This is a genomic window from Streptomyces sp. NPDC019531 (genome assembly GCF_044903305.1).
In the GTDB taxonomy this organism is placed as follows: Bacteria; Actinomycetota; Actinomycetes; order Streptomycetales; family Streptomycetaceae; genus Streptomyces.
On the sequence record NZ_JBJDQL010000006.1, the window covers coordinates 109,347 to 223,357 of the forward strand.

General features: G+C 70.9%; 97 protein-coding genes and 2 pseudogenes (1 of these 99 only partly in view). 38 read left to right on the top strand and 61 right to left on the bottom strand.

What is annotated here, in order from left to right; all coding sequences use genetic code 11:
• Positions 1-83: 83 nt before the first annotated feature.
• Positions 84-270: pseudogene (locus tag ACI2L1_RS09985) on the bottom strand (DNA-formamidopyrimidine glycosylase family protein); the annotation flags it as partial.
• A gap of 73 nt (positions 271-343) precedes the next feature.
• Positions 344-2,431 carry a SpoIIE family protein phosphatase gene (locus ACI2L1_RS09990; protein ID WP_404738823.1) on the bottom strand — a complete coding sequence of 696 codons (2,088 nt, stop codon included), beginning with the start codon at positions 2,429-2,431 and terminating at the stop codon, positions 344-346.
• 295 nt (positions 2,432-2,726) lie between these two features.
• Here ACI2L1_RS09990 and ACI2L1_RS09995 point away from each other — a divergent pair, with 295 nt between their 5' ends.
• Entirely contained in the window at positions 2,727-4,151 is a 1,425-nt protein-coding gene (locus ACI2L1_RS09995; protein ID WP_404738824.1) for a lipase maturation factor family protein, read from the top strand.
• On the opposite strand, the gene ACI2L1_RS10000 is transcribed toward ACI2L1_RS09995, so the two are convergent.
• From ACI2L1_RS10000 to ACI2L1_RS10035, 8 genes are read right to left on the bottom strand one after another with little or no spacing between them, the layout of a single operon-like run.
• Positions 4,139-4,975, bottom strand: coding sequence for an amidohydrolase family protein (locus ACI2L1_RS10000; protein ID WP_404738825.1), 837 nt, complete (start codon positions 4,973-4,975; stop codon positions 4,139-4,141). The two genes, ACI2L1_RS09995 and ACI2L1_RS10000, sit on opposite strands and share 13 nt — an antisense overlap.
• The gene (locus tag ACI2L1_RS10005) at positions 4,972-5,286 is read right to left on the bottom strand and encodes an L-rhamnose mutarotase (RefSeq protein ID WP_404738826.1); all 315 of its coding nucleotides are present in this window, start codon (positions 5,284-5,286) and stop codon (positions 4,972-4,974) included. Before ACI2L1_RS10005 ends, ACI2L1_RS10000 begins: the two co-directional genes overlap by 4 nt.
• Complete coding sequence (locus tag ACI2L1_RS10010; RefSeq protein ID WP_404738827.1) at positions 5,283-6,245, bottom strand: aldo/keto reductase; 963 nt, start codon at positions 6,243-6,245, stop codon at positions 5,283-5,285. The genes ACI2L1_RS10005 and ACI2L1_RS10010 overlap by 4 nt, the downstream gene beginning before the upstream one ends.
• Positions 6,242-6,997, bottom strand: coding sequence for an SDR family NAD(P)-dependent oxidoreductase (locus ACI2L1_RS10015; protein WP_404738828.1), 756 nt, complete (start codon positions 6,995-6,997; stop codon positions 6,242-6,244). Before ACI2L1_RS10015 ends, ACI2L1_RS10010 begins: the two co-directional genes overlap by 4 nt.
• Positions 6,994-8,343: an L-fuconate dehydratase gene (locus ACI2L1_RS10020; RefSeq protein ID WP_404738829.1), complete on the bottom strand. Its 1,350-nt coding sequence runs from the start codon at positions 8,341-8,343 to the stop codon at positions 6,994-6,996. The genes ACI2L1_RS10015 and ACI2L1_RS10020 overlap by 4 nt, the downstream gene beginning before the upstream one ends.
• 26 nt (positions 8,344-8,369) lie before the next feature.
• A complete protein-coding gene (locus ACI2L1_RS10025) occupies positions 8,370-9,395 on the bottom strand; it encodes an ABC transporter permease (RefSeq protein WP_404738830.1) in 1,026 nt (341 codons plus the stop codon).
• The gene (locus ACI2L1_RS10030) at positions 9,388-10,878 is read right to left on the bottom strand and encodes a sugar ABC transporter ATP-binding protein (RefSeq protein WP_404738831.1); all 1,491 of its coding nucleotides are present in this window, start codon (positions 10,876-10,878) and stop codon (positions 9,388-9,390) included. The genes ACI2L1_RS10025 and ACI2L1_RS10030 overlap by 8 nt, the downstream gene beginning before the upstream one ends.
• Positions 10,875-11,948 (bottom strand): sugar ABC transporter substrate-binding protein, encoded by a 1,074-nt coding sequence (locus ACI2L1_RS10035; RefSeq protein WP_404738832.1) that lies wholly within the window; start codon positions 11,946-11,948, stop codon positions 10,875-10,877. The genes ACI2L1_RS10030 and ACI2L1_RS10035 overlap by 4 nt, the downstream gene beginning before the upstream one ends.
• 181 nt (positions 11,949-12,129) lie before the next feature.
• On the opposite strand from ACI2L1_RS10035, the gene ACI2L1_RS10040 reads away from it, so the two are divergent.
• The gene (locus tag ACI2L1_RS10040; protein WP_404738833.1) at positions 12,130-12,831 is read left to right on the top strand and encodes a FadR/GntR family transcriptional regulator; all 702 of its coding nucleotides are present in this window, start codon (positions 12,130-12,132) and stop codon (positions 12,829-12,831) included.
• 113 nt (positions 12,832-12,944) lie between these two features.
• Here ACI2L1_RS10040 and ACI2L1_RS10045 read toward each other — a convergent pair whose 3' ends face one another.
• From ACI2L1_RS10045 to ACI2L1_RS10070, 6 genes are read right to left on the bottom strand one after another with little or no spacing between them, the layout of a single operon-like run.
• A complete protein-coding gene (locus tag ACI2L1_RS10045; protein WP_404738834.1) occupies positions 12,945-15,959 on the bottom strand; it encodes an alpha-mannosidase in 3,015 nt (1,004 codons plus the stop codon).
• Positions 15,960-16,008: 49 nt separating this feature from the next.
• Positions 16,009-18,000, bottom strand: coding sequence for an endo-beta-N-acetylglucosaminidase (locus ACI2L1_RS10050; protein ID WP_404738835.1), 1,992 nt, complete (start codon positions 17,998-18,000; stop codon positions 16,009-16,011).
• A complete protein-coding gene (locus ACI2L1_RS10055) occupies positions 17,997-19,253 on the bottom strand; it encodes a glycosyl hydrolase (RefSeq protein ID WP_404738836.1) in 1,257 nt (418 codons plus the stop codon). Before ACI2L1_RS10055 ends, ACI2L1_RS10050 begins: the two co-directional genes overlap by 4 nt.
• Positions 19,254-19,280: 27 nt before the next feature.
• Positions 19,281-20,111, bottom strand: a complete 831-nt coding sequence (locus ACI2L1_RS10060) for a carbohydrate ABC transporter permease (protein ID WP_404738837.1) — start codon at positions 20,109-20,111, stop codon at positions 19,281-19,283.
• A complete protein-coding gene (locus ACI2L1_RS10065; protein ID WP_404738838.1) occupies positions 20,108-21,001 on the bottom strand; it encodes a carbohydrate ABC transporter permease in 894 nt (297 codons plus the stop codon). The genes ACI2L1_RS10060 and ACI2L1_RS10065 overlap by 4 nt, the downstream gene beginning before the upstream one ends.
• Before the next feature lie 2 nt (positions 21,002-21,003).
• Positions 21,004-22,296 (bottom strand): ABC transporter substrate-binding protein, encoded by a 1,293-nt coding sequence (locus ACI2L1_RS10070; protein WP_404738839.1) that lies wholly within the window; start codon positions 22,294-22,296, stop codon positions 21,004-21,006.
• 220 nt (positions 22,297-22,516) lie between these two features.
• Between ACI2L1_RS10070 and ACI2L1_RS10075 the strand changes: the two genes are divergently transcribed.
• Together ACI2L1_RS10075 and ACI2L1_RS10080 are read left to right on the top strand one after the other, a co-directional pair.
• Positions 22,517-23,569: a LacI family DNA-binding transcriptional regulator gene (locus ACI2L1_RS10075; RefSeq protein ID WP_404739009.1), complete on the top strand. Its 1,053-nt coding sequence runs from the start codon at positions 22,517-22,519 to the stop codon at positions 23,567-23,569.
• A gap of 14 nt (positions 23,570-23,583) precedes the next feature.
• Entirely contained in the window at positions 23,584-24,927 is a 1,344-nt protein-coding gene (locus ACI2L1_RS10080) for an amidase (protein ID WP_404738840.1), read from the top strand.
• A gap of 125 nt (positions 24,928-25,052) precedes the next feature.
• On the opposite strand, the gene ACI2L1_RS10085 is transcribed toward ACI2L1_RS10080, so the two are convergent.
• Positions 25,053-25,226, bottom strand: coding sequence for a hypothetical protein (locus ACI2L1_RS10085; RefSeq protein ID WP_007386357.1), 174 nt, complete (start codon positions 25,224-25,226; stop codon positions 25,053-25,055).
• A gap of 471 nt (positions 25,227-25,697) precedes the next feature.
• Here ACI2L1_RS10085 and ACI2L1_RS10090 point away from each other — a divergent pair, with 471 nt between their 5' ends.
• Positions 25,698-26,093, top strand: a complete 396-nt coding sequence (locus ACI2L1_RS10090; RefSeq protein WP_404738841.1) for a hypothetical protein — start codon at positions 25,698-25,700, stop codon at positions 26,091-26,093.
• 64 nt (positions 26,094-26,157) lie between these two features.
• The gene (locus tag ACI2L1_RS10095; RefSeq protein ID WP_404739010.1) at positions 26,158-26,658 is read left to right on the top strand and encodes an SDR family NAD(P)-dependent oxidoreductase; all 501 of its coding nucleotides are present in this window, start codon (positions 26,158-26,160) and stop codon (positions 26,656-26,658) included.
• 297 nt (positions 26,659-26,955) lie between these two features.
• Here the strand turns inward: ACI2L1_RS10095 and ACI2L1_RS10100 are convergent, their stop codons facing one another.
• From ACI2L1_RS10100 to ACI2L1_RS10115, 4 genes and pseudogenes are all read right to left on the bottom strand, one after another.
• Positions 26,956-27,186, bottom strand: coding sequence for a hypothetical protein (locus ACI2L1_RS10100; RefSeq protein WP_404738842.1), 231 nt, complete (start codon positions 27,184-27,186; stop codon positions 26,956-26,958).
• A gap of 83 nt (positions 27,187-27,269) precedes the next feature.
• The gene (locus ACI2L1_RS10105; protein ID WP_404738843.1) at positions 27,270-28,790 is read right to left on the bottom strand and encodes an SDR family NAD(P)-dependent oxidoreductase; all 1,521 of its coding nucleotides are present in this window, start codon (positions 28,788-28,790) and stop codon (positions 27,270-27,272) included.
• Between the two features lie 105 nt (positions 28,791-28,895).
• The gene (locus ACI2L1_RS10110; protein ID WP_404738844.1) at positions 28,896-30,224 is read right to left on the bottom strand and encodes a wax ester/triacylglycerol synthase family O-acyltransferase; all 1,329 of its coding nucleotides are present in this window, start codon (positions 30,222-30,224) and stop codon (positions 28,896-28,898) included.
• Between the two features lie 146 nt (positions 30,225-30,370).
• Positions 30,371-30,713, bottom strand: a pseudogene (locus ACI2L1_RS10115) (glycoside hydrolase family 2); the annotation flags it as partial.
• Between the two features lie 105 nt (positions 30,714-30,818).
• Between ACI2L1_RS10115 and ACI2L1_RS10120 the strand changes: the two are divergent.
• Positions 30,819-31,211 carry a hypothetical protein gene (locus ACI2L1_RS10120; RefSeq protein ID WP_404738845.1) on the top strand — a complete coding sequence of 131 codons (393 nt, stop codon included), beginning with the start codon at positions 30,819-30,821 and terminating at the stop codon, positions 31,209-31,211.
• Here ACI2L1_RS10120 and glgC read toward each other — a convergent pair.
• Genes glgC through ACI2L1_RS10135 form a run of 3 tightly spaced genes read right to left on the bottom strand, consistent with a single transcriptional unit; the run spans position 31,208 to position 34,415 of the window.
• The gene (glgC, locus tag ACI2L1_RS10125) at positions 31,208-32,428 is read right to left on the bottom strand and encodes a glucose-1-phosphate adenylyltransferase (RefSeq protein WP_404738846.1); all 1,221 of its coding nucleotides are present in this window, start codon (positions 32,426-32,428) and stop codon (positions 31,208-31,210) included. The two genes, ACI2L1_RS10120 and glgC, sit on opposite strands and share 4 nt — an antisense overlap.
• Positions 32,429-32,476: 48 nt before the next feature.
• The gene (gene glgA, locus ACI2L1_RS10130; protein WP_404738847.1) at positions 32,477-33,643 is read right to left on the bottom strand and encodes a glycogen synthase; all 1,167 of its coding nucleotides are present in this window, start codon (positions 33,641-33,643) and stop codon (positions 32,477-32,479) included.
• 37 nt (positions 33,644-33,680) lie between these two features.
• Positions 33,681-34,415: a (2Fe-2S)-binding protein gene (locus ACI2L1_RS10135; protein WP_404738848.1), complete on the bottom strand. Its 735-nt coding sequence runs from the start codon at positions 34,413-34,415 to the stop codon at positions 33,681-33,683.
• Between the two features lie 210 nt (positions 34,416-34,625).
• Between ACI2L1_RS10135 and ACI2L1_RS10140 the strand changes: the two genes are divergently transcribed.
• A complete protein-coding gene (locus ACI2L1_RS10140) occupies positions 34,626-35,777 on the top strand; it encodes a DMT family transporter (protein ID WP_404738849.1) in 1,152 nt (383 codons plus the stop codon).
• On the opposite strand, the gene ACI2L1_RS10145 is transcribed toward ACI2L1_RS10140, so the two are convergent.
• Positions 35,767-36,891 (bottom strand): transglycosylase family protein, encoded by a 1,125-nt coding sequence (locus ACI2L1_RS10145; RefSeq protein WP_404738850.1) that lies wholly within the window; start codon positions 36,889-36,891, stop codon positions 35,767-35,769. The two genes, ACI2L1_RS10140 and ACI2L1_RS10145, sit on opposite strands and share 11 nt — an antisense overlap.
• Before the next feature lie 272 nt (positions 36,892-37,163).
• On the opposite strand from ACI2L1_RS10145, the gene gndA reads away from it, so the two are divergent.
• Positions 37,164-38,603 carry an NADP-dependent phosphogluconate dehydrogenase gene (gene gndA, locus ACI2L1_RS10150; protein WP_404738851.1) on the top strand — a complete coding sequence of 480 codons (1,440 nt, stop codon included), beginning with the start codon at positions 37,164-37,166 and terminating at the stop codon, positions 38,601-38,603.
• A gap of 471 nt (positions 38,604-39,074) precedes the next feature.
• On the opposite strand, the gene ACI2L1_RS10155 is transcribed toward gndA, so the two are convergent.
• The 4 genes from ACI2L1_RS10155 to ACI2L1_RS10170 all read right to left on the bottom strand — a co-directional run bounded on the left by ACI2L1_RS10155 (position 39,075) and on the right by ACI2L1_RS10170 (position 48,116).
• A complete protein-coding gene (locus ACI2L1_RS10155; RefSeq protein ID WP_404738852.1) occupies positions 39,075-39,425 on the bottom strand; it encodes a GNAT family N-acetyltransferase in 351 nt (116 codons plus the stop codon).
• A gap of 42 nt (positions 39,426-39,467) precedes the next feature.
• Entirely contained in the window at positions 39,468-39,887 is a 420-nt protein-coding gene (gene panD, locus ACI2L1_RS10160; RefSeq protein WP_404738853.1) for an aspartate 1-decarboxylase, read from the bottom strand.
• A 310-nt stretch (positions 39,888-40,197) separates the two neighbouring features.
• The gene (locus ACI2L1_RS10165) at positions 40,198-44,892 is read right to left on the bottom strand and encodes a DEAD/DEAH box helicase (protein WP_404738854.1); all 4,695 of its coding nucleotides are present in this window, start codon (positions 44,890-44,892) and stop codon (positions 40,198-40,200) included.
• 158 nt (positions 44,893-45,050) lie between these two features.
• Positions 45,051-48,116, bottom strand: coding sequence for a hypothetical protein (locus ACI2L1_RS10170; RefSeq protein WP_404738855.1), 3,066 nt, complete (start codon positions 48,114-48,116; stop codon positions 45,051-45,053).
• A gap of 201 nt (positions 48,117-48,317) precedes the next feature.
• Between ACI2L1_RS10170 and ACI2L1_RS10175 the strand changes: the two genes are divergently transcribed.
• Entirely contained in the window at positions 48,318-50,015 is a 1,698-nt protein-coding gene (locus tag ACI2L1_RS10175) for an RNA polymerase sigma factor RpoD/SigA (RefSeq protein ID WP_404738856.1), read from the top strand.
• A 14-nt stretch (positions 50,016-50,029) separates the two neighbouring features.
• Here ACI2L1_RS10175 and ACI2L1_RS10180 read toward each other — a convergent pair whose 3' ends face one another.
• Positions 50,030-50,179: a hypothetical protein gene (locus tag ACI2L1_RS10180; protein ID WP_404738857.1), complete on the bottom strand. Its 150-nt coding sequence runs from the start codon at positions 50,177-50,179 to the stop codon at positions 50,030-50,032.
• Positions 50,180-50,248: 69 nt separating this feature from the next.
• Between ACI2L1_RS10180 and ACI2L1_RS10185 the strand changes: the two genes are divergently transcribed.
• Positions 50,249-51,463: a serine hydrolase domain-containing protein gene (locus ACI2L1_RS10185; RefSeq protein WP_404738858.1), complete on the top strand. Its 1,215-nt coding sequence runs from the start codon at positions 50,249-50,251 to the stop codon at positions 51,461-51,463.
• 67 nt (positions 51,464-51,530) lie between these two features.
• Here ACI2L1_RS10185 and ACI2L1_RS10190 read toward each other — a convergent pair whose 3' ends face one another.
• Positions 51,531-52,019 (bottom strand): GNAT family N-acetyltransferase, encoded by a 489-nt coding sequence (locus ACI2L1_RS10190; protein ID WP_404738859.1) that lies wholly within the window; start codon positions 52,017-52,019, stop codon positions 51,531-51,533.
• Positions 52,020-52,405: 386 nt separating this feature from the next.
• Here ACI2L1_RS10190 and ACI2L1_RS10195 point away from each other — a divergent pair, with 386 nt between their 5' ends.
• Complete coding sequence (locus ACI2L1_RS10195) at positions 52,406-53,140, top strand: DUF899 domain-containing protein (RefSeq protein WP_404738860.1); 735 nt, start codon at positions 52,406-52,408, stop codon at positions 53,138-53,140.
• Between the two features lie 172 nt (positions 53,141-53,312).
• Positions 53,313-54,149, top strand: coding sequence for a DUF2182 domain-containing protein (locus tag ACI2L1_RS10200; protein ID WP_404738861.1), 837 nt, complete (start codon positions 53,313-53,315; stop codon positions 54,147-54,149).
• A gap of 201 nt (positions 54,150-54,350) precedes the next feature.
• Here ACI2L1_RS10200 and ACI2L1_RS10205 read toward each other — a convergent pair whose 3' ends face one another.
• On the bottom strand, positions 54,351-54,974 hold the full coding sequence (locus ACI2L1_RS10205) for a DUF1326 domain-containing protein (protein ID WP_404738862.1): 624 nt from the start codon (positions 54,972-54,974) through the stop codon (positions 54,351-54,353).
• Positions 54,975-55,229: 255 nt separating this feature from the next.
• Here ACI2L1_RS10205 and ACI2L1_RS10210 point away from each other — a divergent pair, with 255 nt between their 5' ends.
• Positions 55,230-55,883, top strand: coding sequence for a DUF1326 domain-containing protein (locus tag ACI2L1_RS10210; RefSeq protein WP_404738863.1), 654 nt, complete (start codon positions 55,230-55,232; stop codon positions 55,881-55,883).
• Between the two features lie 52 nt (positions 55,884-55,935).
• Here the strand turns inward: ACI2L1_RS10210 and ACI2L1_RS10215 are convergent, their stop codons facing one another.
• A complete protein-coding gene (locus ACI2L1_RS10215; protein WP_404739011.1) occupies positions 55,936-57,825 on the bottom strand; it encodes an ABC transporter ATP-binding protein in 1,890 nt (629 codons plus the stop codon).
• A gap of 150 nt (positions 57,826-57,975) precedes the next feature.
• Here ACI2L1_RS10215 and ACI2L1_RS10220 point away from each other — a divergent pair, with 150 nt between their 5' ends.
• Entirely contained in the window at positions 57,976-58,950 is a 975-nt protein-coding gene (locus ACI2L1_RS10220) for a YbhN family protein (protein ID WP_404739012.1), read from the top strand.
• A 34-nt stretch (positions 58,951-58,984) separates the two neighbouring features.
• On the opposite strand, the gene ACI2L1_RS10225 is transcribed toward ACI2L1_RS10220, so the two are convergent.
• The 3 genes from ACI2L1_RS10225 to ACI2L1_RS10235 are packed head-to-tail and all read right to left on the bottom strand — an operon-like array spanning position 58,985 to position 63,182.
• On the bottom strand, positions 58,985-60,238 hold the full coding sequence (locus ACI2L1_RS10225; RefSeq protein ID WP_404738864.1) for an NAD(P)/FAD-dependent oxidoreductase: 1,254 nt from the start codon (positions 60,236-60,238) through the stop codon (positions 58,985-58,987).
• Positions 60,235-61,746, bottom strand: a complete 1,512-nt coding sequence (locus tag ACI2L1_RS10230) for an FAD-dependent oxidoreductase (RefSeq protein WP_404738865.1) — start codon at positions 61,744-61,746, stop codon at positions 60,235-60,237. The genes ACI2L1_RS10225 and ACI2L1_RS10230 overlap by 4 nt, the downstream gene beginning before the upstream one ends.
• Entirely contained in the window at positions 61,743-63,182 is a 1,440-nt protein-coding gene (locus ACI2L1_RS10235; protein WP_404738866.1) for an FGGY family carbohydrate kinase, read from the bottom strand. Before ACI2L1_RS10235 ends, ACI2L1_RS10230 begins: the two co-directional genes overlap by 4 nt.
• 316 nt (positions 63,183-63,498) lie before the next feature.
• Here ACI2L1_RS10235 and ACI2L1_RS10240 point away from each other — a divergent pair, with 316 nt between their 5' ends.
• The 3 genes from ACI2L1_RS10240 to ACI2L1_RS10250 all read left to right on the top strand — a co-directional run bounded on the left by ACI2L1_RS10240 (position 63,499) and on the right by ACI2L1_RS10250 (position 67,297).
• A complete protein-coding gene (locus ACI2L1_RS10240) occupies positions 63,499-64,488 on the top strand; it encodes a hypothetical protein (protein WP_404738867.1) in 990 nt (329 codons plus the stop codon).
• 39 nt (positions 64,489-64,527) lie between these two features.
• Positions 64,528-66,051, top strand: a complete 1,524-nt coding sequence (locus ACI2L1_RS10245) for an amino acid permease (RefSeq protein WP_404738868.1) — start codon at positions 64,528-64,530, stop codon at positions 66,049-66,051.
• A gap of 160 nt (positions 66,052-66,211) precedes the next feature.
• Positions 66,212-67,297 (top strand): mechanosensitive ion channel family protein, encoded by a 1,086-nt coding sequence (locus ACI2L1_RS10250; protein WP_404739013.1) that lies wholly within the window; start codon positions 66,212-66,214, stop codon positions 67,295-67,297.
• A gap of 232 nt (positions 67,298-67,529) precedes the next feature.
• On the opposite strand, the gene ACI2L1_RS10255 is transcribed toward ACI2L1_RS10250, so the two are convergent.
• Positions 67,530-67,982: a hypothetical protein gene (locus ACI2L1_RS10255; RefSeq protein ID WP_404738869.1), complete on the bottom strand. Its 453-nt coding sequence runs from the start codon at positions 67,980-67,982 to the stop codon at positions 67,530-67,532.
• A 206-nt stretch (positions 67,983-68,188) separates the two neighbouring features.
• Between ACI2L1_RS10255 and ACI2L1_RS10260 the strand changes: the two genes are divergently transcribed.
• Positions 68,189-70,408, top strand: a complete 2,220-nt coding sequence (locus tag ACI2L1_RS10260; RefSeq protein ID WP_404738870.1) for an NADP-dependent isocitrate dehydrogenase — start codon at positions 68,189-68,191, stop codon at positions 70,406-70,408.
• A gap of 238 nt (positions 70,409-70,646) precedes the next feature.
• On the opposite strand, the gene ACI2L1_RS10265 is transcribed toward ACI2L1_RS10260, so the two are convergent.
• Positions 70,647-70,976, bottom strand: a complete 330-nt coding sequence (locus tag ACI2L1_RS10265; protein WP_404738871.1) for a DUF5713 family protein — start codon at positions 70,974-70,976, stop codon at positions 70,647-70,649.
• A gap of 47 nt (positions 70,977-71,023) precedes the next feature.
• Here ACI2L1_RS10265 and ACI2L1_RS10270 point away from each other — a divergent pair, with 47 nt between their 5' ends.
• Positions 71,024-71,803: an N-formylglutamate amidohydrolase gene (locus ACI2L1_RS10270; RefSeq protein WP_404738872.1), complete on the top strand. Its 780-nt coding sequence runs from the start codon at positions 71,024-71,026 to the stop codon at positions 71,801-71,803.
• 55 nt (positions 71,804-71,858) lie between these two features.
• On the opposite strand, the gene ACI2L1_RS10275 is transcribed toward ACI2L1_RS10270, so the two are convergent.
• From ACI2L1_RS10275 to ACI2L1_RS10285, 3 genes are read right to left on the bottom strand one after another with little or no spacing between them, the layout of a single operon-like run.
• Positions 71,859-72,332 (bottom strand): hypothetical protein, encoded by a 474-nt coding sequence (locus tag ACI2L1_RS10275; protein ID WP_404739014.1) that lies wholly within the window; start codon positions 72,330-72,332, stop codon positions 71,859-71,861.
• 5 nt (positions 72,333-72,337) lie between these two features.
• On the bottom strand, positions 72,338-72,913 hold the full coding sequence (locus ACI2L1_RS10280) for an RNA polymerase sigma factor (RefSeq protein ID WP_404738873.1): 576 nt from the start codon (positions 72,911-72,913) through the stop codon (positions 72,338-72,340).
• A gap of 59 nt (positions 72,914-72,972) precedes the next feature.
• Positions 72,973-74,400 (bottom strand): S8/S53 family peptidase, encoded by a 1,428-nt coding sequence (locus tag ACI2L1_RS10285; protein ID WP_404738874.1) that lies wholly within the window; start codon positions 74,398-74,400, stop codon positions 72,973-72,975.
• A gap of 148 nt (positions 74,401-74,548) precedes the next feature.
• On the opposite strand from ACI2L1_RS10285, the gene ACI2L1_RS10290 reads away from it, so the two are divergent.
• Positions 74,549-77,116, top strand: coding sequence for a CHAT domain-containing protein (locus tag ACI2L1_RS10290; protein ID WP_404739015.1), 2,568 nt, complete (start codon positions 74,549-74,551; stop codon positions 77,114-77,116).
• 90 nt (positions 77,117-77,206) lie between these two features.
• Here ACI2L1_RS10290 and ACI2L1_RS10295 read toward each other — a convergent pair whose 3' ends face one another.
• Entirely contained in the window at positions 77,207-79,777 is a 2,571-nt protein-coding gene (locus tag ACI2L1_RS10295; RefSeq protein WP_404738875.1) for a LuxR C-terminal-related transcriptional regulator, read from the bottom strand.
• A 98-nt stretch (positions 79,778-79,875) separates the two neighbouring features.
• Here ACI2L1_RS10295 and ACI2L1_RS10300 point away from each other — a divergent pair, with 98 nt between their 5' ends.
• Together ACI2L1_RS10300 and ACI2L1_RS10305 are read left to right on the top strand one after the other, a co-directional pair.
• The gene (locus ACI2L1_RS10300; RefSeq protein ID WP_404739016.1) at positions 79,876-80,961 is read left to right on the top strand and encodes a M12 family metallopeptidase; all 1,086 of its coding nucleotides are present in this window, start codon (positions 79,876-79,878) and stop codon (positions 80,959-80,961) included.
• Between the two features lie 137 nt (positions 80,962-81,098).
• Positions 81,099-81,611, top strand: coding sequence for an AAA family ATPase (locus tag ACI2L1_RS10305; RefSeq protein WP_404738876.1), 513 nt, complete (start codon positions 81,099-81,101; stop codon positions 81,609-81,611).
• Here ACI2L1_RS10305 and ACI2L1_RS10310 read toward each other — a convergent pair.
• Both ACI2L1_RS10310 and ACI2L1_RS10315 read right to left on the bottom strand, forming a co-directional pair.
• Positions 81,592-82,041 carry a GNAT family N-acetyltransferase gene (locus tag ACI2L1_RS10310; RefSeq protein WP_404738877.1) on the bottom strand — a complete coding sequence of 150 codons (450 nt, stop codon included), beginning with the start codon at positions 82,039-82,041 and terminating at the stop codon, positions 81,592-81,594. The two genes, ACI2L1_RS10305 and ACI2L1_RS10310, sit on opposite strands and share 20 nt — an antisense overlap.
• An 8-nt stretch (positions 82,042-82,049) precedes the next feature.
• Positions 82,050-83,030, bottom strand: a complete 981-nt coding sequence (locus ACI2L1_RS10315) for a helix-turn-helix transcriptional regulator (protein WP_404738878.1) — start codon at positions 83,028-83,030, stop codon at positions 82,050-82,052.
• A 96-nt stretch (positions 83,031-83,126) separates the two neighbouring features.
• Between ACI2L1_RS10315 and ACI2L1_RS10320 the strand changes: the two genes are divergently transcribed.
• Positions 83,127-83,495 carry a hypothetical protein gene (locus tag ACI2L1_RS10320; RefSeq protein ID WP_404738879.1) on the top strand — a complete coding sequence of 123 codons (369 nt, stop codon included), beginning with the start codon at positions 83,127-83,129 and terminating at the stop codon, positions 83,493-83,495.
• A 158-nt stretch (positions 83,496-83,653) separates the two neighbouring features.
• On the opposite strand, the gene ACI2L1_RS10325 is transcribed toward ACI2L1_RS10320, so the two are convergent.
• The 15 genes from ACI2L1_RS10325 to ACI2L1_RS10395 form a co-directional block, all read right to left on the bottom strand.
• Positions 83,654-84,523, bottom strand: coding sequence for a glutathione S-transferase C-terminal domain-containing protein (locus ACI2L1_RS10325; protein ID WP_404738880.1), 870 nt, complete (start codon positions 84,521-84,523; stop codon positions 83,654-83,656).
• 109 nt (positions 84,524-84,632) lie between these two features.
• Entirely contained in the window at positions 84,633-84,755 is a 123-nt protein-coding gene (locus ACI2L1_RS10330; protein ID WP_404738881.1) for a putative leader peptide, read from the bottom strand.
• Positions 84,756-84,852: 97 nt separating this feature from the next.
• Positions 84,853-84,993, bottom strand: coding sequence for a hypothetical protein (locus ACI2L1_RS10335; RefSeq protein WP_404738882.1), 141 nt, complete (start codon positions 84,991-84,993; stop codon positions 84,853-84,855).
• Positions 84,994-85,219: 226 nt separating this feature from the next.
• Positions 85,220-85,747: a DUF1062 domain-containing protein gene (locus ACI2L1_RS10340; protein ID WP_404738883.1), complete on the bottom strand. Its 528-nt coding sequence runs from the start codon at positions 85,745-85,747 to the stop codon at positions 85,220-85,222.
• A 407-nt stretch (positions 85,748-86,154) separates the two neighbouring features.
• Positions 86,155-86,589 carry a VOC family protein gene (locus tag ACI2L1_RS10345; RefSeq protein ID WP_404738884.1) on the bottom strand — a complete coding sequence of 145 codons (435 nt, stop codon included), beginning with the start codon at positions 86,587-86,589 and terminating at the stop codon, positions 86,155-86,157.
• Positions 86,590-86,620: 31 nt separating this feature from the next.
• Complete coding sequence (locus ACI2L1_RS10350) at positions 86,621-88,009, bottom strand: aldehyde dehydrogenase family protein (RefSeq protein WP_404738885.1); 1,389 nt, start codon at positions 88,007-88,009, stop codon at positions 86,621-86,623.
• Positions 88,002-89,339: an MmgE/PrpD family protein gene (locus ACI2L1_RS10355; RefSeq protein ID WP_404738886.1), complete on the bottom strand. Its 1,338-nt coding sequence runs from the start codon at positions 89,337-89,339 to the stop codon at positions 88,002-88,004. Before ACI2L1_RS10355 ends, ACI2L1_RS10350 begins: the two co-directional genes overlap by 8 nt.
• Before the next feature lie 16 nt (positions 89,340-89,355).
• The gene (locus tag ACI2L1_RS10360; protein WP_404738887.1) at positions 89,356-90,963 is read right to left on the bottom strand and encodes a thiamine pyrophosphate-binding protein; all 1,608 of its coding nucleotides are present in this window, start codon (positions 90,961-90,963) and stop codon (positions 89,356-89,358) included.
• Between the two features lies 1 nt (position 90,964).
• A complete protein-coding gene (gene tcuB, locus ACI2L1_RS10365; RefSeq protein ID WP_404738888.1) occupies positions 90,965-91,972 on the bottom strand; it encodes a tricarballylate utilization 4Fe-4S protein TcuB in 1,008 nt (335 codons plus the stop codon).
• Entirely contained in the window at positions 91,959-93,332 is a 1,374-nt protein-coding gene (tcuA, locus tag ACI2L1_RS10370) for an FAD-dependent tricarballylate dehydrogenase TcuA (protein ID WP_404738889.1), read from the bottom strand. The genes tcuB and tcuA overlap by 14 nt, the downstream gene beginning before the upstream one ends.
• Positions 93,332-94,354 carry an ABC transporter substrate-binding protein gene (locus ACI2L1_RS10375; RefSeq protein WP_404738890.1) on the bottom strand — a complete coding sequence of 341 codons (1,023 nt, stop codon included), beginning with the start codon at positions 94,352-94,354 and terminating at the stop codon, positions 93,332-93,334. Before ACI2L1_RS10375 ends, tcuA begins: the two co-directional genes overlap by 1 nt.
• A complete protein-coding gene (locus ACI2L1_RS10380) occupies positions 94,351-95,223 on the bottom strand; it encodes an ABC transporter permease (protein WP_404738891.1) in 873 nt (290 codons plus the stop codon). Before ACI2L1_RS10380 ends, ACI2L1_RS10375 begins: the two co-directional genes overlap by 4 nt.
• Positions 95,220-95,981, bottom strand: a complete 762-nt coding sequence (locus ACI2L1_RS10385; RefSeq protein WP_404738892.1) for an ABC transporter ATP-binding protein — start codon at positions 95,979-95,981, stop codon at positions 95,220-95,222. The genes ACI2L1_RS10380 and ACI2L1_RS10385 overlap by 4 nt, the downstream gene beginning before the upstream one ends.
• On the bottom strand, positions 95,978-96,919 hold the full coding sequence (locus tag ACI2L1_RS10390; RefSeq protein ID WP_404738893.1) for a DUF6282 family protein: 942 nt from the start codon (positions 96,917-96,919) through the stop codon (positions 95,978-95,980). The genes ACI2L1_RS10385 and ACI2L1_RS10390 overlap by 4 nt, the downstream gene beginning before the upstream one ends.
• A gap of 147 nt (positions 96,920-97,066) precedes the next feature.
• Positions 97,067-97,717, bottom strand: a complete 651-nt coding sequence (locus ACI2L1_RS10395; protein ID WP_404738894.1) for a GntR family transcriptional regulator — start codon at positions 97,715-97,717, stop codon at positions 97,067-97,069.
• 104 nt (positions 97,718-97,821) lie between these two features.
• Between ACI2L1_RS10395 and ACI2L1_RS10400 the strand changes: the two genes are divergently transcribed.
• Entirely contained in the window at positions 97,822-98,607 is a 786-nt protein-coding gene (locus ACI2L1_RS10400; protein ID WP_404738895.1) for a DUF1932 domain-containing protein, read from the top strand.
• On the opposite strand, the gene ACI2L1_RS10405 is transcribed toward ACI2L1_RS10400, so the two are convergent.
• Positions 98,588-100,300, bottom strand: a complete 1,713-nt coding sequence (locus ACI2L1_RS10405; RefSeq protein ID WP_404738896.1) for an IlvD/Edd family dehydratase — start codon at positions 100,298-100,300, stop codon at positions 98,588-98,590. The genes ACI2L1_RS10400 and ACI2L1_RS10405 overlap by 20 nt on opposite strands.
• Positions 100,301-100,350: 50 nt before the next feature.
• Between ACI2L1_RS10405 and ACI2L1_RS10410 the strand changes: the two genes are divergently transcribed.
• From ACI2L1_RS10410 to ACI2L1_RS10470, 13 genes are all read left to right on the top strand, one after another.
• On the top strand, positions 100,351-101,163 hold the full coding sequence (locus tag ACI2L1_RS10410) for an IclR family transcriptional regulator (RefSeq protein WP_404738897.1): 813 nt from the start codon (positions 100,351-100,353) through the stop codon (positions 101,161-101,163).
• Positions 101,163-102,179: a zinc-binding dehydrogenase gene (locus ACI2L1_RS10415; protein WP_404738898.1), complete on the top strand. Its 1,017-nt coding sequence runs from the start codon at positions 101,163-101,165 to the stop codon at positions 102,177-102,179. The genes ACI2L1_RS10410 and ACI2L1_RS10415 overlap by 1 nt, the downstream gene beginning before the upstream one ends.
• A 132-nt stretch (positions 102,180-102,311) precedes the next feature.
• Entirely contained in the window at positions 102,312-102,911 is a 600-nt protein-coding gene (locus ACI2L1_RS10420) for an acyltransferase (RefSeq protein WP_404739017.1), read from the top strand.
• A 255-nt stretch (positions 102,912-103,166) separates the two neighbouring features.
• On the top strand, positions 103,167-104,324 hold the full coding sequence (locus ACI2L1_RS10425) for a hypothetical protein (RefSeq protein ID WP_404738899.1): 1,158 nt from the start codon (positions 103,167-103,169) through the stop codon (positions 104,322-104,324).
• On the top strand, positions 104,321-105,091 hold the full coding sequence (locus ACI2L1_RS10430) for a WecB/TagA/CpsF family glycosyltransferase (protein WP_404738900.1): 771 nt from the start codon (positions 104,321-104,323) through the stop codon (positions 105,089-105,091). The genes ACI2L1_RS10425 and ACI2L1_RS10430 overlap by 4 nt, the downstream gene beginning before the upstream one ends.
• A complete protein-coding gene (locus ACI2L1_RS10435) occupies positions 105,091-106,350 on the top strand; it encodes a nucleotide sugar dehydrogenase (RefSeq protein ID WP_404738901.1) in 1,260 nt (419 codons plus the stop codon). The genes ACI2L1_RS10430 and ACI2L1_RS10435 overlap by 1 nt, the downstream gene beginning before the upstream one ends.
• A 3-nt stretch (positions 106,351-106,353) precedes the next feature.
• Positions 106,354-107,469 (top strand): non-hydrolyzing UDP-N-acetylglucosamine 2-epimerase, encoded by a 1,116-nt coding sequence (gene wecB / locus ACI2L1_RS10440; RefSeq protein WP_404738902.1) that lies wholly within the window; start codon positions 106,354-106,356, stop codon positions 107,467-107,469.
• A 51-nt stretch (positions 107,470-107,520) separates the two neighbouring features.
• Entirely contained in the window at positions 107,521-108,420 is a 900-nt protein-coding gene (locus ACI2L1_RS10445) for a chain length determinant protein (protein WP_404738903.1), read from the top strand.
• Positions 108,383-109,975 (top strand): oligosaccharide flippase family protein, encoded by a 1,593-nt coding sequence (locus ACI2L1_RS10450; RefSeq protein WP_404738904.1) that lies wholly within the window; start codon positions 108,383-108,385, stop codon positions 109,973-109,975. The genes ACI2L1_RS10445 and ACI2L1_RS10450 overlap by 38 nt, the downstream gene beginning before the upstream one ends.
• 5 nt (positions 109,976-109,980) lie before the next feature.
• On the top strand, positions 109,981-111,060 hold the full coding sequence (locus ACI2L1_RS10455) for a hypothetical protein (protein ID WP_404738905.1): 1,080 nt from the start codon (positions 109,981-109,983) through the stop codon (positions 111,058-111,060).
• An 8-nt stretch (positions 111,061-111,068) separates the two neighbouring features.
• A complete protein-coding gene (locus ACI2L1_RS10460; RefSeq protein ID WP_404738906.1) occupies positions 111,069-111,857 on the top strand; it encodes a glycosyltransferase family 2 protein in 789 nt (262 codons plus the stop codon).
• 60 nt (positions 111,858-111,917) lie between these two features.
• Positions 111,918-112,589, top strand: coding sequence for a class I SAM-dependent methyltransferase (locus ACI2L1_RS10465; protein WP_404738907.1), 672 nt, complete (start codon positions 111,918-111,920; stop codon positions 112,587-112,589).
• The gene (locus ACI2L1_RS10470) at positions 112,589-113,566 is read left to right on the top strand and encodes an SAM-dependent methyltransferase (protein WP_404738908.1); all 978 of its coding nucleotides are present in this window, start codon (positions 112,589-112,591) and stop codon (positions 113,564-113,566) included. The genes ACI2L1_RS10465 and ACI2L1_RS10470 overlap by 1 nt, the downstream gene beginning before the upstream one ends.
• A gap of 71 nt (positions 113,567-113,637) precedes the next feature.
• Here the strand turns inward: ACI2L1_RS10470 and ACI2L1_RS10475 are convergent, their stop codons facing one another.
• A protein-coding gene (locus tag ACI2L1_RS10475; protein WP_404738909.1) for a glycosyltransferase family 2 protein crosses the window boundary here: on the bottom strand, positions 113,638-114,011 show its 3' end. 535 nt of this gene lie beyond the right edge of the window; the window shows 374 of its 909 coding nt (coding positions 536-909); the start codon falls outside the window, past its right edge; its stop codon occupies positions 113,638-113,640.

Genomic DNA, 114,011 nt, shown 5'->3' on the forward strand with positions numbered 1-114,011 from the left:
AATCATACCGAATACGAGAAAGACCTAACAGACAAGACATCACACGAGTGCAATAACGATCAAGAAACGGGGCCCGCCTTCCGTCTCCAGGTCCAGGAACTTGCCGTGGCGGTGCACGGCGACCACCTCGCGGCCCTCCAGGGCGGTGAGGGGAGGTTCGTACGTCTTCAGGACGCTGATGGCCACCGGCAGGACGCGCACGATCTCGTGGCCGACCAGGTGCTCGGTGAGGAAGTCCTTGAGCGCTTCCACCTCGGGGAGTTCCGGCATACGTCCAGAGTGCCACCGGCGACGGCTGTGGTCAGGCCAGCTGCCGGGAGGAGGAGTGACGGCTGTGGTCAGGTCAGCCGCGCTCCGGCACCACGAACTCGCACCACACGCACTTCCCGCCGCCCCGCGCCTCCACGCCCCACACGTCGGAGAGCAGGTCGACCAGGAGCAGACCCCGGCCGGAGACCCCCGACACCCCCGCCTCCCGTCGGCGCGGCAGGGCGCTGGAGGAGTCCTCGACCTCGACGCGCATCCGCCGGTCGGAGCCGGTCAGGACCCGCAGGGTCACGATCGCCGAGCCCTCGGTGTGCATCAGGGCGTTGGTGATCAGCTCGTCCGCGACCAGTTCGATCTCGTCGGAACGCTCCCGCGCGCCCCAGGCACCGACCGCCGCCCGGATCATGTGGCGGGCCTGGGTGAGGGCCTCGGGGTCCCCGGGCGCCACGTGCTGCTGGAGGCGGCCGCCGGACTGCGGGCCGTCCAGGCCTCGGCGGCGCAGCAGGAGCAGGGCCACGTCGTCGTCGCCACCGCGTTCCTCGGCCACGTCGATGAGCCGGTCGGCGAGCTCCCACACGTCGGTGGGGCCGCCCGCGACGAGGGCGGTGAGGGTCCGCATGCCGTCGTCGAGGTCGACGCCGGGCGTCTCGACCAGACCGTCGGTGCACAGCAGCAGCGTGTCCCCGGGGTCGAGCTCGACCGTGCCCACGGGGTACTCGAGCTGCCCGAACTCGGCGGAGAGACCCAGCGGCAGTCCCCCGTCCACGGTCACCCGGCGGCAACCGCCCCCGGCCTGCCGGACCAGCGGGTCGATATGGCCCGCCCTCACCACCTGGACGACTCCGGTGGACAGGTCGGCCTCCGCGTACAGGCAGGTCGCGAACCGGTCGGTGTCGAGCTCGTGGAGGAAGACGGAGGCCCGGGCCATCACCGTGGCCGGGGTGTGCCCCTCGGCGGCGTACGCCCTCAGCACGATCCGCAGCTGGCCCATGACGGCGGCGGCATGCGTGTCGTGGCCCTGGACGTCCCCGATGACGGCGCCGACGCGGCCGCCGGGCAGCGGGATCAGGTCGTACCAGTCGCCCCCGATGTCCCGGCCCAGCGAGCCCTCGTCGCCGGCGGCCCGGTAGCGGACGGCTACATCGGCGCCGGGCACGCTGGGGATGGTCCGCGGCAGCATGGCCTGCTGGAGACCGGTGGCCAGGTCCTTTTCCTGCTCGTACAGCATGGCCCGCTGGAGGCTCTGCGCGATGCTGCTGCCGAGGGCGATCAGGACGTTGCGGTCCTCGGGGGTGAAGCCGTACCGGTCGCTGTAGAGCAGACCCATGGCGCCGATCGGGCGTGCCTCGGCGATCAGCGGGAGGTAGGCGGCGGAGGTGATGTTCAGGCCGGTGATGTGCGGCCACAGCACCGGGTAGCGGTCCGCGAACTCCTCCGGCGACTCGATGAACCGCGGGCTGAGCGTGCGTACGGCCTCGCTCATCGGGTACGGCTCGTCGATCCGGGTGATGTCGGTGCCGGGCACGAAGCTGCCCGCGGGGCCCTCGGCGATCAGCCGGATGCGGCCGGCCTCGACCAGGCCCATGACCAGGCTGGTGGCGCCGAGGTGGGTGAGTCCGTGAGTGTCCTTGAGGACGTCGATGACGTCCTGGACCGTCCTGGCGTGGGCGAGGGCGGCCGTCGTGAGCTGGACGACGTTGGTCTGCCGGCGCCGGGCCTCGTCCTGGGCGGCCTGCTCCCGGCGGGCCTCCAGCTCGCCCATCTCCTGGGTGGCGTCGCGGACGATGCCGATGATCCGGCGCGGGCGGCCCGTCTCGTCGCGCCGGATGTAGCCCTGGGTGTGGGTCCAGCGCAGACTGCCGTCGCGGCAGCGCAGGCGGAAATAGGTGCCGTAGTTCTCGCTGCCGTCCTTGATCGCCTGGGCGACCAGGGCATCCAGGCGGTGGGCCTCGGCGTTCGGCACCCGGACGCCGAGGCTCAGGGGGTTGTCGTCGTATTCGTCGGGGCGCAGGTCGAAGACCTCGTGGGCCTGGGCGTCCATGTGGAACAGACCGGAGTCCAGGTCCCAGTCGAAGCTGCCCATGCGGTTGAGCGCCAGGATCGGATCCGGGTGGGCGGGCCAGTCGTCCGGGAGTGACAGGGCGCTCGCTCCCCGATCAACCATGGGGCCACCTTGCCAGGGTTTATCCGATTCTTCGACCGGGGGGCGGGTGCGGCCGGAGCCGCCGGACCCGGGGAGTCCCGCGGCCGGTCTCCGCCCCCGGGGAAGGAGAAACAGACCGCGGGCAGGTCGGGTCCCGCCGGGGCGTTCGGGTGTGCACCCGTTTGGCCGGCGACCGGGAAAGAGGCACGATGGAACGAGGCCAAGACCGCAACCATCGATTCAGCAACCACGACGGCGATCGGCCGGGTCCGCGAGAGCGGCGGTGGTGTGGCCGCACAGAGGGGCGCGCACGTCCGTGGACTGGTTCACCGCACCCGACTACTGGCTGAGCCGACTGGTCTTCCAGCGGGCTCTGGCCGGGCTGTATTTCGTCGCGTTCCTGGCGGCGGCCCTGCAGTTCCGGGCACTGCTCGGGGAGCGCGGGATGCTCCCGGTCCCGCGTTTCGTCGCGCGGGTGGCGTTCCGGCGAGCGCCCAGCCTCTTCCAACTCCACTACTCGGACCGGTTCTTCGCGCTCTGCGCGTGGACGGGATGCACGGTCGCCGTGGCACTGGCGGCGGGTCTCGACTCCCGGCTGCCGCTGTGGGGCGGGATGCTGCTCTGGCTGGTGCCGTGGCTGCTGTATCTGTCGATCGTCAACGTGGGCCAGACCTGGTACGGCTTCGGCTGGGAGTCCCTGCTGCTGGAGGTCGGCTTCCTCGCGGTGTTCCTCGGCAACGACGAAGTGGCCCCACCGGTCCTGGTGTTGTTCCTTCTGCGCTGGATCCTGTTCCGGGTCGAGTTCGGTGCGGGTCTCATCAAGATGCGGGGCGACGCCTGCTGGCGCAAGCTCACCTGCCTCGACCACCACCACGAGACACAGCCGATGCCGGGACCGCTGAGCTGGTTCTTCCACCATCTGCCCCGGCCGCTGCACCGGGTCGAGGTGGCCGCGAACCACGTCACCCAACTCGTGGTCCCCTTCCTGCTGTTCACCCCGCAGCCCATCGCGACCGCGGCCGCGTCCCTGATGATCGTGACCCAGCTGTGGCTGGTGCTGTCAGGCAACTTCGCCTGGCTGAACTGGATCACGATCGTGCTGGCGGTGCCGGCACTGGAACTCCCCCACCGTGCACCGGCCCTGCCCACCACACCGCTCTGGTACGAGGTCGTGGTCCTCGCCGTCGCCGCGTTCCTCCTGGCCCTGAGCCACCGCCCGGTGCGCAACATGCTCTCGCGCCGCCAGATCATGAACCGCTCCTTCGATCCGCTCCATCTCGTCAACACCTACGGCGCGTTCGGCAGCGTCAGCCGCATCCGGTACGAGGTGGTGGTCGAGGGCACGACGGACGACGTACCGCGTGGGGACTCCGAGTGGCGGGAGTACGAGTTCAAGGGCAAGCCGGGCGATCCACGCCACTGGCCGCGCCAGTTCGCGCCCTACCATCTGCGCCTGGACTGGATGATGTGGTTCGCCGCGCTGTCCCCGGCGTACGCCGAGGCATGGTTCGGCACGATGGTCGAACGGCTCCTGGAGAACGATCCCGCCACGCTCAGGCTGTTGCGCCGCTCCCCGTTCCCGGCGGATGCGCCGCCCCGCTATGTCCGCGCCCGCCTGTTCCGGTACCGGTACACGACGTGGCGGGAGCTGCGGGAGACGGGGGCGTGCTGGGAGCGGACATTTGTACGGGAGTACCTGCCGCCCACTCGCCTCGCGAACGAACCGGCTCAGAGGCCGTAAGTCCGGATGGCCGTGCCGCCGAAGACATCGGCACGTTCGGCTGCGCCGAGACCGGCGGTGAGTTCCCTCGTCACGGACACCACCTCTTCGTAGGGCGCCGCGAGCGTGGACACCGGCCAGTCCGAACCGAACATCAGTCGGGCCGGGGCGAAGGCGTCGAGGACCGTGTCGGCGTACGGGCGCAGGTCGTCGACGGTCCAGGACGCGAGGTCCGCCTCGGTGAGCATGCCGGAGACTTTGCAGACGGTGTTGGGGAGGGCGGCGAGGGCACGGATGTGGGTCACCCAGGGGTCAAGGGTGGCGGAGGCGATGGGCGGCTTGCCCAAGTGGTCCAGGACGAACGTCAGTTGTGGCAGGGAATTGGCCGCCTCGACGCAGGCCGGGAGCTGGTGCGGGAGGACCACCAGGTCGTGGACCAGCCCCGCGTCGGCCACGGCGGCCAGGCCCCGGCGAACGTCCGGGCGCAGCAGCCACCGCGGGTCCGGTTCGCCCTGGACCTGGTGGCGGATGCCCTTGAGGTACCGGCCGCCCGGGAGTTCGCGCAGTGCCGCCAGTTCGTCCGCGACGTCGGGACGGGTCAGGTCCGTCCAGCCGACGACGCCCGCGACCAGCTCGTGTCCGGCCGCGAGGGCCAGGAACTCCGGGGTCTCCTCGGGCACGGTGACCGTCTGGACGAGGACCGTTCGGTCGACGCCTGCCGCGCGGGCCGCGGGTGCGAGGTCCTCGATCGTGAAGTTCCGTCGCAGCGGGCTGCCCGAGGCGATCCAGTCCTGGTCCCGCACGGACAGGTCCCACACGTGGTGGTGTGCGTCGACGACCGTCACGGCAGCTCCCACACGACGGGCAGACCGGCGTCGGCGCCCTCGTCGGAGTAGTCGTGCACCACGTCGAGGAGTTCGACCATGCGTGCCTGCCAGGCGACGTTCACCGGCAGCTTCTCCAGTGCGGCGAGGAGACCGCCGTAGTCCTCGCACTCCAGGACGTGGAAGAGGTCGGTGCCGCTGCGCCAGATCGTCCAGGAGGTGGCGCCGGCGGCGCGGATGGCGTCGGTGAGTTCGACGGGCACCTCGCGGTGGGCGGCCTCGTACTCGCCGATGCGGTCCGCGCGGACCTTGGTGTGCAGGGCGACTCTCATGAGGGCTCCTCCAGCAGTCCCGTCTCCCGCAGCTCCTGCCAGAAGGCCTCGGGCACAGGCGTCGCGAACTGGTCGGCGCAGTCCTCGACTTCGGCCGTTGAACGGGCACCGACCAGGACGCTCGCGACGGCCGGGTGGGCCGCGCAGAAGGCCAGGGCGGCGGCCCGCAGGCTGATGCCGTGGCTCTCCGCGATCTCCTTCATGCGCAGGGCCTTGTCCAGCAACCGCCCTGGCACCTGCGCATAGTTGTACGTCGAATCGGGCTTCGGATCCGCCAGCAGACCGGAGTTGAAGGCGCCGCCGACGACCACCGACACGCCTCGCTGCACCGCGGCGGGCAGCAGCTCGGTGAGCGCGCTCTGGTCGAGCAGGGTGTAGCGGCCTGCGCACAGCACCGCGTCGACGTCGGTGTCACGGACGAAGCGGGTGAGCATCTCGGCCTGGTTCATGCCGGCGCCGATCGCCCCGACCACGCCCTCCGAGCGCAGCTTCTCCAGGGCCGGATAGCCCTCGCGGAAGGCCTGTTCGGCGTGGCCGTCGGGATCATGGAGGTAGACGACGTCCACGCGGTCGAGGCCGAGCCGTTCGAGGCTCGCTTCGAGAGTCCGTCGTACCCCGTCCGCGGTGAAGTCCCAGACGCGGCGCCGGGTGGCGGGGACCGCGAAGCAGTTGGCGAGGTCGTCGCCGCCGTCCTCGGAGGGTTCCAGTCGGCGGCCCACCTTCGTGGAGATCGTGAACTCCGGGCGCGGGTAGGCCTTCAGGGCCTCCCCCAGCCGCCGTTCCGACAGTCCGAGGCCGTAGTGCGGGGCGGTGTCGAAGTAGCGGATGCCCCGCTGCCAGGCGGAGGTGACGGCCTCGTGCGCCTGCTCGTCGGTGATCTCGGTGAAGAGGTTGCCGATGGCGGCGCCGCCGAAGGCCAGCGCGCTGACCTGGACGCCGCTGCTGCCGAGCCCGTTCACTGGCCCACCGGCCTCAGACGCAGGCCCTGCATACCGCCGTCCACGGCGAGGGAGGTGCCGGTGGTGGCTCCGGACAGCGGGCTCGCCAAGTAGGCGATGGCGCCCGCGACCTCGTCCGCCGAGACGAGTCGGCCGGTGGGCTGGCGGGCCTCCAGGGCGGCGCGTTCGGCGGCCGGGTCGGGGGCCTTGGCGAGCAGGCGGCCGATCCACGGGGTGTCCGCGGTACCGGGATTGACGCAGTTCACGCGGATGCCCTCGCGGACGTGGTCGGCGGCCATGGCGAGGGTCAGGGAGTACACCGCCCCCTTCGTCGCGCTGTACAGCACCCGCTGCGGGAGACCCGCGGTGGCCGCGATGGAGGAGGTGTTCACGATCGCCGCGTGGGCGGACTCGCGCAGGTGGGGCAGGGCGGCCCGGGCCACCCGGACCATGCCGACGACGTTGACGTCGAGGACGCGGTGCCATTCCTCGTCGTCGTTGTCCGCCACGGTGCCCTGGGCGCCGATGCCCGCGTTGTTGACCAGGATGTCGAGTCCGCCGAGGGCGGCGACGGCCGCGGCGACGGCCGCGCGCACGGAGGCGTCGTCGGTGACGTCGGCGCGGTGGGCGAGCAGCGGCTTCTCCACCGAGGACGGATCCAGGTCCAGGACCGCGACCCGGGCGCCGCGCGCGGCGAGGAGTTCCGCGGTGGCCCGGCCGATACCGGAGGCCCCGCCGGTCACCAGGGCCTTGAGGCCCTCGAAGTCGGTCATGCCGCCTGTCCCTTCTTCTGTGCGTCATGGGCGAGGTCTTCTGCCCAGAAGGCCCCGCCCGGGAACGTGTACCGCGCGACGGACTCGGGGCGCATGGCGGCCGAGAAGCCCGGCGCGGTGGGTGCCGTGTAGTGGCCGTCCCTGATCACCACGGGGTCGAGGAAGTGGTCGTGCAGATGGTCGACGTACTCGATGACCCGGTTCTCGGTGGTGCCGGTGACGGCCACGTAGTCGAACATCGAGAGGTGCTGGACGAGTTCGCACAGGCCGACCCCGCCCGCGTGCGGGCAGACCGGCACGCCGAACTTGGCCGCGAGCAGGAGGATGGCGAGGTTCTCGTTGACGCCGCCGACGCGGGCCGCGTCGATCTGGACGACGTCCACCGCGTTCGCCTGGAGCAGCTGCTTGAAGACGACCCGGTTCTGGACGTGCTCGCCGGTGGCGACCTTGACCGGGGCGACCGCCTTGCGGATCGCCGCGTGGCCGAGGATGTCGTCGGGGCTGGTGGGCTCCTCGATCCAGTACGGGTCGAACTCGGCGAGGGCCTTGGTCCACCGGATCGCCTCGTCGACGTCCCAGCGCTGGTTGGCGTCGATGGCCATGCGGATGCCGGGGCCGACGACCTGGCGGGCGACGCGGCAGCGCCGTACGTCGTCCTCCAGATCCGCGCCGACCTTCAGCTTGATCTGCCGGAAGCCGTCAGCGACGGCCTCGGCGGCGAGCCGGGTGAGCTTCTCGTCGTCGTAGCCGAGCCAGCCGGCGGAGGTGGTGTAGGCGGGGTAGCCCTTGGCGAGCAACTGCGCTGAACGTTCCCGCGCGCCGGCCCGGCCACGGCGCAGGATCTCCAGCGCCTCCTCGGGGGTGAGTGCGTCCGTCAGGTAGCGGAAGTCGATCTGGCTGACCAGCCACTCGGGATCGCCCTCGGCGAGCAGCCGCCACAGCGGCTTGTCGGCACGCTTCGCGGCCAGGTCCCACAGGGCGTTGACCACCGCGCCGATCGCCATGTGCATCACGCCCTTCTCGGGGCCGAGCCAGCGCAGCTGACTGTCGCCGATGAGGTCGCGGTTCAACGTCCCCGGGTCCGCGCACAGTTCGTCGACGGGCCGTCCGACCACATGCCCGCGCAGCGCCTCGATCGCGGCGACCTGGACCTCGTTGCCCCGCCCGATGGTGAAGGTGAATCCGTGCCCCTCGTGCCCGTCGGCCGCGTCGGTGCGCAGCACGACGTAGGCCGCCGAGTAGTCGGGGTCCGGGTTCATCGCGTCGGAGCCGTCGAGCTCGCGCGAGGTGGGGAAGCGGATGTCGTAGGTGTCTACCGCGGTGATGCGGGCGGTGGTCGAGGACACGGAGAGCCTTTCGGTTGGTTGCGGGGTCAGTCCTGGGCACGGCCCGTGGTCACACGGGCGATCATGAGGGCGACCAGGATGATGCCGCCGTAGATGGCCTGGATCCAGAAGGACGGCACCTGGGCGAGGGTCAGCAGATTCTGCACGACGCCCAGGAGCAGTACGCCGGTCAGGGCGCCGAACATGGTGCCCTTGCCGCCGTCGAGGCTCAGACCGCCGATGACCGCGGCCGCCATCACCGTGAAGATCATGTTGTTGCCCTGGTTGGCGCTGATCGCGCCGACATAGCCGGTCTGCATGATTCCGCCCACCGCGGCGAGGACGCCCGCGACGACGGACACCCCGAACACCACGCGTTCGACGCGGATACCGGCCGCGCGGGCCGCGTCCGCGTTTCCGCCGATCGCGTACAGGGCGCGGCCGATCCGGTGGTACTTGAGGATCAGCCCGGCGACACCGAAGGCGACCGCGGCCAGCCACACCGAGAGCGGGACGCGCAGGAATGTGGTGGTGGCCAGGGTGAAGAACCCGTCGGGCATGCCGAACAGCGTCTTGCCCTTGGTGGCGCCCACCAGCAGTCCGCGCAGGACGATCAGCATCGCGAGGGTGACGATGAAGGCGTTGAGCTTGAACCTCACCACGAGGAAGCCGTTGAAGGCGCCGATGGCTCCGCCCACGACGAGTACCGCGAGGAGGGCGAGCGCGGTCGGCCATTGCGTGCCCCAGCCGGACTGGGCGGCGGGCAGGACGAGCAGTGCACCGACCGCGGGTGCGATACCGACCACCGACTCCAGCGACAGGTCGATCTTGCCGGTGATCAGGATCAGGGACTCGGCCAGCACCACCATGGCGAGCGCGGCGGAGGCGCCCAGGATGGAGATCAGGTTGCGTTCGGTGAGGAACGAGTCGTTGACGAACGCGCCGATCACCAGGAGCACCAACAGTGCCGGTACGAGGGCGAGTTCGCGGGCCCGGCGCAGCAGCACGGCGCGGGCGGCCCGCGCGTCCGGCACACTCACCGGCTTCACCGGCGGAGCCTTGGTGTCAGCCATGGTCCACTCCTTCGATGGAGGCGATCAGCTCGTGGTCGCGCCAGCCGGCCGGGTGCTCGGCGACCACGCGGCCGTGGAAGAGGACGAGGACGCGGTCGCAGCGGCGCAGGTCGTCGAGTTCGTCGGAGACGACGAGCACGGCGGTGCCGTCGTCGCGGGCGGTGTCCACGCGGGAGAGCAGGGACTCCTTGGACTTCACGTCGACGCCCGCGGTGGGGTTGACGAGGACGAGCAGACGGGGTTCGGAGGCCAGGGCGCGGGCCATGACGACCTTCTGCGCGTTGCCGCCGGAGAGGTCGGAGACGGGCTGGTCGGGGCCCTCGGTGTGGATGTCGAGCCGGTCGATCAACTCGGTCGCGAGACCTCGCCTGCGCTCGGTGCCGACGAAGCCGTGGCGGCCGAGGCGGTCCAGGACGCTGAGCGTGGCGTTGTCGCCGATGGTCATGCCGAAGACCAGCCCCTGGGCGTGCCGGTCGCGCGGCACGAAGCCGACGCCGGCCTTCAAGGAGGCCTGCACATCCCCGAACGGCAGGGGCTTGCCGTCGAGTTGAGCCGTTCCGCTGGTCGGGGTGTGCAGCCCCGTGAACGACTCGGCGAGCTCGATCTTGCCGCTGCCGCTGATGCCGGCGAGGCCGACGACCTCGCCGCGACGGACGGTGAGATCGATGCCCTGGTAGGCGTCGGAGGTGAGGCCTCGGGCGTCGAGCAGGACGGGGGCATCGGCCTCTCTTGTGCGCACAGCCTGTCCCTGTTCGGCGATGGTCTCGCCGGCCATCGCCTCGATCAGGGCCGCCCGGGGCATGTCGGCGACGGGGGCCGTGGTGATCCAGCGGGCGTCTCGGAGGACGGTGACGGTCTGGCAGACCTCGTACACCTCCTGGAGGTGGTGCGAGATGAACAGGAAGGTGACACCGGAGTCCTGTAGGGCTCGCATCCGGCTGAAGAGCCGCTCGATCTCCCGGTTGTCGAGCTGCGCGGTCGGCTCGTCGAGGACGATGAAGCGGGCGCCGAAGCTCAACGCCCGTGCGATCTCCACCATTTGACGGTCCTCGACCTTGAGGTCGGCGGTGCGCGCGTCCGGGTCGACGTGTACGTCCCAGGTGTCGAGGAGCTCGGCGGCCTGCGCCCTGAGGGCGCGCCAGCTGATGAAACCGCGCTGCAGCGGCTGCCGGTTGATGAAGAGGTTCTCGGCGACCGTCAACTCGGGTACGACGGTGGGCTTCTGATAGACGCAGGCGACCTTGCTCCGCCAGGCGTCCCGGTCGGCGAGCGGGGGCGCGGGCTCGCCGTCGAATCGGACGGTGCCCTCGTCGGGGGCCTGGAGGCCGGTGAGGAGGGTGACGAGGGTGGACTTGCCCGCGCCGTTGCGGCCGACGAGGGCGTGGGACTCGCCGGGCAGGACGGTGAGGCGACCGTCGGCGAGGGCGGTCGTGGGGCCGTACCGTTTGACGACCGAGTGTGCCTCGACAAGTGGTGTACTCATCCGACCGTGTTGCCCCACAGCTCGGGGTCGTCGACGTTGTCCTTGGTGACCAGGGGCGCGGGCAGCTGGTCCTCCAGGATGCCGCCGGCCAGCTTGACGATCGTGGAGTCGTGGTCGGTCGGCCCGGGCTTGAAGGTCTTACCCTCCATCGCCGCCTTGATGTAGTACATGCCGTACTTGGCGTAGAGGTCGGCCGGCTGGGAGACGGTGGCGTCGATCTCGCCCTTGCGGATGGCGTCGTACTCCTGCGGGATGCCGTCGTTGGAGACGATCGTGATGTGGCCCGCCTGTCCGGCCGTCTTCAGCATCCCCTTCGACTTCAGGGTCTGGAGGGTCGGCGCGAGGTAGACACCGCCGGCCTGCATGTAGATGCCCTTGATGTCGGGGTTGGCGTTCAGGAGTGTGCTCAGCTGCGAGGCGGCCGTGTCGGACTCCCACTTGGCGGGGATCTCCAGGACCTTCAGCTTCGGGAAGTTCTTCTTCACACAGGCCCGGAAGGCCTCGGAGCGGTCGCGGCCGTTGACGGAGGCCAGATCGCCCATGATCTGCACGACCTTGCCGGACGGGATCTTCTCCCCGAGGTACTGGCAGGCCTTCTCGCCGTACGACACGTTGTTCGCCCGTACGACCATGGCGACCTTGCCCTTGTCGGGGGCCACGTCGACGGCGACGACCGGGACGCCCTTGCGTTCGGCCTGGTCGAGTCCGGCCTCGATGGCGGCGCTGTCCAGAGGAGCGACGACCAGGCCCTTCACGCCCTGGTTGAGCTCGTTGTTGATGTCGGTGATCTGCTGGGAGGGATCGCTGTTGGAGTTGACCGTCTTCAGCGTCTCCACCCCCTCGGACTTCGCCATCTTGGGCACGTAGTCGTTGTACGACTGCCAGAAGGGCGAGGTCAGCAGCGGCAGGATCACGCCTACCTTGCCGGTCCCGTCACCTCCCGCACTTCCGCCGCTACCGGTGTCCTTGGTGCTGCCGCACGCGGCGAGCACGAGCGAGGCGCTCGCGGCCGCGGCCACCGCCCCGATGATCCGGATTCCGTTCCGCTTCCCCACTGTCCTGCCGGGCATCTTTCGGCTCCTCGTTGAGCGTGATCGACCATGCGGGTGTTCGAGCAGATGACGGCATACTTATCAGACCACTCACCCCTGGCAATACCCTCCGGCGGCAGTTTTTCCCGTCTTTGGGCCATAGTGGTCCGACCACATCGACGGTTAGACTGCGGCGCACCCGGTGATGTGGAGGAATGGCGTGGACGAGACACCCCCGCAGAAGGGCACAGTGACGCAGCGCGCCATCGAGCAGATCAAGGCGATGATCGGCGAGGGCCGCCTTGAGCCGGGCCAGCGGCTGCCGACCGAGCGTGATCTGGCGGTCCAGCTGGGCATCTCCCGCAGTTCGATGCGGGAGGCGATCCGCGCGCTGACGGTCCTCGGGGTGCTGGAGGCCCGGCACGGCTCGGGCATCTACGTCACCCAGCTGGAGGCCGGTGACCTGCTGGAGACCTTCGGCGTGGTCGCCGACCTGTCCCGGGGCCCGCGCCTGGTGGAACTCCTTGAGGTCCGCCGCATCCTGGAGTCGACGGCGACCGCGCTGGCCGCCGCCCGGATCACCCCCGACCAGCTGGCCGAGGTCGAGAAACACCTCACGGCGATGAACGCCACCGACGATCCGGAGGAGATCCTCGCCCACGACCTGGCCTTCCACCGCGAGATCGCGGGGGCGGCCGGCAACGACACGATGGCGGCGATCCTGGAGGGCCTGTCGTCCCGCACCTTCCGGGCGCGGGTGTGGCGGGGCTACCAGGAGGAGGGCGCGTTCGAGCGCACCCGCCGGGAGCACGCGGCGATCCACCGGGCCCTGGTGGCCCACGACCCGGAGGCGGCACGGGCGGCGGCGGCCGCGCATGTGGGCGAGGTGGAGGAGTGGCTGCGGACGCAGCTCGGGGCATGAACGACGGGGGTGCGCGCAGGTGGTCCGGTGGGTGAGGGGGCGGGTCGGCGCCCCCTCACGCAGGTGGTCCAGTGGGTGAGGGGGGGCGGGTCGCCGCCCCCCTCACCTCCCGCTCAGGCCCTGGTGAACCGCAGCGTGACCAGCTCGAACGGCCGCAGTCGCAACGACACTTCGTTCCCGTCGCTCCGCAGCGACGGGGCGTCGGCCAGCGGCCGCTCCAGCAGGTCCGTCGCTGTGACCCCGGTGACCTCGAAGCCCGCCGTGAGAGTGGCCCGGGCCCGCCCGCCGTGCGCCTCGTGGCAGCGGACCACCACGTCCCCGCTGCCGTCGTCCGCCAGTTTGACGGCCGTGACGACGACCGCGTCCTGGTCGACCGACACCAGGGGTACGACCTCCTCGGCACCCGTGATCCGCCGCTCCGGAAGATTGATCCGCCAGCCCTCCCGCACCGCGTCCCCGATCTCCGCCCCCGGCACCAGCGCGTGCCGGAAGCGGTGCACGCCCTGGTCGGTCTCGGGGTCGGGGAAGCGTGGGGCGCGCAGCAGGGACACCCGGACCGTCGTGGTCGTGCCCCGGTCCCCGTCGGTGCGCACGGTCCGGGTCACGTCGTGGCCGTACGTCGAGTCGTTGACGATCGCCACGCCCCAGCCGGGCTCCCCCAGATGCACGAAGCGGTGGTTGCAGGCCTCGAACTTCGCCGCCTCCCAGGATGTGTTGGTGTGCGTGGGCCGGTGGAAGTGCCCGAACTGTGTTTCCGACGCGTACCGTTCGGCGTGCACATCGAGCGGGAAGGCGAGCTTCAGGAACTTCTCCGTCTCGTGCCAGTCGACCTCCGTGTCCACGAGGAGTCGCCGCTCACCGGGCGCGAGCGACAGCACCTGGGTGACGCGGGACGCGCCGAACGTACGGGTGACGCGTACCGATCCGTCGGCTGCGACGATCTCGTCCACGTCGGTGAGGTCCGTGACCGTGTTGCGGTAGAACTCGTCGACGTCCCACGCGTCCCACATGTTCGGGAAGTCCGGGTGGAGTTGGAGGAGGTTCGCCGCCCGTCCCGGTGCGACGGTCTCGCGGTCCGCCTCGATGTCGTACGCGGAGACGACCAGCCCCCGCGCGTCGATCTCCACCCGCAGGAGGCCGTTGTCCAGGACGTGTCCGCCTCCGGAGCGCCCGGTCACCGTCGTCCGGCCTTCCACCACCGCGGTTCCGGCTCCGCCCGCGGCGACTCCGCTACGGCCATGGGGCGCGGGGTTGAAGAGCAGTTCCCGTGTGCCCTCCCCCGCCAGCGCGCGCTGGGCCGCGTCGATGACGGCGTTCAGTTCGTACGCGAGCCGCTCATACGTCCGCCGCGCCTCCCGGTGCACCCACGCGATGGAGGACCCCGGCAGGATGTCGTGGAACTGGTGCAGCAGCACCGTCTTCCAGATGCGGTCCAACTCCTCGTACGGGTAAGGGAATCCGGTCCTTACGGCTGCCGTCGCCGCCCACAGCTCGGCCTCGCGCAGGAGGTGTTCGCTGCGGCGGTTGCCCTGTTTGGTCCTCGCCTGGCTGGTGAGGGTGGCGCGGTGGAGTTCGAGGTAGAGCTCGCCGACCCACACGGGCGGTTCGGGGTACTCGGCCTCGGCCTTCTCGAAGAACTTCTGCGGGGTCTCCCAGACGACGGTGGCGGAGCCCTCAAGGTCCCTCAGTCTGGCCGCCTTGGCGATCATCTCCCGGGTGGTGCCGCCACCTCCGTCACCCCAGCCGGTGGGGGCGAGGGAGTGCCGGGCGACCCCCTTGTCCTTGAAGTTCCGTGCCGCGTGGGCGATTTCGCTGCCCTTCATCGAGCAGTTGTAGGTGTCGACCGGCGGGAAATGGGTGAAGATCCGGGTGCCGTCGATGCCCTCCCACCGGAAGGTGTGGTGCGGGAACTTGTTCGTCCGGGACCACGAGATCTTCTGGGTCAGCAGCCACTTGGACCCGGCCGCCTTGATGATCTGGGGCAGCCCGGCGGCGAAGCCGAACGTGTCGGGCAGCCATGCCTCCTCGTTCTCGACGCCGAACTCGTCGAGGAAGAACCGCTTCCCGTGCACGAACTGACGGGCCATCGCCTCCGAGCCCGGCATGTTGGTGTCCGACTCCACCCACATGCCCCCGGCCGGTACGAACCGTCCGTCGGCCACCGCCTTCTTCACCCGCGCCCACACCTCGGGCCGGTGGTCGCGAACCCAGGCCCACTGCTGGGCCTGGGACATGGCGAAGACGAAGTCGGGCTCGTCGTCGAGCAGGGCGGTCATGTTGGAGGTCGTACGGGCCACCTTGCGCACGGTCTCGCGCAGCGGCCACAGCCACGCGGAGTCGATGTGCGCGTGGCCGACGGCGCTGACGCGGTGGGCGGAGGGCACGGCAGGGGCACCGAGGACCCCGACCAGCGCTGAACGTGCCTGCGCCGCCGTGCCGTTGACGTCCTGGAGGTCCAGCGCGTCCAGCGCCTTCTCCACCGCCCGCAGGATCTCCCAGCGCCGCGCCGACTCCACCGGCAGCTCGGCCATCAGCTCGCCGAGCACCTCCAGGTCGAGCACCAGCTGCCACACGGTCTCGTCGAGGACGGCGAGGTCCATGCGAGCCAACCGGTACTGCGGCTCGCTGCCCGCGGTCTCCTTGTCGCCCAACCGCGTGGGCAGGAAGGGGTGGTAGTCGAGGATGACGGGGTTGGAGGCGGCCTCGATGTGCAGACGCACCTCCTCACCGCCCTCGACGGGCGCGCCGATCCGCACCCACTGGTTGCGCGGGTTGAGGCCCTTCACCGGGCTGCCGTCGGGCCGGTAGACCAGACCCTCGCACTGGAAGCCGGGCATGTTCTCGTCGAAGCCGAGGTCGAGCAGGGCCTCGACGGTCTTGCCGGCCCACGCCTCGGGGACGGTCCCGGTGACCCGGAACCAGCTGGTGCCCCAGGGAGCACCCCAGCGGGCGCCCACGGCGATCGGCTCCGGCTCGGCCGCGAGGCCCTCGGTGACGGGCACCGGCTCGTCGGGCGCGTGCCACACCGCCACCTCCAGCGGCACTGACTCGGGATACACGGCAGGGCGGAGACGCTCGTCGAGAACGCGCTTGAGGCGGGCTTCGACCAGGCTGCGGTCGTCATGCATACGGGGTGCTCTCCAAGTTTCCGGGGGTTACCAGAAGTGGGTCACGGGGTCACCAGGGATGGGTGACGGTCACGGGGTCCGACGAGGTGTACAGCTCCCCCACGGCACGCAGCTCCAACCGCGCCTCCGTCTCGCCCTGTTCGGCCCGCAGGCCACCGACGTGGAACGCCCGCTGGCAGGTGCCGCCGAGGAAGCGCCAGGTGCCGTCGGGCAGGAGCCGGTGCAGGGTGTAGTGGCGTACGGCGCCGGGTGCGGGGTTCCAGGCGAGGCGCAGGTCGCCGCCGGACGCGGCGGTGACACGCAGGTCGGAGGGGGCGGCGGGCGTGCCGGTGGTGTCGTACACGGCGAGACCGCCGAGCCGCCACTTCAGCGGGCCGCTGCCGGTGAGCCGCACGCCGAGCGCGTGGACGGTCCCGGAGAGCCCGGTGAGCCGTACGGTCGAGGTCTGCCAGCCGTCGCCCGCGGTCACCGGCAGAAAGGTGTACGGCGGTGCCGCGCCCGGCGCGCTCGGCTCACCCGTGGCCACGGCGAGCTCGACGTCCACCTCGCCCGCGTCGGTCCGGTGGGTGAGCTCGACCACCGTGTCCTCACTGATCGGCAGCCGTGCGGCATACAGATCCACGGTGACCGGCTGGTCCATCGACCCGCTCACCAGCACGCTGCTGCCACCCCGCCAGGCATCGGAGAAGTCGAAGGAGACGGTCGGCCGCTCCCCCTCCGTCCGGACCACCCACTGCCGCGACGGCAGCCGGTCCTGCAACCCGAGGTGGTTCCACGCAGTGCCCGAGGTGACGACGCCCTCCTCGTACCACCGCAGCCCGTGCCCGGTGTTGAAGACACTCGCGAACGGCACCGACGTGACCGTGGACCGGTCGGCGATCGAGACCGCCGGAGCCCGCCAGCCGTCCGTCCCGTCCGGCCGCGACGGATCGAGCGACACCCCCGTCCAGAACCGGTCGTCGGCGGCGTGGAAGTCCTCCGGTGCCCGCTGCTCCGAGGGCAGGTGATTGCGGGTCCACTCGGGCCGGTACAGCCCGATCGACGCGATGTGGGTACTGGTGCGAGGCACGATCGCGTCCCAGTTCTCTGAGGTGTTCCAGCCGTTCGCCTCCACGTCCACGCCCGCCCACAACTCATAGCGGCTACGGCCCAGTTGCTGGGCCAGCGTCCCCGAGGACGCCAGACTGCCCGCCGTCCAGCGGAAGTCGACGAACATGTCGTCGGCGGCCTCGAAGAACGCCTGGTTACGGCTGTTCAGTGCGCCCTGCCAGCTCACCGACCCGCTCACGGTCATCGAGTCGTACCAGGTCACCCGCTGTCCCCGCGCGGCGGCCAGGGACTTCAACTCCCTGACGAATCCCAGCATGTCCGCCCCGAGAGCCGCGTCCCCTCCCCCGGTCTCGGCGTTGACGAACCACCCGTCGAAGCCGTACGCCGCTGCCACCGCCACGAGTTGGGCGGCCAGCGGGTAGTGCCCGGCCGCGTCCTTCTGCACCAGGTCCCGGGTCCACTGCAGCTGTCCGCCGTAGGCGACCGGCGGCAGGAAGATGTTGCCGAGGACGGGCACACCATGCCGATGGGCCGCGTCCACGACCGGGGCGTTCGGCGCGAGGATCAGCCCCTCGCCCGACGAGCCGCCCCAGAAGACGAGTTCGTCGACGTACGCCCAGTGCCCGAAGGCGTAGTAGTCCGAAGTCGCCGAGCCCTGCGCGGGGTTGCTCGACGTGGGATCGAAGGACACCAGCGACTGGATCCGGGCCTGCCCCGAGCGGGCCGTCGTGTTCACCGGCGTCGGCGTGAAGCGGGTGGCGAGCGGGACGGAGGCCTGGTTGAAGGCGAGGTCGGTGTCGTCGGCCGCCCGCCATGCCTTGAGGCTGCGCCAGGTGATGCCGGTGCCGGGGGTACCGGAGGGGAAGGAGTCCGGGTACCAGTAGGTGGCGTACGGCTGGAGCGCGGCCGTCTCCGCCGCCTTGGCCGGCAGCCCGGGGAACAGAGCGGCCGCGGTGGCGGCGAGCAGGACCGTACGTCTGGTGGGGTTCACGAGCGGGTGCCTCCTGGTGGGGTGGGGAGTACCTGGTCGTACGTGATCACCTCGGTGATGCCGCGGGCGGACAGGTGGCCCTGGTCGGCGGCACGTGTGTCGAGGACCGTGGTGGGGCGGGCGCCGTCGGCGACCAGCCGGAAGTAGGCGTCGAAGACCGGGCCGCCGGGCGCGCAGAGCGACCGGGAAGCGGGGTCGGCGGGAACGACCAGTGCCGTCGAACGACGTTGGGGGGCGTCCGAGCCCGCACGCGCCGCCCGCTTCAGCACCCGGGCCGTGTCTTTGGGTTTCCGGTCGTTGGTCAGCAGGCCGAGCCCGTACTCCAGTTCCGGGAAGTCGGCCAACTCGCGGGAGACGTCGTGGGAGCACCACCAGGTGATGCCCCACAGGTCGGGGCAGTCGAGGACGTTCCTGACCGTGGCCTCGGTGAAGGCGGCGGCGTGCTCGGGCGGGATCAGGGGCGCGGGGGCACCGACCTCCTGGAGCCAGACCGGGCGGTGCGGGTCGTCCGCCCACGCCTTGCTGAGCTCCACGAGATAGGCGGCGTGGTGCTCGGTCGGGACGGAGGTGCGGCGGTGGCGCTGGGCGGTGCCGTTGAAGACCCAGGAGTGCACGGCGGTGACGGCACCGTGGCGGGCGGCCTGGCCGGGAGTGAAGGGCTGGTCGTCCTGGTACCAGGTGGCGTCGTACTCGGCGTGCAGATGGAGCCGGCCGGGGGCGCCCTCCTCGCAGGCGGCGAGCATGCGGATGAGCCACGCGTCGATCTGCTCGGACGTGGCCCGGTCGGGGTCGGGGTGGGGGTCCGCGGAGAACTGGTTGACCTCGTTGCCGAGGGTCATGCCGACGAAGTTGGGGCTGTCGTCCAGCGCGGCCGCCAGCGTGCGCAGATAGGCGGCCTGGCCCTCGACGACCTCCGGGTCGGTGAAGAGGTTGCGCCGGTGCCAGGTCCGGGTCCAGGCCGGCAGGAAGTCGAAGCTGCTCAAGTGCCCTTGCAGACCGTCCACGTTGACATCGAGCCCGCGTTCCGCGGCGGCGTCGACGAGCCGTACGAGATCCTCGACGGCCCGCTCACGGATCAGGGCGCGGTTGGGCTGGAAGTACGGCCACAGCGGGAAGACCCGGATGTGGTCCAGGCCCAGTGCGGCGATCGAGTCGAGGTCGGCGCGGACGGAGTCGAGGTCGAAGTCGAGCCAGTGGTGGAACCACCCTTCGCTGGGGGTGTAGTTGACGCCGAAGCGCACGGCAGAAGGCATTCGGGATCCTTGACTCAGGGGGTGCGGTCAGCCCTTCACGGCTCCCTCGCCCACCCCACGGAAGAAGTACCGCTGCAGACAGGCGAAGAGGGCGATCAGCGGGGCCACTGCGATGACCGTGCCCGCGGCGACGAGCCGTTCGTCATTGGCGAAGGTGCCGTGCAGGTAGTTGAGGCCGATGGTCAGCGTGAACCTGGACGGGTCGCTGAGCACGATCAGCGGCCAGAGGAAGTCGTCCCAGGCGCCCATGAAGGCGAAGATCGCGACGACGGCCACGGTCCCCCTCACCGACGGCAGCGCGATCCTGAGGAACCGCTGCCAGACGTTGGCGCCGTCGACGTAGGCCGCCTCCTCGATCTCGTACGGCAGGTTGAGGAAGGCGTTGCGCATCAGCAGCACGTTCATGGCGCCGATACAGCCCGGCAGGACCACACCGATCAGGGTGTTGTTGAGGCCGAGCTCCCGCATGGTCGTGAACTGGGCGATGATGATGCCCTCCACGGGCACGAGCATCGCCAGGATGAAGGCGAGGGTGGCCGCGCGGCGGCCGCGGTAGCGCAGTCGGGCCAGGGCGTATCCGGCGAGGGCCGAACCGGCGCAGTTGGTCACGACGTTGGCGGTGGCGACCTTCAGGGAGTTGAAGGCGTAGTCCCAGGCGGGGATGGTGTCGGCGACCCGCTCGTAGTTGTGGAGGGTCGGGTGCTCGGGCAGGAAGGTCGGCGGTGAGCTGTAGATGTCCTCCGTGGGGCCCTTGAGCGAGGTCGACAGCTGCCAGAGGAAGGGGCCGACGGTCAGGGCGAGGACAGCGAACAACAGGAGGTAGCGCAGCACCAGTTCGCCCTTGCGTACCCGGGTCACGACTCCCCCCTGCGGTCGGCCCGCAGCACGAGCAGCATCAGCGCGACGGTCACGACGAAGACGACGACGGAGAGCGCGGAGGCGTAGCCGACCCTACCGGTCAGGCCCGTACCCGTGCGCTGCACGAGCATCACGAGCGTGGTGTCCTCACCGGCCGGTCCCCCGCTCGGGCCGGCCATCAGGTAGACCTCGGAGAACACCTTGAAGGCGGCGACCGAGGAGAGCGCACCGACGAGCGCCATGGTCGAACGGACGGCAGGCACCGTCACCGTGACGAACCGCCGTACTGCCCCGGCCCCGTCCACCGCCGCGGCCTCGTGCAGCTCACGGGGTACGTTCGCCAGCGCGGCCAGATAAATGATCATGTAGTAGCCGAGGCCCTTCCACACCGTGACGGCCATCGCGCTCAGCAGAAGCAGCCACTGGTCGCTCAGGAACCCGATCCGGCCGATCCCCACGGTCTCCAGCAGGGAGTTGATCAGGCCGCGTTCGTCGAGGAGCCACACCCAGATGAGTCCGACCACGACGATCGAGGCGACGACCGGGGTGTAGAAGGCGGACCGGAAGAAGGTGATGCCGGGGATGTTCTTCTGCACCAGCAGTGCGAGCAGCAGCGGCAGGATCACCAGCGCGGGCACGACTCCGAGGACGTACAGCGTGCTGTTGCGCAGGCCGATCCAGAACATGTCGTCGTGCAGCAGCTCACGGAAGTTGGCGAGGCCGACGAACTCGCCCGGGATCAGAGTGCGTTTGTCCGTGAAGGCGTTGACCAGCGTGGAGACGAACGGGTACAGGATGAACGCGCCGATGACGAGGAGACCGGGCGCGGCGAACAGCCAGGGGCTGGTCGGCAGTTGGCGCCGCACCCGGGACACGGTGGACGAGGACATGGCTACCCCTGCTGCTGGAGCAGCGTGTCGCACGCCTTGACAGCGTTGTCGAGGGCTTCCTTGGGGCTCTCCTTGCCCTGCAACGCCTTGGCCACCTCGTTGCGCAGCGCTGTCTTCATCTGCTCGCTGAACAGCACGGGAGTGTAATTGACCGCGTTCTTGAGGGACTTGGCGGCTGCGATGCGCACCCGCGTCTCGTCGGTCCCGTCCTCCTTGGTGAAGTACGGGTCGTCGAGCGAACCGGCGGTACTCGGGAAGATGGCGACCTTCTTCGCGAAGGACATCTGGTGCTCGGCGTCGGTGACGTAGTGCGCGAAGGCGACGGAGGCGGCCTTCTTCTTGGTCTGCGCGTTCACCATCACGCCCATCACGTACATGTTGACGTGTCCAGTGCTGGTGATCTGGTCGGTGATGCCGATGTTCTTGTACAGGTTCGGCGCCTGCTTCTTGAAGTTGTCCAGATCCAGCGCGCTTCCGGGGTTCATGGCGACGGCCCCGGTCAGGAACTTCTTCCCTGAGGACTCGGGCGTGGTGGTGAGCGCTTGCGGGTCGAGCGCCTTGGCGTCGTACAACTCCTTGTATTTGGTGAGGAGTTCAATGCCCTTGGCGTCGTTGAAGGCGAAGGCGGTGCCGGCGGAGTTCATGAGCTGGACGCCGTAGCGGCCGAAGTCCTCGATGGTGGGCACATTGGCGAGGGTGGCGACCTTGCCGTCGCTCTTCTCCGCCAGTTCCAGGGCGTCCGCGAAGAGTTCGTCGTACGTCTTCGGCGGCTTGTCGGGGTCGAGCCCCGCGTCCTTGAAGAGGGACTTGTTGTAGAAGAGCGGGCCGGTGTTGAGGTACCAGGGGAAGGCGTAGGTGCCGGTCGTGCCCGGTATCCGATGGCTGGCCCAGGCGCCGGTGAGGTACTCCTTCTTGTACTGCCCGGCCGCCTTGTCGAGGTCGAGCGCGAGGCCGGCCTTGGCGAGCGGGGCCACCAGGTCCGGCGAGACGTTGACGACGTCGGGCAGGGTCCCGCCCGCCGCGTCCGCACTGATCTTGTCGGCGTAACCCTCGGCGGGCTGGTCGATCCACTTGACCTTCGTGCCGGGGTACTTCTTCTCGAAGTCGGCGATCAGGCCTTCGAAGTAGTCCTTGAAGTTCGCCCTGAGGTTCCAGGTCTGAAAGGTGATGTCGCCTTCGACCTTTCCGGAGGCGTCGGACGAGCCCCCGTCGTCGCTCCCGGAGCCGCACGCACTCAACGGCAGGAGGACACAGGCGGCGGCAGCGACGGCGAAGGTTCTGCGGGAAATGGGCACGGCGAACCGGTCTCCTTCGGGGCGGAGTTGGCCAACGACGGAGACCCTGCACGCCGCTCCACGGGCCCGTCAATGCATCTTGCACAGCTAATTTGTTTAGTGACTAATGCGCATTAGGTTGACGCAGCTGAACCGCATTAGTGCATACTGTCCCGATCAACCGCCGTGGAAATGGGGAAACAGCGTGTCAGGCAAGCGGTCACCGGTCCGCAGGCCCACGATGAAGGACATCGCGCGACGGGCCGGCGTCTCCCAGAGCGCCGTCTCCTTCGCGTTGAACGGCCGGCCCGGGGTCTCCGACGACACCCGCGACCGGGTGCGCGCGGTCGCGGAGGAACTCGGCTGGCGCCCCAGCACCGCGGCCCGCGCGCTGTCCGGCGAGGGCGTGGCGACGGTCGGGTTCGTGCTCGCCCGCCCGGCCGAGACGCTGGGGGTGGACTCCTTCTTCCTTCAACTCGTCTCCGGGATACAGGAAGTGCTGGCGGAGCGGCATCTCGGGCTGCTGTTCCAGGTGGTGGAGGACGTCGAGGACGAGTGCGCGGTGTACCGGCGCTGGTGGGCCGAGCACCGGGTGGACGGCGTCCTGGTGGTGGACCCGCGAACGGACGACCCACGCACCGGTGTCCTCGACGAACTCGGCCTGCCCGGCGTGGTCATCGGCGGCGCCCCCGACGAACGCCACCCGGAACTGTCCACCGTCTGGGCGGACGACGCGGGCGCGATGGCCGCGGTCGTGGACGAGCTGTACGCCCTCGGCCACCGCAGGATCGTGCACATCGCGGGCCTGCCTGGGCTCGCGCACACCGAGCGCCGTATCCGCACCCTGCGCGCGGAGGCCGAGCGACGCGGCCTGACCGGCGTCGAGTCCGTCACCACCGACTACTCCGACGCGGAGGGCGCGGCCGTGACCCGCCGGGTCCTGGAGTCGTCCGCTCCCCCGACGGCGCTGATCTACGACAACGACGTGATGGCCCTCGCCGGGGTCGCCGCCGCGACCGAGCTGGGCCGCTCGGTGCCCGGTGACGTGTCGGTGGTGGCCTGGGAGGACTCGGCGCTGTGCCGCATGGTCAAACCGTGGTTGTCGGCCCTGTCCCGGGACAGCGTGGAGTTCGGCCGTACGGCGGCCAGGGAGCTGACCGCGCTGCTGGACGGCGGTCCGGCCCGCACCGTACGGGTGCCGGTGCCGCGACTGATCGTGCGGGACAGCACGGGGGCGGCGTCTCGACGCGACGTCCGCCTCGGGGCAGAGTTCTCCCTACGTACTCACGAGTAGTCCGAGGAGCGCACGTGACCAGCTGGGTCGGCCGCACCGCCGCCGAGATCGCCGCCGCCGTCCGTGAGAAGCGGGCCACCCCGCGGGAGGTGGTGGCCGAGCACCTCGCCCGGATCGAGCGGCTGGACGGGCGGGTCGGGGCGTTCCGGGTGGTGCGGGCAGAGGCGGCCCTGGCCGAGGCCGACGAGGTGGGCTCCCGCGGCGACCTGGGCGAACTCCCGCTGGCCGGGGTGCCCGTGGCCGTCAAGGACAACCTCGCCGTGCGCGGCGAGACCAACCGCGTCGGCTCCGTCGCGACCCCTGACACCCCCGCCGAGGCCGACCACGTCGTCGTGGCCCGGCTGCGGGCCGCGGGCGCGGTGGTCGTGGGTCTGACGAACGTGCCGGAACTGTGCGTCTTCGGCACCACCGAGGGCGTCCACGGCACGTCCCGCAACCCCTGGGACACCTCGCGCACGGCGGGCGGCTCGTCCGGCGGCAGCGCGGCCGCCGTCGCCGCGGGCCTGGTGCCCCTCGCCCTCGGCAACGACGGCATGGGCTCGCTGCGCATCCCGGCGGCCAACTGCGGCCTCGTCACCCTGAAGCCGGGGTCGGGGGTGGTTCCCGCGGGCATCAGCGAGGGCGATTGGTTCGGCATGTCCGAAAACGGCCCGCTGGCCACCACGGTCGAGGATGCCCGCCTGCTGCTTTCGGTCATCGCGGACGAGGAGTTCGTACGACGGGACGCGCCCGCCACCCTCGACGTCGCCGCGTCCCTGCGCAGCCCGCTCGCCGGGGTCACGATCAGCGCGCCGTACACGAAAGCGGTCCGGGAGGCGGCCGCGCTGCTGATCAAGGCGGGGCATCAGGTGCGGCGCGCAGAGCCGCCGTACCCGCTGTCGTTGAGCCTCACCTCGCTCGCGACCTGGACGGCGGGCACGTCGGTGGACGCGGCGGGCCTCGACCCGCGACTGCTGGCGCGGCGCACCCGGGTGCACGCGGCGATCGGCAGGCGCTTCGTCGGGGCCGTGCGGACGGGCAAGGCCCGGCGGGCACTGCGCGAGCGGCTTGAGCCGTTCTTCGCCGAGCACGACGTCCTGCTGCTCCCGGCGCTGGCCCGCCGCTCCCCCAAGGCCGCGGCCTGGCACGAGCGGGGCTGGCTGCGCAACGTCCTGGTCAACACCAACTACTCCCCGCTGACCCCGCCGTGGAACCTCACCGGCTGGCCGGCCATGTCGGTCCCTCTCGGCACCCTCCCCTCGGGCGCCCCCACCGCCGTACAACTGGTGGCGCGACCGGGGTCGGAGACCGTACTGCTGGAAGTGGCGCAGGAGTTGGAGCGGCGGCAGCCGTGGCGCCGGACGGCGCCGCTGGACTGAAGGCGGTCCTCAAGGGCGCCCCGGAATGGCGAGAGCCGCGGCCGGTCGTCGGCCGCGGCTTCTGTGATCGGCATGGGCGTGGGACTCGCACGCCCATGCCGTCGGCGAACGCGAAGGTCCTGCGGTCAGTCCACGCTGGGCAGGATGTGGGGCTCGGCGAGGTCGTCCTCGTAGCCCGCGAGACGGATGGGGGCGGAGCGCGCCCACACGTCGAGACTGCCGATGTCCCCGGGCCGTCGGCCCGCGCGCTCCGGGCGTTCCTTGGGGCGCTGTTCGCGATTCGTCTTCTCCGGTGTCACCGCGCACTCCTTATGTGTCGGGCTCACCCTCGGGACGTGACCTGTCCAGTGCTACGGCCTGGTGCCAGGGCGTCCGCTCGGGCCTTGTGTCGAGATCGGGTTCGGACGCGGTGGCGCCGGTAACTCATGTGAGAGCAGGCCGTGGTGACCGGCTGTCCCGGGACGGACTGTGGGTGTGGGTGGGACCCCGTACTGCCGTCCGTCCGCTACAGATTAACCAAATGAGCGGAGGTCCGCTCGATAGGGGCTGAAAACATGGCGTAACCATTACGAGTCACCCGCCCTCTTCGGCCACCGTATGGCGGATTTTGCCCGGGTACGCGCCATTTGGGAGTCACCCGGTCGGCCTACACCGTCGCTCTGCTCTTCGACCGATCAGGGTCAGGCAGTTCAAGTCCCGTTGGCCGAATCGCAAGCCGCCCATGATCTGCTGACGTACGGCAACGGCTGGACCGGCGGAAGGTCTGACGCATGGAGCTGCGCAGCGTCGAAGAGCTGATGGATCTGTTGTACGCCTGTCGGCACCAGCGCGCGTTGCGGACCGCCGCCCTGCTGCGCCGCAGCCGCCCCGCCGACAAGGAGCTCCAGGTGGCGGGCCTTGTCCACGACATCGGACAGCTGCTCGGCCCGGCCGAGGAAACGGCGCGCGCCGACCGCGCGGCGCAGGCCGTACGCCCTCTGCTCGGCGAGCGCGTGCACCATCTCGTACGCCACCACGGCCCCACCACCGACGAGGACCTGCTGCGCCTGCGCGAGGCCGTCGAGGAGAGTGGGTCGGCCGGCTTCGACGCCGGGGTCCTGGAGGACTGGCGCGCGGTGCTGGAGCTGGTTGCCGCACGCAACTCCCGTTTGGAAACTGTCGACTGACGGCACGTCATGGGACCGTGCGGCGGTGACGTCGTCGTACGGACTGCACGGCCAGGCTGCCCTCGTGACCGGCGGCACCCGCGGGATCGGGCGCGAGGTCGTCCGGCAACCGGCCGACGCCGGGGCGCTGGTGTGCATCTTGGCGAGGAGGACGTCCGGCGGGCCGCCGCCGAGGTCGGCGGCGTCGGGCTCGCGGGCCCCAGCGCAGTGCAGCGTCACGGATCCGGAGCACCTGAGGACGGTCGTGGATCTCGCCCCGCGTGAGTTCGGCCGACTGGACATCGTCGTCAACGACGCGGCGACCAATCAACCCAACGGGCCCCTCATGGACGTGGCCCCCCAGGCCTGGCGCGAGGCCTTCACCGTCAACGTCGAGGCAACGCTGCGACTCGTGCAGGAGTCGTGGCGGCGGTGGATGCGGGAGCACGGCGGGTCGGGGTCAACGTCCGCACGGAGGGCGCCGCACATGTCGGTCCGAACGTCGGCGCGTACGGCGCCAGTGAAGTGTCGCTGCTGCATCTCACCCGGCAGCCGGCGGGCGAGCCGGCTCCCCGGGTGCGGGTGAACTCGGTGTCTCCCGGGCGTCCGGACGGAGATGGCGCGGTGCATGTAGGAGAAGGGGCCGGTCGAACTGCCATTGGGCCGGATCGGCGGGCCCGAGGACATCGTGCGGGCCGTGGTGTGGCTCGCGTCCGACGCGGCCATCGGGGGTGCCCCCGCGCGAGCGGAGTCAGAGCGTGGGGGAGGATCACCGGGGCCGATCTGCTGGTGGACACGGGCACGCGGGTGCGGGCGGCGCGGCCGGCTGGTACGCCGTACACGACCGGTTACGGGCGTACACGCCGCCGAATCCGTGACGCTCTCACGGGAAGAGCGCGATGCCCATGAGGATGATCAGGGCCGCGAAGACGACGAGCGCGATCATTCCCCAGCTCCAGGGGTGCTTGATCGGGTCGGACGCCCCGCCCCGGGGCCGGTCCTCGGGGATCTCGTGCCGGACCGGACGGTCGCTCGCGTAGAACTCCTCGTCGGTCGGGTAGTGGTTGCGCGGGTCGTCGAACGCGCGCGGATCGATGCTGTGTGGACGTGCCATGACAACTCCTGGCGAGGAACTGACCGGTGTCCGGGTTCCCCGTCGCCGACGGCCCACACGTCAGAGCCGCCGACGCTCTCGGTTCACCACTTCCCGGGCGCGTAGTCCTTCAGGAAGACCCCGTAGACGTCCTCGCCGTCCTCGCCGCGCACGATCGGGTCGTAGACGCGGGCCGCCCCGTCGACCAGATCGAGAGGGGCGTGGAAGCCCTCCTCGGCGAGGCGGAGCTTGTCGTAGTGGGGGCGCTCGTCGGTGATCCAGCCGGTGTCGACCGAGGTCATGAGGATGCCGTCGCTCTGGAACATCTCCTGGGCGCTGGTCCGGGTGACCATGTTCATCGCGGCCTTGGCGGCGTTGGTGTTGGGGTGGCCCGCGCCCTTGTAACCGCGGCCGAAGACGCCCTCCATAGCGGAGACGTTCACGACGTAGGCGCGACCGCTCCTGGCCTTCTTCGCCGCATCGGCCATGGCCGGGCGCAGAGCGCTGATCAGGATGAACGGTGCCGTGTAGTTGCACAGCTGGGTTTCGAGGAGCTCCACCGGGGAGATCTGCTCGATGGTCTGCACCCAGGTGTTGCTGTCGACGACGTCGGGGACCAGGCCGCCCGCGTCGATGGCGGTGCCGTCCAGGTGCCGGGCCACGCTGGCGTTGCCCGCGACCAGGGCGAGGTCGGCGACCTGCTGCGCGTCGATGCCGGAGATCCCGGCGGGCAGGGAGGCGAGCCCGTCGACCGCGCCGGAGCCGAAGGCGCCGATGACGTGGTGGGCGGGGAGTTCACCCGCGGGCAGCGGGGCGCTCTCGCCGTCGACGAGGGCGGCGTAGGCGGAGGGCAGTCGGCGTACGGTCTGCGTGGCGTTGTTGACCAGGATGTCGAGCGGGCCCGCCTCGGCGACCTGTTCGGCGAGGGCCACGGCCTGCGCCGGGTCGCGCAGGTCGATGCCGACGACCTCCAGGCGGTGCATCCAGTCCCCGGAATCGTCCATGGCCTTGAAGCGGCGGATGGCGTCCTTCGGGAAACGTGTGGTGATCGTGGTGTGGGCGCCGTCGCGCAGCAGCCGGAGCGCGATGTACATGCCGATCTTGGCACGGCCACCGGTGAGCAGGGCGCGCTTGCCGGTGAGGTCGGCGCGGACGTCGCGCTTGGCCCGGTTCAGGGCGGCGCAGTCCGGACAGAGCTGGTGGTAGAAGTAGTCGACCTCGACGTACCGGGTCTTGCAGGTGTAGCAGGAGCGGGGGCGCTGGAGTATCCCCGCGACCCTGCCCGCCTCGGTGACCGACGACGGCAGGATGCCCTCGGTCTCGTCGTCGATGCGCTGGGCGGAGCCGGTCGCCGTGGCCTCCGTGACCGCCTTGTCGTGGGCGGTCTTGGCGGCCCGCCGCTCCTGCCGGCGGCGCTGCTTGACCGTGCGGTAGATCCCGGCGGTGGCCCGGCGCACGGCGATCGCGTCCGGGTGGTCGACCTCCAGCTTGTCGAGTTCGTCGAGCACGCCGAGGCATACGGCCAGCCGCTCCGGGTCGATGCCGGGGCCGTGCACGACCTCGTCACCGAGCTGGTGCACGACCTCGTCCGTGGTCGTCGCCGGGCCGTCCTCTGTCACCGTCATCGCGCTGCCGTTTCCCTGGTCACCCGTGCGGCTCTCCGGCCGCGTCCGCTTGTCGGACGCGGAATTTTACTTCAGCGCCGGGGCCGGACGGAAAACCGGAAACGATCAAGAATCGCACGCGGCCAGCAGTTCCCTCACCTCCCCGGACAGGGCGTGGGCGAACCGGTCCAGATCGGGCACGGCCTCGGCGTCGGCGACGAGGCCGTAGTGGACCTGTCCCCGGTACGTCGAGATCGCGACCGCGAGGGACTGGCCGCGGGCGAGGGGCGCGAAGGGGTAGACCTCCGTGACCGGGTTGCCGCCGAGCTTCAGGCCGATGCCGGGCAGCGGCACGCTGGTGACGAGGATGTCGAACCAGAGCCGGGCGCCCTGGCCGACCAGGGGACCGGCGAGCCGGTGTCCGAGGGCCGGGACGTGGTCGGCGAGCAGGGCGACCGCACCGGCGCCCCGGTTGGGGCCCGCGTCCTTGTTGCGGTCCATCGCCGTGCGGACGGTGTCGAGGCGGCTCAGCGGGTCGGGGTCGTCGACCGGAAGCCGCATCAGGTAGCCGGAGAGCCGGTTGCCCTGGGGGTGCGCGGTGCGCGGACGGCGCTTGGAGACGGGGATCAGGGCGCGGGGCGCCACGCCCTCGCTGCCGTCGCCGCGCTCGTCCAGCCAGCGCCGCAGGGCTCCCGCGACGACCGCGATCAGGACGTCGTTGACGGTGCCGCCCCTGCTCTTGCGCACCCGGTGCACATCGTCGATGTCGACGGCCACTCCGGCGGTACGGCGGGTACCGCTCGGCTCGGCGGCGAGGGCGGCCGAGGAACGCACGCCCACGGAGGACAGGGCGACCGAGGCGCCGATGTCGAGGGCGCGGCCCACGTCGGAGACGGCACTCCGGACGAGCCCGCGCAGCTTGCGGACGTCCGGCAGCAGTGCCTTGGGCGGCTCCTCGGGGCGGGGTTTGCGCACGGGCAGGTCCATGGGGTCCAGGACGGCGGCGGCGAGCGTCAGCGCCCGCAGTCCGTCGGCCAGGGCGTGGTGGAACTTGAAGAGCACGGCGAAGGAGACACCGTCCTGCCCCGGCAGCACATGCGCCTCCCACGGCGGCCGTTCGCGGTCGAGCGGCTGCTGCATGAGCCGGCCGGCCTCGGTGTGGAAGTCCGCGGTCGGGGCGTGCAGCAGGACGTGCCGGCGCGGATCGAAGCCGGGGTCGGGGACTCGCGCGGCTCCCCCGAATGCGTACGGGAAGCCGAGCGGCCACACGTCCCGGATCAGCATCCTGAGGCCGGGCACGGCAGCGGCCCGGCCCGCGAGCAGGTCGGCCGCGTGGGCACCGGCGGTGGGCGAGTGTGCCGCGAAGACGCCGAGCGCTCCCAGGTGCATCGGGTGCTCGGCGGATTCCATGTTCCAGAACGCCAGGTCGAGAGGTGCGAGCAGGTCAGGAGTCAATGGCTTGCCTCGCGTCGACGAAGGGGTGAGCAAGCAGTCAACAGCCCTCCCGCGATTACGGTCAAGTACGATCAAGCTACACACAGTAAACGTCAGGTTAAGTCCCACCCCCTTTGAAAGGGGCGGGACTCATGGTGCGAGTGTGATCACCCGTCGCTCGTCGCACAACCCGCCGGAGTCGCCCGGGAGGAGTCCCGGAGCAGGGCCAAGTGCGCTGCCCTCACTCGTTCGGCGTCCGGCTTCAGGGCCTCGCGGTCGTAGCTGAGCAGCCTGTTGAACTCCCCTTCCACGTCCGAGATCTGTGTGTATACGGCCCCGTTGCTCCCCTTGCACACCAGCGCGCGCACCTCGTCCGGCTTGGCCGGATAGTCGTGGGTGCAGGTCGCCGGATCGACGTCGGCATACGGCTGCCGGACGGACCAGGCGTGTCCGGGCACCGCCAGACCGGAGTCCGCCGTACTCACCGCCGACCAGGGCACGCCTGCCGTCCGCCCCGTCCAGGGACATGACAAGTCTGCCCAGCGCATGCCGTCGACGGGTCGCACGCGGACAATGGACGGAAGAACCCTCCCCTGCCGGAAGAAGGCGACGGAGATGCCGAAGGTTTCCCGCGACACGGCCACCCAGGGCGGCGACTACGGCGCGGTCGTCGACCGGGCCGAGGTGTTCGGCGACTACACGGTCGACTTCCTGACATTCCGCGAGGACATCGACCACCGGCCTCTGCTCAAGGGGCTGCCCGACGACCGCTGCCAGTGCCCGCACTGGGGCTACGTCTTCAGGGGCGAACTCACCTTCCACTACGCGGACCACGACGAGGTCTACCACGAGGGCGACGCGTTCTACGCCCCCGCGGGGCATGTGCCGGTGCACACCGAGCCGGGCAGCGAATACCTCCAGATCAGCCCCTCGGACGAGCTGCGCCGGACCAGCGAGGTGATCATGAAGAACTTCGAGTCCCTGCGGGGTGGGGCGCCCGACGCCTAGGACACGAGCTGGCCCTTCCCGAGCGCGATCACCCCGCCCTTGGACACCGTGTACAGCTCCGCGTCCCGCTCCGGGTTCACCCCGATCGTGGCGCCCGGCGGGACCTCGACGTTCTTGTCGAGGACGGCACCGCGGACCACCGCGCCGCGGCCTATCTTGACGTTGTCGTGCAGCACGGAGCCCTGGACCACGGCCCCCGGGTCGACCACGACTCCGGGCGACAGCACGGACCGGGTGACCTGGCCCCGGATGAGGCAGCCGGCGCTGATGATGGACTCGCTGGCGATGCCTCCGGCGTTGAAGCGGGCCGGGGAGAGCTGGCCGGAGTGGGTGTAGATGGGCCACTGCCGGTTGTAGAGGTTGAAGGCGGGGCGCTCGGCGATCAGGTCCATGTGGGCGTCGTAGTACGCGTCCAGGGTGCCCACGTCCCGCCAGTAGCCGCGGTCACGGCTGGTCTCGCCGGGCACGTGGTTGGCGCTGAAGTCGTAGAGCTGGGCCTCGCCGCGGTCGGTGAGCTGCGGGAGGATCGAACCGCCCATGTCGTGCACGGAGTTCTCGTCCTCGGAGTCCCGTTGCAGCGCTTCGATCAGAGCCTTCGTCGTGAAGATGTAGTTGCCCATCGAGGCGAACACGCACTCCGGGTCGTCCGCGAGGCCCGGCGGGTCGGCCGGCTTCTCCAGGAAACGCTCCACCGTGAGTCCGTCCGAGCCCGGCGAGATCACCCCGAAGGACGGGGACTCGGAGCGCGGGACACGGATCCCGGCCACCGTGACACCGGCACCGGACTCGATGTGCTGGGCGAGCATCTGGCGCGGGTCCATGCGGTACACGTGGTCGGCGCCGAACACCACGACGTACTCGGGGCGTTCGTCGTAGATCAGGTTCAGCGACTGGAGGATCGCGTCCGCACTGCCCAGGTACCAGCGCGGACCGAGGCGCTGCTGGGCCGGGACCGGGGTGACGTAGTTGCCGAGCAGGCTGGACATCCGCCAGGTGGTGGTGATGTGGCGGTCCAGCGAGTGCGACTTGTACTGCGTGAGGACGCAGATGCGCAGAATGTCGCCGTTGACGAGGTTGGAGAGGACGAAGTCGACCAGGCGATACGTTCCTCCGAAGGTGACCGCCGGTTTGGCGCGGTCCGTGGTCAGGGGCATCAGGCGTTTGCCTTCTCCGCCCGCCAGTACGATGCCGAGCACCGAAGGTCCGCCACGACGCATGGCCGCTCCCCTCACCCTGGTTGACCCATGCCTGCCCTTGTAGGGGACTTAGTACGCCTGTTTGAGGATCTTCTCGTAGAGCCCCACCGTGCGCCGCGCGACCGCGTCCCAGCCGAACTCGCCCACCGCGCGCTCCCGTCCCGCCTCGCCCATCCGCCGAGCCGTGGCCGGATCGCCGATCACCGAGTCGAGTGCCCGCGCGAGCCCCTCCTCGAACGCGTCGTCCACGGGGACGAGCAGTCCGGTCCTGCCGTCGTCCACGACCTCCGGGATACCGCCGACTCGCGAGGCCACGACGGGAGTTCCGCAGGCCATCGCCTCCAGGTTGACGATGCCGAGGGGCTCGTACACCGAGGGGCAGACGAACACGGCCGCATGGGTGAGGAGTTGGATCACCTCGGGGCGCGGCAGCATCTGCGGGATCCAGTGCACGCCCTCGCGGACCCGGCTCAGCTCCTCGAAGAGCTCGCGGAACTCCCGGTCGATCTCCGGGGTGTCGGGGGCTCCCGCGCACAGCACGACCTGTGCGGCAGGGTCGATGTCCCGTACCGCGCGCAGCAGATGGGGCACGCCCTTCTGGCGGGTGATGCGGCCGACGAACAGCACGAACGGACGGTCGCGGTCCAGGCCGACGCGGTCCAGTACGTCGGTGCCGTGGTCGGGCCGGTAGAGGGTGGTGTCGATGCCGTTGTGCACGATGTGGACCTTGGCCGGATCCAGCGCCGGGTAACAGCCGAGGATGTCCTCGCGCATCGCTCCGGAGACGGCGATCACGGCGTCGGCGGACTCGATCGCGGTGCGCTCGGCCCAGCTCGACAGGGCGTATCCGCCGCCGAGTTGCTCGGCCTTCCAGGGGCGCAGGGGCTCGAGGGAATGCGCGGTCATCACATGCGGGATGCCGTGCAGGAGCTTGCCGAGGTGCCCTGCGAGGTTGGCGTACCAGGTGTGGGAGTGAACCAGGTCGCGGTCTTCGAGCCCCGCCGCCATGGACAGGTCCACGGAGAAGGTGCGCAGCGCGTCGTTGGCGGTGTCCAGCGCGGACCAGGGCCGGTGCCGGATCACGCCCTCCGCCCGCTCCTTGGCGGAGACCTCGCCCCAGCAGTGCACGTCCAGGTCGACCAGGGATCTCAACTCCCGGGCGAGGAACTCGACATGGACACCCGCGCCGCCGTACACGTCCGGCGGGTACTCCCGGGTCAGCAGGCCCACACGCACCCGGAACCCCCTGTCTCAGACTGGTCGGCCTTCATGGTCACCCAGATGCGCCGCGCGGGGAAGAGCCCGGGGCTCGTGTGAAGCAACAGTCACCGCACACGCCACCCCCCGGCAACCGGTAGTACAGACAACAACTGCGGCGCCGCAGCGTGGTGCCGTCGAGGGTGCCTTCGAGCAGCGGATGGGCGAGGAGTTCGGCCGCGAGGTCGCGGGCTACGGTACTGCGGTGGCCCAGTTGGCGGACGGCTCCCGTGAGGGCCGAGCCGGCATTGCCCCACAGCAGGCCGGTGGCCAGCCGGTACTCGGTGTGCAGCGTTGCCGCCAGCGGTTCGAGGTGACCCCGCAGCACGACCTCGGCGATCGTCCCGGCATCGCCCGGAAGCGGCAGCAAGCCGTCCAGCCACAGATCGTCGGGGGCGCTCGCGTCGGGGTCCCAGCGCAGACGGTGCGGGGCCAGGTCCGGGATCCGCCCGTACCGGACGGCACAGCCGAGCGCCACCGACCACAGCCTGGCCGCGAGGCCCAGGTGCGCGATGGAGGCCGCGATCCGGGGCTCGGGGGCGCGCAGGGCCGCCGCGACCTTGCGGACACGAAAAGTCATGGGATTTCCGTAAACATCCGACGACCGGTTCTCGTAGACTTGTGCGAGAGACGGCAGCGCTCTGGGCGACGCCTCGGCCGTGCTGCCGATCGTGCGTAGTACGAAGAAGCCGCCGAGCGGCCGCAGCGCCATGAGATCCGGGTCGAGGTCCACGAACAGCAGTAGTACCAAGGCCCCTAGGGGTGCCCTCCAGGGGGCCTCCACCCCGTGTCACCCGCCTTGGGGAGGACACGGACCCTTTTGTACTCCATCGGCAGTAGGACCCATTGCCTGCTCAGGTACGACGACGGGAAGAAGTTTTCCGGGCATCGTGTTGGTCATGGAAGACGACCGTTCGTCGCGCCGGGCAAACCGCCCCCGCCTTACGCAGAGGAGCAGCTCATGAGTGCCCTCGCGTTGTCTGTGCTCCTCTCCCTCGTCTCCGCCGTCGCCTACGCGGGTGGAGCGATCGTGCAGGAGCAGGTCGCGGTGTCGCACCCCGACGAGCAGTACGCGCCGCTGCGCCGGCCGAGCTGGTGGGCGGCGGTCGCGCTGAACGGTCTCGGTGGACTGCTGCACGTGGTGGCGCTCGCCTACGGTCCCCTCAGTCTGGTCCAGCCGCTGGGCGCTCTGACCATCGTGTTCGCACTGCCGATGGCGGCGCTGTTCGTGCGCCGCAGGGCCGGGGCCACCGCCTGGCGGGGCGCGATCATGGCGACCGTGGGTCTGGCCGGTCTGCTCTCTCTGGTGGGCGCCTCCGACGCGCAGTCGCTGAGCACGGCCCAGCGGGTGTCCGCCGGACTGTTGACGGTCGTCGCGGTGGTCGCGCTGATGATCGCGGGCCGGGCCGCGCACCGGCACCCGGTGGTGCGCAGCATGCTGCTCGCGACCGCGTCCGGCATAGCGTTCGGCATGTCCTCGGTGTTCACCAAGACGGTCGCCGTCGACTGGACCGGCGGCATATCGGCGGCGGAGCTGCCGTCGCTGGCCGCGATCGGTGTCCTGGCCACGACCGGACTGATGCTGTCGCAGGCCTCGTACCGCGGTGCCGGTCTCGCGGCCCCGCTGGCCACGCTGACGGTCGTGAACCCGGTGGTGGCGGCCGCGGTCGGCATCACGATGTTCGGCGAAACCTTCCGCTACGGCACCACGGGCACCGCGCTCGCCCTGAGCTGCGGTGTGGTGGCGGCAGGCGGACTGATCCTGCTGACGACGGAACGGATCCAGCGCACCCACGCCGAGGCGGAGCCCGCGGCGGCCGAGCACGGGGGCGTGTTCGTCCCGGCCCCCGTCGAGGAACCGGCCGACGCGGTCCTGCGCGAGGGTGTGCTCATCGAGGAGGTCGCCGCCCTGCGCGAGGAGCTGCTCGTCCCGGGTCCCGCCACGCCGACAGCCGTTGAGACGGCTGTGCCGCTGCCGGAAGGCCCGGGCCCGTCCGACGAGCTCCTGGGCGACCTGGGCGACGAGCCTCCGGCGTACTACGGCCCCTTCTACGGCGCCGCGTACATTCCGATGCCGGTCCTGGACCGGCACCGCACGCGTGTCAAATCCTGATGCCGCCGGTCCTGAGATAGGCCACCGGGTCGATGTCGGTACCGAAGCCGGGCCCCGTCCGCACCTCGAAGTGCAGATGCGGGCCCGAGCTGTTTCCGGTGGACCCGGAGCGGCCGATGCGCTGCCCGCCGCCCACCGACTGCCCTGCCTTCACGGAGATCGCGGACAGATGGGCGTACTGCGTGTAGCGGCCGTCGGCGTGCCGGATGACCACCTGGTAGCCGAAGGAGCCGCCCCACCCCGAGGTGACGACCTTGCCGGACGCGACCGCCTTCACGGAGGTCCCGGTGGGCACCGGGAAGTCGACGCCGGTGTGGTAGCCCTTCGACCAGGCCGAGCCCGCCTTGCGGTACGGGGTGCCGAGGGAGGCGTTCACCGGGGCGACCAGGCCCGTGTCCGTGGCCTTCTTCGCGGTCTCCTCGGTGCCGGAGGAGGTGGTCTTCTTCACCGAGGTGGTGTCGGCGGTGGTGGTCGTACCGGCGGCGGCCCGCAGTTTCAGCCGCTGCCCGGGCAGGATCAGGTCGGGGTCGGCGCCGACGGCCTTCCGGTTGGCGGCGTAGAGCTGCCGCCAGCCGCCGCGCACCTTCTGGGCGTCCGCGATCCCCGAGAGCGAGTCGCCGCGGACCACGGTGTACATCTCGGCGGTCCCGGCCCGCGACTGCGGGGTGGTCTGCGGCTGGACGTCCTGAACTGAGGCCGACTTCTTGGTGAGGGGCTGGATGTCCGGCGTGGAGCCCCCGCGGGTGAGCCCGGCCCGCACCGAACACGCCGGCCAGGCGCCCGGGCCCTGTCCGTCCAGCACCTTCTCGGCCACGGCGATCTGCTGGTCCTTGGTGGCCAGATCCGCGCGTGCCGCGTACCGGGTGCCGCCGTACGCCTCCCAGGTCGACTGGGTGAACTGGAGCCCGCCGTAGTAGCCGTTGCCGGTGTTGATGCTCCAGTTGTTGCTGGACTCGCAGGCGGCGACCTTGTTCCAGGTGTCCACGTCGGCCGCGTGGGCCGTGCCGGTGCCGATGAGCGGGACCGCGATGCCGACGCCGCCCGCCGTGACGGTGAGCGAGGCGCGGTTGATCCTGTTCGGCTGATACCGGCGGTGCCGGCCGCGTACGGCCATGGAGGCCTCCCCCTACAACATGCGTCATGCGTCAGGAGGGGCAAAAGTAAGCGCGGCGAACAGGCCATGACAAGACGGCAATCGGCCTCTTCGGGGCGGCCGTCGGGCCGGTGTCCCCGGCTGAACGCAACAAGGCGCGCGAACCGTATCCCTGGTGTGCGGCCGGTCCCCCGACAAGCCAGGATGGCCGGTGGACAATACTGACAAGCACGACCGGCAGCAGAGCGTTACATGACCTACGCGATCCACGGGATCTTTTGGGAGCAGGCGGTATGAGCACAACAGCGCAGATCGGCGTCACGGGCCTGGCGGTCATGGGCCGCAACCTGGCCCGCAACTTCGCCCGCAACGGCTATACGGTCGCCCTGCACAACCGGACCGCGTCGCGCACGCACGCCCTGGTCGAGGAGTTCGGCTCCGAGGGCGACTTCATCGCGGCCGAGACCGCGAAGGAGTTCGTGGCGGCTCTGGAGCGGCCGCGCCGTCTGGTCATCATGGTCAAGGCCGGTGAGCCGACCGACGCGGTGATCCAGGAGTTCGCCCCGCTCCTCGAACCCGGCGACATGATCATCGACGGTGGCAACGCGCACTTCGCGGACACCCGGCGCCGGGAGCGCGAACTGCGGGAGCAGGGCATCCACTTCGTGGGCATGGGGGTCTCCGGCGGCGAGGAGGGCGCGCTGCACGGGCCGAGCATCATGCCGGGCGGCCCGAAGGAGTCGTACGACTCCCTCGGCCCGATGCTGGAGAAGATCTCCGCGAAGGCGGCGGACGGTGCGCCCTGTGTGACGCACGTCGGTCCCGACGGGGCCGGGCACTTCGTGAAGATGGTCCACAACGGCATCGAGTACGCCGACATGCAGCTGATCGGTGAGGCCTACCAGTTGCTGCGGGACGTGGCCGGGTACTCCCCCGCCCAGATCGCCGACATCTTCCGCACGTGGAACACCGGTCGCCTGGACTCGTACCTGATCGAGATCACGGCCGAGGTGCTCTCCCACGTGGACGCGGCGACCGGCAAGCCGTTCGTGGACGTGGTGGTGGACCAGGCCGAGCAGAAGGGGACCGGCCGCTGGACCGTCCAGATCGCCCTCGACCTGGGTGTCCCGGTGTCGGGCATCGCGGAGGCGGTCTTCGCGCGGTCGCTGTCCGGCCACGCGGAGTTGCGGGAGGCGTCCCGCGGTCTCGCCGGGCCCAAGGCGTCCCCTCTGTCGGAGTCCGAGGCGGGTGCCTTCGCGGACCGTGTGGAGCAGGCGCTGTACGCGTCGAAGATCGTGTCGTACACGCAGGGCTTCCATGAGATCGCGGCCGCCCGCGAGGAGTACGACTGGGACATCGACCTCGGTGCCGTCTCCGCGATCTGGCGCGGCGGCTGCATCATTCGGGCGGCCTTCCTGGACCGTATCCGGTCGGCCTACGACACCCGCGCGGACCTGCCGAGCCTGCTCTCCGACGACACCTTCGCCCAGGAGATCGCCTCGGCGCAGGACGACTGGCGCGACGTGATCATCGCGGCGACGCGGCAGGGGGTGCCGGTGCCCGGGTTCTCGGCGGCGCTGGCGTACTACGACGCGCTGCGCGCGGAGCGTCTTCCGGCCGCACTCACCCAGGGACAGCGGGACTTCTTCGGTGCGCACACGTACCGGCGGACGGACCGGGACGGGTCGTTCCACACGCTGTGGGGCGGCGACCGGTCCGAGGTGACCGGCTAGCCATGGCCGTTGCAGGGAGGAGGGCCGCCGGTCGGCGGCCCTCCTCTTGTGCGTTCACCCGGGATGCGGGATGTGCGTGCAGCGGCTGCGTGGACATCAGCCATCAACAGGCGGAGGTGCCAGTCGCGGTCAGCTGAGCGGCGGCCCGGGTTCCGGGTTCGGTACCGGCTCAGGGCCCGGCGGGATCGGGGACGGCGCCGGATCGGGGGCCGGGACGGGTCCCGGGGCCGGGTTCGGGTCCGGGGGCGACGGGGGCTCCGGGGTCGGGCCCGGTGTGGGGACCGGGCCGGGGCCCGGGGTGGGACCCGGTGGGACGGGGTCGGGGAACGGGTTCGTCATGAGGTCCTCCAGCCAGTCGGTCGACGTCGGCTCTGGACTACTCCCCGCGTACCCATGAGCCCTCCCGGCAGTCACCCGTCCGCATGACGGCGCGGCCCGCGTGCGCTGCCTTCTCGTGACGGCGAGGTCAGCTCAGAAACCCTCAGGATGAGCCGTCAGCCACGCCTGCGCCGCGTCGAGCAGTTCCGGGGTGGCCGCCGGGGCCTCATCGGGATGGCGCTCGGCCCACTTGACGACGTACGGGCAGAGCGGGGCGACCGGGATGCCCTCGCGGGCCGCGATGGTGTAGAGCTCGCGGGTCAGGGAGCCCGCGATGCCCTTCCCCTCGTGCGCCGGCTCCACGATGGTGTGGACCGGGACCAGGGCCCGCTCCGGCGATTCGAGCACGAAGTACTGGATGTGGCCGACGACTTCGCCTCCCCCGGAACCGAAGGCCTCCAGGCGGCCGGCCTGTCGGTCGTCACGGATCTCGATGTCGCTCATGAACACGCTCCTGGTCCAAGGTCGTGGCGCGTCGCGTCGGGGTCAGGCCGACACCGCCTGCGGACTGCGCTCCTGGTCCGAACCCGGCACCGGCTCGGACGGGTCGGACCCCAGCGCCACGACACGGTTGTCGCGGTCCACGTGCACGACCCGGGGTTCGAGTGCCCGCGCCTCGGCGTCGGTCACTTGAGCGTAACTGATGATGATCACCAGATCGCCGGGGTGGACGAGATGGGCGGCGGCACCGTTGATACCGATCACGCCCGAACCACGCTCGCCCTTGATGACGTACGTCTCCAGCCGGGCGCCGTTGGTGATGTCGACGATGTGGACGAGCTCACCGGGCAACAGGTCGGCGGCGTCGAGAAGGTCCGCGTCGATGGTCACCGATCCCACGTAGTGCAGGTCGGCCTGGGTGACGGTGGCTCGGTGGATCTTGGACTTGAACATGGTGCGCAGCATTTTGAACTCCTGGAAGACGGCTCCCTGCCAGCTTTCTGCAGGTCAAGGGCTTTTTTCACTCTACAACGGCAGGCTTCGCACTGATTTCCCGCCTGCTGTTCAGGTACCGACGCTGACCGATCACTGAGATTCCTGATGCAGTGCCAGGCAGACGTGAAGGCATCCCAGAGCATTCGCTCTGCCCATGAGGGCCGCAGGCGGAACCAGGTTAAGGAACGGCACTCCGGAGCACACTGAGAGCCCCGTCACGTGGGTATGCCGTGACGTGGGCAGAGGGTGACGCCTGCTGGACATTGCATTCCGGCTGCCTTCACCCGGTGATCCTGCCTGCCAGGGCATCGAGTAGCGCGACGGCCTCACGGCGGCTCAACAGCTCATGAAAGCGCTCGTTGCGGAAGGTTCGCAGGCATGCGTAGCAGCTGCTCTCCGGGCCGCACTCGCAGGCGTCCACGCGGGCGAGCGCGGCTTCGACAACCGGTGCGAGACGCTCTCCGATCCGGATCACGTTTCCCGCGCCGCCCGGCGTGGTGTCGAAGAACAGCAGCGAGGGCATCCCGTCGGTTCCCGTATGGACCGTGCCGTCGATGTCGTCACGGCTGATCTCCAGAAGGGTGGCCGAGCCCTCCAACAGAGCGTAGACGCCGGAACGGAGGCGTTCCTGCGTTGCCGAGAGGGCGGTGAACGGGTCGAGGTGGATCTGGAGGAAGTCAGTCTGGTAGCGGTGCGCAAGGGAGACGACCCTCAGGGGACCGGTGCACTGGGTGTCCTTCAGCAGATGCGGGTGGCCCGCGCGCCGGTTGCCCGCCCGAGCGTGCGGCTGGCCCCAGCCGCACCAGTCGCAGATCTCGTAGCCGGCGCCGCCCGGCCCTTCCGAGACGACGACCATCTCGCCCCGTGCCCCCGCCGACCAGGCCGTGGTGTGGCCGGAGGTGAAAGCCGTCACCCCGTCCTGCACATCGGCGGTGGCGGTGGACATGTGGACATCGCCGTACCAGGACCGGCGCGGCGGGCTCTGTCCTGGTCGGCGCTGGGGCCCGCGTGCGGCGACGAAGCCGTACACGGGCTCGATGTAGCGGCGCGGCGCGGTGATGGACACCGTGCCGCAGGCGGTGCAGGTGGGATCCACGGGCTCGGTGGCCTCCGCGTAGCGCCCGCAGGTGCCGCACACGGTGTAGTGACGGCTCACCAACTCGCGATCGGGCAGGCGGTAGACGCCGGCGGAGGCCCAGAGCCGACCGCCGGCCACGATCTCGGCACCCGGCGCGTACTCGTGGACGGCGGCGCTCAGATCGCGGGTGAGTTCGAGCTGGCCGGCGACGGCGCCGCCGTCCTGCGGGATGCGTAGTTCGACGGTGTCGACGGGGAATCCGTACTTGGGCAGTACGTTGCGGTTGGCGAGGACACCGAGCAGGTCGCGTTTGGTCAGTGTGTTGATGACCTTCTGGTACATGTCGGCCAACCGGTATTTGCGGTCGTTGGCCGCCTGGTCACGGCGTTCGGTGTAGGCGGTGACGTCCTGGTCGAGGATCTGCTGCGCGGCCCGCAGCAGACGGTCCAGTTCGCCGACCCAGGCGTCGGATTCCACGCCGATCTCGTCCTGGACGTTCTCGGGGAGTACCTGGCGCAGCGAGTCGGTGACGCTGTCCGGAACGGGCGTCAGCCAGTCGTGCACTGTGTGGGCGGCGATCTCGCCGGTGGTGTCGTCGGGCAGGAAGAACTCGCCCGCCGTCCGCCAGATGCGGCCCCGTTCCTCCTTCATGGCGCGGAAGAAGGCGGCGAGGGCGATGGAGTGGGCGTGGCGGCGGTCGATGCGGACGTTGTCGACGGGGACGATCGGGGCTCGGACCTCCCCGGCGATCATCCGCTGGGGTTCCGCGTACCGCGCGAGGTCGTGGGGACGTCGCTGGGCATAGGTGAGGACGAGGGCGGCGGAGTCCGAGCGCCGCCCCGCGCGTCCGGCGCGCTGCACATAGTTGGCGGTGGAGGGCGGCATGTTGCGCAGAACGACGGCCTGCAACTCGCCGACATCGACGCCAAGTTCGAACGTGGTGGAACAGGAAAGGGCGTTGACCTGGCCGCGGACGAACTCGCCCTGGATCTCCGCGGCCTTCTCACCGGTCCACTGCGCCGTGTGTTCCTGGGCCTTCAGCGGGACCGGGTCGAAGGAGAGGTAGAGACGGCGGAGGTGGCCGTCCGACTCGTTGGTCGGCTTGTACTCCTCCAGGCGGCCCGTGCAACGCAGCGTGGGGCAGATTCCCCGTACGGACACGGCGACGACGCGGCGGCAGCGTTCACAGGCGTAGAGCGGTTCGCTGTCCGCTGTTACGGGCCGCAGGCGCAGCCAGGCGTGGTCGAGTCGGCGGACCACTCCGATGCCGGACTGGCTCTCCCCCGGTAGCCAGTCGACGAGGTATCCGGTGGTGAGGTCGGTCCACAGGCGGCTCAGTGTCTCCAGCGCGGCGGCTCGCCGGTCGCCCGGGTGGCCGAGCGCGTCGAGCACCCGCTCCAGGTAGTCGACGCGGCGGTTGGAGACGCCTGCCGCGCTGGGCAGCCAGCTGATCACCTTCCGCGCGCCGTCGGAGCCCTTGGATCGGACCCAGACGGGTCCGCGGCGCGGGGCGAACGCCTCGTCGCCCGCGTCCACCTCCTCGGGCATGGTGAGGGCGCCCTGGTTGCGCACGGTGCGCAGCAGTTCCTGCACCAGCCGCCAGGCTTCGTCGTCCGTCAGGCCGAGAGAAGTCAGGACAGCGGGCGGCTGCCAGAAGGGCTCACGGTCGAGGTTGACACGGAGCAGGCCGACGCCTTCGAGTGACTGGCGGTCGTCGAGGCTGAGCACTTCCTGCATGACCCACAGGGCTGCCTCGCGCTGCTTGGCCTGCCGGGAGTCATTGCGGCGGAAGACTCCGGCTCGGTCGGCCGCGCGGACCGTGTGGGCCACGAGATCGTCGATGTGCAGCGGTTCGTCAGGGTCGGGGCAGCCCTTCAGAGCGGCCTGCGTCATCAGGCGCCGGTGCTGGATGCGGGTGTAGGAGTCCTCGAGGTAGGGGGCGAAGTACGCCGCGGCCTGCCGGCTGTCGCTGAAGAACAGGAGTTTGCGGCCCTGTCCGGGCAGTGCGGCGGCGGGGCCTTCGGTCGCCGGGGGCAGCGCCTGGTAGAGGGCGGTGCCGAGGACCGAGGCCGCGGCCTCGTTGCCGGTCTCGAAGAGGCGGATCATGCCGTGGCCGCGAGCACCGCAGGCCAGACAGGAGGCCGGGGTTCCGTCGTGGGTGTCGAGCTGGTGGACGCGGCGCAGCTCGCCTCCCTGGCATGCGTGCGCCGTGCAGGCCGCCGTCCCGGCGGGGTACACGGCCGCGCAGCGGGTGCACAGCCGGCGTTCGCTGAGACCGCCCTTGGTGCTCTCGCCGAGGATTTCGTCGTCCTCGTCCACGCCCGCGCCCGAGTCGTCGCCGTCCAGGAGCAGCCAGGTGTGGGGCTTGGCGGGGGACTTGCGGTGCACGAAACGGGGTCGTGCACCCGGCCCGTCAAGGCTGCCGTGCAGGTGGACGGCACCGCAGCGGCGGCAGGCGCCCAGTTCGAAGGAGGGACGTGCGCAGTGTGCGCAGCTCTCGTGGCGCGCCAGGTCGAGATGGGGGCCGGCCGGGTCGAGGCAGGTGAAGGCGCCTTCGGTGGCGCGTGCGAACAGGTGGTAGCGGGCGGACAGTACAGGTGCGCCGTCGGTGTCGGTCAGCCGGCTGGCGAGCTGGATGAGCGCGGTGACGGCGGCGGGTCCCACCGGGTCGCCCGGGAAGACGGTCTGCGCGATCTCGCGGACGGGACGGGGCCCTTCGGAGAGGGCTCGGCGCAGGGCGGCGGTCCCTGCTTCGGCGGCGAGGGCCGCTGCAGGGGTGGTGGTGGCCAGTCCCCGCATGCGCGCGGCCGACACGATGTCGGGGCCGGGGTCGGCCATGGCGGCCAGGCGCAGGTACTCGATGGTCGGCAGTGGCCCCCAGTGCGGGCCGTCGGGTGTGCCCACCCGGGTCGCCGTGACAAGGTCCTGTCCGGCCTGGTCGTCGGCGTCCCAGTGGAAGGGGACGTCGAAGAGGGCCTGGGCGAAGGCGGTGACGGCGGCGGGGTTCTCCTCCGCGCCTACGGTGGCGCTCGTGGCGATGGCCTGGATTTCGCGTCCCTGGCTCACCCGGTCCTTCAGCCGGCGCAGCAGCATGGCCAGTTCGGCGCCGCGTGCCCCGTCGTAGACGTGCGCCTCGTCGACGACGACGAACCTCCAGCCGCCCGCGTGGTCCCCCTCGAAGAGGTCCATGTCCTGGGGGCGGAGCAGCAGGTACTCCAGCATGGCGTAGTTGGTGAGGAGGATGTGGGGCGGAGTGGCGCGCATCTCGCGGCGGCTGAGCAGTTCGTTCGGCAGGCGCGGCTCGCCGGGGTTGAGCTGTTCGAAGGTGTCGGCTGCGCGACGCGGATCGTCCCTCGTGTCGCCGGTGTAGCGGCCGAACGTGATGTGGGGCGCCGCGTTCAGCAGTCGGCGCAGCCGCTTCATCTGATCGTTGGCCAGGGCGTTCATCGGGTACAGCAACAAGGCACGGATGCCGGGGCCGAGGGTGCCGCGGGCGTGCTCGGCAGCGAGCTCGTTGAGGATGGGCAGCAGGAAGCTCTCGGTCTTGCCCGATCCGGTGCCGGTGGCGACGACGAGGTTGCGTCCGGCCACGGCCTTGCGCAGTGCCTGCTCCTGGTGTCGGTACAGGGGGCGGTCGGCCGGCAGGGCGGGGCCTGTCAGCTGCCGGAACGCCGGATCCAGTACGCCTTCGCCGATGAGCTCGTCGAGCGTGGCGCCCGGCGCGTAGGCGGGGGTGGCCTCCAGCAGCGGGCCCTTGGTGAGCAGGGGGCTCGTGTCGATGGCGTGGGCGAGGGCCTCGGCGAGGCGGGGTTCGCGCAGCGGCAGCAGGGACCGCAGGTAGCGGCGGTAGGTGTCGCTGATCAGTACGGACGTGTCAAGGGGGTCGAGGCTGTGCAACGGCTGGCTCCGGGGCGGCGGTCGGTGGGACGGGGGGCGGGGCGCGCTGGCGGGTGGACTGTCGCGGAGCGGCGGCGGAAAGCCGGTGGGGCTGCTCGGTCCGCGTCGGCCGGAACGGCTTGATCCGAGCAGGCCGGGGTGGCTGTCTCCGGCCGGGCTCAGCCGGTGGCCTGCACGGTCTCTGCGATGACCAGGCATTCCGCGAGGGCGAGGTCGACGGCGGTGAGGTCGGGCGCGTGGGCGGCGATGGACGTCCACAACGGCCGCAGTCCTCCCTCCAGTTTGGCGGCCCGTGTGTCTCCCGCAGCGGCCAGCCGGGCGATCAGCGCGCACCCGAGGGAGAACTGGGGCACCCGCATCCAGGCCTCTTCGGGGCCGTGCAGAGGGCCGGGTTCGCGGTCGCGGAACGCCCGCGCCAGGATTTGGTGTCCGTCGTCGAGATAGAACGCGACCGCCTCCAGCCACTCGCCGCACTCCTCGCGCACGGCGTAGGACTGGAGGGTGCGCCGGTCGCGGAACGTCTGCCAGGCGGCTTCGGCCCGGGTGTCGGTGTCCAGGAGACCGCGCGGTACGACCCGCGCGGTCCGCCACACGGCCTGCTGCTGGATGTCGGGGAGTTGGTCCAGAGCTCGGGCGTGGGTGTCGAACCGGCCGACCGTGCGGCTCGGGTCGTCGCGGCCGGCCAGAAGTACGGCACCGGCGTCGCCCAGGAACTGCCCCACCTCGTGAAGGAGTTCTGCCTCCTCCGGGTACAACTCGTCGATGCCGTAGGACGGGTCGTCGGACAGGTACGGCAGCAGCGGTGCCGTGAGCAGCAGCGCGCACAGTGGAGCACGCCGCCAGACGGGGCGTACGGCGGCCGGGTCCGCCACCTCCCGTACGCGCAGGGCGGCCAGGCCGCTGCCCACCAGCGCGGAGGCGAGCTCGCCGGACCGCAGAGCGGAGTCGGCCGCTCCCACGAGGGCATCGGGTCCGGCCTCCCCCAGGGCGCGCAGGCACTCGGCGGGTGCCGTCTCCTTCGCTCCGCATGTCTGCAGGTCCCGGCCTCGGGCGGCCACGATCCACTGGTAGGGGATGGCATCGGTGCCTCGGGGCAGCATTCCGCGTCCGCCCAGATACTGCGTGGTCCCGGCTGCGGCGGTGTCGTCGGTGATCGGCGAGGTCCAGAGGGAGTGGCGCAGCACCAGGGTGTCGCGGTCGCGCAGGCGGGGCCAGGCGGGTGCGGGGCCGGACGCGGGGGTTCCCGCGCGCAGGCTCACGACGAGTGGCCCGGCCGACCGCCAGGCGGCGGGCAGTGGGATACGTCCGCTGTCGTCGACCGGCACGGTCAGCGGCTGCTGCCACGGGGCGAGGACCGTGTGGAGCCGCGCGGTCAGTTCGCCGGGATGGCGAAGTCCCCGCAACAGCAGTCCGGTGCCGTCCGGTACGACGTCTTCCGCAATGGGCTGGGTGCGGACGGTTCCGACATGGACGCTCTGCCCCGCGACGAGCAGCCGCAACTCGGCCTTGGCGCAGTCGCGAACGGTGTCCGTCAGCGCGGCGAGGGCATAGCGGAGGTCGCCCTTGCGGGTCCGGGTGCGGCGTTCCGGCCGCAGGGTGTGCAGGGTCGTCGTGCCCCCGACGACCAGCGCCAGTTCGGGGGTCACGGCCACGGCCTGTTCCGGCAGGCGTACGGTCAGGGCGCTGTCCCGCGCCAAGTCGGCCGCGTCGATGTCGAGCGGCCGGACGGACCAGGAGAGGGGCCGGCCGTCGACCTCCAGGCGGACTTCGGAGTGCGGGACGAACGCCTGGACCTGGAACTCGCTTGTTCCGTCGCGCAGTACGAGTCCTCTGGCGATCTCGTACCGGGCGAACCGGACCGTGCTCTCGGAGGCGGTGACCTGCCCGGTGGTGCGGAGGTCGAGCCGCGCGGGCGCGAGTCCGCCGTACGGGGCGAGCAGGCGCCATTCGGCGGAGGGCGTGGCTTCGACGCCCTCGACGAGGAAGGCGGTGAGCCGCCAACGGCCCCGCTGTCGGCCGGGGCGGTGGACGAGGAGTTCGTACGGGCCGAGCAGCGGGCCGGGTACGTGCTGCCAGGGTTCGAGAAGGGCGCCGGGCGCGCCGGTCAGGCAGGCCAGTGGTTCCTCGTGGCCGGGGCGGCGCACCTCGACCTGCCAGGGCAGTGTCTCGCCCGGTCGGCGCCGGAGCCGGAGCGCGGGCGGCCGGTGCCATACCGGTGCTCCGTCCTCGCCGGTGAGCCAGGGCAGCGCCGCGCCGCCCTCCCAGCCGAACGACCGTCCCGCGGCCACGTCCAGCCAGCTGTCCGGGGCCGCCTGGGAGGTACGCAGGCGAGTCACGCCTGCCAGGGACACCTTGCTGAGGGTCCAGCCGGTCCAGCCGTACGGGGTGGGCAGCTCGACGGCCGCGACCTGCGCGCCCTCCGTCTCCAGGGTGCCTACGTGCAGGAGGTGGATCTCGGCTACGGGCAGTGGCTCGTCCAGCGGGAGCCGGTGGCCGTCTGCGGCGAAGGCCAGCAGGACGGTGTGGGGGTCGACGACGGCCGACGCATGGGTCGTTCCGGCCGGGTCGGTGGCCTCGACGCGCCGGACGGGACCGGGCAGGACCCAGTGCGGCGGGGACACGGTGAATGACTCGCCGTCGGCGGCCAGTTGCCAGTCCGGTGCTGCTGCCGCCCGGCGGCCGGGCAGGGTCAGCACGACGCTGCCTGCGCCGGGCCCGAGGCGGAGTTCCGGAGGAGTTGTCGCGGTCCAGGTCGCGGGGTCGCGCGGAGGGGTGTGCGCCAGGTTGGCGGCGACCGGCGGGTGCCAGGTCCAGCCGAGCGAGCGGGCCGCCTCCTGTGCGGCCGTGATCCAGCGCGAGTCGGTCGCGGCCTCGGCCCAACGCGCTTCGGTCGCTGGTGCGTTCAGGTCGGTGCGAGGGCGGCCCAGGTCCGGACGGGCCGCGACGATACGGGCCCGTGCCTCGGACAACAGTTGTCCAAGGCGGAGGGACTCGCCCTGCTCCCCCAGTGCCACGGCGTGGACCGTGCAGGCGGGCCAGCGGGCGAACACCATGTCCTGCGGCAGACTTGACCGGTCGGCAAGCAGCACGTGGGCCACCAGCGCCTCCATGACGAGTGTGGTCCGCCGGACGACGGACTCCGGTCCGCCGTCACCCGCCGGTTCCCCCGCCTCGCGCCACGCCCGCTCGCAGTCGTCCAGCAACCGCGCCGGATCCACCAGCATGTTTCCCTCCCCGCCCGGTCTGTACTTCCTTGCCGTACAGACCGGCTGATGTTTACCTTTTTACCATTCCTTCACGCCGGGACCACAGGGACTCCGCGGGCGAAAGGGGATGCAACCAGTGGGTGTGACACGTTGTCAGTGGCGTGTGCTCCCATACGAGAGGGCTGGTTGCGCAGCGGTTCAGCACAGGGGGGCTCATCCATGACGACGGATGTCGAGGCCGGGACGCCGGCCGCGTTGCACGCGGAACTTCTGGCGGCGGCAGGTCCGGAGCGCGTCCTGACTCCGGTGGCCTTGCGGCGACTGCTGGTCGGCGTGGACAAGGCCGTGCTCGTCGAAGCGCTCAGTCGGGTCGTGCGGGAGGGCGTCACCCTCCCCGCCAACGTGGCAGCCTCGTTCGGCGTGCCGGCCGGCGGCCCCGTGGCACCGTCGAGTCCGGACCGTCTCACGCCCGCAAGGACTCCGGGCGAGGCGCCTGCCGCCGCCACCCAGCTTCCCGCCATCCCCGCCCAGAAGGCGCCGGGGCCCGCGTTCACCATCGAGCTGGGCCCGGACAGCCGGCTGGACCTGGCCGCGCTGACCATAGAAGGGCTACGCCCTGACTCGGCATCAGCCGTCATGGCGCCGTCTGTCTCGGTCACCTCGTTCTCGGCGTCGTCCGTAGGGACCCCGTCCGTCCCGGCTCCGAAGCCACCGCCCCGCGATGTCTCCGACTCCGCTGAGGCGGCGTTCGAGGAATCCCCCGCGGGCCGGCCCGAGTTCAACTCGCTGAAGTACTACCGCAAGGTGATCGGCAAGTACCCGCTTCTTTCCCGGGAGCAGGAGGCGGAACTGGCCCAAGCCATTGAGGCGGGACTGCTGGCGCGCGAGAAACTGGACGAGGCCGGCCGGAAGATCGCCCCGAAACTCCGCCGCGAGCTTGAACAGCTCGCCCTGCTCGGCGAAAGGGCCTTCACGGAGTTCGCCCACTCGAACCTCCGACTGGTGGTGAGCTTCGCCGTCAGATACAGCGGGCCTGGGCTGGACCTCATGGATCTGATCCAGGAGGGCAACGCAGGAATGGTCCACGCGGTCGAGATGTTCGACCACCGCAAGGGCTTCAAGTTCTCTACCTACGCCGTGAACTGGATTCGTCAGGCGATCCAGCGGGCCATAGCAGACCAGAGCCGCACAGTCCGGCTTCCGGTGTACGCCCACGACACGTTGGCTGCACTGAACAAGAGCGCGCAGGAACTGGGCCACGACACGCCTGCCGATGCACTCCCAGCCGTAGCCGCCCGCGCGGGGGTACCGCTGGACAAGGCATCCGACCTTCTGTCTCAGGTGCGCCACACCGTCCCGTTCGAGGAGTTGACCGAGGCGATCGGTGACGACGCTCTGCACGAGGAGGCGGACCGTGGCGTCCAGGGACCGCACTGGGCCGAACCCGACGCCCACTACAGGGACATGTCACCGGAAGAGGTTCATGCGCTACTCGACTGCCTCACCGAACGGGAACACCTCGTGATGACCCTTCGGCACGGGCTCGACGGCGGGCCCGAGCTGACCCTCGATGCCATCGGCTGGGACCTGGGTGTCACCCGGGAACGGATACGGCAGATCGAGTCCAAGGCCGTGACGAAGCTGCGCGGACAGATGGTCGAGAACCAGATCCGCGCCACCAGTCCCGTGGTCGCACCGCCGTCCGCCGTTGGGCGTGTACGCAGGAAGGTGTACCCACCCGGGATCATCGTGGTCGGCCACCAGACGATCCACGTCAGTGCAGCGTGGTGCAGGAAGACAGTCACTGTCCTGATCGAGGACGACTGGGTTCGGGTTGTCGACGGGGGGCACCAGATCGCGGCCGCTCCCCGGCTTCACCTCACGGGTTCCCACCAGATCTACGGCATCGCCGACTGAACCACGTCGTTGCCTCACCCCGACAGGAACTCGCCGGGCCGCCCGTTGTACGACACGTACAGCGCTTCCCGGGCCCGGACACCTACGACGCCCCAGACCACCACGGCGGTCTGCAGACTCGGCTCGGGGGTCAACCCCACCACCGATCCGGATGAGCGCCCCATCGCTTCGGCGCACCGCCGCGGGCATCGTGGAGGGCAGTTGACAGCCCGGACGGCCAAGGACGTGCAACGGTGATCAATTACAAGCGCGCGCTGGGCGGCGCACTCACACTGGCCGTGGCGATGGGTGTCGTGGGCAGCGTACTGCCGGCCACTGCCACCGCGGCCCCCGCCGCGGAGTCCACCGCCGGGGAATCCACGCACCACGCCGACGACGCGCGGCTGCGCGCCTTGCTGCACCGGCTGACCACGGTCGACGGCGCGCCCGGAGCACTGGCCGAGGTGCGGGAACAGCACCGCAGCACGGTGCTGACGAGCGGTGTCGCGGACGTCGAGAGCCGCGCGCCGGTGCACCGCGACAGCAGGTTCCGGATCGGCAGCATGACCAAGACGTTCACGGCGACGGTGATGCTGCAGCTGGTCGGGGAGCAGCGGGTCGACCTCGACGCGCCGGTGGAGCGCTACCTGCCCGGCGTCGTCCGCGGCCACGGCAATGACGGGCGCAAGATCACTGTGCGGCAGATCCTCCAGCACACGAGCGGCCTGCCCGACTTCCTCGCCTACCTCAAGCCGCAGGATTTCGTCCAGGACCCGATGGCCCACCACGACCCCCGTGATTTCGTGAAGCTGGCGCTCGCCCATCCTCCGACGTTCAAGCCGGGCACCGACTGGAAGTACTCCAACACCGGCTACGTGCTGGCCGGCATGATCATCGAGAGGGTGACCGGCCGCTCGTACGGTGAGGAACTGCAGCGGCGCATCATCGAGCCGCTGGACCTGCGCGGGACGTCCTTCCCGGGCGACGACCCGGCGATCCCCGGACCGCACCCGCGCGGATACGCGCAGGCGGGCCCGGACGCGCCGCTCATGGACATCACCGCGATCAACCCCACGGCCGGCGGCACAGCCGGCGGGATCATCTCCAGCGGCACCGACGTCAACCGGTTCCTGGGCGCGCTCATCGGCGGCAAGCTGCTGCCCCCGGCCCAGCTCAAGGAGATGATGACGACCCGCCCGACCGGCAGCTCGGACGGCCGCGCGTACGGCCTCGGCCTGGAGAGCATGCCGCTGCCCGGCGGCGGCCTCTACTGGGGACACACCGGCGACTTCCTCGGATACGAGACGGCCGCCGGCGCCAAGGTCGACGGCAGGCAGGCCACGGTCATGGTGAACCTCGGTCCGGGCAGCTCGGACGCGCAGAGCGACGACATCCAGGCCGCCATCGAGACGGCGCTTTCCCAGGCGGCCCTTGCTCGCGCGGATACGGCACGGGCGCGATGCGGCTGAGGACGCGATAGCGGCGGGTGTCGGGCGCGGCGGCGACCTGAAGATTCACCGTCACCGGCGCACCGCGTCATTCCGGAGGAATGGGAAACTCGAATTCGGGACGGTCCCACGGCACGGCGGGCGGGTTCGCGAGCGCGGTACCGGTCCGCACTGCACCGACGCGGTGGTAGAAGTCCTCGGCGGGAAGATGCGACACGACCTTGACGCGGTCGAGCCCGGCGACACGGGCCTCGGACTGCATGTGCGCGACGAGCAGCCGTCCAATACCACGTCCTTGCGCTTCGTCGGCGACGAACAGCAGGTCGAGCTCCGGTGGAGCGAGGACGAGCGAGTAGAACCCGATGACCCGGCCTCCATGCTCATCGGCGCCGACGGCTACGAAGGCGCGGTGGGCTTCGATGTAATCAGGACCGACCCGGTAGCCCGCCACAGCGGCTGCGTACTTGCCCTCGTAGGCGCCTGAGCCACGCACGAGCCGCGTGAGCCGTTTGGCATCCCGCGCGACTGCCCTCCGTATCGTGATCGGCTGGCTGATCGGAGAAGTGCGTGAACTCATCGGGAGAGTATTTCGCACCGTGGAGTACCTCCCTGCGGCGGGTCGGCTGCTCGGGCAGGCGTTCCCGCACCGCTCCCGGGGACCACTCGTGCGAGCGCAACCGAAGCAAGGTCCGCGGTCGGGGCCTTGGCCAGTCCGTCCACACCACGAAGGCGCGCACCACTGCGTCGCCCGGATCGCGGGCGGTGGCACCGCCGGCTCCGGTCTGCGGAAACGCTCGGCGACCGGATCGTTCGCGCGCTGCGGCCGGAGGCGGGGCCTGCCGCCGCGCGCGTACGGTGGACGTATGGCCGGACGGGTACGCCGTCGCGGGCACTGCTGACAGCCGCGGCGGACGACCGCCCGACGCAATGCGGTGTTCTGCTCCCCCACAGGAGGGAAAGGCAATGCCCGAGCACAGGGTCGGCACACAGAAGGAATTCGAGGCAGCCCGAGAGGAACTGCTCGCGCAGGAGAAGGAACTCACCCGGCGCAGCGACGAGCTCGCGCGCAAGCGCAGGGAGCTTCCCTGGGTACCGGTCGGGAAGGAATACCGCTTCGAGACCGAGGACGGAACCAGGTCCCTCGCGGACCTCTTCGACGGGCGTTCCCAACTGCTCGTCTACCACTTCATGTTCGGCCCACCGTACGAGGCCGGCTGTCCGGTGTGCTCCTCGATCGCAGACACCCTCGATCCCAGCGCGGTCCATCTCAAGGCCCGCGACGTGACGTTGATCTGCTCCTCGCGGGCGCCGCTCGACAAGCTGGTCGCCTACCGGGGGCGGATGGGCTGGAGCTTCGACTGGGTCTCCACCGTCGGCAGCGACTTCCACCGCGACCTCGGCTTCCTGCACACCGAGGAGGAGCTGAGGCCGTTCCTCGACGGCGAGATCCCGGCGACCGTGAGTCAGATGGCGCAGGCGTGCGGTACGGACGTGCTCGGGTACGTCACCGAGGGGCCCGGGCTGAGCGCCTACGCGCTCTCGGACGGCTCCGTCCACCGGACGTACGTCACCACCGCGCGTGGCCTCGAACCCGCCATGGCCTACTACGGTCTCCTCGACCGAGCGCCCAGGGGCCGCCACGAGGAGGGCGAGGAGACGCACTGGCTGCGCCGCCACGACGAGTACGGCAAGAACTGAGGCAAGGCTTGACACGTCCTGCTCCAGCCACGGGTCGTAGCCGACGGCCGCACTGTCGTGGCCTGCTCTGAGCGGACACCCCAGCCAGACCGCGTCATCTGCTCTTCCCGCACTGACATCGCGCAGGAGACGAGGGCGTGTTTCCCTGGAAGTGGCTCTCAGGAGAACGCTCATGCGTGACATCCGGAACTCCGTGTTCGCCCCCACTCGGCCGACCGCGCCGACCGGAGGTGGCGGGGCGTTGCTGCCGACCAAAGACCTCGCGGCCGCGTGGTTCCTGGTCGTCCTGATCGCGGCGCCCGCGTGGGTGCTCACGATCGGGCAGGCCCGGGACATGGGCGTCGAGCCCGGCACGATGGGGATGGCCCTGCCCCTGTTCCTGCTGCTGTGGGTGACGATGATGGCGGCCATGATGCTGCCGTCCATGGCACCGGTCGCCATCACCTGGGTACGCGGGATCGGCCGCCAGTCCTCGGGCTGGACCCGGGCCGTACGCACCGCCGAGTTCGTCGGCGGCTATCTGCTCACCTGGACGGCCTTCGGGCTGCTCGCCTACGCGGCCCTGGCACTCACCGGCGACCTGGTGGACGACCACCCGACCGCGGGGCGCTGGATCGGCTTCACCGCCTTTCTGCTGGCGGGCCTGTATCAGCTCGGTCCGCTCAAGAACGTGTGCCTGCGCCACTGCCGCAACCCGCTGAGCCACCTCGTGCACTACGCCGGCTTCCCCCGGCCGGCCCGAGACCTGCGGGTGGGAGTCCATCACGGCGCCTACTGCGTCGGCTGCTGCGCCGGACTGATGGTCGTCCTGGTCCCGCTGGGCGTGATGAACGTGGCAGCGATGGCCGGGCTGGCCGTAGTGATCTTCATGGAGAAGCTGTGGTCCTGGGGCCCGCTGCTCGCCCGGGCGGTGGGCGTCGGCTTCCTCGTCCTGGCCGTGCTGGCGCTGTTCCAGGACTGGCTCCTGCCGGGCCTGCAGAGCTCAATGCCCTCCATGGGCGGCATGTGACTCGGCACCGCGTAGTTGAACAGCACCCGCATCCGGGTCACGACCTCATCACCCCGGACGCGATCACCGCGTCCTGGTGGACGAGCGAGAGCAAATGGCTCACGAAGACCGCGATCGGCATGCACCTCGACAGGGAGGTGCGGGTCGGCAGGGAAGTGCCGGAGAACAACGTCGCCGGCCATCCCGGCGCTTCACCAGCGCTCATGCACGCCCGTGGACTGTGGCCTCGGCCTCCTCGCTGCTGAAGACGTAGTCGGCCGTCTCGCCGTACGACGCCTCGTAACTGAGCCCGAAGGCATCGGAACGCCCCGAGGTCCTGCCGACCTCGAACTCGGGTGCGAACCCGAACGCGGCGTTCCTGATCTTCGTCGAGCTCCCGTCGGGCCCGGTCAGCGGCTCGTACGCAAGCTCGGTGCGGCCCTCGACCACGAGCCCGGGCGTCTCTGCGTCCGAGAGGGAGACACTCGCCCGTTCCATACCCAGATACTCGCCGTAGAACTGCGAGAGTTCGCCGAACGGCCCGCCTTCCCGACCGGAAAGGATCCGCTCCAGGGCATCGGCCTGCCGGTCGCTGGCCGCACTGTCCACGACCAGCCCGACCTTCCAGTTGCCGGAGGACAGGTTGGACGGGAAGTGGTTGTAGAACGCGAAGTCCACGTCGGACAGGTCCAGGTCGTCCAGATTCCCGTCCGCCACGTGGAACACGGCAGTACCCAGGCACTCGGTGCCGCCCTTGGCGTCCCGCGGCTGACCGTCGTACGGGCAACTGCACAGCACCGCACATGAGCAACCGGCGACATATGTGCCGGATATCGTCCACGACATAGTTGCTCCCGCTTGTCGGATGGTGATGGCGGTGAGCGTCATCCGTACCTTCACGTTAACTCCGGCCAAATTGCCATGTAAACGGCATTTCATGCCAAAACAGAACCCGCGACCATGCCCGTTTCCCTGCTTCGCCGCCGCGGACAAGGAGATCGTCAGGAGTTGCCTCCCTGTCGAGTAATGGCCGGGGCCTGGCCCGGACCCGGCACGGCGGTGCAGGATGGAGGCAGGGGTACTCCGCGAGGAGGTACCGACATGACGGAGACGACAGCGACGGTCCCGAGATGGCACGTCTCCGGGGACTGGTTCGACACGTGCAAGTGCAACGTCCCCTGCCCGTGCTCGTTCGCCCAGCCACCGACATACGGCGACTGCGAGGGCGTCCTGGTGTGGCACATTCGCGCCGGGACCTACGGCGATGTCACTCTGGACGACCTCAACGTACTGATGCTGGCGTCCTTCGTCGGCAACGTGTGGGCCGAGCACTCCGACGCGTACGGCGCCGTGTTCATCGACGAGCACGCCGATCACCAGCAGCGACAGGCACTGCAGATGATCTTCGGCGGGCAGGCGGGCAGCTGGCCCGCGGAGATGGTGTCGATGTTCGGCCCGGAGATGCGGGGCATGGAGTTCGCACCCATCGAGGTGGAGGTCGACGAAGACCTCGCGTCCTGGCGGGCGAGGGTGCCCGACCGGGTCGAGGCGAGCGCCGAGGCTCTCACCGGGCCGACGACGCCCGAGGGCGCGCGCGTCCAGAGCACCAACCTTCCGGGTTCCGAGACAGGACCGGGCCAACTCGCCACCTGGGGCCGCTCCACGGCCGACCGGGCCGATGCCTTCGGATTCCGCTGGAACCGGGAAGGCCAGTCCAGCAAGCACATCACGTTCGACTGGACCGGCCCGACCTAGTCCGGACCGGTGGGCAGCTCGTGGCTCCCTGTCTGCACCGCAGCACGGAGGTCTACGCCGCCGCCTCGATCTCCTCGTCCGAGCCGTCGCGCGACGCGAACTGGGTCCGGTACAGCTCCGCGTACCGTCCGTCGAGCGCGAGCAGTTCCTCGTGTGTGCCCCGTTCCACGATCCGTCCGGCCTCGACCACCAGGATCAGGTCGGCCGTGCGGACCGTGGAGAGCCGGTGGGCGATCACGATGGCCGTCCTGCCGTCCAGGGCCTCGGTGAGGGCCTCCTGGACTGCGGCCTCCGACGTGTTGTCCAGGTGGGCGGTGGCCTCGTCGAGGATGACGACGCGCTGACGGGCGAGGAGGAGGCGGGCGATGGTCATGCGCTGGCGTTCGCCGCCGGACAGGCGGTAGCCGCGCTCGCCGACCACCGTGTCGAGGCCGTCGGGCAGCGAGCGGACGAGGTCGTCGAGGCGGGCTCGGCGCAGGGCGTCCCACAGGTCTGCCTCGGTCGCCTCCGGGCGGGCCAGCAGCAGGTTCGCACGGACCGTGTCGTGGAAGAGGTGGCCGTCCTGGGTGACCATGCCGAGGGTCGCCCGCAGGGAGCCGGCGGTCAGGTCGCGTACGTCGACGCCGCCGATGCGGATGGCACCCTCGTCGACGTCGTAGAGGCGCGGCAGCAGTTGCGCGACGGTCGACTTGCCCGCACCGGAGGAGCCGACGAGCGCGACGGTCTGGCCGGGTTCGGCGCGGAAGGAGACGCCGTGCAGGACCTCGGCGCCGCCGCGGGTGTCGAGGGAGGCGACCTCCTCCAGGGAGGCCAGGGAGACCTTGTCGGCGGAGGGGTAGCCGAAGCGGACGTCCGAGAACTCGACGACGACCGGCCCTTCGGGGACCTCGCGGGCGTCCGGCTTCTCCGCGATCAGCGGTTTCAGGTCGAGTACCTCGAAGACCCGCTCGAAGCTGACCAGCGCGCTCATCACCTCGACACGGGCTCCGGCCAGCGCGGTGAGCGGGGCGTACATGCGGGTCAGGAGGAGGGCCAGGGAGACCACGGCGCCGGGTTCCAGGGTGCCGCGCAGGGCGAACCAGCCGCCGAGGCCGTAGACCAGGGCGAGCGCCAGGGCTGAGACGAGGGTCAGGGCGGTGATGAACACCGACTGGGCGGTGGCGGTCCGTACACCGATGTCCGCCACGCGGCGGGCCCGGGCCGTGAACTCCTCGGACTCCTGCTCGGGCCGGCCGAAGAGCTTGACCAGGGTGGCGCCGGGCGCGGAGAAGCGTTCGGTCATCCGGGTGCCCATGGCCGCGTTCAGGGTGGCCGCCTCCCGCTGCATCCTCGCCATCCGGCTGCCCATGCGCCGGGCCGGGATCACGAAGACCGGGAGCAGCGCGAGCGCGAGCAGGGTGATCTGCCAGGAGAGGGTGAGCATCACCACAAGGGTCAGCAGCAGGGTGACCAGGTTGCTGACCACGCCGGACAGGGTGTTGCTGAAGGCGCGCTGGGCGCCGATGACGTCGTTGTTGAGACGGGAGACCAGTGCTCCCGTACGAGTGCGTGTGAAGAACGCGACCGGCATGCGCTGCACATGATCGAACACAGCCTTGCGCAGATCGAGGATGAGGCCTTCCCCGAGCATGGCCGACAGACGCCTGGCGTAGATCCCGAGCGCCGCCTCGGCGACCGCGATGAGGGCGATGAGCAGGGCCAGGCGTACGACCCTGCTCTCGTCGTCGCCCGACACGATCGCGTCGACGATGTGTCCGGCCAGTACGGGCGTGGCGACGGCGAGCAGCGCGGTCGCCACCCCGAGTACGACGAAACGGGTGATACGGGTACGGTGCGGGCGGGCGAACGCACCGATGCGGCGCAGCGTCGCGCGGGCGAACGGGCGGCGCTCCTGCTCGGCGTTCATGACACTGTGCAGCTGTGTCCAAGCTGTGGTCTCCATGCTCATGGGAGAGAACGTACGACCTCAAGCGTTATTGAGGTCAATGCCCGGACTCCTACCACCTGACCGAAGGACTCGATGACCGTACGTAAGACCCTGGTCCCGCTCCCGCAACCCGCCGTTGGCGCGGCACGGAAAGCCTCTCCCGATGTGACAGCGGTAGAACTCCCCCAGGGACGCCCTCCCCAGCGCCTCCCCGTCCGCCGTATCCGCCAGATCCTGTGTCTGGTCCCGCTCCTGCTGGTCACCGTGGTCGCGGTGCGGCACCGGTCCGTGCTCGTCGAGGGCTTCGGGCATCTTCGGCATGCCGAGTGGCCGTGGCTGCTGGCCGCGGCCGGTGCCACCTGTCTGACCTGGGTGGCCGCCTCCTTCACCCGGCAGGGCGCCGTGGTGCAGCGGTTGCCCCGGCGGCGACTGCTGGCCACGCAGTTCGCGGCGGGCGCGGCCAACCATCTGCTGCCGACGGGCCTCGGAGCGGGCGCGGTGAACCTGCGCTTCATGACCGTGTGCGGGGTTCCGCTCGCCCGCTCCTCGGCCGCGCTCGCCCTCTATCTGCTGGCGGAGTCGATCGGACGGCTCGCCCTGCTGGCCGCGCTCTTCGTCGCCTTCCCGGACGCCCTGCGGATCGGCACGCTGCTGCCCGCCGCGTCCGCCGGTCCGCTGCTGCTGGGCCTGGGCGCGGTGCTGGTGGTGGCCTTGGGCGTGCTCGTGTGCGTCCGCCGGGTGCGGACGGCCGTGGGCTCCTTCCTGCGGACCGCGCTGGGCGAGGCCCGCTCGGTGCACAGCCGCCCGTCCCGGGCCCTCGCCCTGTGGGGCGGTTCGCTGGCCTTCCCCGCGCTGCAGGCGGCCGGGCTGGCCGCGGTGGGGCAGGCGCTGGGCCTGCCGGTGCCGCCCGTGCACATGGCTCTCGCGTACCTCGCGGCGACCTGCGCGGTGGCGCTGGTGCCCACCCCGGGCGGGGTCGGCTCGGTGGAGGCGGCCCTGGTGGTCGCGCTGGTGGCGGCCGGCGGTCCGGTGGCGGTGGCCACGGCGGTGGTGCTCGCCTACCGGATCATCACTGTCTGGGTGCCGCTGGTGCCCGGGGCGCTGACGCTGGGCGCGCTGGTGCGGCTGAAGGTGATCTGACGGCCGGCCGGCGGCGTGCCTCGGTGGCGCTCGCTCACCACGGCGCCGGTTCGCCGTCCTCGAAGAATCCCGTGAGACCCACGCGTACCGGACCCCCCTTGGGGTCGACCTGGTGAGTCCAGCGTGCGGTCAGGGTGACGGTCCGGTTCGGGACCGCCGTCGTTCTCAGGCGCTCGCGGTGCAGGGTGCGGCCGTCCTGGGTGACGTGCAGCAGCGGGCGGGCCGACACGGCCGTGGTGCGCAGGACGTACGGCAGCCGGTCAGCGGGAGTGACACGGTTCGGGGCGATCCAGCGCAAGGGCGGGTCGGCCAACAGGGGGACGCTGTCGGGCCTTTCGGCTCCCGCGAGCGACTCCAGGACGGCGCCGGCCACGTGCGCGCCCTCCCGTACCGCGGTCGCCGCGTTCTCCACGGGGTGCAGCACGCTTCCCACGGCGAACACTCCGGGCCGTGAGGTGTGCAGCGAACCGTCGACGGCCGGGCCGCGCGTGCCCGCGTCGAGGGTCAGTCCGCCGCGCCGGGCCAGTTCATGGTCCGGCACGAAGTCACCGGTGAACACGACGGTGTCGCAGGGCAGTACGACCGTTCTGCCGTCGCGGTGACGTACCTGCACCCCCGACAGGCGTCCGTGTCCGAGGAGTTCGGTGACCGTGGTGTCGGTGAGGAGTGGAATGCCCTGACGTAGGCGGGCGTTGGCGGCGCGCGCGGGTGGGACCTGCGGGCGGGGCAGGTCGGTGACCATCGCGACGACCATTGCCCCCGCTGCCCGTACGGTGGCGGCGGCAGCGTAGGAGACGCCCTCCGCGCCGACCACCACCGCACGCTCGCCGATGCGTTGCCCGTACAGGTGCACGGCCTGCTGGAGTTCGCCCGTGGTGTAGACGCCGGCCGGGCGGGTGCCGGGTACCAGCCGAGCGGAGCGCGGGCGTTCGCGGGCGCCGGTGGCCAGGACGACCGCCCGTGCCCCGATGGTCTCCGGGCCGCGAGGGCCGACCGTCTCCAGCGTCAACGGGCCGGCCCAGTCGAGGGCGGTCACTCCGGTGCGTACGGCTCCTCCTGTGCGCTGCGCCGCGGTGACGAGGAGTCGGGCGTAGGCGGGTCCGGTCAGGGGGTGCGGCCAGGTGCCGTAGCCGCCGTGGGCGCAGTGCCGTGGCACTCCCCCGGCCTGCTGTTCCCGGTCCAGCACCTCGACCCGGGGCACTCCGGCGGCGGCGAGTCGGGCAGCGACGGCCAGTCCGGCGGGGCCGGCACCGACGACCAGGACATCGACCGCGCGTACGGCGCTCACGACCGAGCCCCCTCGAACAGCGCCCGTACCGCCGCCCCGCAAGAGAACCCCTGGCACCGCCCCGCCCGAGCACGGGTCCGGCGGCGCAGTCCGTCGAGCCCGGACGGCGGGATCGTGGCGGTGAGGGCGTCGCGGATCTCACCCCGGGTCACGCGCTCGCAGTGGCACACGAGGGTGCCGTACTCGGGGTCGGCGGCGATGAGTTCGGGCCGCTGGTAGGGGCGCGGGAAGGCCTCGCCGAGGTTGGGCATGCGGACCGGTTCCAGCCCCTCGGAGGGCCCGAGCTTCAGCCCCGCGTCGGTGAGCAGTTCCGTCACGTACGCGGCGATGGCGAGCGAGGCGGTCAGACCGGTCGAGCGGATGCCGCCCACGGTGACATACGCCTGCTCCGGGTGGGCGACGATGCGGTAGTCCTCGTGCTCGGTGGCGGCGCGCAGGCCCGCGTAGACGGCGGTGACCTCCTCGTCGAGCAGACCGGGCAGGATACGGCGGCCCGTGTCGCGGAGCAGGCGCAGTCCGTCGGCGGTCGAGAGGGTGGCGCGCTTGTCGTCCAGGTCCTCGGCGGTCGGGCCGAGCAGGACGTTGCCGTACACCGTGGGGGCGACGAGGACGCCCTTGCCGAGTGCCGTGGGGACGGGGAGAAGGATGTGCCGTACGAGGTCGCGGGCGAACTTGTCGAAGACGAGGAGCTGGCCGCGGCGCGGGGTGACGGTGAAGTCGTCATGGCCCAGGGCCCGGTCGAGGGTGTCGGCGTGCAGGCCGGCGGCGTTGACGAGCCAGCGAGTGCGGAGGGTGCCCCTCGGGGTCGTCAGGTGGTGGGTGCCGTCCTCGTAACGCGCCTGCTGGACCGGTGAGTTGAGGTGGAGATCCACTCCGTGCCGGACGGCCTGGGTGGCGTACGCCAGGGTGGTCGTCCAGGGGCAGATGATGCTCTCGCCTGGCACGTGCAGGGCGCCCAGGGCGCCGGGGCCGAGGTGGGGTTCGCGGGCGTAGAGCTCTTCCGGGCCGATCAGGTGGGTGTCCGGGTGGTCGTTGCGCTCGGCCTTCTCCACGAGGCGGGGCAGCGTGGTGAGTTGTTCCTCGTCCCAGGCGACCAGGAGAGCGCCGACGGGTTCGACGGGGATGCCGGACTCTGCCGCGTAGGCGGCCAGCAGCCGTGAGCCCTCGCGGACCAGGCGGGCTTCCAGGGAGCCGGGAGTGGCGTCGAAACCGGTGTGCAGGATCGCCGTGTTGGCCTTAGAGCTGCCCTGGCCTATGTCGTCCTGTGCTTCCACGAGGGCGACGCGCAGGTGGGGGTGGTGGGCGAGGGCCCTGGCCGTCGCGCTGCCGACCACTCCGGCGCCGACGATCGTGATGTCGTACGGCGATGAAGGAAGCGGAGCCTCACGGGTGACCGTGCCTTGTTTCGTCTGCGGCCCCGTTGTGGCTGGTCCCGCCCACGCGGCGGTAGCCGCACATTCAGCAGGGCCCCGCGCCCCGATGGGGCGCGACCCGACTCCGGGCTTCATCCGGCGGCTCCGTCGAGCAACGTCGCGACCGCTCGCCGGAACCCGGCCAACCGCTCCGCCGCCTCCCCTGCCGGCACCCTCGGCTCGTACACCGCGGCCGGTTTCCAGTCCGGCAAGGCGTCGGCCACGGCCAGGTCGGGTTCCGAGCCCAGGCGGGCGAGTACGCCCGCGCCCAGTGCCGTCGCGTCCGGCAGTGCCGACACCTCCACGGGGCGTTGCAGCAGGTCGGCCTGGGTCTGCATGAGGAGGGTGGAGCGGGTGAGGCCGCCGTCGACGCGAAGGGCGTCGAGAGGGGAGCCGAGGTCCGTCGCGGCGGCCTCGGCGAGCTCGACAACCTGTGCCGCGAGCCCCTCGCACAGGGCGCGCACCAGGTGCCCGGGACCGGTGTCGAGGCCTAGCCCGGTGAGGGAGCCGCGCAGGTCGCCGCGCCACCAGGGGGCCGCGAGTCCGGCAAGGGCCGGGACGAAGGTGACCCCGCCACTGTCGGGCACGGCACTCCCCACGGCGTCGAGGTCGGCCGCGCCCCCGATGACACCCAGGTCGGTGAGCCAGCGCACGGCGGACGCGGCCGTGTACACCTGGCCGTCCAGGCAGTAACTGGTCCGCCCGCCGAGCCGCCAGGCCACACAGCTGACCAGACCCGCATCGCCGCGCCGGGGCTCGGACCCGGTGTGCGCGAGCAGGAACGCGCCGGTGCCGTAGGTGCACTTGGCGCCGCCGGGTGTGGTGATCCGCTGGGCGAGGAGGGCTGCCTGCTGGTCGACGGCCAGACCGGTGAGCGGGATCTCCGCACCGAACTCCCGTGTCACACCGACCTGTTGGGCGTTGTCGACGACTTCCGGGAGCTGCTCGTCCGCGAGTCCGTACAGGTCGAGGGCGCGGGCCGACCACTGTGCGCGGTCGAGGTCGAGGAGCTGGGTGCGTCCGGCCGTGGCGGCGTCCGTGACGAACGCGCCGGTGAGCCGGTGGACCAGCCAGGCGTCGCTGGTGGTGACGACCCCCTCGCGGGTGAGGTGACGCCGTATCCACGCCATCTTGGGCGCGGCGAAGTAGGGGTCCAGCGGGAGGCCCGTCAGGTCCCGTAACTCATCAGCGTGTGCGGAGAGTTCGGCGCACACACTCTCCGCCCGGCGGTCCTGCCAGACGAGCGCGTCGGTGAGTGGCCTGCCCGTCGTCGGGTCCCATGCGAGCACCGTCTCGCCCTGGTTGGCGAGGCCCAGCGCGGTCACGGGTTCACCCGCCTCCGCCAGCGCACGCGAACCCGCCTCGATCACCGAGTCGTACAGCTCCGCGGGGTCGACCTCGACGAGTCCGCCGGGCAGATGGCGGGGGCGCACCTCGGCGAAACCGGTGCCGATGACACCGCGTTCGGGACAGATCATCAAAGCCTTGGTGCCGGACGTGCCCTGGTCGACGGCGAGCACCGGACCGGTCATCACACCCCTCCCCGAGAACACACCTCCCCGACCACCCGTCCCCGAGTGATCACAACCCGACACCCTGCCGCCGCTTTCCGTACCGCGTCAAGCGGCCCCCAGCAGCGGCGACTTGGCCGTGTTCACTGGCCGATCACCAGTCAACTTCCGTTCCATGAAAAGAAGTTCTTAATGATCGGGAAGCTGATGTGGTCTCGATTCTCCGCCCCTATAGTGACCGCCGACCAACGCGATCTCCTCAACCGCCGCCCCGAGGAGGGCTGTTGCTACTCCACCCTGCCGTCCTGCCAGGCCCCACGTCCGGGGCGGGCCGGTGATGGCCAGAGAAGGAGCACGCCCCGTATACGATCCCGCCGGCCATGACCCGGAACTGCGCGCGGCCCTCCAGGAGGTCCGTACCGGGCGATGGATGTCGATGCGCACCCTGCTGGAGCGGACCACCGCCTGGTGGCAGTGGACCCAGCGCACCCAGGTGCTGGCCGCGGCGGCCGCGGGCACCGACGTGGTGCGGACCTGGCTCACCGAGGAGCCCGGCAGTGTGCCGGCCGCGGTGATGCGGGCCCGGGTCGCGGTGGAGCGCGCGCTGCGGGCCCGGCGCGAGCAGCACCGCCGTACGCACGAACTGTGGATCGAGGCGTGGGACGTCAGCCGGACCGCCGCCCGGATCGCGGCCCATGACCCGGTGCCCTGGGTGTGTCTGCTGTCCCTGGCCCAGTTGGACCACAGGCTGCTGTGGGAGGAGCACCGGGCCGAGCCGCCCGGTCCGACGCTGCCGCCGGGGCCGTGGGGGCTGCTGGCGGAGGCCGACAAGCGGGACCCGTACAACCGCGAGGCCCACCACCGCATGCTGCAGTTCCTGTACGCGCAGTCGTCCTCGGGTCGGCTGGCGGAGGCGGTCGGCTATGCGCACTGGGCCGCGGAGTCGGCCCCGACGGGCTCCGCGCTGCACGTCCTGCCGCTGTACGTGCGGGTCGAGCGGTACCGGCGCGGCAGTGGACGCAGTGCCGCGCTCGACCTGCACTGGGTGGCCGAGGAAGCCATCCGGGAAGCGGACCGGGCCCACGGGCAATGGTTCGCGCACGCCCCTGCCGAGGAGCGCACCCCGCTCGACCTCAACCATCTCGCCCACGCCCTGTGGGGTGCCCTGCGGTTCGAGGAGGCGACCGGGGTGTTCGACGCGCTCGGCCCGTACTACACGCCGCTGCCCTGGTCCTACCGCGCCGACGCCAACGGCGTGCAGGCAGAGGGCGTGCAGGTCTTCCTCCAGGCGCGGGCGCGCAGCCGGTCCGCGACGCACGGCCCCTGACACCCGTACCTTTCCCGACACTTCATCGGAGGTCTCCGTATGTCATCCGAACCGACGGTCTCCCCGGGAGTCCCGCAGCCGGACGAGGAACAGCGGCTGCGGGAACTCGGCTACCGGCCCGTGCTCGCCCGGCGCATGGGCGGCTTCGGCAACTTCGCGATCAGCTTCTCGGTGATCTCGATCCTGTCCGGCTGTATGACCCTGTACGGCTTCGGCATGGGCGCGGGCGGCCCCGCCGTGATGCTGTGGGGCTGGGCCGGCGTCGGACTGTTCGTGCTGTGCGTGGGACTCGCGCTGGCGGAGGTCACCAGCGCGTATCCGACGTCCGGCGCCCTGTACTACATGGCGGACCGGCTCGGCGGGCGCCGCTGGGGCTGGTACACGGGCTGGCTGAACCTGCTCGGTCTGCTCGGCGCGATCGCCGGCATCGACTACGGCGCCGCCCTGTTCGCTGGCGCGTTCGCCAACCTTCAGTGGGGCTTCGAGCCGACGCCGGAGAAGACGATGCTGATCTTCCTGGCGATCCTGCTGCTGCACGCCGTGCTCAACCTGTTCGGTGTCCGGCTGGTCAGCGTGCTCAACTCGATCAGCGTGTGGTGGCACCTCGTCGGTGTGGCGATCATCGTCGGCGCCCTGTGGATCGTCCCGGACAGCCACCAGTCGCCGTCCTTCGTGTTCACAGAGTTCGTCAACGACACCGGCTGGCACAACCCGGTCTACGTGGCCGCGATCGGTCTGCTGCTCGCGCAGTACACCTTCTCCGGTTACGACGCCTCCGCCCACCTCTCCGAGGAGACCTCCAACGCCTCGGTGTCCGCCGCGAAGGGCATCGTGCGTTCGATCTGGGTGTCGTGGATCGCCGGGTTCGTACTGCTCGCCGGGCTCACCTTCGCCATCCAGGACTACGACGCCACGCGGAACAGTGCGACCGGGGTGCCGCCGGCGCAGATCCTGCTCGACGGTCTCGGCACGGACGGCGCGAGCGCGCTCCTGGTCGTGGTGATCGTGGCGCAGCTGTTCTGCGGCAACGCCGAGGTGGCCGCTGCCAGCCGGATGGTGTTCGCGTTCAGCCGGGACAAGGCCCTGCCTGGCTCGGCGCTCTGGCGGAAGGTCAGCGCCCGTACCCAGACGCCGGTCGCCGCTGTCTGGCTGGCGGTCGTGGTCGCCGCTCTGCTCGCGCTGCCTTCCCTGTACTCGGCGACCGCGTACGGCGCGGTGACCGCGATCAACGTCATCGGCATCACCCCCGCGTACGCCATCCCCGTACTGCTGCGGCTGCGCGCGGGGGACCGTTTTCAGCCGGGTCCGTGGAGCCTGGGCCGGTGGAGCAAGCCCATCGGATGGACTGCTGTGGTCTGGGTGGCGTGTGTGACGGTGCTGTTCTGCCTGCCGCAGGCCTCGCCGGTGACCGTGGACACGATGAACTACGCGTCCGTCGCCCTGGCCGTCGTACTGCTCCTCGCCACGGTGTGGTGGTTCGTGGCCCGGCGTTCGTACGGAACACCCACGACCGCCGCCTACTCCGACCGGGAGCAGGCCGAACTCGCCGAGGGCATCGTCTGAAACCTCGCCATCCGGCACCCCGCCAGCTACGAACTCCTGTACCGGATACGGCAGGATGAGCGGTCGCGTCGGCCACGGAACCTTCACGCGGCCGACGCGATCGCACATCCCGCAATTTCGAACAGGTGGCAACGTGACGGCATTTCAACGGGATCTCACCATGGACGACATGGTCGGCGCCGGCATCGCCGTGGTCACGGGCCTGGTGGCGGCTTTCCTGCTGCGCATGCTGCTCAAGTGGCTGGGCAAGCACGCGGACCGCACCAAGTGGGGCGGCGACGACGTCCTCGTGGCCGCGCTGCGGACCGTGGTGCCGTCGGCGGCGATCGCGGGCGGCATCGCCGTCGCCGCGGCGGCGCTGCCGCTGACCAAGGGGGTCCAGCACACCGTCAACCAGGTCCTGACCGTGCTGCTGATCTTCGTGGTGACGGTGGCGGCGGCCCGGCTGGTCGCAGGGCTCGTGCGGACGGTCACCACGTCCCGCTCCGGAGTCGCCGGTTCGGCCACGATCTTCGTCAACATCACCCGGGTGCTGGTCCTGGCGATCGGCTTCCTGGTCGTCCTGCAGACCCTCGGCATCTCCATCGCGCCCCTGCTCACCGCCCTGGGCGTGGGCGGTCTCGCGGTCGCGCTCGCCCTTCAGGACACCCTCGCCAACCTCTTCGCGGGCATCCACATCCTCGCCTCCAAGACGGTCCAGCCGGGTGACTACATCCGGCTGGCCAGCGGTGAGGAGGGCTACGTCGAGGACATCAACTGGCGCCAGACCACGGTCCGCGCGCTCTCCAACAACCTGATCGTCGTCCCCAACGGCGAGCTCGCCAAGACCAACATGACCAACTTCATGCGTCCCGAGCAGCAGTTGACGATCCTGGTGCAGGTCGGGGTGGCCTACGACAGCGATCTGGACCACGTCGAGCGGGTCACCTGCGAGGTCGTCACCGAGGTCATGACGGAGATCGAGGGCGCGCTGCCGGAGCACGAACCGCTGGTCCGCTTCCACACCTTCGGCGACTCCCGTATCGGCTTCACGGTCATCCTGGGCGTCGGCGAGTTCAGCGACCAGTTCCGCATCAAGCACGAGTTCATCAAGCAACTGCACAAGCGCTACCGCGCTGAGGGCATCCGGATTCCGGCGCCGGCGCGGACGGTGGCCATTCAGCAGGGGTCGGTGACGATTCCGCAGCAGCGGGGCGCGGAGACCGTGATCGAGCCGGGCGACGTGTCCTCCGCCCGGCTCGACTAGGTCATGCACTTCGGACCAGGCCGGCGTTGAGGAACGGCGTACCCGGGCCTGGCTCGTAAGGGGGGCCACGATCGGGTGCGCCCCGCGCGGCCGGGGCCGGGCCCGAGGCCATCGCACCGCCCGATCAGTCGCCCCGCGCCGGGCGTCCGGCACGTCGGCGCCCGACGGCTCCGCGAAGCCGTGGCTGCGCGGAGCCGTCCGGGCTGATCGGGAGCCCCCCTGCCGAGGTCGGCTACAGGGCGGCCGAGTTGTCGTGCGGACCGCTCGGACTGCTCGGCGGTGTGCGCAGGGCAGAGGTCACCGGGGTCACGGTCCAGTCCGGGTGGCCGGGCATCCTCGGGGTCTTCGCGCCGAAGAGCCGGTCCCGCAGGAAACCGGACTGGTCCGTGCCGGAGACCTCCGAAGCGACGGCGATGCAGTCGTCGGTCGACGCCGAGGCGTTGCGGAAGCGCCTCAGGGTCGCCGTCGCGTCGACCAGCCGGGTCGTGGGGTCGTACGCGAAGTCGAGATGGTAGGCGCCGACGCGGTAGCCGTCGTTGCCCAGGCCCGGAAAGACGGAGTCCCCCAGGGTCTCCGGGCCAGGGGTGGCGGTCTCCGGGTCCGCGTGCGCCGGGGAGGCCAGGGACAGGGCCGCCGCCGTGCCGAGCAGAGCTGCCGGGACCGTCACCCTGGTGCGATATCTCATGGTCCGCTTCCTCTCGGGCGGCCTGCCGGTCGGGTCCGGCCGTCGGACGAGTGTGATCAACCTGCCTGACCACAAGATCGGACTCTTGAGTTGCTTCGAGGGAGGCACGGGTTCTCGGACAGCGTGCCCGGACCCCTGTCGAGCCGAGGCCGGTCACGAGATATCTTGATGTCGAGCAATGTTGCAGACGTGGAGCGGAGCACCCGGTGACTGACTCGACCATCATCTATACGCACACTGACGAGGCCCCGGCCCTGGCGACGTATTCCTTCCTGCCGGTGGTCCAGGCGTACGCCTCGCAGGCGGGTGTCTCTGTGGAGACGCGGGACATCTCGCTGGCCGGACGCCTCATCGCGGTGTTCCCGGAGTACCTGGCCGAGGACCAGCGGATCCCGGACGCCCTGCACGAGCTGGGCGAGCTGGCGAAGACGCCCGAGGCCAACATCATCAAGCTGCCGAACATCTCGGCGTCGATCCCGCAGCTCAAGGCCGCCGTCGCCGAGCTGCAGGCCCAGGGCTACGCGCTGCCGGACTACCCGGACGACCCGAAGACCGACGAGGAGCGGGACATCCAGGCCCGCTACGACAAGGTCAAGGGCTCCGCGGTGAACCCGGTCCTGCGTGAGGGCAACTCCGACCGCCGCGCCCCCGCCTCGGTCAAGAACTACGCCAAGACCCACCCGCACCGCATGGGCGCCTGGTCGTCGGACTCCAAGACCAACGTGGCGACCATGGGCGTGGACGACTTCCGCTCCACCGAGAAGTCCGTCGTGATCTCCGAGGCCGGCGCGCTGCGCATCGAACTGGTCGGCGACGACGGCTCCACCACCGTGCTGCGTGAGTCCGTACCGGTCCTCGCCGGCGAGGTCGTCGACGCCTCCGTGCTGCACGTGGCGCCGCTGCGTGAGTTCCTCACCGCGCAGATCGCCCGCGCCAAGGCCGAGGACGTGCTGTTCTCCGTGCACCTGAAGGCCACGATGATGAAGGTCTCCGACCCGATCATCTTCGGTCACGTGGTGCGCGCGTTCTTCCCGAAGACCTTCGCGCGGTACGGCCAGGCGCTCGCCGCGGCCGGCCTCACCCCGAACGACGGTCTGGGCGGCATCTACAAGGGCCTGGAGTCCCTGCCCGAGGGTGCCGAGATCAAGGCCTCCTTCGACGCCGAGCTCGCCGAGGGCCCGGCCCTCGCGATGGTCGACTCCGACAAGGGCATCACCAACCTGCACGTGCCGTCCGACGTGATCGTCGACGCCTCGATGCCGGCCATGATCCGCACCTCCGGCCACATGTGGGGCCCGGACGGCCAGGAGGCCGACACCCTCGCGGTGCTGCCGGACTCCAGCTACGCCGGCGTGTACCAGGTCGTCCTCGACGACTGCCGGGCCAACGGCGCCTACGACCCGTCGACCATGGGCTCGGTCCCCAACGTCGGCCTCATGGCGCAGAAGGCCGAGGAGTACGGCTCCCACGACAAGACGTTCGAGATCGCGACCACGGGCACGGTCCGCCTGGTCGACCAGAACGGCAACGCGGTGATCGAGCAGACCGTGTCCGCCGGTGACATCTTCCGCGCCTGCCAGACCAAGGACGCGCCGATCAAGGACTGGGTGAAGCTGGCCGTCACCCGCGCCCGCGCCACCGGCGACCCGGCGGTGTTCTGGCTGGACGAGACCCGCGCGCACGACGCCAACCTGATCGCCAAGGTCAACGCGTACCTGCCGGAGCACGACACCGAGGGCCTGGACATCCGGATCCTCGCCCCGGTCGACGCGACGAAGCTGTCGGTGGAGCGCATCCGCCGCGGCGAGGACACGATCTCCGTGACGGGCAACGTCCTGCGTGACTACCTGACCGACCTCTTCCCCATCCTGGAGCTGGGCACCAGCGCCAAGATGCTGTCGGTGGTCCCGCTGATGGCGGGCGGCGGCCTGTTCGAGACGGGCGCCGGCGGTTCCGCGCCGAAGCACGTCCAGCAGCTGGTCAAGGAGGACTACCTGCGCTGGGACTCCCTCGGTGAGTTCTTCGCCCTGGTTCCGTCCCTTGAGCAGTACGCGACGGCCACGAACAACTCCAAGGCCAAGGTCCTCGCCGACACCCTCGACCGCGCCACGGCGACCTTCCTCAACGAGGACAAGTCCCCGACCCGTCGCGTCGGCGGCATCGACAACCGCGGCAGCCACTTCTACCTGTCCCTGTACTGGGCCCAGGAGCTGGCGGCGCAGACCGACGACGCGGACCTGGCGAAGGCCTTCGCCCCGCTCGCCGAGACCCTCTCCTCGAACGAGCAGAAGATCGTCGGCGAACTGAACGCCGTCCAGGGCAAGCCGGCCGACATCGGCGGCTACTACCAGCCCGACCCGGCCAAGGCCGCGAAGGTCATGCGCCCGTCGACGACGTGGAACGAGGCGCTCGCGTCCCTGAGCTGACGCCCGCCCGCTGTATGACTCCGCCCCGGTCGGCATGTGCCCGGCCGGGGCGAGGTCGTCTTCACGGCCGAGCCCGACCGGGCGGTCGCGGGGGCCGTGGAAGCCATGGAGGCTATGGAGGCTGTGGGCTGTCCGGTGCCGGACAGGTCTGTCCTCGCCCACCTCCGACCAGAGCGCCGGGTCGCCGCCGGACTCGACGGACCCGCGCGGCCGACCGGCTCGGCACCGCCCGGGCGGCTCACCAGTCCCGGGTCGCGATCAGTTCCTCTGCGTCGGCGTCCGCGAAGCCGTAGGCGTTGGCCACGAACCAGAAGTTCTCGGCTATCTCCTCCCGGGCCACGGTCTCGATGTCGAAGTCGTCGTCCTGGAGGTCGTTGAACTCCTCGGTGGCCGCCTGCGTCAGGACATACAGCGCGGCCAGGTCGGTGGGCCGGTCCGTCTCGATGCGCTCGCAGAGCCGCAGCAGGATCTCCTTGCCCCGGTCCACCGCGCGGTCGGGGTACCAGCCGTCCCGGTAGAGCGCGTCAAGGAACGGGTGGGCGATCACGTGCTGGTTGCCGATGTCCATGCTGAGATGGTGCCCCACACCACTGACAACGCCCCGGGAGCAGCCGTATGCCCTCGTTCGATCTGTTGCCCGGTGCCGCGCAGTCGCCGGTGATCCTCCATGTGCCGCACTCCGCACGGGAGATACCGGCCGAGGTGCGGGCGGGCATCATGCTGGACGACTCCGCGCTGGAGCGGGAGCTCGACCACATCGTCGACGCGCACACCTCGGAGCTCGCCGAGGTGGCGGCGGGGCTGTCCAGAAGCACCCCGTGGCGGTTCGTGAACCGGCTCTCCCGGCTGGTCGTCGACCCCGAGCGGTTTCCGGACGAGCGGGAGGAGATGCTCGCCGTGGGGATGGGCGCCGTGTACACGCGGACCACGCACCGGGAGGCGCTGCGGCCAGCGGACACCGACCCGGAGCCGCTGATCGCGCGTTACTTCCGGCCGTACGCCCGAGCCATGACCGAAGCCGTGGCCCAGCGGCTGGACGCCGTCGGTCGGGCCGTGATCATCGATGTGCACTCCTATCCCAGCACACCGCTGCCCTACGAACTGCACGGCGAAGGGCCGCGGCCGCCCGTGTGTCTCGGTACCGACTCCTTCCACACCCCGCCCGAGCTGGTCGCCGCGGCCCGGGAGGCGTTCGCGTCCGGCGAGGTCGGGCTGGACAGTCCGTTCAGCGGGACATACGTACCGCTGGAGTTCCACTGCCGCGATCCGCGGGTGAGCGCCCTGATGGTGGAGATGCGGCGGAACACGTACATGACCGAACCCGGCGGGCCCGCCGGACCGGGTCTGCACACCCTCGCCGTGGCCCTTGGCGCGCTCGTGGACGCCCTGAGCTGACCTCCGCCCGGAGCCCGGGCCGCAGAGCCTGCCCGTCCTGTGGTGCGTGTGGGGTTCAGACGGTCAGCCAGTCGGTGACGATCACTCCTTCACCGGTCCGCAGGCGCAGGGCGAAGGGACCGGCGGGGAAAGCCTCGTGGGTGAAGCGTCCCATGTCGTCGGTGGTGAGCGGGGAGCCCGCCTGCGGACCGCTGAGCACCTCGATCAGGGCCGACTGGGGCGGCAGCACCTGCCCCATCAGACCCTGCGCGGTGAGTTCGACGTCGACCGTCACCTCGCCCGCGTGGAAGGTCAGCATCCGGGGCGCCCCCGTCGCTCCCCTCACCGCAATGGCGTCCACCACCGAGTCGAAGGCCAACTCGGCGATACGGCTGTCCAGATCGTGCAGCGCGAAGGCCTCGACGGCGATCTGCCGCAGCGCGGGCGGTACGGGGTCCAGGATGGCCGCGGCCTGCCGGAGCTCCTCCTCCAGCAGGTCGAGATCGAACTCCTCGTTGGGCAGGGCCTCTTCGCCGAGGTCGTCGTTCATGTCGCTCATACCGCCCCCCGGGCTTCGAGCCGCGCCCGCAACCGCCTCAGACAGCGCTGGCGCAGTGGTCCGATGCTGCCCACCGCGACACCCAGGGCGGCGGACACCTCCTGGTAGCCGGGCTTCGGCGAGGCCATCAGGATGCGCAGCAACTGCCTGCACCGATCGCCGAGTTCCTCGAACTCCTGCCACAAGTACCGGACGCGCTCGCTCTGCGCGGCGGCCTCCTCGGAGTCGATGAACGACTGCTCGGGCGTAAGATCCTCGCTGATCCGGTCCAGAAGCCGCGGATCGTCCGTGACGGTCAGCCGCCTTAAGCTCTTGAGCACCTTCAGGCACTCGTGGCGCGCGGTGCTGGCCAGCCAGGACTTGGCCTTGTCGGGTTCGCGGATCCGCCCGAGGTGCTGGGCGAAGCGGAACCACACGGTCTGGTACACCTCGTGCGCGTCGGCGTCGGAGAGCCGGTGCGCGCGTACGACGGACCACACCAGTGGGCTCAGCCCCTCCACGAGCGCCTTCCAGGCCGCCGCGTCACCGTCGACGGCGGACTGGACCAGCGCACCGACATCTGCTCGGTCCACGGTCCCACCCCTCGTGTACGGCAAGTCATCGTACGCCGTGGAAGGGACCACTCCGGCCCTCATGCGCCGACGGGGCGCTGCACGACCGGCACCGGACGCCAGCCGGCCGGCTTCAGCGCCGGTACGTGCGCTCCCCGCACTTCGGCGAACTGGGCGTTGGCGGCGAGCAGTTGCCGCCGGGCCTCGCGTGGGTCGGTCTCCTTGTTCGCGGTCATGTGGGCGGCGACGAGACCGGCGGCGACCGGGGTGGCGAAGGAGGTGCCGCTCCAGTGCGCGTATCCCTCGAACATCACCTGGTCCGGCTTGGCGGTGGTGCCGTCCTCGCTCAACACGCCGACGTGGGACGGGGACTGGCAGGTGCACACATAGGTGAAGCCGAACCGGCAGGCCTCGTAGGTGGAGTGCTGGTACGCGTACGGCACGGGCGCGTCGAAGCCGGTGAGGGTACTGGTGAGGCGTTCGCCGGGGGCGTAGACGTTCACCCAGGGCCCGTGGTTGCTGAAGCAGGCGCCGAACTCGCCGTCGCCGCGCAGCGCGCCGACCGACAGGACGACGTCCTGGTAGTCGGGCAGGCCGGCGTAGGCGGCGGGCCAGAAGGGGCTGGCGCTGGCGTTGTTGCCGGCCGCCGCGACCAACAGGGTGCCGTGGGCACGCAGTTCCTCCATGAACGCGTCCATGCCGAGCAGTCCGTCGGTCCGGCCGTTGGAGGTGCCCGCGGAGAGGCTGATGATGTCGGGCCAGCCGCCTGCGACGGCCTCGAAGAGCTTCGCGCCGAGCTCGGACTCCAGGATGGCGCCCGCGTCGTTGAGGGTGTTGCGCACGGTGATGCCGGAGTTGGGCGCGACGGCCGCGAGGACCCCCGCGATGAACGTGCCGTGGCCGACGTACTGGAGGAGGTTGCCGGCACCGTCGGTCTCCGTGCCGTGCGGGTCGCCCTGGACGTGGGCGAGCAGCGGGACCAGCCCGTGGTCGTGGGTGAGGCCGTTGTCGACGACGAGGACGCCGACCGCGGTGCCCGAGTCGTAACCGGCCTCGGCGGGCGCCGGGTTGGTGCCCTGGCTGAGGGCGGCGGGCACGGGTTCGTCGCCTGGGCATGAGTTGACGGCGATCGACACCACATGGTTACGGCTGACCAGGCGCCGTCCGGTGTGCCCCTCCCGCTCGCTCAGGGCGCGCAGGGCGTTGGTGACGGCCCGGTCGCCGCGCCGGTCGCCGTGTCCGGGGTCGCCGACCTTGATGCGGGTGATGCCCGAGCGGTTGGTCTCGGGGCTGTCCCGCTGCACGTACTCGCCCACCAGGCCGGTCGCTTCGGTGAAGTGGGCGCGCACGGTGTCCTCGACGAGCCGTGCCTCGGCGCCGTCCCGGGCGAGGACCACGCCCTTCTCGTAGATGAACTCCGAGGCGTCGTCGGGTCCCAGGGCCAACGGGACGTCGGGCATGGAGCGCTGGATCTGGTCGAACTGCTCGTGGAATCGCTGAGGTGCCATGGCGTGTCCTCCCACTGAGGCTGCGGTCGTCAGTCAGAGCCGCGGTGCCGGTGATTGATACAGCGCCAAACCGGTGTGGCCCGCCACCTGGGCCACTACCATCCTTTGAGTGACAGCGGGAAGCGACACGGTTCTCGAACTGCTGCCGATGGTGTTCGCCGCCCCCAACCAGGCGCTGGCGAGGGCAGAGGAAGTACTCGGCTCGGATCCCTCACCGCTGCACGCCTCCGTCGCCCACCAGGTGATCGGGATCTGGCAGCGGGACTGGGGCGACATGCGGATCGCCCTGGACCATCTGCGCCGGGCCCGCGATCTCGCGGCGCGCTCGGAGTCGGCCGACCGGGAGGCGGACGTGCTGGCCGCGCTCGGTGTGGCGCTGGTGCACGCGGGGCGCACCCGGCAGGGTCTCGCGGCGCTGGAGCGGGGTGTCGAGGTCGGCAGCGGCCACACACGCGCGCGTGTCCTGTTCCGGCGGGCCTACGCGTCATGGGTGCTCGGCCATCACCGGGCGGCGCTGGAGGACGTACGGCGGGCGGTTCCGGTGCTACGGCAGGCGGACGACGTGATCTGGACGGCTCGGGCGCTGACCCTGCGGGCGACCGTGCATCTGGCGCTGGGGGCGGTGGAGCGGGCGGACGCCGACTTCACCGCGGCAGAGGCACTGTGGGACACCACGGGGCAGGAGCACGACAAGGCCGACGCGGTGGAGAGCCGGGGCCTTGCCGCGTACCGGTCGGGGGACATTCCGGCCGCGCTGCGGCTGCTCGACGAGGCGCAGGAGCGGTACGCCAAGCTCGGCACTCCGACGTTCATGCTCACCGTCCGGCGCTGCGAGGTCCTGATGGCCGCGGGGCTCGCCCCGGAGGCGCTCGCGGAGGCGGACGCGGCGATCAAGGTGCTCGACGGGATCGGCGGGCAGTCCACCCTCAAGGCGGAGCTGCTGCTCGCCGCCGCGCGGGCCGCCCGGCTCGCGGGGGACGCGCACACCGCGATCGCCCGTGCCGACATGGCCGTACGGCTGTTCGCGGGCCAGCGGCGCACCTGGTGGGAGACGCATGCGCGGCTGGTGCTGATCGAGGCGCGGGTCGCCGCCGGGCGCGGTTCGGGCCGGCTGGTCGCGGAGGCGGCCGCGGTGGCCGACCGGCTGGCCTCGTTCGGCGCGCCCGCCGCCCCGGAGGCCTCGCTGCTCGCGGGCCGGATCGCGCTCGACCTGGGCTGGCGGGAGGACGCTCAGCGTCATCTGGAGGTCGCCGCCCGCAGCCGGCACAGCGGGCCGCCGCTGGCCCGGATGACGGGCTGGGCGGCGCAGGCACTGTGGGCGCGGGCCCTGGGGTCCGATCGACGGGTCCTTGAGGCCTGTCGCCGGGGTCTGGACGTGCTCGACGATCACCGTACGACCCTGGGCGCCTCGGAGCTCAGGGCGCGCGCCACCGCGCAGGGTGCGGAACTCGCCGGTCTTGCCGCGCGGGCCTCGCTCGCCTCGGGCGGGCCACGGCAGCTGCTGGTGTGGAGCGAGCGCTGGCGGGCCACGGTGCTGTCCGCGCCGCCGACCCGTCCGCCGGCCGACCCCTCACTGCTCAGCGACCTGACCGCCTACCGGGAGATCGCGGCCCGTGCGGAGGCGGCCCGGATGGAGGGTCGGCCGGTGCCGGCGCTGGAGCGTGAACAGCGGCGCCTGGAACGGGAGATCCGCTCCCGCACCCTCCATATGCGGGGCGATGCGCCTGGTGACGGTTACCGGTTCGACCCCCGCAGACTGCTGGAACAGCTCGGTGACGACGTACGACTGGTCGAACTCGCTGTAGTGGGCGGGCGGGTTCAGGTGCTGTTGTGCGGGCAGGGACGGGTGCGGCGGTTCGAGGGCGGGCTGCTGGCGGACGCGGAGCGCGAGGCGGAGCACGTCCAGGCGGGACTGCGGCGGTTGGCGCATCCCGGGGCGGAGGCTCGACTTCCGGTGGTGGAGGCCGCGGGGCGGCACCTGGAGGAGCTGCTGCTGGGGCCTGCCGCGGCGCGGCTCGGTTCCGGTCCTGTCGTGGTGGTGCCGCCGGGGCGGCTGCACCGGGTGCCGTGGGCCCTGCTGCCCTCGCTGCGGGAGCGGGTGTTCAGCGTGTCGCCGTCGTCGAGCAGTTGGCTGCGTGCCAGGGACACCGTGCCGCCGACGGGCGCGAGGCAGGTGCTGGTGCGCGGGCCGGGACTCGCCACCGGGGGTGCCGAGGTGCCCGAACTGGCCGGGCGCTACGGCTCCGCGACCGTCCTGGAGTACGACGACGCGCGCGTGCCGCGGGTGTTGGAGGAACTGGACGGGGCCGCGCTGGCGCATATCGCCGCGCATGGCGCGTTCCGTGCGGACAGCCCGCTGTTCTCGTCGCTGCGGATGGCCGACGGGCCGCTCATCGTCCACGACTTCGAGCGCCTGGACCGCAGTCCGTACCGGATCATCCTGTCCTGCTGCGACACGGCCCGGTTCGCCTCGGTCGGCGCGGACGAGCTGCTCGGACTTGTCACCGCGTTGCTGCCGCTGGGTACGGCGGGGGTGGTGGCGTGCAGTGCGCCGGTGAACGACGAGGCGGTGGTGCCGTTGATGCTCGCGCTGCACAAGGGGCTGAGTTCGGGGTTGTCGCTGGCGGAGGCGTTGCGGGATGCGCGGGGGGCGCTGCCGGGGGACTCGGTGCATCGGGCGACGGGGTGGGCGTTCTCGGCGTTCGGGGCCGCGTGATGTGCGGTGTGGTGTGTGACGTGATGTGTGGGGCGGCCTGACCCCTCCCCCGAATACTGGGGGTCAGACCGCCCCGGTCAGGGGTGCGGCTCAGGCCGGCTGGGCCTCCGGCAGCTCCACCAGGCACGGCAACGCGTCGCGGTCGCTTGCGCCGAGGCGGGTGTACGCGCTGTAGAGGTGGTTGCCAACGGTGCGGATCGACAAGGTGAGTTTCTCCGCGATCTGGCGGTTGCTCAGGCCGGCGGCGGCGAGCGTGACGACCTGCCGCTGCCGGGCGGTGAGTTCGCCGAGAACGAGGCCGGACAAGGCCGGGGTCCGGGCGCCCTGGCAGCGGCGGGCGAGAGCGACGGCGCGGCTGCGTGAGGTGCGCGCCGCGCTCGGGTCGCGGTGCGCCCGCACGGCGTGGGCGTACGCCTCCGCCGCGAACAGCAGGAACCCGCGCTCCTCCAGCGCGTGCGCCGCGCGGTCGAGGGCAGGACCGTCGCGACGGGCGAGCGCCTCGGCGTGCGCGGCGAACACACCGGTCAGCCGGCCGACGGCCCGGTCCGGCGCACCGAGCCGGACGGCGTCGTACGGCTCCTCGGTGACCGAGCCGAGCGCCGCGTCGAGGTCACCACGGGCGGCGGCCCGCCAGGCGTCCGCCGATCCGCCCGCGCCGCTGGACCGGGGTGGGGTGCCGGACTCGGCGGTGGGCTGAGTGAGTTGGGCGCCACTGGACTCGGCAGGGGCAGCGGAGAGTCGGCCGCCGCCGGACTCGACCCCAAGCTCAGCGACTCGGACGCCGTCGCGCCCGACGGTGGGCGCGGAGAGACGGTCGGCGCCGGACTCCGCGACAGAAACCGCGAACTGGCCGCCGACAGGCCCGGCCTCGGCGGCGGCAACCGGGACACCGCCCCCGGCAAGGGACGCACCGAGACGATCCGCTCCGGACTCCGCAGCAGACGCAGCCAATTGACCGCCGACAGGCCCGGCCTCAGCCACGCCAACGGGGACACCACCGCCCCCGGCAGAGGACACGGCAAGACGGTCCGCGCCGGACTCCCCGACAGACACCACGACTTGACCGCCGACAGGCCCGGCTTCAGCCGCGGCATTGGGGGCACCGCCGCCCCCGACGGTGGGCACGCCGAGCCGGTCCGTGCTGGACTCCGCGGCCGACGCAGCGAGTTGGCTCTCGCCGAAATCCCTTTCACGCGCGGCGACTTGGCAGCCGTCGCGCCCGACCATGGGCGCGGCAAGACGGTCCGTGCCGGCGTCGGTTGGCGGGGACGGGAGTCGGTTCCGGGGGGACTGGGCCCGAGGTGTGGCGGAGCCAGACGTGGCGGGGGCCGTCGAGGGTGTCGTGCGGCAGGGGGCGCCTGGAGGTGGCAGGGGCCCCGCGGATCCGAGGTCGCCGGACCTGGACGAAGGCTCGGGGAGGCCTGCGGCGCCAGACCCCGCCGCGAGCTTCGTGTCCCCCGACTGCGCTGCGGCCAGGGTGAGTTCGAGGCTGCAGGACCGGTCATCGGCGGTCGCCCGTAGTCCCTCCCTCGCCCAGGACGCGGCCTCCCGCAGTTCCCCCCGCAGGCGGGCGAACCGCGCTCGTGCGGCGGCGTGTCGGGGCGGGATCCCGGCGCCCTCGTCCAGGAGCCACTCCCCCACCGGGGCCGGGACGGCCCGTACGTCCTTCTCGCCGATCGCCCGGGTCAGCGTGGCCGTCTCGGTCTCCAGGGCGGCCATGCAGTCGGCCGGGGTGCGGGCCAGGCGGCGGGCCCGCAGGCGTCCGGCGGCGGCGCGCAGCACCGGGCCGTGCAGGGGGTCGGCGAGGCGAACGGTGCCGTGGTCGTCGACGTGGACCAGTCCGTCGGCCTCCATGCCTTCGAGGACGTACAGGTCGAATGTCTCGGCGTTCATCGGGAGCGGCTCGCCGAACGCCAGCTGTTCCAGGGTCTCGCGCTCGCCGGGACCGGTGCGGTCGAGGAGATGAGCGGTGCGCTCACGGACGGCCGGAGTGATCGGCACCGGGCCCCGCCACTGCCACTCGGCCGAGTCCGGGACGCGGATCAGCTGTCCCTGCTCACGCACCGCGTCCACCAGTTCGCGCAGCAGCCGCAGGTCACCCCGGCACAGACGGTGCAGCCGGTTCACGGTGAGGGCTTCGAGGGCCCCGGCGCCGGCCGCGAGCAGCTGTGCGGTCTCCTCGCGGGGCAATGGCTCCAGGGCGAGTCGCGGCAGGAGCTCTCCGGTCCACAGGCGGGAGATCGCACCGGGCGCCTGGGCTCCGTCGGTGGCGACGACCACGAGGCGGGTGCGGGCGTGCAGGGCGAGCTGGTGGACGAGGGCGGCCGAGGCGTCGTCCAGCAGATGGGCGTCGTCGACGAGCAACAGTCGTACGCCTGAGAGGAGTTGGACCGCGCGATGCAGGGACACCGTCTCGGGAAGCAGATGTGCGAAGGCGGCGAACGGGAGCTTGCGGGTCTCGGGCGTGCCCGCCACCCTGGCGCAGTCGGTGCCGCGCACGGCCTCCGTGACGAGCCGGGTCTTGCCCCGCCCCGCGGGGCCGGTCACCACGATGCCGTGCCGTCCCCCGGCCACGGACCTGCGGACCAGTTCGAGTTCGTCCTCCCGCCCGGTGAACGGCCAGGGCAGCTCCAGGGTCTTCGCGTCCCGTTCGAATGTCATCACGGAAGCAAGAGCACCGCTACTCAGTCCTGATACAGGGGGACTTGAGTAGCCCCCGACTCAGGCGCCCCGAGCCGCCCGACGGCACGCTGAACACCATGACCGCCCGCTACTGCTCACTCGCGCAGCAGCCGGCTCCGGCGTTCGCCCCGGGGCTGGCCGCCGAGCGGCTGAGCGCGCTCATCGGCGGCGGCCGGATGTGGGTCAACAGCACGGTCCTGCACTACTGCTTCTTCGACGGCGACACCGACGGGTCGGTCATTCCAGTTCCGGGGACCGGGCAGTCCCGTCGGGTGTCGTGGGTCGGCGCCAAGGAGCAGCGGGACGTGGTGCGCGAGTGCTTCCAGGAGTGGCAGGACCTCGGGATCGGAGTGAGGTTCGCCGAGGTCGGGGACCGTTCGGAGGCCGAACTGCGCATCGGGTTCCAGATCGGTGACGGCTCCTGGTCGACGGTGGGCAAGGACGCACTCCACGTCGGTCTGACCGAGCGCACCATGAACTTCGGCTGGGACCTGACCGCGCCCGGGGAGCGCGGGACGGCCCTGCACGAGATCGGGCACGCGCTCGGCATGCTGCACGAGCACCAGAGTCCGTTCGCCGGGATCCACTGGGACGACGAGGCCGTGTACGCCGATCTGGCGGGCCCGCCGAACTTCTGGAGCCGGGACCGGACCTCCTTCAACATCCTGCGCAAGCTGGAACCGGACGAGGTCAACGGCACCGTCTGGGACCCACAGTCGATCATGGAGTACCCGTTCGAGGCGGGCCTGATCCTGGAGCCCGAGCAGTTCCGCCAGGGCCTCAACCCGCCTGGCACCCTGTCGCCCGCCGACAAGGAGTACGTCCTGCGCTGGTACCCGCCGACCGAGCCGACCCGGCCTCCGGCGCTGATGCCCTTCCGGTCCGCTCCGCTCGGGCTAGGCCCGGGCGAGCAGGCCGACTTCATCGTGGAGCCGCCGGAGACCCGCGAGTACACCGTGGGCACCTTCGGCGACAGCGACACCGTCGTCGTGGTCTTCGAGGAGCGGGACGAGGAGCCCCGCTACCTCACCGGCCGGGACGACGGAGGCACTCCGCACAACGCAACGATCAGGGCCCGTCTCGTGAAGGGCCGCCGCTACTTCGTCCGTGTGCGCCTGTACTCCGCGTGGGGTTCGGGGGAAACCGCGGTCATGTGCTGGTGAGAGCACATACGGGCCGCACGCGGGCGAGGCTGGACCACTGTCCGGCGCCGGGGGAATGGCCGGCGCTCGTCACCTTCGGGGGAGGGAGACGAGCGTCGGCCACACGGCGTGCGCGTTCCGGGTGAAAGGGTGGGGGCATGCTGATCGTCATCGGCGGCCTGCCTGCCACCGGCAAGACCACCCTCGCGCGGCTCCTGGCCTCCAGGACGGGCGCGGTCCATCTGCGGGTCGACACCATCGAGCAGGCGGTCGTCCGCTCGGGACTGGCCCGGCATCCCGTGGGGCCGGTGGGCTATGTCGTGGGGTACGCCCTCGCCGAAGAGCAGCTGCGGCAGGGGCTCACGGTGATCGCGGAGTCCGTCAATCCGCTGGCGATCACGCGCGATGCCTGGTGCGGCGCCGCGACGAGGGCCGGGGTGCCCGTGGTCGAGGTGGAGGTCGTCTGCTCCGATCCGGACGAGCACCGGCGGCGCGTGGACGCGCGCTCGGTGGACATCCCGGACCTGCCGCTGCCCACCTGGCAGCAAATCGCCGATCGGGAGTACGAGCCGTGGCATCGGGACCGCCTCGTGGTCGACACCGCGGGACAGGAGCCCGAGGATTCGCTGGGCCCGCTGCTCGATGCGATCCTCACCGCAGGTCCCGGGTGAAGACGACACGGGCGCGGCCGGGGCCGTCGTAGTCCTCCACCACGCGGGCGTCGAAGCCGAGGCTGCGGTGGAAGGCGAGGGAGCCCTCGTTGGTGACCGAGGTGATGGCCTTGAGGCGGACCGCGCCCTGACGGCGGGCGGTCTCGGTGAAGGCCTCGTAGAGGGTACGGCCGAGGCCGGTGCCGCGGGTGTCGTCGCGGGTGGCGATCAGGTGGACGTATCCGGTGTGGTCGGGCGTCACGAACCCGAAGAGGTAGCCGCGGATGCCGTCCTCGGAGCGGGCGACCAGGCAGGTGGGGCCGAACTCCTGTATAAGCACGGTCAGATGGAGCGAGCGGAGGTCGCGCTCGCCCCAGTAGCGGGCGTGGTCCGCCAGGACCTGGTGGAGGTCTGTGACGTCGGCGAGGTCGATGTCGATACGGACGGCCATGGCGTCGATCATGGCACGGTGCCGGGCGGTTCCCGGTAGAGGTCGGCCGTGCTGCGGGCGGTCGCCGCCAACCCCTCCCGGACGTCGGCCGGTTCGAGGACCTCGACGTCGGGGCCGAAGCCGAGCAGGCGGCGGCAGGCGGTGCGCCGGTCGTCGAAGTGGAGGACCAGGCGGTGCCGTCCGGGCCGCTCCGGATCGGGGGTCGCCCGTGCCGCCGACTCGGTGTCGCCGAGCACCTGCGGAAGTACGGCGAGCCCTGCCGTCGTCAGGCGTACGGCGACCGGGAACTGGTCCAGGCTCGCCTCGAACTCGGCGGTCCAGCGGGCCCAGTAGGCCGCCAGGTCGAAGTCGGTGGGGCGGGTGAATGGCTCCGGGAGGAGATCGGTTTCCGTGATTCTCGACGCCCGGTGGGCGCGGACGCCCCGGTCCGACCGGGCCACCAGGTACCAGACGCCCGCCTTCGCAACGAGGCCGAGGGGGTCCACGACTCTGGTCGAGCCGGGTCGGCCCGCATGGCTCAGCCGCAGGCGTCGGTCCCGTCGTACCGCGTCGACGAGCACGGCGAGGTGTGGGACCGGTTCCGCTGGCCTGAACCAGGCCTGGGCGTCGATGTGGAAGCGGCTCGCCGTCGCGTTCGCCTGCTCGCGGCCCGCCGTCGGCAGCGAGGCCAGCAGTTTCAGTCGGGCCTGGGCCAACGCGTCGCCCAGCGCGATCCGTTCCAGCGGGCCGCCGCCGGAGGCCACCGCCAGCAGAGCCGTCGCCTCCTCGGCGCTGATGCCGAGCAGCGGGCTGCGCCAGCCCTCCATCAGACGGCAGCCGCCGCCGGGGCCTCCCTTCGCCACCACCGGCACGCCGGCCGCGCTCAGCGCCTCCAGGTCCCTGTAGACGGTTCGTACCGACACCTCCAGTTCCACGGCCAGTTGACGGGCCGTCAGCCGACCACGGGACTGGATGTGGAGCAGGAGGGACAGCAGTCGGTCCGCTCGCATCGGGCGATCACCTCATCGACGTACGACTGACACAGGATGTCAGCCATACGGCCGTAGCGTCGTCCGTGAAGCCCCCGATCAGCAGGGAGACAGCACATGATCACCGGATACGTCATCGGCGAGAGCCTTCGGCCCGGCGCGGTGTTCAAGCCGCAAGGGCTGCGGTTGCGGAACGTCGGCAGGGTCGAGATCGGTGCGGCGGCCGACGGACAGCCGTCTGTGTGGACGCTCGTCGAGTGGGAGAGCGACGGCGAGGACATCGGTGGGCTCGCGGACGCGATCGCCGAGGTGCTGGCACCGGAACTCGGCTGGTACGCCGACTTCACCGCCGGGGACGAGCGGGTGGTCGTCTTCGCCGGCAAGGTCTTCCGCTATCGGCGCGGCGACGAGGCGGGCCGCGCCGAAGCGGTGGCGTACGGACGGTCGGTGGGCACTCCCGAGCATCAACTCGACTGGGCGGAGTGAGCGTCGGACCACCGGTTCGGACGGGTGTCACGCCACTCGCTGCTCGCCCCGGACGTCGTCGGGGTGTGCGAAGCCGAGTTGGTGGCGGAGGGTCGGGCCCTCGTACTCGGTGTGGAAGAACGCCCTGTTCCTGGAGGAGACAGCCGGCGGAACGGCATTCAGGGGCACCGGGCGGTGTGCGACGCCCAGTCCAGGATCTGTACGGCGGCCCCGGCGGCCTCCAGGCCCCGGCAGTGCGCGTGGTGCCTGCGGGCGATGCCGTCGAGGTCGAGGTGGCCGCCGAAGGCCGGGTGGGCGGCCAGGCGGCGGGCGTAGGACCACAGTGTCGGGTGGTCGGCGATGCGCTGCACCGCGGCTGCGTCCAGGTGGTGGCGGTGCACGGTGTCGAGCTGGACCAGCGTGACCCACAACTCGACGTCGGCGGCGGTGATGTGATCCCGGATCAGGTACTCGCGCCCGCCGAGCCAGCGCTCAAGGGAGCCCAGGGAGTCCAGCAGCCGTTCCAGTCCGGCGGCGCGTTCGCCCTCGTCGCCGCCCGCCGATCCGGCGCGCTGCGCGGTCTGTTCGATGCCCTGCGCGCACATCCGCTCGACGGCCTCGGTCTCCGACTCCGCCCCGCACGGGTACAGGGCCGGTCGGCCGCCGCCGAAGTGCCCGGCCAGGTCGCGGGTGATGTCGGCGGCGTGGGTGCTGACGATCCGGCCCGACCAGTCGTCGCTGAGCACCGGGGCGACGGCCGCTCCGGTGTACCGGTGCGCGCTGGCTTCGTACAACGGGCGCAGCGCGGAATGTCCGCCGTCGGGACAGTCGGGGACCGGGTCCAGGAAGGTCACGGGACAGACGTCGTCGAGGTCGAGCAGGCTGTGCACGACGGCGATGCGCAGTCCGTCGGCACAGGCGGAGGCGAGGTGGAGCCGGTACCGGCGCGGCACGGCGTAGTGCCCACTGCGCGCGTCCCGGCCGATCCTGCCCCGGAACGCGGGGGACGGGTGGGTGGCCGGGACATGGACGAGCGGTGTGACGGACATGGGTCTCCCCGGGGTCGGTGCGCAGACGTACGCGCGGCGGAAGCGTCGTCGGGCGGGAGCGGGCGGCTGTCCCCGTGCACGGGGACAGGGTGCCAAGGGGCGGCCGGGCTCAGCCCAGGGGCCTGATCGCGCTGCAGACCCGCAGCAGATCGATGTGACGGCGGGAGGTCAGAAGAGGCGACGGCAGAGCCGTACGGCTGACACGGCCGACGGCCGACTCAAGGCGCCCCATGTTTCCCTACCTGTTCACTAGGATTCCCATCTGGAGTGTCGATCGGGCAGGGGCGCACGTCAAGAGGGCGTCCACGAGGCGGGCAGATCGGGGCTCGTCAGTGCCGCGGGCCGTCCTCGAAGGCGGTCACCGCCAGGCGGCGGATCCGTCCTTCGGGCCGGTTCTCGGGTCCAGGCCAGGCAGTCCAGCCGGAAGCGGGGTTCGGCTCGGCGCGGCCGGTGGCGAGGTCGGCCGCCATCGCGCCGATGAGCGGGGCGAAATTGGCACCGTGCCATGAGCACGGGGAGGCGATGAACGACGACGGCGATCACAGTCCCTCGTGTGGATCCGGTTCGGGCCCGCGAGCGGGACAGGGGCCATGGCGGCGGACTCGATCGTCAGCGCTGTGAGATCTTCGAGGTCGGGGCCGGAGGCGGGCCCTGTCCGGCGGGTCAGCCGGACAGGGCCGTTGGCACCTTGCGGGCTCAGCGCTTGAGCGTGAAGGTGAAGTCGCCGGAGAGTCTGCCGCTCAGCCGGACCGCTGAGACGACCTTCCCCTCCGTCACCAGCCTCTCGACCTCGGCCCGTGAGAGGCCGCAGCCTTCGGCGATGAGCCGCACCGGCCGGACCGGGATCCGCGCCGCGAAGCGGACCGAGACGTCGAGCACCTCGTGGTCCGGGTGCTCCGTCCCGCCGGTGTCGAGGTGCCAGGCGTCGGCCCAGTCGAGGGCTATGCGGTTACGGCGCCGCAGGACCGGGTCCTGGAGCAACTCGGCTGCCAGACCTGGGTCGTTGTCGTGCATTCGGTCCAGCAGATCGGGTCGCACGGAGCGCACGTTCGTCCGCTCCAGGACCGTGAGCTTCGTGGTCTCCCCGCAGGTGGTGCAGAGCGCGAGGAGCCAGGCATCGATGAGCTTGTGGTTGGCGTTGACGCGGAATTTGCCGCTCGACCGGAAACGGTCGGACGCGCACGTGTGGCAACGGCGCAGCACGAGCGGCAGGCAGGTGGGCATGACCACCCAGATGGTGAGCACAGAAGTACACCGGTTTCAGTGAGAAGTCCGCAGCAAAAAGGAGCGCGGCGCACAGACGCGACGCGCGACGATTCAGCGCTCGGGAGGTCTCACAGGGTGTACAACGGCACGTCCTTGCCCAGACGACTTGGTTCGGCAGCACGCTAGTGGCGTACGGCGGCGCCGAACCACTGGTTTTTGGACAGCACCAGGTCAGCCGGCCTTACACGGCCCGGTACGCCCGCAGAAAGGTCCGCACGCCCTCGACGAGGTGTGACCGGCCGGACGCTGGTCTCCTCCGCGGCGGCCATGGAGTTCTCGCCCCGCCCGTCAGGCACCCCGACTGCGCACGGACCAGGCGTTGCAGCGTGGCGTACTCCTGCCCGAATTCATACCGGTGGGGTGACTCAGTCGAGGCAGAACTCGTTGCCCTCGACGTCCTGCATCAGGATGCACGACTCGTTGTGCTCATCGGCGAGCAGCACCTGTACGCGCACCGCGCCGAGCGCGACCAGTCGTGCGCACTCGGCTTCGAGCGTGGCGAGACGTTCCGCTCCCACGAGCCCGGTGCCGACGCGCACGTCGAGATGCACCCGGTTCTTGACGACCTTGCCCTCGGGGACGCGCTGGAAGTACAGCCGCGGGCCCACACCTGAGGGGTCCCCGCAGGCGAAGGACGCTCCCTTGCGCTCGGGCGGCAGGGAGCGGTCGAAATCGCCCCATGTGTCGAACCCCTCCGGTGGCGGCGGTACGACGTACCCCAGCACCTCGCACCAGAAGCGGGCGACACGCTCGGGTTCGGCACAGTCGAAGGTGATCTGGACCTTCTTGATCGATGACATCGGCGCACCCTAGCAGGGGCTCTGTCGCTCGTTACGAGAAGTAGCGGGGCCGGTGCCGGATCAGGACGGTCCGCGCGTCGGTCATGTCCTGGACGGCGTAGCGGGGACCCTCGACGCCCTGGCCGCTGTCCTTGACCCCGCCGTACGGCATCGGGTCGGGGTGGCAGCTGGACGTGTCGTTGATCATGACGCCTCCCGTCTGCAGCAGCCGGGTGAAGGTGAGCGCGACGTCGAGGTCCTGGCAGAACACCCCCGTCTGGAGCCCGTACCGGGTGGCGTTGGCCTTGCGCGCGGCCTCTTCGAGGGAGCCGACCGTGTCGACGGCGACCAGCGGTGCGAAGGCCTCCTCGGAGGCCAGCCGTGCCGCGTCCGGCAGCCCGGCCAGCACCGCCGGCGCCATCAGCGCGCCCTTCCTGGTCCCCCCGGTGAGCAGCCGGCTCCCCCGGTCCACGGCGTCCCCGACCAGACCCTCGGCACGCTCGGCCGCCTCTGTGTCGATGAGCGGGCCGACCTGGGTGCCGGGGGCGCGCGGATCGCCGTAGGTGATCTCCTGAACGAGCGCGGTCAGCCGTGCGACGACCTCGTCCGCGATCGTCTCGTGTACGAGGAGTCGTTGTACGGAGGTGCAGACCTGTCCGGCCTTGCGGTACCCGGCGCGGGCGACGAGCGGCAGGGCGAGCTCCAGATCGGCGTCGCGCCACAGCAACGTCGGTGCGTTGGAACCGAGTTCGAGGTGGGTGCGGGCGAGGCCGCTGACGGCGCGGATGTGGCGGCCGGTCTCGGTGGAGCCGGTGAAGGTGATGTAGCGGACGTCCGGGTGCCGTACGAGGTGGTCGCCGACCGTCTCACCCGGGCCGTGCAGCAGGTGGAGGAGCTGCTCGGGCAGACCGGCATCGAGCAGGGCCTGTACCAACGAGATCGCGGACATCGGGGTCTGCTCGGCGGGCTTGAGGACCACCGCGTTCCCGGCGGCGAGAGCGGGTGCGATCTTGTGGGCGACCGTGCTGAGCGGGGCGTTGAAGGGGGTGATGGCGGCGACCACCCCGACCGGGACCCGCAGGGTGAAGCAGAGCGAGTCCTCGTGACCGGTGGCCGCCTGGACCGGCACCATCTCGCCGGTGAGCCGCAGGGCTTCCTGGGCGCAGAGTTCGAGGACGAGGAGGGTCCGGTCGAGTTCGGTGGTGGCGTCGGCCGGGGTGAAGCCGGTCTCTGCGACGTACTGGGCGACGACGGTGTCCCGCCGCTCGTCCAGGAGCCGGGCCGCCCTGCGGAGGGCCAACGCCCGTTCCTGGTAAGGCAGTTGGCCCACGGCCCCGGTCGCCGAGGCGATCGCCTCGTCCGCCTGGTCGGGGCCGGCCACGGGGAGTTCGGCGATGACGTCACCGGTGTACTTGTCGAGCACCGGAAGTCGCTCAGTCATCCGACCGCCCCCACTCCAGTGCGCTCATCCGCTTCAGGGAGGGCAGGTTCCACAGCGCGTCCGCGATCGCCCCGGCCCGCGCGGCGCCGAGGTACGGGGGCACCAACTCATCGTATTTGGCGCGCAGTTCGTCGTCGGTCAAAGGGTCGTCGGGATCGCCCTTGCGCGTCAGCCGCAGTCGTTCGTGCGTACCGCCGTGCCGGTCGGTGATCCGGACCCGGGCCGCCCGGCGGGCGGGGGCGAGCCTGTCCAGTGCCGGGTCCACCCGGGCCGTGGTGCACGCGACGAGCCTGCGGATCGAGGGGTCCCGCACTGCCGTCGGGGTGAAGGCGTGCAGGCGTACGCCGCCCAGGACGAGTGCGGCGGCGACCGTGTGGGCCAGACTGAACCGGGCCTCGTCGGGGTCGACCGGATCCGGCCGTCCGGCAACCTTGGTGGCGACGGCGTAGGTCTCGATCTCGATGGCCTTGATGTCCTCCGTCCTTACGGAGTCGCGGAGTTCGAGCGCGGCGTCGATCGCGGCGAAGGTGTGCCCGCAGCAGGCGTGGTTCTTGACCGTTGTCTCCGTGACGCAGAACGGTTCGCCCAGTCCGCTGACGGTCAGGTTCTCGATGCCTGCGGTCGCGACGCCGAACCCGGCCGGTCCCTCCAGCACGTCGAGGGCTCCCGTGAGCCCCTTCCGGGCGGCGAGCGCGGCCACCACCCCGGCCTCGGCCGCGTGCCCCGAGTGCAGCGGCTTGCCCGTGGACGGTGACCGGAAGGTCTGCTGGAGGCCCGCGGTCATGGTCCCGGCCAGTGCCAGCGCACCCGCGAGACGGGCGGGTTCCAGCCCCATCAGCTCGGCCGCCGCCGCTGCCGCGCCGAAGGTGCCGACCGTCCCGGTGGTGTGCCAGTTGCGGTAGTGCCGTGGCCCTACGGCGAGTGCGATCCGCGCGCCGATCTCGTACCCGATGGTCACGGCCCGCAGGAAGTCCTCGCCGGAGGCGTCGAGGAGGTCGGCGACCGCGAAGGCGGCGGCGACGGTCGGGGCGCCGGGGTGGTAGAAGGCGTCCCGGTAGATGTCGTCGAGTTCGGCGGCGTGCGCGGCGGTGCCGTTCAGGAGGGCCGCGGTGCGTACGTCGGCCGGCCGGCCGGAGGGGATGAGGCGGGCGGGCCCGGGGCCCGGGTCGAGCGCCTCGGTCAGTGCGCGGGCGGCCCGGGTGCCGGTGCCCGGGACGGTGGCCGACACCCAGTCCACGACCGCGCGCACGGCCGCGTGCCGTACTTCCGCGGCGAGCGGGTGCGCACGCTGGGCGACCGCGAACCCGGCCAGTTCCTCCACGACGGTCATGTCGGTGTCTCCCTCCTCAGAACTGCGCCTCGTACTGGGCGGGTTCGATACGGGCCTCGATGAGCAGCGGCCGGGTCAGGCCGCCCAACCCGGCCGTGGCCTTCTCCAGTTCGGCCATCGAGGTCACCCGTACGCCGTCGCAGCCCATGGAGCCGGCGAGGGCGACCAGGTCGATGTCCGCGAGGCGGGTCGCCGTGGCGGGATAGCCGAGCGCCCGCTGTTTGAGCTCGATGCGGTTGAGGCTGCCGTCGACGAACACCACCACGGCCAGCCGGAGTTGGCGTGCGGCGGCGAGTCGCAGTTCGGTGGCGGCCATCGCGAAGCCGCCGTCGCCGATCAGCGCGACGACGGGTGTCTCGCCGAGGGCCAGCTGGGCGGCGATCGCCCCGGGGAGTCCGAAGCCCATCGAGGACAGGCCGTTGCTCATGAGGACGCTTCGGGGGCGTCGGGCCCGCCAGCCCTGGCCGACGAGCAGCTTGTGGGAGCCGACGTCACAGGTGACGACGGTGTCGTCGGGGGCGGCCGCGCGGACCACGTCGATGACGTCGGTGGGGTTGAGACGGCCGGGGACCCGGCCCGCGTAGTAGGCCGTACGGAGCCGGTCGCGGTGCGCGGCGACGTCGTGCTCGCTCCGGCGGGGCTGGCCCCGCCATCCTTCGGCGAGCCAGTCCAGGCTCAGGGAGACGTCCCCGACGACTTCGCAGTCGCTGGGGTAGACCTGGTCGGTGTTGGGCGTGGTGTCCACATGCAGGACCGGCGTGTCGAGCGACCACGGTTTGATCAGTTCGACCGGGTCGAACCCGGCGGTGACGACGAGATCGCTGTCGGCGAGGAAGTCCCACAGGACCTGGTTGCAGGCCATGTCGACCACCCCGGCGAAGTACGGGTGGTCCTCGGGGAACACCCCCTTGGCCATCGGGGCCACCACGACCGGGGCCCCGACCGCCTCCGCGAGGCGCAGCAGGGCGCCGGAAGCGCCGCACCGGGTCGCTCCGGCCCCCGCCAGCAGCACCGGGCGCCGGGCGGAGCGCAGCAGCTGCGCCGGGTCGGGGCCGCCAAGCACCCGGTGCACCCGTACGCCTCCGGCGGCGCCGTCCAGTGGAGGCGACTTGACGCCGACGTCGAGGGCATCGGCGGCGAACGTCTCGGCGGAGCCGGTGAGATGGACCGCCCCGGGCCGTTCGGCGACGGCCAGCCGGAGCGCCTTGCGCAGCACGCCGTCGACGGACCGTGGGTGGATCCGGCCCGCCCATTTGGTGACCGGCGAGAACAGCAGTTTGTGATCGACCACTTGATGGGTGGTCATGTCCTCACGCCCGGCGTCGACTTGGCCGGAGACCGCGAGGAGCGGTACGCGGTCCCAGGTGGCGGCGGCGACCCCGTTGACGAGGGAGGTGGAGCCCGGCCCGAGGGTCGACAGGCACACCCCCGGCCGCCCGGTCACCATCGCGTGCGCCTCGGCCATGAACACCGCGGTGCCTTCGCGTCCGCCGAGCACGACCTCGACGTCCAGCGCGCGCATCGCCTCCATCAGCTCGATGATCGGGTCGCCCGGGTAGGCGAACACCCGCCCGGCCCCCGCGGCACGGATGTGTTCGGCGATCACCGTGGCGGTGTTGCCCATGTCATCGCTCCAGGTTGTCGTGGTGGATGGACAGGGTCCGGAAGATCCCGTGCACGAACTTGGTGTACGGCGCGATCCCGAACGCGACGACGACCGCGCCGACATGCAGCAACAGCAACGGCCCGAAGACGACCGTCTGCCTGAGCAGCAGGGTGAGCATCCCGGTCGCCGCCAGCACCAGCAAGGCCCAGAGAAAGCCGCTCCCGCCGCTGCGGACCCACAGCCCGGTCCCGCCGACGAGCATGGCGATCCCGCCGACGCTGCCGCTGATCACGGGCACGGAGAGCCAGCCGTACGGCGGATGGGTGCCTAGGATGTTCTGCTGGAACGCCGCCGCCGTGGTGGAGACGACGCACAGCCCGAAGCCGTACAGCAGTACCCGATGGAATCCGCGTCGGCCGGGTCGCTCACATCCCGCCCCTCCCCCGGTCATGTGCTTCAGCTGCACGGCCTGGTGAAAGGTCGTCAGCCACGCTCGCGGCCGGAACAGGTCGGCGAGGCGGCCATGGACGTCCCGCCAGTACCGCAGCACCGCCCAGCCGAACATCCCGGCCGCCCACAGGCTCGGCACGCTCACCGCGATCAGCAGCGGAGTGTGCGGGAGGATCTCGTACGGGTCGCCGGGGGTGTCCGCCACCACGAACGCGCGCCCTGTGAACAGCCAGGACAGCAGGGCGAGTACCAGGCATACGACGGTGAAGGCGATGCCTGTCTCGCGTCGGCCCGGCGTCCGATGCGGCCAGACGTAGCGGCGGTAGGTGTCCTCGCGTACCTCGGCGAAGACCTGGGGCGGGTCGACGGCGAACTGGTGCGGTGGGGCGTACATGCAGGCGGAGAGGCAGTCGCCGCAGTCGTGGCAGAGGTTGGCGAGATGGGTGACGTCCTCGCGTCCGAGCGTGGTCCGCAGTTCCAGGGCGGGCCAGACGGGGCAGTAACCGGCGCAGTAGCGGCAGGAGTTGCAGATGGTGAGCTGGCGCTCGGCCTCTTTGAACAGATCATCCCAGGGCATGGCGAGCCGCCTCCGTTCCGGCGATACGGCCCCATACCGTGCCGATGGTCATGCCGAACCCGGCGAGGTATCCGGTGGAGAGGATGTTCCCGGACATGATCTCGCCGGCGGCGAAGACGTTGCCGAAGACCCCGCCGTCGGCCCGGCGGACCCGGGCCCGGTCGGTGACCGCGACGCCCAGGTAGGTGAAGGTGATCCCGGGGCGCATCGGGACCGCGAAATAGGGGGGTGTGTCGAGGCGCCTGGCCCAGTTGCTCTTGGGCGGGTCGAGACCGGCGGTGGCCTCGGTGTCCGGAGCACGGTCGACGGCCTTGTTGAAGGTGTCCACCGTCTCGGCGACCGCCCGCTTGTCGAGGTCCAGCAACTCGGCCAGTTCCTCGATGCTTTGGGCGCTGTACGGGCCGTACATGGGAGGCAGGAAGGCTCCTCGGACCTTCGCGTCCCACAGGGCGTAGGCGATCTGGCCCGGCTGGAGGGCGATGTTGCGCCCCCAGATGGCGTACCGCTTGGGCCAGATGTCCTCGCCCTCGTCGTAGAAGCGACGGCCGTCCCGGTTGACCACGATGCCGAAGGGGATGGCGTCGATGCGGGTGGCGATTCCGCCGTCGTACCTCGGGCTGCGGGCGTCGACCGCGACGGCGTGGAACCCGCGCTCCTCGCCTGCCTGTTGGGCGCCCGCGTCCAGTAGCTCCCGCAGTAGCCTTCCGTCGTTGTACGACGGCCCGCGCACGTGGAAGCCCTGTACCGCCTCGCCCCAGTAGCGGCCCAGCCAGGCGAGGTCGGCCTCGAAGCCGCCGCTCGCGCAGATCACGGCGGGGGCCCGGACACGGCGGCCGTCGTCGGTCAGGACCCCGGTGCAGGTCTCGCCGTCGAACTCCAGGTGCGTGACCTTGGTGTCGTACTCGATGGCGATCCCTTGCCGACTCGCCCGCCGGTAGTAGGAGTTGAGCAGTGCCTTGCCGCCGCCGAGGAAGAAGCGGTTGGTGCGGGCCAGGTCGAGGGTGCCGGTCAGAGCGCGCTGCCAGTGAGCACCGTGCGCGGCCATCCAGGAAGGCACCTCGGCGGATTGACGGACCGTCAGCTCCGCTAGGTGTTCGTCGCTCGGGCCCTTGCCGACTCCGCACAGGTCGTGCCAGAGCTCGTCGAAGGGGTAGGGGCCGGTGGTGAACTCGTCGCCGGTGTCGTGGGCGCAGCGGATGTTGCGGGTGTGGCGGCTGTTGCCGCCGCGGAAGTGGACGGGGGCCCGTTCCAGCAGCAGAACGCGGGCCCCGGCGTCGGCGGCGGTCAGCGCGCTCACGATCGCCGCGTTGCCGCCGCCGACGACCAGGACGTCGGCGTCCGTCAGGGCTTCCGCGTCCATCAGGCGCGCAGGTTCTTCGGGACGAGCTGGTCGTAGTCGGGGTCCTTCTCGATCAGGCCGGAGGACTTGTGGAAGGCCACCGCGGTGTCGAAGGAGGAGCGTTTGAAGGCGTTGGTCTTCGGGATCTCCGTGCGCAGCAGGGGCAGCAGCGATTCGAGGGTCTCGTCGGCCATTCCGCTGCGGTATGCGGCGAGCAGCTTCTTCACCTCGGCCGCGTCACCGCCGTGGATGTCCTCCTTGGCGCGGACGAGGGCCTTCTGGAAGGCGGCTATCTCCTTGGCCTTGTCCTTGAGGATGCCCGCGGTGGTGAAGAAGACGCCGTGGCAGACGTCGACCAGGTCGGGGATGTCGCCGCGGGACGGGGAGATGTAGAGGGTGCCGATGCCGGACCCCTCCGCCTGCTGGCCGAGCGGCTGGGCGAAGGAGAGGGCGTCGACCTGACCGTTTTTGAGGGCTCCGAGGGCGGCGGTGGGTTCGCTGCCGAGGTTGACCAGTTCGGCGTCCTTCTTCGCGTTCATCCCGCCCTTGGTGAACAGGTAGACGACCAGTGCCTCGGTGCCGCTGCCCGGCCCGGTGATGCCGATCTTCTTTCCCTTGAGGGACGCGATCCGCTCGTCCAGGGAGGCGTCGGTCGCGGCGCCCTTGAACTTCGTACCGGTGACGATGTCGATGTAGTACCGGTCGACCAGGTCGGCCACCAGCCGGATGTCGTTCTCGACCTCCGAGAGCTTGAAGACGTCGGTCATCACACCGCCGCCGAGTTCGATGCTGCCGGACTTGAGGGCGGCGGCCACCTTGGAGCCGTTGCCGAGGACGGGCGGCTCGCCGAAGCTGACGCCCTCCTCCTTGAAGTAGCCCTTCTCGGTCGCGATGAACATGGGGAAGAACGCGATCGACTTGCTGACCTGGCCCACCGACAGCTTGCCGACCGCTGTCGAGGCCCCGGACTCGGCGCAGCCCGCGCCGGTCAGCGCGACCGCTCCCGTCGCGAGCAGGCTCTTGACCAACTGCCGTCTGTTCACTTGCGGACCTCCAAGGGCTTCCAGCGGTTGGCCCTGCGGTCGAGCACTCCGACAAGCAGGTTGAGGACGGTCGCGATGGTTCCGAGGACCACGAGGGTGGCGAAGACACCCGCCGTGTCGAAGTTGGCGGCGGCGTCGCTGATCAGATAGCCCAGCCCCCGGTTGGAGGCGACGAGTTCACCGATGACCGCGCCGATCAGGGAGTACGGCACGGCGACCTTGAGGCCGGTGAGCAGGCCGGTCATCGAGCCGGGCAGGACGACTTTCAGGACGACCTCGCGGCGGCCTCCGCCCATCAGCCGTACCGCGTCGATCAGTTGACGGTCGACCTCGCGCACCCCCACCGCGGTGTTGAGGAAGACCAGGAAGAAGACGGTGGCGGCGGCGAGCAGCACCTTCATCTGCAGGCCGATGCCGAACCAGACGATGAACAGCGGTGCGAGGGCCACTTTCGGCAGGGAGTACAGGGCCACGACGAACGGGTCGATGATCCGGTAGAAGGTCGGCAGCGAGGCGAGGACGAACCCGGTCAGCGCGCCTGCTCCGGCGCCGAGGACAAAGCCCAGGACGATCTCCTTCAGCGTGACCCAGGTGTTGGACCAGAGCAGTCCCTCCCGCTGCCAGTCGCCCAGTCGGTGCACCACGTCCAGCGGGCGACTGGTGAAGGTCTCGTCGAACACGCGCCCGGCGCACAGCTCCCAGGAGACCAGCAGCACGACGACGAAGAGCAGCCGGCCGACCCAGATGACGACCGTGCCGCCGTGCTTCTGCCACCAGGTGCGGTTCAGCGGGACGGTGACCGACTGACCGATGAGTGTTCCGGCGTCGATCGGCCCGGCGTCCGCCTTGTTCACGTCGGCCGTGCTCATCGTGCCTCCCGAAGTGCCTCGGTCATCTCCTTGTGCAGGCTGACGAATTGCGGGTCGACACGCAGTTCGTCGGCGTCGCGCGGTCTCGGCAGGTCGAGCTCGCGGTCCAGTACCACCCGGCCGATCCGGCCGAGGACCACGATCCGGTCGCCGAGCAGCAGTGCCTCCTCGATGTCATGGGTCACGAACACCACGGTCTGCCGGCTGCCCTGCCACAGCCGCAGCAGTTCGGCCTGCAGCACGGAGCGCAGTTGGGCGTCGAGGGCGCCGAAGGGCTCGTCGAGCAGCAGGACGTCGGGGTCGCCGGCGAGCATCCGGGCCAGGCTCGCGCGGCGCCGCATGCCACCGGACAGTTCGCGCGGATAGTGGCGTTCGAAGCCGGTGAGGCCGACCCGTCCGATCAGGTCAGTGGCGCGTTCCCGCCGTTCCTTCGATGGAACTCCCTTGAGCTCCATGGGCATTTCGACGTTGCGTCGGACGTCGCGCCACGGCATGAGGGTGTCCGACTGGGTCAGATATCCGACGTCGCTGCGTGGACCGGTCACCTTGCGGTCCCGGAACCTCACCTCACCGGAGGTCGGGGGGATGAGCCCGGACATCATGTTCAGCATGGTCGACTTGCCGCAGCCGCTGCGGCCGAGCACCGTGACGAAGCACCCCTCCTCGATCTCCAGACTCAGGTCGCGCAAGGCCACGATCCCGAGGTCGTCCTTGACGAACTGCTTGCTCAGCCCGCGGATCTCCAGAACGGCGGTCATCGGTCCTTCTCCGCTCCGGCCAGCCAGCGCGTGTTGTCCACGGCCATGGTCCGGACCTCCCGCTCGGTGAAGCCCGCGCCGAGCAACCGCTCGGCGAGCAGCGGCAGGCCGTCCTCGACCGGCGGGTTGAAGGGCTGGCCGAGGTCGCTGGAGAGCACGGAGTGTTCGGGGCCGACGGCGCGGATGTTCTCCAGCCACAGGTCCCAGGTGACCTTGCCGGTGTGCGGGGTGGTGAAGCACCTCTCCAACAGGGCTCCCTTGGCGGCGAGTTGGCGTTGGCGTTCGACGCCGATGCGCTGGGAGGTGAACTCCGGGTGGGTGATGACGATCCGGCGCACGCCCTCCTCGACGGCGGCGTCCACGACGGCGGTGATCTCGTCGGAGCCGAGGTGGCCGGTGGCGAGGGTCATGTCGTGGGCCGCGATCACCCTGAGCACCTGGCGGGCGGCCGGAAGGACCTCGCCGTCTGGTCCGACCACGTCGACCGGGTCGGCCGCCATGCCCGCGGCGCGCAGGTCGTCCTGGAGCTGGACCCACATGGGCGGTGTGGCGCCCTCGGGACCCGCCGCCGTACAGGCGCGTTCGTTGGCGCTGTCCACGGTGGGCAGCCAGACGAACTGGGCGCCGCCGCGGCCCGCTATCTCGACGGCGATCGGGTTCATGCCGCCCACCGAGGCGTTCAGGGTGATCGCTCCGACGGCTCCGAATCCGGGTAAGGCGTTGCGGACCACCTCGGCCCGCTCCGCCGTGGGGACGTAGTGCGACTTGAGGACGAACCCGTGGAGGCCGACCTCGGTGAAGCGGGCTGCCAGGGTCAGGTCGTCGACCCGGCGTTTCATGAGGTCGGGTGCGATGTGGACGTGGATGTCGTAGGCCCCCGCGACGAGCTCGCGGGCATGGTCCGACGGGGTCGGATGTGAGGCTGGTAGGTCGGTCACGCCGCCTCCTGTCACCAATTTGGTGACCCGGATTGTTAACAATCGATGAGGAGGCGTCAATGGGTCGCGCAGAAAGTGGTACTCAGAAGTCCGTACTCACAGTTCCCCTTCAGCCGCGCCGGGCCTGGAACACGCCTCGCACCGGGGTCATCCTGCCGCCCCCCGCAGCGCCCGGATCACACTGGCGAGATGGCCGCGGGCGGCCGCCTCGGCGGCGACCGAGTCGCGCTCGCAGATCGCGTCGATGATCGCGAGGTGCTCCGGCAGCGAGACGGACGGCCGGCCCGGCTGCAGGGCCAGCCGGAACTGGTGCCGGACGGACTGCCCGCGCAGCCGCTCGATCACCCCCTCGGCCGTGACCTGGCCGCTCATCTCCACCATCCTGCGGTGCAGCCGGTTGTTCAGCGCCGAGTAGTCCATGACGGCCCCGGCGTCGACGGCCGCCACCATGCCCGCACGGATCTCCCGCAGCTCGGCGATCTCCGTCTCGGCCGCTCGCTGCGCGGCCTTCGCGGCGCACAGCCCCTCGACCACCATCCGGATCTCCGTGATCTCGATGGCCTCGGCCAGGGACACCGCCCGCACCCGGGCACCCCGGTGCGGGATCCGCTCCACCAGCCCCTCGTTGCCGAGCTGGAGCAGTGCGGCCCGCACGGCTCCGCGGCTCACGGAGAACCGCTCCGAGAGATCCGCCTCCACGAGCCGCTGGTCCGGCACGAAGTCCCCGCTCACGATCGCCGTGCGGATGACCTCGACGACCGGGTCGGACTCGGACTGGACTCTGCGCACAGCAGGCACGTGGATCCCCTCTCCCCATATGAACGACTACAAGATGACGACTACAGGACGGCAAAGACTGGTAACAATATTGTCGTCAATCTTGCACGATCCGAGGAGTGCCCATGCCCGTCGAGGTCCCGCCCGTCGCCGTACTCGGACTGGGAGAGGCGGGCGGCGCGATCGCGGCCGACCTGGTCGCAGCAGGCGTGCCCGTACGCGGCTACGACCCGAAGGTGCCGGCTCCCCACGGGGTGGTCGGCACCGGCAGCGAGGCGGAGGCGGCCGAGGGCAGCGGCCTCGTCCTGAGCGTCAACAGCGCCTCGGCCTCCGTGGACGCCCTGCGCGCGGGCCTCGCCGGAGCCGCTCCCGGTTGTCTCTGGGCCGACCTCAACACCGCGTCCCCGGCGGTGAAGCGGCAGCTCGGCGAGATCGCCGGGGAGGCCGGGATCGGCTTCGCCGACGTGTCCCTGATGGCCCCCGTGCCCGGGAAGGGCCTGCGCACGCCGATGCTGGTCTCCGGCCCGGAGGCCGATCGCTGCGCCGGGCTGCTCCGCCCCCTCGGCGCGACGGTGGAGGTGCTCGACGGACCGGCGGGCCTTGCCGCCGAGCGCAAACTCCTGCGCAGCGTCTTCTACAAGGGGCTCGCGGCGACCGTCGTCGAAGCCCTCGACGCGGCCCGGAGCGCGGGCTGCGAGGACTGGCTGCGCGAGCACATCGCCGCCGAGCTGACCCGCGTCGACGCCTCGACCCTTGACCGGCTGATCGAGGGCAGCCATCGCCACGCGGTCCGACGCGAGGCCGAGATGCAGGCCGCGGCGGACATGCTGGACGATCTGGAGGTGCCGCCACTGATGACGACTGCTGGTCGGGATCTTCTGCGACGGTTGATCAGTGCGACTCCCGGCTGACCTCCGACCCACTTGAGCCCAGAAGGAAGTCCAGGTCGGCGCCGGTGTCGGCCTGTTGCACGTGGTCGACGTACAGCCGCTCCCAGCCCCGGCGCGGGTTGGCGAAGCCCTCGACGGTGGCCGCGTTCGGGGTGCGGGAGGCGAGTTCGGCGGCGGGCACCTCCAGGTCGATCCGCCGGCCCTCGACGTCGAGACCGATGACGTCGCCGGTCCGTACGAGGGCGAGCGGGCCGCCCGCCGCCGCTTCCGGTGCCACGTGCAGGACGACGGTGCCGTACGCGGTTCCGCTCATACGGCCGTCGCAGACGCGGACCATGTCCCGGATGCCCTGCTCCAACAGCTTGGTGGGGAGCGGCATGTTGGCCACCTCGGGCATGCCCGGGTAGCCCCTGGGCCCGCAGCCGCGCAGCACGAGCACGGAGTCCGCGTCGACGTCGAGGTCCGGGTCGTCGACGCGGGCGTGGAAGTCCTCGATGCTGTCGAAGACGACCGCACGGCCCCGGTGGCGCAGCAGGTGCGGTGAGGCCGCCGCGGGTTTGATCAGCGCTCCGTCGGGGGCGAGGCTGCCGCGCAGAACGGCGATGCCGCCCTCCTCGACCAGAGGCCGGGCCCGGGTCCTGATCACCTCGGCGTCCCAGATCGGGGCGTCGGCGAGATGGTCCACCAGCGGCTCTCCCGTGACGGTCAGCGCGTCGGGGTCCAGGAGGTCGGCGACCTCGCGCAACACGGCGAGCAGGCCCCCGGCCCGGTGGAAGTCCTCCATCAGGAAGCGTCCCGCGGGCTGGAGGTCGACCAGGACGGGTACCCGGGAGCCGATGCGGTCGAAGTCGTCGAGGGTCAGCTCGACGCCCAACCGGCCCGCGATGGCGAGGAGATGGACGACGGCGTTGGTCGAGCCGCCGATCGCGGCCAGCGCCACGATCGCGTTGTGGAAGGACCCCTTGGTCAGGAAGGTGCTCGGACGGCGCTCGGCGGCCACCAGTTCCACGGCGAGGCGTCCGGTGCCGTGCGCGGCCTCCAGCAGCCGGCTGTCCGGGGCGGGTGTGCCGGCCACCCCGGGGAGGACCGTGCCCAGGGCCTCGGCCACCAGCGCCATGGTGGAGGCGGTGCCCATGGTGTTGCAGTGCCCACGGCTGCGGATCATCGACGACTCGGAGCGGGTGAACTGTTCCTGGGACAGGGTTCCGGCGCGGACCTCCTCCGACAGCCGCCACACGTCCGTGCCGCAGCCCAGCGGGGTGCCGCGGAAGGTGCCGGTCAGCATGGGGCCGCCGGGGACGACCACGGCGGGCAGGTCCACCGAGGCGGCGGCCATCAGCAGGGACGGGATCGTCTTGTCGCAGCCGCCCAACAGGACCACTCCGTCAAGGGGGTTGGCCCTGAGCATCTCCTCCGTGGCCATCGCGGCCATGTTGCGCCAGAGCATGGCCGTGGGACGCACGTTGGTCTCGCCCAGCGACACCACGGGCAGGTCGAGGGGGATGCCGCCCGCCTCGTACACGCCGTCGCGGACGGACCTGGCCACCTCGTCCAGGTGCGCGTTGCAGGGGGTGAGGTCGGAGGCGGTGTTGGCGATGGCGATCTGCGGCCGGCCGGTGAAGGCGTCCTGCGGTACCCCGCGGCGCATCCAGGCCCGGTGGATATAGGCGTTGCGGTCCTGTCCGGCGTACCACTGTGCGCTGCGAAGCCTCATCGCTCAGCTCTTTCCGGTAATCGGTACGGCGGTCTACTATCCGGAACGCGATGCAGCATACGCAGACGACTCACCCTTCGACAGCCCCCGACACGGACCGCGCGGAGGGCGACCGTCTCGTGGGATCGGACCGGGTGCTGGCCGTGCTCAAGGAACTCGCCCGGCACCCGGACGGGGTGTCGCTCGACGAGCTCACCCGCGCGATCGGCAGCCCCAAGCCCACCGTGCACCGGGCCCTGGCCGCACTGCGCCGGGCCGGTCTGGCCGGACAGGACGCCCGCGGCCGCTATCTGCTGGGGGACGAGTTCCTCCGGATGGCGTTCGCCCACCATGAGGCCCGCCCCGAACACATGCGGGTCCGGCCGCTGTTGGAGACACTGGCCGCCCGGTTCGGTGAGACCGCCCGCTACGCCGTCCTCGACGGTCGTGAGGTCGTGTACCGCGCCAAGGCCGACCCGCCCACCGGCGCCGTCCGGCTGACCTCCACCGTCGGCGGCCGCAACCCCGCCCACGCCACCGGTGTCGGAAAGCTGCTGCTCGCCCAAGAGTTGGGCACCCTCGACGCCGTACGGCAATGGATCGGCGCAAGCCCGCTGAAGCGGCGGACACCTCGAACCCTGTGTACGGCCGAGGAGTTGCACCGCGAACTGCGGACCATCGGCGAACGGGGATACGCCCTCGACGACCAGGAGAACGAGACCGGGGTCAACTGCCTGGCCCTGCCGGTCTACGGCACCTCGCCCACGGCTCCCTCGGGGGCGGTGAGCGTCAGCGCGCTGTCGTACCGGACTCCCCTGCGGACCCTGGTCGACGCCGTGGAGGAGATCCGCGAGGCGCTCGGTCCCCTGAAGGAGCCCTTCTGATGCGCGCGTTCGTCCTCACGGCACCCGGTGAGTACGCGGTTCAGGAGGTGCCCGCGCCGGTGGCCGCTCCGGGTGAGGTCGTCGTGGACGTCGAGCGGGTCGGAGTGTGCGGCACCGACCTGGAGTTCTTCACCGGAGCCATGGCCTATCTCCGCCAAGGGCACTCCAGCTATCCGATGCGGCTCGGACACGAGTGGGCCGGCCGGGTCCGCGCGGTCGGTCCGGGGGTCGAGCCCGGCTGGGTCGGCCGCCGGGTCATGGGCGACACCATGCTCGGCTGCGGGACCTGCCGCCGCTGTCGGCGCGGTCGCCAGCACGTCTGCGAGAAGCGGGAGGAAGTGGGCATCCGGGGCGCCCGCGCCGGCGCCCTCGCAGAGCAACTCGCCGTGCCTGTCGGGTCGTTGCATGTGCTGCCCGACTCCGTGGACCCGGTTCTCGGTGCACTGGTCGAGCCGGGCGGCAACGCACTGCGGGCCGCGCGGGCGATGGGGGCCGGACCCGGCGACCGGGTCCTGGTGCTGGGGCCGGGGACCATCGGTCTGCTGGTCGCGATGTTCGTCCGGGCCGCCGGTGCGGAGGTGCACCTGATGGGCTCCACCGAGGCCTCCCTCGCCTTCGCGCGCTCCCTGGGCTTCCCGCACACCTGGCGCGAGGACACCGTGCCCGACCTGCCGTTCGACGCGGTGGTCGACGCCACCAACGCGGTCCGACTGCCCGCCCTGGCACTGGAGTCGGTGGAACCCGGCGGGCGGATCGTCTACATCGGCCTGGCCGCCGAACCCAGCGTGATCGACACCCGTGCGCTCGTCCTGAAGGACGTGACGGCGGTCGGCGTCCTGTCGGCCTCACCGGGGCTCGACGCCACGATCAAGGCGTACGCCGAACAGGTCGTCGACCCGAGGCCGCTCGTGGCCGCGACCGTCGCCCTGGACGAGGTCGGCGCCGTACTCGCGGGCGGACGGCCGCCCGGAGCCGGTCCCGGCCCGAAGGTCCACGTCGATCCGCACCTGGTCTGATCCGCCGTCCACCACACGGCTCCTGAACGGAGGCTGGTATTCCGTCGGCGCGGTGATCAGACTCGGTCCGTCATGAACACCGTCGACACGTTCGACGCGAAGACGCGAAGACGCGAAGAAGGGGGGAGCCCGGTGAACTTCAAGGCGCAGCCGACCGCTCAGGTCGACGAGACGGCGGAGATCGGCGACGGGACGACGGTCTGGGACCTGGCCCAGATCCGGGAGGACGCCCGGCTGGGCAGTGGGTGCATCGTGGGCCGGGGGGCCTATGTCGGTCCGGGGGTGCGGATCGGTGACAACGTGAAGCTCCAGAACTACGCGCTGGTCTACGAGCCCGCGGTGCTCGGCGACGGGGTGTTCGTCGGCCCGGCGGCGGTTCTCACCAACGACTACTTCCCCCGGTCCGTGGACCCGGAGGGCAAGTTGAAGCGCGGGGGCGACTGGGAGGCCGTGGCGGTGGTGGTGGCCGAGGGGGCGTCGCTGGGGGCCCGCTCGGTGTGTGTGGCGCCGGTCCGTGTCGGCCGTTGGGCGCTGGTCGCGGCGGGCGCCGTGGTGACCCGGGACGTGCCCGACCACGCACTCGTGGCCGGTGTTCCGGCCCGCCGGATCGGCTGGGTGGGCCGGGCCGGCGTACGGCTGGTGGAGCGGGAAGGCGAACCGGGCACATGGGAGTGCCCCGAGACGGGTGCGCTGTACGACGAGAAGGACGGCCAACTCGTCGAGCGCGCATGATTCTTGTTTCCGCCAAAACGCAAATCTTCGAACATTCACCGGCATAACATGTGTGCGATCTGTGCAGACCAAGCACAATGAGCACACTAACCAGTAGTGCCCAGGGGGGGTTACCGGGTGGAAACACCTATGCCTGAAACCAGGATCGGCACCAGCACCGACACCTGACGTCCGCCTTGCCTTCCACCGCCCGGCCGTTCACGCCGCGGCGCTCTCAAGTCTGCGCGAAAACAGGGGGGTTGGTGTGTCCAACCGATGAGCATCACACGTTTGGCCGCGCTCGGTCGTGAGGAACCGACGCTGCTCTCACTCGCCCAACGACTCCTCACGGTCGCCGAGTCGGGGCTGCCGTCCATGCTGCTGCCCGGCGGCGAGGCCTTCGCCTTCACCATGGCCGGGCGGCAGACCCCTGCCGGATCATGGGCCCTGGAGCAGCGTGGCACCAGCACCCGGTACGCGGCCATCACCGCTCTCGGTGTCCGGTTCCTTCCGGAGAACCGCCAGCGCGCGGTCCTCGGCGGGCGTACCGCCGAGGAGTTCACCGGTCTGCTGATCGAGTCGCTGCCCGGGGTCACGAACCTCGGTGACGCGGCGCTCATCGCCTGGGCCGCCGCCGAGACCGGGCACCCCAAGCTGTCCGACGCCGTGGCACGGGTCGACGCCCTGGACGAGGAGGGCCGGCCGCAGTACACCGTCGAGGCGGCCTGGGTGCTGTCCGCCCTCGCGGCGGCCCGGGACACGGTCGATGTGGAGAGACGTTTCTCCGAGGCCCGTGACCGTGTGCTGCGGGCCCGAATCGGCGACAGCCCGCTCTTCCCGCACGCCACCGGGCCCGGACTGATGCCCTGGTACCGGGCGCATGTGGCCTGCTTCGCCGACCAGACTTACCCGCTCCAGGCACTGGCCCGCGCGCACGCGAGCGGGGACGGGGACCCGGAGGCACTGGCCGCGTCCGAGGCGTGCGCCGCGCGCGTCTGCGAACTCCAGGGCGACGGCGGGCAGTGGTGGTGGCACTACGACGCGCGCACCGGCGGGGTCGTGGAGGGCTACCCGGTCTACAGCGTCCACCAGCACGCGATGGCGCCGACCGCGCTGTTCGATCTCACCGACGCGGGCGGCAGCGACTTCGGCGCGGCCATCCGCAAGGGCCTCGCCTGGATGACGGACGTGCCCGAACTGGGCGCACGCCAGGAGCCGTTGATCCTCGACGAGCTCGGTGTGACCTGGCGCAAGGTCTTCCGGGGCGACCCGAAGAAGGCCGTACGCGCCGCCCGGGGACTCTCCACCCGACTCGCTCCGAGCCTCCGGCTGAAGACCCTGGACCGGGTCTACCGCCCGGTGTCGGTGGACCGCGAGTGCAGGCCGTACGAGTTCGGCTGGATGCTCCACGCCTGGCAGGGGGGCCGGATATGAGTGAGCGCCGGACCCTCTTCGGGGTCGAGCTCGACCCGCTGACCATGGACCAGACCGTCGCACGCTGTCTCGAAGCGGTACGCGACGGACGGCAGCTGGAGATCGGCGTCGTCAACGCGGCGAAGCTGGTGAACATGCGGCGCGACCCCCGGCTCGCCGAGGCCGTGTCCGGCTGCGACCTCGTTCTCGCCGACGGACAGGCAGTGGTCTGGGCCGGCAAGGTGCTGCGCGCCCCGCTGCCCGAACGGGTCGCCGGGATCGACCTGTTCCTTCGGCTGCTGGCCGAGGCCGAGTCGGCGGGCATCTCGGTGTACTTCCTCGGCGCCAAGCAGGAGGTGCTGGAGGAGATGCTGCGCCGGGTGGCCGACCGCTTCCCCGGTCTGAAGGTGGCAGGCGGCCGCAACGGCTACTTCGACGACACCCAGCAGGAGGCCATCGCGGGCGACATCGCCCGCAGCGGCGCCCAGATGCTCTTCCTTGGCATGACCTCACCGAAGAAGGAGATCTTCACCGCCGCGTACGGCGCCCGCACCGGCGCCCGGGTCGTGCACGGCGTCGGCGGCTCCTTCGACATCCTGGCCGGAATCACCAAGCGGGCCCCCGCGTCCTGGCAGCGCTTCGGCGTCGAGTGGCTCTACCGCGCGCTCCAGGAGCCACGCCGACTGGGCAAACGCTACGTCACCACCAACACCGCCTTCCTTCTCATGACGGCGCGGGAGTTCATCCGGCTCACCCCGCAGACCGCTCCCGCGAACAGGAGTCACTGATGCGTGTCGTCGTGGTTGGACAGGGATACGTCGGCCTGCCGTTGGCCATCCGCGCCGCGGAGGTCGGCCACGAGGTGATCGGCTACGACGTCGACTCCCGGCGGGTCAAGAGCCTCGCCGCCGGTGAGTCCTTCGTCGAGGACGTCTCCTCCGAGCGGATCCGCGCCGCACTGGACAGCGGTGCCTACCGGCCGAGCGAGTCGGCCCGTGACTGCGGCGGCTTCGACGTCGCCGTGGTGACCGTGCCCACCCCGCTGCACGAGGGCACCCCCGATCTGCGGTACATCCGCGAGTCGGCGGTCACCCTCGCCCGGTATCTGAGACCCGGGGCGACCGTTGTCCTGGAGTCGACCACGTATCCCGGTACGACCCAGGAGATGTTCGCCCCCATCCTGGAGGACGGCTCGGGCCTCACCGCGGGCACCGACTTCCAGCTCGGCTACAGCCCGGAGCGGATCGACCCCGGGAACACCGTGTGGGGTTTCAAGGAGACCCCGAAGGTCGTGTCGGGCGTCGACGAGGCCTCGCTGAAAGCCGTTCAGGATTTCTACGCCGAACTCGTCGACACCACCGTGCCGGTTGGCTCGCCCAAGGAGGCCGAGCTCGCCAAGCTCCTGGAGAACACCTTCCGGCATGTGAACATCGCGCTGGTCAACGAGATCGCGATGTTCGCCCACCACTTGGACATCGACGTCTGGCAGGCCATCAACGCGGCCTCCACCAAGCCCTTCGGCTTCATGCGGTTCACGCCCGGGCCCGGCGTCGGCGGCCATTGCCTGCCGATCGACCCCTCGTACCTGTCCTGGCGGGTGCAGCGCGAACTCGGCCAGAGCTTCCGCTTCGTGGAGCTCGCCAACGACATCAACAACCACATGCCCGAGTACGTGACGCGCCGCATCAGCGACCTGTTCAACGAGCGGCGCCGTTCGGTCAACGGCTCGCGCATCCTGCTGCTCGGTCTGGCGTACAAGAAGAACACCGGTGACGCCCGGGAGTCGCCCGCGCTGCGCATCTCCCAACTGCTGCTCGACATGGGGGCCCAGGTCAGGGCGGCGGATCCGCATGTCGTGGAGAGCCTGCCGGTGGACACCCGGCTGGTGCGGGTCGATCCGGACCCCAAGGAGCTGGCCGCCGCCGACGTCGTGGTCCTGCTCACCGACCACGACGGCTTCGACTACGAACTCGTCGCCGAACACGCCCCGTTCGTCCTCGACTGCCGACGCCGTCTGCCCTCCGGACCCACCATCGAGGTGCTCTGAACCATGCCGCGCATCGTCTGCGTCGCCGGGGCCCGCCCCAACTACATGAAGATCAAACCGGTGATGGACGCCCTGGAGAGCCGGGGCGCCGAGGTGATCCTCGTCCACACCGGCCAGCACTACGACCCGGCAATGAACGACGTGTTCTTCGCCGACCTCGGCATCCGCCCTCCCGACCGCTTCCTCGGCGTCGGTTCGGGCACCCACGCCGAGCAGACCGGACGCGTGATGACCGCGTTCGAGCCGCTGATCGCCGAACTGGCCCCGGACATCGTGGTCGTGGTCGGCGACATCAACTCCACCCTGGCCTGCGCCCTGGTCACCGCGAAGGCAGGGCCGCTGCTCGCCCATGTCGAGTCCGGGCTGCGCAGCCGGGACTGGAGCATGCCGGAGGAGGTCAACCGGGTCGCCACCGACCGGGTCAGCGACTATCTGCTGGCCCCCTCCCCCGACGCCGCCGAGAACCTGCGCGCGGAGGGATACCGGGACGACCAGATCCACCTCGTCGGCAACGTCATGATCGACACGCTGCTGAGCAATCTGGAGCGGGCCCGGGCCTCGGACGTCCTCGACCGACACGGCCTGACCAAGGGCGAGTTCGGCCTGGTCACCCTGCACCGCCCGGCCAACGTGGACGACCCCGAGATCCTCGCCGGGCTGCTGAAGGCGCTCGGCGAGATCGCCGGCCGGCTGCCGTTGCTGCTGCCCGTGCATCCGCGCGCGGCCGGCCGGCTGGCCGACATCGGCGTACCCGGAGGCATTCAACTCGTGCCGCCCGCCGGGTACCTGGACTTCATCGCCCTGCAGGACTCAGCCCGGATCGTGCTGACGGACTCGGGCGGCATCCAGGAGGAGACCACCGCGCTGGGCGTGCCGTGCGTGACCCTGCGGGACAACACCGAGCGGCCCATCACCGTCGAGCAGGGCACCAATGTGCTGGCCGGACGGGACCCGGCATGCATCGTGGCCACCGTCAACCGGGTCCTTGACCAGCCGCCCGCACCGCGCCGCCCCGACCTGTGGGACGGGCACGCCAGTGACCGGATCGCCGAGGTGCTGCTGGAGGGAGGAACGGCGAGCACCCGACCCAGACCCACTGACCAGAGCCTCCCCATATGATCCGCTTGCAACATATGCTCGTCGAACATAAGATCGCTGGGGGGAACGACCATGGATCTCGCTGAGATCTTCCGGGTCATGCGCAGGCGCTGGTACGTCCTGCTGCCCGGACTGCTGCTGGCCGCCGGCCTGACGTTCGCCGTCACCGTGGTGGTTCCGGTCACCTACCAGTCCCAGAGCACGGTGGTTCTCCTCAACTCCCAGAAGGCCACCAAGGCTTATGACGGCAACCCCTTCCTGAGCACCCAGACCTCGCTCACCGGCATGGCCGACAGCCTGGCCCGCAACCTCAACTCCGATGTGTCCGTCCGGGAGCTCAAGTCCCGTGGCGCCTCAGGTACGTTCGAGGCCAAGCTCGCCGACAACGCCCAGGGCCCGCTCCTGTGGCTGACCGTCACCGGCACCGACAAGAAGGCCGTCCTGACCTCGGACCGCCTCCTGACCGCGTACGCCAAGGAGCGGCTGAAGGAGTTCCAGGAACAGCAGTCGGTCGACCAGAACGCCATGATCCGTATGAGCACGATCGTCTCCCCGCAGACGCCTGCGGCGCAGACCAAGACGCGGCTCGAGTACATGATCATGGCGGGAGGCGCCGGCTTCGTGCTCACCATGGTCGCCGTCTTCTACGTGGAGGCGCGCAAGAGGTCCCAAGGGCCCACGGCCGGGGAGGAGTTGGCGTCGGCGCCGGAGGAGGCGACGCCCGCCCCGGACCCGGACCCGGACTCGGACCCCGCCACCGTCCCCGCTCCGGTCGATCCGGCCAAGGAGTCGGTCGTGGAGGAGACCCTCGCCATCCGGCGCCCGCCCAGCTGGACGCGGTCCCGCGAGGACGGTTCGGCCGCAGAGCCCACCACGCAACGGCCCGTCATGGCCGTAGCGTCCGCAGCAGAGCCGCTCGACGAGGAGTCGACTCATGGACACCGCCCGCGCACCGGACAGAGAGACCGGTGAGACGAGCGAGGCCCCCGTTCCTCCCGCTCCCGCGCTCACCGCTGCTCACGTTCCCGCACCGTCCCCTCCCCCTGCCGCCGATTCCCTCGGCCGCAAGGTCCGTTCGGCGGCCCGCTGGAGTCTGATCAACACCGTTGTCATGCGCCTGGGCACCTTCGCGACCGGCATCGTGCTGGCGCGCTTCGCCCTGGGCCCCGCGGAATGGGGCGTGTACGGCGTCGCCCAGACCGTGCTGCTGGTCCTGCTGTCCGCGAACGAGCTGGGTGTGGGACTGGCCATCGTGCGCTGGGAGGGGGACGCACGCCGGTTCGCGCCGACCGTGCTGACCCTCAGCACCCTCTCCAGCGGACTGCTGTATGTGGCGCTGTTCGCGGCGGCGCCGACGGTGGCCGGTCTGCTCGGCTCGCCGGACGCCGCGGGCGTGCTGCGGGTGATGTGCCTGTGCGTGGTGATCGACGGGGTGGCCCAGGTACCCGGCAACTTCCTCACCCGTGAGTTCGCCCAGGGCAAGCGGATGGTGATCGACGGGCTCAACTTCGTCATCGGCACCTCGGTGACCCTGCTGCTGGCCTTCGAGGGCTGGGGCGCGATGAGCTTCGCCGTGGGAGCCGTGGCGGGCAACGTCGTGACGCTGGTCGGCTGCGGGCTGGCGGCCCCGGGCACCCTGAAGTACGGGTGGAACCCCGAACAGGCCCGCGCGCTCCTGCGGTTCGGCCTCCCGCTGGCGGGGGCGAGCATGCTGGCCCTCGCCGTGGTCAACGTCGACACCATGGTGGTGGGTGCGACGCTCGGCAACGTCTCCCTGGGTTTCTACGTGCTCGCCTTCAACATCTCCGGCTGGCCCGTGCGGATCATCTCCGAGGCCGCCCGCCGGGTCTCCTTCGCCGGGTTCTCCCGGCTGGCCGAGTCACCGCAGATACTCGCCCAGGGCTTCAGCCGTGCTCTGGGCGTCCTGATCACCGGGACCGTGCCGCTGTGCGTCCTGCTGGGCGGGCTCGCGGAACCGGTCATCCAGCTGATCTACGGCGACCGGTGGACGCCCGCCGCCGCGGCACTGCCCTGGCTGATGGCCCTCGGACTGATCCGGATCGGCGCGGAACTGGCGTACGACTGCCTGATCGCCGTAGGCCAGCGCCGCTCCCTCTTCCTGGTGCAGGGGCTGTGGCTGGTGGCCCTGATCCCGGCGCTCCTCGCCGCCTCCCACCTGAACGGCATCGTCGGCGTCTCCCAAGCCCATGTCGTGGTCGCCGGCGGTCTGGTGGTGCCCGTGTTCCTGGTCGCCCTCGGCCGGGGCGGTATCGGCGTGGGCCGGATCGCCAGGGCCTGCGCGTGGCCCTTCCTCGGCGGGGCCGTGATGGCCGCGGTCGTCCTCGGCCTGGAACCGCGGTTCGGCGACAGCCGGCTCGCGCTCCTCGCCATCGGCACGATCGCCCTGGCCGGTTACACCGTGTGCGTACTGCCCAGCCGCGACTTCCTGCGCGGCGTCGACCGGCCCCACCGGGGCCGACACCGGCCGTCCGCGCCGGTGCCGTCCGCCCAACAGGACATGAGGTGAGCCGGATGTCACGGCGTATCGGCCGGAGTCGGATCGCGGGGCTGCTGCTGGCGGCCTTACTGGCGATCACCGCCACGGCATGTTCGGGAACCGACAAGTCGGCGTCACCGCGCCCGTCGGACGTTCCCTCGGCGTCACCGAGCGCCGTCCCGTCGACCACCACCGCCCAGGTCTCGCAGACACCCACCCCCACTCCACCGTCACCGACGCCGAAGCCCTCCACGACGGCCGGTGCGTCCAGCAGCGCACCCGCGGCCAGGACCACCTGCACCTCCCCGGGCGCCTGCGGCTTTCCCGACGCCGACACGACCGGCCACCGGACCAAGCTCACCCCGCACAAGACCGGGTACATGGCCGTCCGCACGAACGGGCTCGTGATCCGGGGCTGGGACATCACCGGCTCGCTCGACATCTACGCGAACAACGTCACCGTGATCGACTCCAGGATCACCTCGGACAACTGGTGGGGCATCAACCTGCGCCCCGGCTACAGCGGCCTGAGGGTTCTGCACTCCACCATCACCGCCGTACCCGGTAAGGGGCCCGACAACGGCGGCGTCGACTACGCGGTCTCGAACATGGGCGGCAGCTCCATCGAGGTCGGCTGGTGCGACGTCTCGGTGTTCGGCGACGCCCTCTCCATGGGACAGGGCAACATCCACGACAACTACGTCCACGACATCGTCCCGTTCGTGAACCTGGGCAAGGAGTGGCAGCACACCAACGCGGTGATCAGCGGCGGCGGCAACACCGGACACCTGGTCATCCGCCACAACACCCTGCTGAACGCGACCAGTCTCAAGCAGGGGGCCTCGGGCAGCATCGGCCTGTTCGCGGACACCGGTGTGGTCCGCAACGTCACCGTCGACGACAACTGGATCGCGGGCGGCGCGTACGCCCTCTACGGCGGGAGCACCGGCGCCACCGGGATCAAGGTCACCGACAACATCTTCTCGACGCAGTACCACCCGGCCTCCGGGGGATACGGCGTGGTCGCCCACTGGAACGCGGGCGGCGCAGGAAACGAGTGGCGCAACAACCGCATGTCCGACGGCCGCCTGGTGACGCCGGAGCCGTCCTCGTGAGCGGGGGCATGACGCGCCGAGTGGCGCGGGCGCCCTGGACGCTGCTCAAGGCGGTGTTCGGCTGGCTGGTGCTCTTCGAGGCGAGGAACAAGGTCCTCCTGGCCCCCTCCGCGCTACGACTGCGCCGGATCGAGGACGCCGAGACCCGTCGGCTCGCCGCCGGTCTCCCCTCCCTGCCCTCCGCTCTGGTCGCCACGGTCATCGCCACGCACCGCCGCCCCGAGGCCCTGCGCGCCGCGGTCCGCTCGGCCCTCGCGCAGAGCGTCCGCGACCAGGTCGTCATGGTCGTCGACGACGGCGCCGGGCTCCCCGAACTCCCGGACGACCCAAGGCTGTTCGCGGTCTCCCTGTCGGCCAACACCGGCACCGCCGGAGTCGTCCGCAACGTCGGCATCCGCCTGACCCGCTCCCGCTACGTCGCCTTCCTGGACGACGACAACCTCTGGGAGCCGGACCACCTCGCCAAGGCTCTGGAGGCACTGGAGTCCCCGGGCGGCCCCGACGGCGTCTATACGGCACTCCGCCGCGTCCTGCCCGACGGAACCGACCGGGACGTCCTGTCCGTGCCCTTCGACCGGCGCCGGGCCGCCCGCGAGTCCTTCCTCGACACCAACGCCTTCGTCGCCCGGCGCACCCGCGCCTTGCGCTTCAGCCGTCTGCGCCGGACACCGGAGGTGATGCCCCGGGAGGACTGGGAGCTGATCCGCCGGTACGCCCGCAGGCACCGGGTGCGGCATGTGCCGTATCCGACCGTCCGATACCTGATGAACCCGGCGAGCTTCTACACCCGGTGGTGACCGAGCAGTCGAAGCGCCCCTCGCCCTCGCCCTCCCTCACGACCACAGGTGGTTGATCCCGTGCCCCGATCCCGCGCCCTCAGAAACAGATTCGTCGACGCACCCGGTTCCCTGGGCGAACGGCTGCGCATCGCCCGCTGGGAGCGGTTCCGGCGCTGCTTCCCCGGCATCGAGAACATGAGCGTCCTCGACCTGGGCGGGACGGCCGAGATGTGGCTGCGGGCGCCGGTGCGCGCCAAGCACGTCCATCTGATCAACCTGGAGGCGCATCCGGCCGAACTGCCCGACTGGATCACCGCCGAGAACGCCGACGTCACCGACCCCGAGGTCGCCGCCGAGCTGAGCCGGCAGGGCGGCTACGACATGGTGTTCTCCAACTCGACCATCGAGCACGTGGGCGGCCACAGCCAGCGCCGGCTGTTCGTCGCCGCGGTGGAGCAACTGGCCCCGCTGCACTGGATCCAGACGCCGTACCGCTACTTCCCGGTCGAGCCGCACTTCGTGGCACCCGGCTTCCAGTTCCTGCCGCTGGCCGCCCGGGCCCGTCTGGTACGGCACTGGCCGCTCGTCCACAGCCGCCCCGACAGCCCGGAGTCGGCGATGAACGCCGTGATCAACATCGAGCTGCTGACCCGTGCCGAGATGCGCTACCTGTTCCCCACATCGACCCTTCTCAGCGAGCGGGTGCTCGGTGCCACCAAGTCGCTCATCGCCGTACGGACGGAGTCGTGATGCTGAACAACCTGATCAACAGACATGACGCGGACCGGCTGCTGCGCAAGGTCCGCAAGCTCGAACTCGACCCCGTGCTCGCGAAGTTGCGGGTGCGCGGCGGTGCCCGGGTGGTCCAGCACTGGTCCCAGGTCGATCCGTCGCTCACCGAGTGGTGGGCGATACCGGCGGTGATCAAGCGGTGGAACCTGCTGATGACCGGCGACGCGGAGACGTCCTTCCCCGAGTACGTGGCCGCCAAGCACTTCGCGCCCCGCACCGATCTGCGCGGGCTGTCCCTGGGCTGCGGAACCGGTGGCAACGAACTCCTCTGGGCGAAGACCGGCGCGTTCGGCCTCCTGGAGGGCGTGGACGTGGCCCAGCAGCGCATCGACTTCGCGACTCAGGCCGCCGCCGAGAACGGCCTCGCCGACGTGCTCCGCTTCCGGGTCACCGACGTCAACCAGATGACCAGCGACGGCGAACGCTTCGACGTCCTGCTCGGCCTCCAGTCGCTCCATCACTTCGACAACCTGGCGGAGACCCTGCCCCGCCTGTCCCAACTGATCGAGCCTGACGGCCTGTTCGTCATCGACGAGTTCGTCGGCCCCACGCGCTTCCAGTGGACGGACGCGCAACTCGACGCGGCGAACGCGTTGTTGGCCCAGCTTCCGGAGGAGCGGCGGCGGTTGGCGGACGGCCGGATCAAACATCGGGTCATCCGCCCCAGCAGACTCGCCATGGTCCTGGACGACCCGTCGGAGGCGGTCGACGCGGCGGCGCTTCTCCCGGGCCTGCGCCGCCACTTCGAGGTGGTGGAGGAACGCCCTTACGGCGGCACGGTGTTGCACATAGCGTTCTCCGGAATCGCCCACAATTTCAGGGACCAGGAGCCGGAGACACTGGAGCTGCTGGAGAGGTGCTTCGCGGCGGAGGACGCGGCCCTGGCGGAGGTTGGGCACGATTTCGTCGCGATGGTGTGCCGGGTTCGGTCGTAGCGCGTGTGCGGGTTCGTTGTGGCTGGTCGCGCCCACGCGGCGGAGCCGCATATCGACACAGCCCCGCGCCCCTAAAGGGGCGCTGCTGAACCCGGCGTATGCAGAGTCGCCGGGTGGACCAAGGCCACCACAGCTGCCCGACTGGCCCGCCTCCCCAACAGCGCCCGCAACACCTCCCGAAGCAGCACAGCCCCCCGGAACGCCCCCGTCGCAACCACCCCATGCCGACGCCGATACAACCGAACCCGATTGACCACCAGCAGCGACCACAGCCGAGGCGACACCTGGGACTCACCCCCCAGGTGCACCGCTTCCGCCGACGGCTCCAACTGCGTCGCATACCCAAGATCCCGCGCCCGAAGGCAGTACTCGGTTTCCTCCGAGTACAGGAAGAAGGACTCGTCCCAGGGACCGCAGTCCGCCAAGCACTCCCCCGACACGGCCA

Bases quoted from the DNA above. Each gene is read 5' to 3' on its own strand.
- ACI2L1_RS10175 (WP_404738856.1), top strand. From the start codon at position 48,318: ATGACGACGGATGTCGAGGCCGGGACGCCGGCCGCGTTGCACGCGGAA.
- ACI2L1_RS10240 (WP_404738867.1), top strand. From the start codon at position 63,499: ATGGCCAGAGAAGGAGCACGCCCCGTATACGATCCCGCCGGCCATGAC.
- ACI2L1_RS10300 (WP_404739016.1), top strand. From the start codon at position 79,876: ATGACCGCCCGCTACTGCTCACTCGCGCAGCAGCCGGCTCCGGCGTTC.
- ACI2L1_RS10035 (WP_404738832.1), bottom strand. From the start codon at position 11,948: ATGCCCGGCAGGACAGTGGGGAAGCGGAACGGAATCCGGATCATCGGG.
- ACI2L1_RS10230 (WP_404738865.1), bottom strand. From the start codon at position 61,746: ATGAAGCCCGGAGTCGGGTCGCGCCCCATCGGGGCGCGGGGCCCTGCT.
- ACI2L1_RS10030 (WP_404738831.1), bottom strand. From the start codon at position 10,878: ATGAGTACACCACTTGTCGAGGCACACTCGGTCGTCAAACGGTACGGC.
- ACI2L1_RS10430 (WP_404738900.1), top strand. From the start codon at position 104,321: ATGAGTGAGCGCCGGACCCTCTTCGGGGTCGAGCTCGACCCGCTGACC.
- ACI2L1_RS10435 (WP_404738901.1), top strand. From the start codon at position 105,091: ATGCGTGTCGTCGTGGTTGGACAGGGATACGTCGGCCTGCCGTTGGCC.
- ACI2L1_RS10275 (WP_404739014.1), bottom strand. From the start codon at position 72,332: ATGAACGACGACCTCGGCGAAGAGGCCCTGCCCAACGAGGAGTTCGAT.
- ACI2L1_RS10410 (WP_404738897.1), top strand. From the start codon at position 100,351: ATGCAGCATACGCAGACGACTCACCCTTCGACAGCCCCCGACACGGAC.
- ACI2L1_RS10335 (WP_404738882.1), bottom strand. From the start codon at position 84,993: ATGGCGGCCGACCTCGCCACCGGCCGCGCCGAGCCGAACCCCGCTTCC.
- glgC (WP_404738846.1), bottom strand. From the start codon at position 32,428: ATGCGTCGTGGCGGACCTTCGGTGCTCGGCATCGTACTGGCGGGCGGA.
- ACI2L1_RS09990 (WP_404738823.1), bottom strand. From the start codon at position 2,431: ATGGTTGATCGGGGAGCGAGCGCCCTGTCACTCCCGGACGACTGGCCC.
- ACI2L1_RS10330 (WP_404738881.1), bottom strand. From the start codon at position 84,755: ATGGGGCGCCTTGAGTCGGCCGTCGGCCGTGTCAGCCGTACGGCTCTG.
- ACI2L1_RS10195 (WP_404738860.1), top strand. From the start codon at position 52,406: ATGCCCGAGCACAGGGTCGGCACACAGAAGGAATTCGAGGCAGCCCGA.
- ACI2L1_RS10245 (WP_404738868.1), top strand. From the start codon at position 64,528: ATGTCATCCGAACCGACGGTCTCCCCGGGAGTCCCGCAGCCGGACGAG.
- ACI2L1_RS10350 (WP_404738885.1), bottom strand. From the start codon at position 88,009: ATGACTGAGCGACTTCCGGTGCTCGACAAGTACACCGGTGACGTCATC.
- ACI2L1_RS10190 (WP_404738859.1), bottom strand. From the start codon at position 52,019: ATGAGTTCACGCACTTCTCCGATCAGCCAGCCGATCACGATACGGAGG.
- panD (WP_404738853.1), bottom strand. From the start codon at position 39,887: ATGCTGCGCACCATGTTCAAGTCCAAGATCCACCGAGCCACCGTCACC.
- ACI2L1_RS10170 (WP_404738855.1), bottom strand. From the start codon at position 48,116: ATGCTGGTGGATCCGGCGCGGTTGCTGGACGACTGCGAGCGGGCGTGG.
- ACI2L1_RS10355 (WP_404738886.1), bottom strand. From the start codon at position 89,339: ATGACCGTCGTGGAGGAACTGGCCGGGTTCGCGGTCGCCCAGCGTGCG.
- ACI2L1_RS10295 (WP_404738875.1), bottom strand. From the start codon at position 79,777: ATGACATTCGAACGGGACGCGAAGACCCTGGAGCTGCCCTGGCCGTTC.
- ACI2L1_RS10345 (WP_404738884.1), bottom strand. From the start codon at position 86,589: ATGTCATCGATCAAGAAGGTCCAGATCACCTTCGACTGTGCCGAACCC.
- ACI2L1_RS10325 (WP_404738880.1), bottom strand. From the start codon at position 84,523: ATGTCCGTCACACCGCTCGTCCATGTCCCGGCCACCCACCCGTCCCCC.
- ACI2L1_RS10270 (WP_404738872.1), top strand. From the start codon at position 71,024: ATGCCCTCGTTCGATCTGTTGCCCGGTGCCGCGCAGTCGCCGGTGATC.
- ACI2L1_RS10405 (WP_404738896.1), bottom strand. From the start codon at position 100,300: ATGAGGCTTCGCAGCGCACAGTGGTACGCCGGACAGGACCGCAACGCC.
- ACI2L1_RS10065 (WP_404738838.1), bottom strand. From the start codon at position 21,001: ATGTCCTCGTCCACCGTGTCCCGGGTGCGGCGCCAACTGCCGACCAGC.
- ACI2L1_RS10155 (WP_404738852.1), bottom strand. From the start codon at position 39,425: ATGAGCGACATCGAGATCCGTGACGACCGACAGGCCGGCCGCCTGGAG.
- ACI2L1_RS10340 (WP_404738883.1), bottom strand. From the start codon at position 85,747: ATGCCCACCTGCCTGCCGCTCGTGCTGCGCCGTTGCCACACGTGCGCG.
- ACI2L1_RS10360 (WP_404738887.1), bottom strand. From the start codon at position 90,963: ATGGGCAACACCGCCACGGTGATCGCCGAACACATCCGTGCCGCGGGG.
- ACI2L1_RS10140 (WP_404738849.1), top strand. From the start codon at position 34,626: ATGAGTGCCCTCGCGTTGTCTGTGCTCCTCTCCCTCGTCTCCGCCGTC.
- ACI2L1_RS10015 (WP_404738828.1), bottom strand. From the start codon at position 6,997: ATGACCGACTTCGAGGGCCTCAAGGCCCTGGTGACCGGCGGGGCCTCC.
- ACI2L1_RS10285 (WP_404738874.1), bottom strand. From the start codon at position 74,400: ATGGCACCTCAGCGATTCCACGAGCAGTTCGACCAGATCCAGCGCTCC.
- ACI2L1_RS10315 (WP_404738878.1), bottom strand. From the start codon at position 83,030: ATGCGAGCGGACCGACTGCTGTCCCTCCTGCTCCACATCCAGTCCCGT.
- ACI2L1_RS10105 (WP_404738843.1), bottom strand. From the start codon at position 28,790: ATGACGGTGACAGAGGACGGCCCGGCGACGACCACGGACGAGGTCGTG.
- ACI2L1_RS10470 (WP_404738908.1), top strand. From the start codon at position 112,589: ATGCTGAACAACCTGATCAACAGACATGACGCGGACCGGCTGCTGCGC.
- tcuB (WP_404738888.1), bottom strand. From the start codon at position 91,972: ATGCCCTGGGATGATCTGTTCAAAGAGGCCGAGCGCCAGCTCACCATC.
- ACI2L1_RS10450 (WP_404738904.1), top strand. From the start codon at position 108,383: ATGGACACCGCCCGCGCACCGGACAGAGAGACCGGTGAGACGAGCGAG.
- ACI2L1_RS10455 (WP_404738905.1), top strand. From the start codon at position 109,981: ATGTCACGGCGTATCGGCCGGAGTCGGATCGCGGGGCTGCTGCTGGCG.
- ACI2L1_RS10055 (WP_404738836.1), bottom strand. From the start codon at position 19,253: ATGCCTTCTGCCGTGCGCTTCGGCGTCAACTACACCCCCAGCGAAGGG.
- ACI2L1_RS10445 (WP_404738903.1), top strand. From the start codon at position 107,521: ATGGATCTCGCTGAGATCTTCCGGGTCATGCGCAGGCGCTGGTACGTC.
- wecB (WP_404738902.1), top strand. From the start codon at position 106,354: ATGCCGCGCATCGTCTGCGTCGCCGGGGCCCGCCCCAACTACATGAAG.
- ACI2L1_RS10425 (WP_404738899.1), top strand. From the start codon at position 103,167: ATGAGCATCACACGTTTGGCCGCGCTCGGTCGTGAGGAACCGACGCTG.
- ACI2L1_RS10200 (WP_404738861.1), top strand. From the start codon at position 53,313: ATGCGTGACATCCGGAACTCCGTGTTCGCCCCCACTCGGCCGACCGCG.
- ACI2L1_RS10265 (WP_404738871.1), bottom strand. From the start codon at position 70,976: ATGGACATCGGCAACCAGCACGTGATCGCCCACCCGTTCCTTGACGCG.
- ACI2L1_RS10100 (WP_404738842.1), bottom strand. From the start codon at position 27,186: ATGGCACGTCCACACAGCATCGATCCGCGCGCGTTCGACGACCCGCGC.
- ACI2L1_RS10045 (WP_404738834.1), bottom strand. From the start codon at position 15,959: ATGCATGACGACCGCAGCCTGGTCGAAGCCCGCCTCAAGCGCGTTCTC.
- ACI2L1_RS10255 (WP_404738869.1), bottom strand. From the start codon at position 67,982: ATGAGATATCGCACCAGGGTGACGGTCCCGGCAGCTCTGCTCGGCACG.
- tcuA (WP_404738889.1), bottom strand. From the start codon at position 93,332: ATGGACGCGGAAGCCCTGACGGACGCCGACGTCCTGGTCGTCGGCGGC.
- ACI2L1_RS10290 (WP_404739015.1), top strand. From the start codon at position 74,549: ATGGTGTTCGCCGCCCCCAACCAGGCGCTGGCGAGGGCAGAGGAAGTA.
- ACI2L1_RS10210 (WP_404738863.1), top strand. From the start codon at position 55,230: ATGACGGAGACGACAGCGACGGTCCCGAGATGGCACGTCTCCGGGGAC.
- ACI2L1_RS10075 (WP_404739009.1), top strand. From the start codon at position 22,517: ATGAAGGACATCGCGCGACGGGCCGGCGTCTCCCAGAGCGCCGTCTCC.
- ACI2L1_RS10005 (WP_404738826.1), bottom strand. From the start codon at position 5,286: ATGAGAGTCGCCCTGCACACCAAGGTCCGCGCGGACCGCATCGGCGAG.
- ACI2L1_RS10180 (WP_404738857.1), bottom strand. From the start codon at position 50,179: ATGGGGCGCTCATCCGGATCGGTGGTGGGGTTGACCCCCGAGCCGAGT.
- ACI2L1_RS10025 (WP_404738830.1), bottom strand. From the start codon at position 9,395: ATGGCTGACACCAAGGCTCCGCCGGTGAAGCCGGTGAGTGTGCCGGAC.
- ACI2L1_RS10320 (WP_404738879.1), top strand. From the start codon at position 83,127: ATGATCACCGGATACGTCATCGGCGAGAGCCTTCGGCCCGGCGCGGTG.
- ACI2L1_RS10460 (WP_404738906.1), top strand. From the start codon at position 111,069: ATGACGCGCCGAGTGGCGCGGGCGCCCTGGACGCTGCTCAAGGCGGTG.
- ACI2L1_RS10385 (WP_404738892.1), bottom strand. From the start codon at position 95,981: ATGACCGCCGTTCTGGAGATCCGCGGGCTGAGCAAGCAGTTCGTCAAG.
- ACI2L1_RS10310 (WP_404738877.1), bottom strand. From the start codon at position 82,041: ATGGCCGTCCGTATCGACATCGACCTCGCCGACGTCACAGACCTCCAC.
- ACI2L1_RS10215 (WP_404739011.1), bottom strand. From the start codon at position 57,825: ATGGAGACCACAGCTTGGACACAGCTGCACAGTGTCATGAACGCCGAG.
- ACI2L1_RS10145 (WP_404738850.1), bottom strand. From the start codon at position 36,891: ATGGCCGTACGCGGCCGGCACCGCCGGTATCAGCCGAACAGGATCAAC.
- ACI2L1_RS10380 (WP_404738891.1), bottom strand. From the start codon at position 95,223: ATGAGCACGGCCGACGTGAACAAGGCGGACGCCGGGCCGATCGACGCC.
- ACI2L1_RS10250 (WP_404739013.1), top strand. From the start codon at position 66,212: ATGGACGACATGGTCGGCGCCGGCATCGCCGTGGTCACGGGCCTGGTG.
- ACI2L1_RS10205 (WP_404738862.1), bottom strand. From the start codon at position 54,974: ATGTCGTGGACGATATCCGGCACATATGTCGCCGGTTGCTCATGTGCG.
- gndA (WP_404738851.1), top strand. From the start codon at position 37,164: ATGAGCACAACAGCGCAGATCGGCGTCACGGGCCTGGCGGTCATGGGC.
- ACI2L1_RS10415 (WP_404738898.1), top strand. From the start codon at position 101,163: ATGCGCGCGTTCGTCCTCACGGCACCCGGTGAGTACGCGGTTCAGGAG.
- ACI2L1_RS10400 (WP_404738895.1), top strand. From the start codon at position 97,822: ATGCCCGTCGAGGTCCCGCCCGTCGCCGTACTCGGACTGGGAGAGGCG.
- ACI2L1_RS10305 (WP_404738876.1), top strand. From the start codon at position 81,099: ATGCTGATCGTCATCGGCGGCCTGCCTGCCACCGGCAAGACCACCCTC.
- ACI2L1_RS10120 (WP_404738845.1), top strand. From the start codon at position 30,819: ATGCCGAAGGTTTCCCGCGACACGGCCACCCAGGGCGGCGACTACGGC.
- ACI2L1_RS10235 (WP_404738866.1), bottom strand. From the start codon at position 63,182: ATGACCGGTCCGGTGCTCGCCGTCGACCAGGGCACGTCCGGCACCAAG.
- ACI2L1_RS10090 (WP_404738841.1), top strand. From the start codon at position 25,698: ATGGAGCTGCGCAGCGTCGAAGAGCTGATGGATCTGTTGTACGCCTGT.